This is a genomic window from Lactococcus sp. LG1267, from assembly GCF_017309545.1.
GTDB classification, from domain to species: Bacteria; Bacillota; Bacilli; order Lactobacillales; family Streptococcaceae; genus Lactococcus; species Lactococcus petauri.
In genome coordinates this window covers 230685-346027 of sequence record NZ_CP071295.1, presented here as the reverse complement: position 1 = coordinate 346027, position 115343 = coordinate 230685, and the positions used below count along the sequence as shown (strand labels likewise).

Here is a 115343-nt window from a genome sequence, read left to right as displayed (position 1 = left end):
GTAAAGATGAAGTACATCAAGAGAGAACGTACCCAATAAAGGAATATTTGACAAGACTTCAAAAATTTTCTAAAGTAGAAGTATATGCTGATTTTGAAGATGAAAAACCTGAAGAAGAAAGCTTACGTTGGTTCTTTGTATGCAAAAAATAATAGGAATTGTTGCTGAGTTCAACCCTTTTCACAATGGACATAAATATTTATTAGATCAGGCAGGCGATGGTATAAAAATCGTTGCCATGTCTGGTAATTTTATGCAAAGGGGTGAACCGGCTCTTTTTGATAAATGGACAAGAGCTGAAATGGCTCTAAAAAATGGTGCAGATATCGTGGTTGAGCTTCCTGTCATGGGAGCTGTCCAAGCTGCTGATTTTTTTGCACAGGCAGCAGTGGATATTCTTGATAAAATGGGGATTGGTGAACTTGTTTTTGGTTCGGAGTCTACCCTTGATTATCAAAAAATCGTGAATCTTTATGAAGAGAAGTCAACCGAAATGGAGAACTTCATTAAAGATTTACCTGATACATTGAGTTATCCCGAAAAAACTCAGATGATGTGGCAGAAATTCTCAGGCTTACATTTTGATGGAAATACACCCAACCATGTCCTGGCTCTTGCTTATGCCAAAGCCAGTGCGTGCAAAGATATAAGACTACAAGCCATTCAGCGTAGTAACGATTTTCATTCTCGTAGTTTATCTGGTGAAATTGCTTCAGCAACAGCTATTAGAGCAAATATCGACCAACAAGATATTTTGAATTTTGTGCCGGAAAATTTAAAACAACTCTATCAGCACCCCAGAGTTTCTTGGGATAATTATTTCACTTTGCTTAAGTATAAGATAATCTCCCATGATTTGAGCCTTATTTTTCAAATGAATACAGAGTTGGAAAGTCGGATAAAAACAGCCATTAAGCAAGTGAATACTGTCGATGAATTGATAGAGGCAGTGCATACAAAACGATATACTAGAGCACGTGTAAGACGGCTTTTGACCTATGTTTTATTGGATATTCCACGTGATTTTCAGTTGCCTCAAAACATTCATGTTTTAGGTTTTACAAAGCAAGGACAACAACATCTGGCTAAAGTGAAGGATAAGCTTGTGACTCGCATTGGAAAAGAATCATGGGACTTACTTACGCAAAAATCAGATGATATTTATCAATTAGGAAATCGTAATTTTAAAGAACAGAACCATGGGCGCAAACCATTGATTTTGTGATATAATATTTAAGAATAAATTGAAAATAGGAGGTGTCCCATGGGACGCAAATGGGCCAATATTGCCGCAAAAAAATCAGCTAAAGACGGAGCAACATCAAAAGTTTATGCAAAATTTGGTGTTGAAATATATGTAGCCGCAAAGCAAGGGGAGCCAGATCCAGAGTCAAATACAGCGCTCAAGTTTGTTATTGAACGTGCGAAACAAGCACAAGTTCCAAAGCATGTTATTGATAAAGCGATTGACAAAGCTAAAGGTGGAGCAGAAGAAGCTTTCGTTTCTGGACGATATGAAGGATTCGGACCGAATGGATCAATGATTATCTGTGAAACGTTAACTTCAAATGTAAACCGTACAATTTCTAATATCCGCACAATTTTCCATAAAAATGGTGGGAATATTGGTGCGGAAGGTTCTGTAGGCTACATGTTCGATAATACAGGTGTGATCGTCTTTGCTGGTGATGATGCTGACGAGATTTTTGAATATTTGATTGAACAAGAAATTGACGTCCGTGATGTTTCTGCGGAAGAAGGACAAATTATTGTTTATACAGAACCTACAGATTTACACAAAGCAATTGCTGCTCTCAAAGAAAAAGGTATTACTGAATTTACAACAACTGAACTTGAGATGATTGCACAGAGCGAAGTTGAACTTTCTGGTGAAGATTTAGAAACCTTCGAAGGTTTGGTAGATGCTTTAGAAGACGACGACGATGTTCAAAAAGTTTATCATAATGTAGATATGTAAATAAAAAAATGGCCAAGTGGCCATTTTTTATTTACATATCGGTGTTCTCATCTTAATTAACTGGAAATTACAAAAAAAATAAATGGCCGTAAAGCCCAGTAAATGGGGGATAAACCGAACAAAGGTAAAATTTTTTAAAAAAAGCACAGTTTATTCTTGACAGAACAAATTGAGTTTGATAGAATATAATAGTTGTCGCGAGAGAGCGTATCTCTTACGAGAGCGATAGACCTTTGAAAACTGAATAAAGTAGAATGACTATATGCGAGAAGTTAACTTCTTGTATACCAACTGTCAATTCAATAATGAAAGACAAAACAACAGCCAGTTCATTTGATGAACTAAATTTAAATGAGAGTTTGATCCTGGCTCAGGACGAACGCTGGCGGCGTGCCTAATACATGCAAGTCGAGCGATGATTAAAGATAGCTTGCTATTTTTATGAAGAGCGGCGAACGGGTGAGTAACGCGTGGGAAATCTGCCGAGTAGCGGGGGACAACGTTTGGAAACGAACGCTAATACCGCATAACAATGAGAATCGCATGATTCTTATTTGAAAGAAGCAATTGCTTCACTACTTGATGATCCCGCGTTGTATTAGCTAGTTGGTAGTGTAAAGGACTACCAAGGCGATGATACATAGCCGACCTGAGAGGGTGATCGGCCACACTGGGACTGAGACACGGCCCAGACTCCTACGGGAGGCAGCAGTAGGGAATCTTCGGCAATGGGGGCAACCCTGACCGAGCAACGCCGCGTGAGTGAAGAAGGTTTTCGGATCGTAAAACTCTGTTGTTAGAGAAGAACGTTAAGTAGAGTGGAAAATTACTTAAGTGACGGTATCTAACCAGAAAGGGACGGCTAACTACGTGCCAGCAGCCGCGGTAATACGTAGGTCCCAAGCGTTGTCCGGATTTATTGGGCGTAAAGCGAGCGCAGGTGGTTTCTTAAGTCTGATGTAAAAGGCAGTGGCTCAACCATTGTGTGCATTGGAAACTGGGAGACTTGAGTGCAGGAGAGGAGAGTGGAATTCCATGTGTAGCGGTGAAATGCGTAGATATATGGAGGAACACCGGAGGCGAAAGCGGCTCTCTGGCCTGTAACTGACACTGAGGCTCGAAAGCGTGGGGAGCAAACAGGATTAGATACCCTGGTAGTCCACGCCGTAAACGATGAGTGCTAGCTGTAGGGAGCTATAAGTTCTCTGTAGCGCAGCTAACGCATTAAGCACTCCGCCTGGGGAGTACGACCGCAAGGTTGAAACTCAAAGGAATTGACGGGGGCCCGCACAAGCGGTGGAGCATGTGGTTTAATTCGAAGCAACGCGAAGAACCTTACCAGGTCTTGACATACTCGTGCTATCCTTAGAGATAAGGAGTTCCTTCGGGACACGGGATACAGGTGGTGCATGGTTGTCGTCAGCTCGTGTCGTGAGATGTTGGGTTAAGTCCCGCAACGAGCGCAACCCTTATTACTAGTTGCCATCATTAAGTTGGGCACTCTAGTGAGACTGCCGGTGATAAACCGGAGGAAGGTGGGGATGACGTCAAATCATCATGCCCCTTATGACCTGGGCTACACACGTGCTACAATGGATGGTACAACGAGTCGCCAACCCGCGAGGGTGCGCTAATCTCTTAAAACCATTCTCAGTTCGGATTGCAGGCTGCAACTCGCCTGCATGAAGTCGGAATCGCTAGTAATCGCGGATCAGCACGCCGCGGTGAATACGTTCCCGGGCCTTGTACACACCGCCCGTCACACCACGGAAGTTGGGAGTACCCAAAGTAGGTTGCCTAACCGCAAGGAGGGCGCTTCCTAAGGTAAGACCGATGACTGGGGTGAAGTCGTAACAAGGTAGCCGTATCGGAAGGTGCGGCTGGATCACCTCCTTTCTAAGGAATATAAAAAAAGATGTTGTTCTACTTTATTCAGTTTTGAGGGGTCTATAAAGACCAAACAAGCAGTCTTTTGATGCAAGATAGAGAAGATTGCGTTGAGAGAAGGGGCCTTAGCTCAGCTGGGAGAGCGCCTGCTTTGCACGCAGGAGGTCAGCGGTTCGATCCCGCTAGGCTCCATAAGATACGAAAGTGTCTTGTCAACGAAGACGTTAAAATAGGAATTGATCATTGAAAACTAAATAACAATATCTTATAACGATAAATAAACCGAGAAATGGTAAAACATTTCTGTAAAGCTGCGAATTATTTTAAATAGTTCGAAAAAACTTATACTTGTTTTAATGGCAAAGTTAATAAGGGCGCACGGTGGATGCCTTGGCATTAAGAGCCGAAGAAGGACGTGACTAACGACGATATTCTAGGGGGAGCAGTAAGTACGCATTGATCCCTAGGTCTCCGAATGGGGAAACCCACTATGTTATGCATAGTATCCGTAAGTGAATACATAGCTTACGAGAAGGTAACGCAGAGAACTGAAACATCTAAGTACCTGCAGGAAGAGAAAGTAAAAACGATTTCCTAAGTAGCGGCGAGCGAACGGGAAACAGGCCAAACCAAGAAGCTTGCTTCTTGGGGTTGTAGGACTGCAACGTGGACTTAAAGTCTATAGAAGAATTACCTGGGAAGGTAAGCCAAAGAGAGTAATAGCCTCGTATTTTAAATAGACTTTATACCTAGCAGTATCCTGAGTAGGGCTGGACACGCGAAATCCAGTTTGAATCCGGGAGGACCATCTCCCAAGCCTAAATACTCCTTAATGACCGATAGTGAACCAGTACCGTGAGGGAAAGGTGAAAAGAACCCCGGGAGGGGAGTGAAATAGCACCTGAAACCGTGTGCCTACAAGAAGTTCGAGCCCGTCAATGGGTGAGAGCGTGCCTTTTGTAGAATGAACCGGCGAGTTACGTTATGATGCGAGGTTAAGCTGAAGAGGCGGAGCCGTAGCGAAAGCGAGTCTGAATAGGGCGCTTTAGTATCATGATGTAGACCCGAAACCTAGTGACCTATCCATGAGCAGGTTGAAGGTGCGGTAAGACGCACTGGAGGACCGAACCAGGACACGTTGAAAAGTGTTTGGATGACTTGTGGATAGCGGAGAAATTCCAAACGAACTGGGAGATAGCTGGTTCTCTCCGAAATAGCTTTAGGGCTAGCGTCGCAATTTAAGTGTATTGGAGGTAGAGCACTGTTTGGATGAGGGGCCCATCTCGGGTTACCAATTTCAGATAAACTCCGAATGCTAATACACATGTGCGGCAGTCAGACTGCGAGTGCTAAGATCCGTAGTCGAAAGGGAAACAGCCCAGACCACCAGCTAAGGTCCCAAAATATATGTTAAGTGGAAAAGGATGTGGGGTTGCACAGACAACTAGGATGTTAGCTCAGAAGCAGCTATCATTCAAAGAGTGCGTAATAGCTCACTAGTCGAGTGACCCTGCGCCGAAAATGTACCGGGGCTAAACATATTACCGAAGCTGTGGATTTAATATTAATTAAATGGTAGGAGAGCGTTGTAATCAGCGATGAAGGTATACCGTGAGGGGTGCTGGAGCGATTACAAGTGAGAATGCCGGTATGAGTAGCGCAAGATAAGTGAGAATCTTATCCACCGTAAGACTAAGGTTTCCAGGGGAAGGCTCGTCCGCCCTGGGTTAGTCGGGACCTAAGGCGAGGCCGAAAGGCGTAGTCGATGGACAACAGGTTGATATTCCTGTACTAGTATTGTTAGTGATGGAGGGACGCAGTAGGCTAAAGGGAGCCAGTTAATGGATTCTGGTCTAAGCAGTGAGGTGTGGAATGTGTCAAATGCATTTTCCTTTAACATTGAGCTGTGATGGGGAAGCAACTACGGTTGCGAAGCCCTTGATGTCACACTGCCAAGAAAATCTTCTAGCGTTTAATTCAATACTACCCGTACCGCAAACCGACACAGGTAGTCGAGGCGAGTAGCCTCAGGTGATCGAGAGAACTCTCGTTAAGGAACTCGGCAAAATGACCCCGTAACTTCGGGAGAAGGGGTGCTGTAGAAATACAGCCGCAGTGAAAAGATCCAAGCAACTGTTTATCAAAAACACAGCTCTCTGCTAAACCGCAAGGTGATGTATAGGGGGTGACGCCTGCCCGGTGCTGGAAGGTTAAGAGGAGGGGTTAGCTTAGGCGAAGCTCTGAATTGAAGCCCCAGTAAACGGCGGCCGTAACTATAACGGTCCTAAGGTAGCGAAATTCCTTGTCGGGTAAGTTCCGACCCGCACGAAAGGCGTAATGATTTGGATACTGTCTCAACGAGAGACTCGGTGAAATTTTAGTACCTGTGAAGATGCAGGTTACCCGCGACAGGACGGAAAGACCCCATGGAGCTTTACTGCAGATTGATATTGAGTACCTGTGAAGCATGTACAGGATAGGTAGGAGACTTTGACCTTGGGACGCTAGTTTCAAGTGAGTCGCTGTTGGGATACTACCCTTGCTTCATGGTTGCTCTAACCCACACGCATAATCGGCGTGGGAGACAGTGTCTGTCGGGCAGTTTGACTGGGGCGGTCGCCTCCTAAAGAGTAACGGAGGCGCCCAAAGGTTCCCTCAACATGGTTGGAAATCATGTGTAGAGTGTAAAGGTATAAGGGAGCTTGACTGCGAGAGCTACAACTCGAGCAGGTAGGAAACTAGGGCTTAGTGATCCGGTGGTACCGCATGGAAGGGCCATCGCTCAACGGATAAAAGCTACCCTGGGGATAACAGGCTTATCTCCCCCAAGAGTTCACATCGACGGGGAGGTTTGGCACCTCGATGTCGGCTCGTCGCATCCTGGGGCTGTAGTCGGTCCCAAGGGTTGGGCTGTTCGCCCATTAAAGCGGCACGCGAGCTGGGTTCAGAACGTCGTGAGACAGTTCGGTCCCTATCCGTCGCGGGCGTAGGAAATTTGAGAGGATCTGCCCTTAGTACGAGAGGACCGGGGTGGACTTACCGCTGGTGTACCAGTTGTTCCGCCAGGAGCACCGCTGGGTAGCTATGTAGGGAAGGGATAAGCGCTGAAAGCATCTAAGTGCGAAGCCCACCTCAAGATGAGATTTCCCATTCTTTATGAATTAAGAGCCCTGAGAGATGATCAGGTTGATAGGCTGGAAGTGGAAGTCCTGCGAGGGATGGAGCGGACCAGTACTAATAGCTCGAGGACTTTACCAAGTAATAGAACATATGAGTTCAGCTTTACTTATTTATCAAGAGATTGTTATTTAGTTTTGAGTGTTCAATACATTCAACTTTAGGCTTTTAGAGCCTGACCTTATGAAAATAGATAAGTTGAGAACCTGCGTGTGACGCAGAACCACAACTTCCTAATTTTCTACAGGTCAAAACGTCTCTAAAAGCACTAGACCATGATTTGGTATTCATTGCATAGGAGATACACCTGTTCCCATGTCGAACACAGAAGTTAAGTCCTATTACGCCGGAAGTAGTTGGGGGTTGCCCCCTGCGAGATAGGGTAAATGCCAAGTGAAGTAAAGAAGCTAAGGCTTCTTTTTTTTTATAAATTTAAGGTATAATAGGAGTTATGGAAAACAAGAAAAATAAATTACTGCTTATTGATGGTTCTTCATTAGCATTCAGGGCTTTTTTCGCCCTCTATAATCAAGTAGATCGTTTTGTGGCTCCGAGTGGCTTACATACCAATGCGATATATGGCTTTCATCTTATGCTTAATAATTTGGTCGAAAGATTAGAACCTAATCATGTTCTGATTGCATTTGATGCAGGAAAAACAACCTTTAGAACGGAAATGTTTTCTGCTTACAAAGATGGGCGAGCACGTACACCAGATGAATTCCGCGAACAATTGCCTTTTATTAAGGAGCTGATTGAAAAGTTAGGCTATAATCATTATGAGCTTAAAAACTATGAAGCAGATGACATTATTGGTACTTTAGATAAAATGGCTGAACTCCCTGAAGCTGGCGATTATGATGTTACAATCGTAACTGGGGATAAGGATTTGATTCAGTTAGTGGACTCAAATACGACAGTCGAAATTTCGAAAAAAGGTGTGGCTGAGTTTGAAAGCTTTACACCGGCTTATTTATTGGAAAAAACGGGCTTAACGCCACAACAGTTTATTGATCTTAAAGGTTTGATGGGTGATAGCTCGGATAATTATCCAGGTGTAACAAAAGTCGGCGAAAAGACGGCTATGAAGTTGCTTCAAGAGTGGGGATCTATTGATAATCTCTATGAGAATATTGATTCACTTAAGAAAAGTAAGATGAAGGAAAATCTTATTGCTGACCGTGAAATGGCCTTTTTATCTCGTACTCTTGCAACGATTGATACGAAATCTCCGATTGAAATTGATCTTGCTGATACTTTGATTAAGCCTGTGGATGCAGCAGAATTGATCAAGTTTTATGATGAGATGGGATTTGCGCAATTCAAAGCCAAACTTGAAACGGCAGAAGCAGATGAAGTTACGCTTAGTTTTGAAGTTGTGGAAGATGCAACAGATATTTTAGTGGACAAAGATGATTTCTTTTATATTGAAATTTTAAATGAGAATTACCACAAAGAAGATATCATTGGGTTTGCTTGGGGAAATGAAGAAAAAGTTTTTGTATCAAAGAATACAGAACTCCTAAAGAATTTCCCTTTTCCTGAAAATACATATGATTTTAAGAAAAATAAAGTTTTGCTTCATCGCTTAGGTATTGAACTACCGACAGCCAAGTACGACAGTATGTTAGCTAAATATCTTATTTCTACAACAGAAGATAATAAGGTTGAAACTATTGGTCGATTATTTGCTAACAAGTATATATCTACTGATGAAGAAGTTTACGGCAAAGGAGCAAAACGTCGTATTCCTGAAGATGAAATTCTTTTCAAACATTTGGCAGGTAAAATTCATGTCTTAGCTACAACGAAAGCGGTAATGATCCAAAATCTCGAGGAAAATGAACAATATCATCTTTTGACAGAAATGGAACTTCCCTTGGCCAACGTGTTAGCTAAAATGGAAATAGCAGGAATAGCTGCTGAAGTGAGCACCTTAGAAGAAATTGGTGCGGCAAATCAGAAGATGATTGCTGATTTAACTGAAAAAATTTATGAACTTGCAGGTGAAGAATTTAATATTAATTCGCCTAAGCAACTTGGAGTCATTCTTTTTGAAAAATTACAGTTGCCGCATGGGAAAAAAACAAAGACAGGCTATTCAACAGCAGCAGATATTTTAGAAAACTTGGCTCAAGACTATGAACTAGTAGCCAAAATACTCGAATATCGTCAAATATCAAAAATTCAATCCACTTACGTGCAAGGGTTGATTCCGCAAATAGCTGAAGATGGCCGTATCCATACACGATATGTTCAAGATTTAACGCAAACAGGTCGTCTCTCCTCGATTGATCCAAATCTGCAGAATATTCCAGTACGCCTAGAAGCTGGACGCTTGATTCGTAAAGCTTTTGTCGCAGCTGAAGATAATATTCTTTTGAGTTCCGACTATTCGCAAATTGAACTTCGGGTTTTGGCACATATGTCTAAAGATGAACATCTTATTGATGCTTTTAATCATGGTGCTGACATTCATAGCAGTACAGCAATGCGTGTTTTCAACATAGACAAGCCTGAAAATGTTACGCCTAACGATCGTCGCAATGCGAAAGCTGTCAATTTTGGTATCTCCTATGGAGAAACAGAATATGGACTCGCTAAACGCTTGAGTATTTCCAATAAGGAAGCAGCAGAGATGATCCAAGCTTACTTTGAGCGTTATCCTGGAGTTGCCAATTATATAGCGGAAACAAAACGTGAAGCCAAGGATAAAGGCTATGTAAGCACGATGTTTAATCGCCGGCGTAAACTGCCAGAAATCAATAATCGCAACTTTATGGTGCGACAAGGTGCAGAACGTCAAGCAATTAATGCCCCGATTCAAGGGTCAGCCGGAGATATCTTGAAAATTGCCATGATTAATCTTGATGCAGCATTGTCAGAAGGCAAGTTTAAAGCCAAATTATTGCTACAAGTTCACGATGAGATTATTCTTGAAGTACCTAAGGAAGAACTTACGGCGGTTCAAAACTTGGTGAAACAAACTATGGAATCTGCAGTAGAGTTAAATGTTCCCTTACTTGCAGATGAAAATACGGGCGACAGCTGGTATGAAGCAAAATAAATTTTTAAAAATAGAAAAAAACACTCTCTAACAATAGAGAGTGTTTTTTAGTAGTTTTGACTGCTTACCGTACGAATTAACCAGATGAAGAAGGCAATAATCGCTAGTGTGAAAAGGAAATGAGTATTGAAGAAGAGAAAGAGTCCGCCCAGAAAAAGTTTTGCAAGGAAGATAAAAAGAAGCAATGGCAAGATGAACTTAACAAAGCCCTTGAGAAATAGATAAGTGCATAGAATAAAGAATAATAAGAATAGCATAGTCGTTAACCCTCTCGATTTATTTATATCTTTATTATAACATTCTAAAATCTAGGGACAATCAGTCTTTCGAATGAATTTTAAAACTCTCCTTTGTTGTTCGTAAAACTTATGTAGACGAACAGGTGAGGCAAATGTGAAGCTTCAGGAAATTAAAATAGGCAGAAAAATGATATAATAATATGTAACTAAAATTAAGCTATAATCAAAAAATGCTAGGATAAGCTCTCGGAAACGGGAGTTTTCCTGCTTTTTATTTGATTGATAGCGGATACAAGTGAAGGAGAAAAATGAAAAAAGAAAAGTTATGGACGCCAAGTTTTATTATTAATATGCTACTCAATTTTATATATTATTTAGTATTTTATATTCCAACGATTGTTATTGGTACACATGCGATGGCAAAGTATAATGCTTCTGCGGGTACAGCCGGAATTTTGACAGGTCTTTTCATTGTAGGTAGCTTATTTGCACGTCTTTGGGCGGGGAACAACATTGCAAAATGGGGTGTTAAGAAAATGCTCTTTATGGGAACAAGCATTTATTTGCTCTTTGGTTTGGTATACTATCTTGTACCAAGTGTTGAGAGCTTGCTCGTTCTTCGTTTCCTACATGGTATTGGTTTTGGTATAGCAACAACAGCTTCAGGGACTTTAGCAGGAGCAACGGTTCCTTCTTCTCGGCGAGGGGAAGGTATCGGTTATTATGCTTTATCGGTAACGATGTCTTCAGCTATCGGTCCTTTCCTCTCCATGTTTCTTTATGGTAAATATGGTTTTACACTCTTAATTCATCTTTCAAATGTGCTCTTGCTACTTGCACTTATTGGTATCTTCTTTATTAAAGCGCCTCATACAACTGTAGCTAGTTCAGAAAGTATTAAGAAGAAATTCTCTTGGTCAAATTATTTTGAAAAGAAAGCTGTTTCTATTTCTGTAATAGGGATGCTGATAGGTATTGCTTATTCAAGTATTTTGGCATTTATGAATACTTATTCCTCAGAAATTGGGCTTGCAACAGCTGGATCCCTGTTCTTCCTTATTTATGCCTTAGCAATATTGGTTTCACGCCCTGTAACTGGTCGTATCTTTGATATCAAGGGTGATAATTATGTGATGTACCCTGTCTTTATCTTTTTTGCAATTGGCTTGGTACTGATCGGTTGGGCACAGTCTTCAATTATTCTACTGGTGGCAGCTATTTTTATTGGACTGGGTTATGGTTCATTTTCACCTTTTGGTCAAGCTATTGCAATACGTAGCTCAGGCGTTGATCGTTTAGGTGTAGCCACATCGACATTTTTTGGCTTTTTAGATATGGGTGTAGGTTTTGGTCCTTTCATCATGGGGCTTCTCGTTCCATTTTTAGGTTATCGTAATTTGTATTATGCATCAGCAATATTTATCGTTTTAATCATTGTTATCTATTATTTCACCCATGGGAAAAAAGTAAAAAAAGAAGCTCAGTAAGAGCTTCTTTTTAATATGCAGTTTGATTCATGTTTCTCTTCGTATCGATTAAGTTTTGATAATAAGCGATAGTAGACATTTCGATATATGGGGTTGTCCAGAATTTAGCAAGACCTAAAGTAATACCTGAGAGGATATACCATAAGATGAAGCTCAACAAGAAGAGGAAATAATCCCCACGTGAGCCACGCATTACTTGAGCAGAGGCATTGAGCACGCCCCAAATACCAGTATAAGTCCCAGATTCTAATTGGTCAAAAAGAATGTAATCTTTTTGTGACCAACCTAGGCCAAGATAGATAGCAAAAGGGATACCAATAATCGTCACTGTTAAAAGACCAATGAGGAGTGCAGTCACTAAGTGAAGAACAAATATTTTTGTCCAACTGCCGTCTTTAAAAGGAGTAAAGACATTTTTAAAGCGTGGATTTTCTCTTTCGCCACGGTATATTTTAATGTAGTTGAAACGCGCACCCACAGTGATAACATCTATAATGACCGAAATCATGAGGCCAATCAGCCCGCCGATAAGTATTCCTATGAGTATAGAAAGTAATAGTCCTGTTGTAATAGTATTGGCATCAAAATTATTGACTGTATCCATATTGGAATTATAATTTGATTGGTAAGTCATGTTTGTTGAGATAATTCCCCAGAAAATTGGAATTAAGAACAAACGTAATTTGGCACCAAAGTTTTCTCTCAGAGCATCCTTAGCTCTTTCTTTTAAATCTTTAAACTTCATAGTATCCTCCATTTCTTAGAATACCATAAAAGACGGGGCTTCACAACCAAAAACTTTTAGAGAAAGGAGGTTATAGACTGGCTGGGAAAAATCAAAGAAATTTGGTATACTTGTAGAAGTTTAAAGGAGTTTACATGACTGAACATGCAATAAGATACAGACTGATTAAAAAAGAAAAACATACAGGCGCGCGTCTCGGTGAAATTATAACGCCACATGGGACTTTTCCAACACCTATGTTCATGCCTGTAGGAACACAAGCCACGGTTAAGACACAATCCCCAGAAGAACTTAAAGAGATGGGTTCTGGGATTATTCTTGCCAACACCTATCATTTGTGGCTTCGACCAGGCGATGAGCTTGTTGCTCAAGCAGGCGGTTTGCACAAATTTATGAACTGGGATCAGCCTATTTTAACAGATAGTGGTGGCTTCCAAGTCTATTCTTTAGTACAAAACAAGAAAAATATCAGTGAAGAGGGTGTTAAGTTTAAAAGCCATCTCGACGGTCGCGAACTTTTCCTCAATCCAGAAAAAGCGATTTCTATCCAAAATAATTTAGGTTCTGATATCATGATGAGCTTTGATGAATGTCCACCTTTCTATCAACCTTATGATTACGTCAAAGCTTCTGTGGAACGTACATCCCGCTGGGCAGAGCGTGGCCTAAAAGCGCATCAACGCCCACATGATCAAGGACTTTTTGGTATCGTGCAAGGTGCTGGCTTTGAAGATTTACGCCGCCAATCTGCGCGTGATCTCGTCAGCATGGATTTCCCTGGTTATTCTATTGGCGGACTTGCTGTAGGTGAGTCTCACGCTGAGATGAATGCCGTACTTGACTTTACAACACCGCTTTTACCAGAAGATAAACCACGTTATTTGATGGGTGTTGGTGCACCTGATAGTTTGATTGACGGTGTCATTCGTGGTGTAGACATGTTTGACTGCGTGCTACCCACACGTATTGCTCGTAATGGTACCGCAATGACAAGTTTCGGCCGTGTGAATATTAAAAATGCCAAATATGAGCTTGACTTCACACCTCTTGATCCAGAATGTGATTGCTATTGCTGCTCAAACTACACCCGTGCTTACTTGCGTCATTTATTCAAGGCTGACGAAACTTTTGGTCTGCGCCTTTTAAGCTACCATAATTTACATTTCTTGATTAACTTGATGACAAATGTTCGTCAAGCTATCATGGATGATAATCTTCTAGAATTCAGAGAAGATTTTTGTGAAAAATACGGCTATAATAAGCCAAATGCTAAGAACTTTTAAAAATAAAAAACAGAGAAAATTTACGTTTTCTCTGTTTTTGTTTAAATCCCTCATAAAAATATAATCCAACATCTAAAAATGGTAAAATAAGGGAAAGATTGTCACCATGATTAAGAGGAGGTTTCTCAGAATGTTAAATATTTTGCAGTATGATCCATACCTAGAACCATATAAGGAGGACTTATCCTACCGCTTATTTGAATTTTCAAGAACGAAGAAGAGATTGCTAGGAATGGAGGGGAAACTTACAGATTTTGCCAATGGTCATAAATATTTTGGCTTTCAACAAGAAAAAGAGTATTGGACTTTCCGTGAATGGGCGCCTCATGCTGAAAAAGCTTTTTTAGTAGGGGACTTTAACGATTGGACAGACAAACATGAACTAAAGGCAGCTTATGGTGGTGTATGGGAAATAGCTGTACCAGGAGATTTACCACTTGGTTCCAAGGTAAAGGTTAAACTTGTTATCAACGGAGCTGAAGTTTATAGAGTGCCTTCTTATGCGCTCTATGCTGTTCAAAATGAACATTTCGAACTGGACGGTGTGATTGTTGCCCCACAATATCAATTTCAGCATTCTTCGCCTCTCTTAGAAGAGGAAGCACCACTTATTTATGAAGCTCATATTGGAATTTCTAGTGAAGAGCATAAAATAAATACTTATCAAGAGTTTACACGGGATGTTTTACCTCGTATTAAGGCAGCGGGCTATAATACGATTCAGCTTATGGCTATTATGGAGCATCCTTTATATGCAAGCTTTGGTTATCAAGTTTCTAACTTTTTTGCAATATCAAGCCGTTTCGGAAAACCTGAAGATTTGATGGCTTTGATTGATACAGCACATGGGATGGGACTTCGTGTTTTATTGGATGTGGTCCATTCACATGCTGTAAAAAATGTTGGAGACGGTCTGAATCTTTTTGATGGAAGTAGTGATCAGTACTTTCATCAAGGCGCGCGTGGCGAACATGCAGCTTGGAACACAAAGTTGTTTAACTATGGTAAAGATGAAGTTATTCACTTTCTTTTATCTAACCTCAAGTTTTGGTTAGAGACTTATCATTTTGATGGTTTCCGCTTTGATGGGGTCACGAGTATGTTGTATCATCATCATGGACTAGGGACAAGCTTTGATAGTTATAAGAAGTATTTTTCAACAGAGACAGACATTGAAGCAGTTGTTTATCTTATGCTGGCTACTGAACTTGTCCATCAAGTGAATCCACAGGCAACACTGATTGCAGAAGATATGTCAGCCATGCCAGGAATGGCACTTCCTATCTCTGAGGGAGGGATTGGTTTTGACTATCGCCTTTCGATGGGGGTGCCGGATTATTGGATTAAGCAATTTAAAGAAAAATCTGATGAGGACCTTGATTTAATGCAACTTTGGTGGGAATTAACCACACGACGTCCCGGAGAAAAGAACATTGGCTATGTGGAAAGTCATGATCAGGCTTTGGTTGGAGATAAGACGCTCATGATGTGGCTGGCCAATGAAGCAATCTATGATGCGATGGATATCCACAGTGAATCAATGGTGGTTGATCGCGCCGTTGCCTTGCATAAAATAGTACGCTTGATTACCTTTAGTTTAGCCGGAGAAGGCTACCTCAACTTTATGGGAAATGAATTTGGTCATCCAGAGTGGTTGGATTTTCCAAGAGAAGGCAATCATGATAGTTTTCAACATGCTCGTCGTCAATGGTCTCTCGCAGCAAAGGAGCATTTGCGTTACCAATACCTGCTCAAGTTCGATCATGACATGATTGCTTTAGAAAAAAACTATCACTTTTTGAAACAAAGTGATAGCTTGCAACAATACTGGATAAAAAATGAGAATAAGCTTTTAGCTTATCGTAAGGGAAATTTGCTGTTCGTTCTTAATTTCCATCCGACCATGGAACAACGACTCCAGCTCGATGTGCCTAATCCTCCGACATTTCTTCTCGATACAGATGATCGAAAATATGGAGGATTTGGTCCTCGATCAAGCTTTTCTTATCAAAAAGAAACGGGAAAACTTAAACTTTCATTAGCTGCACGCACAGCGATGGTCTTTCAATTGTAAAAGTTAGAGCGAGCATTGTCTCGCTTTTTTTGTCTACCTGCTTTTCATCAAGAATTTTAGAAATGAAAATTGTATAATAGAAGAATGACTAAAATCGAATTAAAAGCTGGTGAACGTATAGATCAAATCGCGGCATCGAATGTCCAGATTATTCAAAGTCGAGAGGTTTTTTCCTTTTCGATTGATGCTATTCTCCTTGCAAGATTTCCACGCCTTCCAAAAAAAGGGAAAATTGTGGATATGTGTGCGGGAAATGGAGCAGTGGGCCTTTTTGCCAGCTCAATGACTAATGCACATATTACAGAAATTGAATTGCAAGAACGTCTAGCAGAAATGGCACAGCGCTCCATTAAACTAAATGGCTTACAAGAACAAATGACTGTTATCAATGATAACTTGAACAAGTCTTTAGACTATATCAATACCTCAACAGTTGATTTAATTTTTTGTAACCCACCATATTTTAAGCTGGATGAAGCGAGCCATATTAATAATAATCACCATTACACACTTGCACGCCATGAGTTAGCGACAAATCTTGATGAAATTTTTGAAACCAGCAAGCGTCTTTTAAAAACAAATGGTCATTTGGCTCTGGTCCATCGTCCCGATCGTTTTTTTGAGATTATAGATAAAATGAGGGCTCATAATCTGATTCCCAAACGCATTCAGTTTGTTTACCCAAAAGCCAATCAAGCAGCAAATATACTACTGATTGATGCGATTAAAGATGGGAAAGCAGGGGGAGAAGTTTTTCTTCCACCTTTGATTGTACACGGAGAGGATGGCGCTTATACAGAAGAAATTCGCAAAATCTATTATGGTAAAGCATAAACGTTTTAAGATTGATTATGCCAGAGATTATCTGGTATTTTTTTTATAAGAAAAAATGTAAAATTTTACAAAAAGACGATTTTTACGAGAAAATATTTTCAAAAAATCTATTCTTATGTTATAGTAGGTATCTATTAAATTTTGGGAGAATTTTATTTAATGAATAAACGAATTTTAACACTTGGTGCACTTGCACTTGCCTCCGTAACTATTCTAGCTGGCTGTCGTGGACGTAATAGTGAATTAGCGGGTGCTGCAACAGACTTAAAGGTAGCACTTGTTCCAAGTACAGGTGGGGTAGATGACCGTTCATTTAATCAATCCGCTTGGGAAGGCCTACAAGAGTGGGGCAAGGAAAACGGTTTGTCACAATCAAAAGGTATTAACTACTTTAACGCAAGTGCTGTTTCTGAATATACAACCAACTTTAACTCTGCTGTTTCGGCAGGTTATGGTTTAGTATTCGGTGTTGGATTCGATCTCCAAGAAGCGACATCACAGGCAGCAAAAAATAATCCTGATACAAAATTTACAATTATTGATTCAGTGATAAAAGGTCAAGACAATGTTGCCTCAGCAACTTTCGCAGATCAAGAAGCAGCTTATCTTGCAGGTGTAGCTGCAGCAAAAACCACCAAAACAGATAAAGTCGGTTTTGTGGGCGGGATGCAATCGGATATTATCACTGCATTTGAAAAAGGTTTCACCGCTGGGGTAAAATCAATTAACCCTGATATAAAAATTGAAGTACAGTACGCGGGTACTTTTACTGATGCAGCCAAAGGAAAAACAATAGCTGCAGCAATGTATGGTTCAGGTAATGATGTTATTTATCAAGCAGCAGGTGGTTCTGGTGCCGGTGTCTTTTCTGAAGCTAAAGCTCTTAATGCTACAAAAAATGAAGCAGATAAAGTATGGGTTATTGGAGTAGACCAAGACCAAGAGTATCTTGGAAATTATAAATCTAAAGACGGAAAAGATTCGAACTTTGTCTTGGCTTCATCTGTTAAAGAAGTTGGTGTTGCTGTAAAAGATATTGCGAACAAAACCAAGGATAATAAATTTCCTGGTGGACAAGTTCTTAACTACAACCTAAAAAATGGAGGGGTTAGCCTTGCCAAAGACAACTTGTCAGATAAAACTTGGAAAGAAGTTGAAGTAGCAAAACAAAATATTATTGATGGTAAAGTTACAGTACCGGAAAAATAAAAAAAAACCATCAAAGATGGTTTTTTTGTTTAATAAATCATATCGTAAAGTTCAATCGCTACAAGGTCGATATCATCAAAGATAGCAACATCTTTTTGTTTTGGATATTTGATAGAAAAGGCAGTTTCTTCTGGCACGAAGCTTACAGTTGCAATAACTTCACCTTCGCGCTCAAAGTTGTAAGTTTCTTTTGGATCAGCCGTTTCAATCAAACGATTCAAACGATCCATGATTGCCATCAAATGTGATTTCATTATTTCCTCCAATGCTTATTTTAAGGGACCTTTTAATTGTCCCACAAGCCTTATTTCATATTTTCTTTATCTATTTTAACATAATTCTGTAGATTTTTAGCGAGTTTAGTTGCTTTTTTTGTTAAATATTGCGCCCTAATTTTTTCTCTACGAATAGAACGTTTCATTTTTCTTGACCATTTTTGAGTAACCACATCAAATTCTTCTAAAAAATGCTCAGAATTTTTACGTGCTTGATATTCAACAATGGTGTCTTGATAGAAGTTATAGACTTGTTGTGCGAAGTTTTCTGCAGAAATTTCGTACAATTTTTTAGCAAATTTTTCTTGATCAAGTGTTTGACTTTCTTGTACCGCTGCGACGACCGTATCAACGATTTCTTCATCAGAAGCAAAGAGTCGGCCAAACTCCTTATCATCAATAAGCTCTGTGAGATATGGGTTTACGGTTGCTAAAACACGTGTGCCGGCAGCTAGTGCTTCAAGATAAGTTAAACCTTGCGTTTCAGAAGTTGAAGCTGAAATGAAGAAGTCTGCGGCTTTATAGTAGTAAGCCGTTTTTGTATTTTCTACAGCCCCTGTAAAGACAACGTATTCTTCCATCCCTAGCTCAGCCACTTGATCTTGGAGATTCTTCATATATGGACCATCTCCGACAATGACCAATTTTACAGCAATTTGTTCAACCAACTGTGGCATGGCTGCCACAACTGCTTGAATGTTTTTCTCCGCCGCAATTCGTGAGAGGCTAAGAAGCATTGTTTCATCATCTTTAAGTCCTAAGCTATGACGTAGATCTTGAATCTCCTCGTGAGTAATTTCATCTCGTTTGAAACGAGACAAATCAATCCCTGTAGGAATAATTCGTTTAGGTAAGTCGATACCGTAGCCATTGACAGTATCTAAGACCATTTGGCTGGGGCAAATTATAGCCTCACTACCTCGAAGGAAGTTTTTGATGATATACTTCACCATACTAGGGCGTATCAAATGGCCCTTAGCAATATAATGGACGTAATCCTCATATTTTGTATGTAAAGTATGGATGACAGGAATTTGAAGCTGTTGTGCGACCATTTTTCCTAAGAGTCCCATACCAAACTCTGTTTGTGTGTGGATAATATCAAGCTGGTAAGTTTGTGCAATCTGATAAGCAGCAAAAACTCCCTTGATTACAATCTTACGTTCAGCAAGTGATACAAATGGCACACTTTGGAAACGTATGATATTTTCAGGTTCATGATCGACATCAGCGTGTGGATCTGTTGTAGTAAAGATAAAAACCTGATGTCCGAGTTTTTCTAACTCAATAGTTAAGCTTTGAATACTTGTAGCCACACCACTAATTTGTGGGAAGTAGCTGTCTGTAAAAATTCCGATTCTCATAGTCTTTCTCTTTTATAACTCCAAAGTTTGGCGATAAGCAGCAGCGAGTTCAGCGGCGACATGTTCAATGGCGCGTGTTTGTGCAACTTGATAGCCTTTTTCTGTTTTATCAATTGTGCCGTTCAGTACTTTTTCGAGCTCAGCTACAAAACCATCAACATCTGTTGCTAAACTAGCTGATGTGGTATCGAGCCATCCTTTATAAACTGGTATATCACGTACCACAACATCTTGATGACTGGCCAGTGCTTCTAAAACTACAATACCTTCGGTTTCCTCACGTGAAGGAAAGAAGAAGGCATCAGCAGCAGTCATTGCTCCTTCATAGATGTCTCCTTTGATATAGCCGGGGAAGCGTACATTATCAGGATGGTTCTTTTTAACGATTCGACGTACCCATCCAGGGATGGTCCAAAGGTTTTGATAGCCGAACCAGATGAACTGAACATTTGGCATTTTTTCGGCAACTTTAACGAAATCGTCAATGCCCTTCCGTTTAAAATAAAGTCCGGCACAAATGACCACTTTTTGTTCGTCTTTAATCGTAAAATATTGACGGAAAGCTTCCTCTTTCTCAGGTTTAGCTTGATATTTGTTCAAATCAATCCCATTGGAGATGGGCAAGATAGGACAAGTCAAGCCATACCCACGTAAAAGTCCAGCTGAATAGTCTGTAGGCGTAATCACCAAATCAGCTTTACGATAAAAACGCATCAAGTAGCGTTTAAACAGAGGTGCAATTAAGTTAGAACCGATAAATGAATCTCGGAAGTCTTCCTCTGTAGAGTGTCCGTGGAAGATAACTTTTTTTCCAGCTTTTTTGGCTTTTTTGAGCATCCGCCAACTTTGAGGTCCATAAGTATTGAGATGGAGAATATCATAGTCCTCATTGGGATTTTGCGTCCACTCTACTTGCATTAAATCTAATGCTCTTTGTTGATGTTTCATTGCACGACCAATTCCTGAGCGGCTCAAAATTTGTTCGGCTTCTAAATAAAGTAATATTTTCATGCTTATCACTATTTTACCATAATTCTATTAACAAAAAATAAATATTTATTATAATTCCTTATCAAAAAATCCCCTGTTTCAAGGGGATGTAATTTTTTAATTTTGTTTGTCAAAGTTGATATCACTACTTGTTTTATCCAATTTGATATTCGCAGTAGCCTGTTTTCCGTCACGATAATAAGTTACCTTAATCGTATCACCAATTGAAGACTTATAAAGTGTACTTTGAAGGTTCACGCTTGAAGTGATTTCGTCATCATTGATTTTGACAATAACGTCGCCTTGCTTGAGTCCAGCTTTGGCAGCAGGCATTCCTGATTGAACTTCAGCGATAGCAACACCGTTAGTCACGTTTTCAGGAAGGTTAAGTGAAGCTAACATATTTTGGGAAAGACTTGACAAGTTGACCATTTGTACACCGAGAGCAGGTCGAATAACTTTGCCATCTTTTTCCAACTTATTGATAATGTTAACGACATCATTGGCTGGAATCGCAAATCCCATGCCTTCTACAGAGACACCACTGCTGCTTGTTCCGCTTGGTGTTGAGGTAATTTTACTTGAGGTAATCCCGATGACTTGTCCTTGAATATTTATGAGTGCACCACCAGAGTTACCGGGGTTAATAGCTGCATCGGTTTGAATAGCGTTAACATTAATTGTTTGGCCTTGGCTGTTTTGCAGTGTAACATTGCGATTTAGACTTGAAACAATTCCTTCTGTTGCTGAGTTTGCATACTCACTTCCAAGGGGAGAACCCACCGCGATAGCGGGCTCACCAACAGTAAGTTTGTCAGAGTTGCCGAATGTTGCTGTTTCTTTGACATACTTAGCATCAATTTTGAGGACAGCTAAATCAGAATAAGCATCAGAACCAACAACTTCAGCAGTAACTTTTTGACCACCAGCCATGAGAACTTCTAGGGAAGAAGCACCTTCAATAACGTGATAGTTGGTGACGATATATGCTGTATTGCCATCCTTTTTGTAAATAACACCAGAACCCTCTCCAGCCAGCTGTGGCGTATTACTCTCATTGCTACTTGTATCGCCTCCGCCGAAAATCTTCTCAAAATCGTTGCTTGAGGACGATTTTTGGTAATTAAGAACGGAAACAACAGTGTTCGAAATTTTCTTGATTGCTTTTGTAGTATCTGTATTTACTTGGACGTTAACTGTGCTTACAGAATTGTCCGAAGTGTTGTTAGATGACGGCGTGTTGGTCATATTTTGGTAGATAGCACTACCTCCGAGAGCGATAGCACCTCCGGCTACGCCTGTAATAAGTAATGAGGCGATATTTTTTTTTGCCATAGTACAAGAATCTCCTTTTCCAGTAAGAAATATTTATACACAAGTATAATGTACATTCCTTAAATAATCTTTAATATAATACTTATAATTGCGGGATACTCACATTTATATAATACCTTAAAAGCCACTAAAATGGAAATAGAAAAAGAAGTTTTCCACACTTCTGTGTAAAACTCAATAATAATTGTGAACAAGTGAATAAAATTCACAGCTTTTCCACAAGAATGTGGATAAGTTGTGAAAAATGTTGATAAATCTAGCTTTCATTTTGCTTTCAACTGGGGAAAAAGATAAAATAGAAGAATGAAGATAAAATTAATTGTTGTAGGAAAGCTTAAAGAAAAGTATCTCAAGGATGGCATAGCCGAATACCAAAAGCGTATGCGCACGATGAATCCTGTGGAAATTATTGAGTTGCCGGATGAAAAAATTCCCGACAATGCTTCAGACAAGGAAAAAGAAGCAGTAAAAAATCGAGAAGGTGAAAAAATATTGGCTCGAATTGATGATGGGGATAAGTTGGCAGTTCTTGCCATTCAAGGCAAGCTAATGACCAGTGAGAATCTGGCCGAATTTGTGAAGAACTGTGAAATTTATGGTACGCGTCACTTAGTTTTAGTTATTGGAGGATCTCTGGGGCTATCTGATGCTGTTTATAAACGAAGTGATTTACAATTATCTTTTGGGCGTTTTACTTTACCCCATCAATTAATGCGGCTTGTGCTTATTGAGCAAATTTATCGCGCACAAATGATAAATAGAGGGAGTGCCTATCATAAATGAAAATCATAGAAGACTTTCAGGCCCATGCTGATACAGAAAAGTCAAAGAAGCAAGAAGCTTATTTGCGCAACCAGTTTAAATTTTTAGGGCTTTCAACACCGGTTCGTCGCGAGTTATCAAAAAGTTTCTTAAAGGAAAAAGCTGAAGAAAAGATAATCGATTGGCAACTTGTTGATCGTTTGTGGTCAGAAGAAGAAAGAGAATTTCAATATTTGGCATGTGACTATCTTCGAAAAATGAAGAAGTATCTAAAGACTACAGATTTACCCCAAATTTATCAGCTAGCAACGACAAAATCTTGGTGGGAAACAGTGGATAGTTTGGATGAGTTGGTGGGCACTCTCTTGCTTAGTGGAAAGATAAAATCACAAGATATTTTGAATTGGTCAATAGATGAAAATTTTTGGATTCGTCGTATCGCAATTGATTGTCAGCTTGGTTTTAAAGAAGCGACAGATACAGAACTCCTGTCCTCCGTAATTCGAAATAATCTGGGGTCAAAGGAATTTTTTATTAATAAGGCTATCGGGTGGGCTTTAAGAGATTATTCGAAGACGCATCCAAAATGGGTCGCCCACTTTCTTTCAGAAAATGAAGAAAAACTTGCAAATTTGTCTTTGCGTGAAGCGTCCAAGTATTTATAGACAGCCCTTACAAAATGTGCTATAATAGTCCTATTGTCTGTGGATAATCAATGTTTTAAAGGAGAATTTAATAAATGAATGTTATGTCTTTGATTTTTATGGTTGTTGTTGTAGGTGGGATGATGTTCTTCATGAACCGTAGCCAAAAGAAAGCTCAACAACAACGTCAAGAACAATTGAACTCAATGGTTATTGGCGCAGAAATCGTAACTATTGGTGGTTTACACGGTGTCTTGAGTGGTATGAATGAAGCTGATGCAACGATCGAATTAGATTGTGAAGGCGTTATTTTAACTTTTGATCGTGCAGCTGTTAAAACAGTAAAAAACAATACTGTTGCAGCACCAACAGTTTCTGAAACAACAGTTGTTGAAGAAACTAAAAAAGAAGATAACCCAATCGAAGAATAAGCAGTAAAAGATAAGTTTAAAAGCCTATCACTCGTGATAGGTTTTTTGTTTTTCGAAAACACCATGATTGTATTGTAAAAAACAGGTCTTTTTCTCTTTAGAGAGCCATTACTGCAGTGACTTCAGAGCAAAATGTATCGAATTTACCTGTGTTTTTATCCAAAATATGATAAAATGGGAGTACTAACTGTGAGGTGCTATGTTTAATAACTTAAAAAATAACTCGCAAGAGCAAATTCCAGTGCCACGGCATATTGGAATAATTATGGATGGAAATGGCCGTTGGGCTAAAAGTCAAGGGAAACCAAGAATTTTTGGTCATAAGGCCGGAATGGATGCCCTAAAGACGGCAGCTATCCACGGACAAAGACGTGGTGTAAAGGTAATGACTGTTTATGCTTTTTCGACAGAAAACTGGTCTCGTCCTATGGATGAGGTCAAGTTTATCATGAGTTTGCCCATTGATTTTTATAGTAAATATCTTCCAATTCTTAATGAAGAAAATATTCAAATTCGGATGATTGGCGAGCGTGAAGGTTTACCGAAAGCAACTTTAAATTCAATTGACCGTGCAGCTGCTGAAACAGCCAATAATACAGGAATGATTCTTAACTTTGCCATGAATTATGGCGGACGTCGGGATATCCTTTTGGCTGTTCAAGAGTTGGCAAAAAGTGGCAAAGATTTGGCGGAAATTACAGAAGAAGAACTTTCTGCTCATTTACAGACAGCAATTTTACCTGAAGATTTACGGGATCCTGATTTGATTGTCCGAACATCAGGGGAATTACGTTTGTCTAACTTTTTACCTTGGCAGGCTGCCTACAGTGAGCTTTATTTTACAGACGTAGCTTGGCCAGATTTTGATGAAGCAGCTTTAGATGCTGCTATTTTAGAGTTTCAAAAACGTGATCGCAGATATGGAGGAGTAAAATGATAAAGCGTATAATCACTGCTATTATCGGAGGAGCCGTTTTTATTGGCCTAATGTTGGCAGGCGGTGCCTATTTTCAAATTTTAATAGCATTGTTGGTTATTATAGCGATGAATGAACTGTTCAAGATGCACAAACTACAATTGATGTCTTTTGAAGGAATATTATCAACTATGGCGGCCTTATGCTTGGCTTTGCCGATTGGAAAATATTTCTTTGGCATGGATGTTGAAGGAAGTACTCTTCTCTTCATGCTTTGTTTATTTGGCATGTTGACCGCTATGGTTTTTTCCAAAGGTTCATATAGTTTCGAAGATATTGGCTTTCCTTTTCTCTCAGCCTTTTATGTAGGTATTGGCTTTCAAAGCTTACTCTTGGCACGTGAAAGTGGATTAGCTGTCGTCTTCTTGGCTTTATTTATTGTTTGGTCTACAGATATTGGGGCATACTTTGTCGGGAAATCAATTGGGAAACGAAAATTAATCCCCGATGTTTCACCAAATAAGACGGTAGAAGGTTCTATTGGAGGTATCTTATCTGCAGTAGTCGTTGCAATTTTGATGTTTATTTTTTATAAAAATGACTTGCCTCAAATCGGCTTCGTAAAACTTGTTCTCTTTACCATTGTCTTTTCTATCGTAGGACAAATTGGTGACTTGGTAGAGTCAAGCATCAAACGTCATTATGGGGTAAAAGATTCAGGGAAACTTTTACCGGGACATGGAGGCGTGCTTGATCGCTTTGATAATTTAATCTTTGTCTTCCCAATTATGCATTTATTAGGCTTGTTCTAAGCCTTGAGGTAAAATAATACGAAATAAAAATACTCTCACTTCACATTTTATTACGCTTTAGGTAAAATAGAGTGTTAAGGAGGGTTTTGTTTCAAAGAAAATAAGAAATAAATACACCTTTAAAGTTATTCGCTCACAAGCTGATGAAAAGCTAGAAGATTAAGGGAGGATCTTTATTGATTCAAACATTGGTAACATTTATCATTGTCTTTGGTATTATTGTTGTTGTACATGAGTATGGTCATCTGTTCTTTGCTAAGCGCGCGGGGATTTTAGTCCGCGAGTTTTCCATTGGAATGGGCCCCAAAATTTTTGCACATCAAGCCAAAGATGGTACGTTTTATAGCATTCGTATACTTCCTCTTGGAGGTTATGTCCGCATGGCGGGCTGGGGCGATGATACAACGGAAATAAAAAAAGGAACCCCGGCATCTTTGATGATTGTTGAAAATCAGGTGGTTAAAATTAATCTTTCTGAGCGGGTGACTTTGGAAAATAGTGTCCCCATGCTGGTCACTGAATACGATTTTGAAGAAGCACTTTTCATCGAAGGAGAAGTTTTTGGTGAAACAAAACGTTATTCAGTTGACCATGATGCAACAATTATCGAAGCGGATGGCACGGAACTTCGTATCGCTCCACGAGACGTACAATATCAAAGTGCCAGCGTTCTCGGCAAGATTTTAACAAATTTTGCTGGTCCTTTAAATAACTTTATTTTAGGGATTATAGCTTTTATTATCATCACTTTTATGCAAGGTGGTGTACCTTCTAATACAAATCAAATCGGACAAGTCCAATCTGGCACCCCTGCTTATTCGGCAGGTTTACAGTCAAAGGATAAAATCCAAGCAGTCAATGGTGAAAAAACCAATAACTGGGAAGAAGTTGTCCAAAGGATTGGTGCAAATGATGGCAGTGAAATCAAGCTGGATATCGAACGTGCAGGTGCGACGAAGACACTGGAGCTCAAGCCAGAAAAAATTGACGGAAGATACCGCATTGGTATCACTCAAACAATCAAAACTGGCTTTTTAGATAAGCTAACGGGTGGCTTTACTCAGGCTGCTAACGCAACAACGTTGATATTTAAAGCTTTAGGTAACCTCATTGCACAGCCAAGTCTTGATAAACTTGGTGGGCCCGTTGCCATTTATGATTTAAGTGGGCAAGCAGCCCGAGAAGGCCTATTATCTGTTATCGCTTTACTTGCCATGCTCTCAATTAATCTGGGAATCGTAAATTTAATCCCAATCCCCGTCCTTGACGGGGGGAAAATTGTCCTCAATATTGTTGAGGCCCTACGAGGCAAACCACTTTCACAAGAAAAAGAAGGAATTTTAACACTTGTTGGTCTTGTCTTTATGGTGGTCTTAATGATTGCTGTGACTTGGAATGATATCCTCCGAGCCTTTATTAGATAAGAAACGAAAAATTTAAGGAATAAAATATGAAACAATCAAAAATGCTTATACCAACGCTTCGCGAAATGCCAAGCGATGCACAAGTTATCTCACATGCTCTTTTAGTTCGCGCGGGATATGTCCGTCAAATCTCTGCAGGTATTTACGCTTACTTGCCATTGGCAAATCGTGTGCTTGAAAAACTTAAAACAATCATGCGCGAAGAATTTGAAGAAATCGGTGCGGTGGAACTCTTGGCTCCTGCACTTTTGACAGCAGATCTCTGGCGTGAATCAGGACGTTACGATACTTATGGGGAAGATCTCTACAAGTTGAAAAACCGCGATCATTCCGACTTTATCCTAGGTCCTACACATGAAGAAACAATGACGGCCCTGGTGCGTGATGAAGTTACTTCATATAAAAAACTTCCTTTAAACGTTTACCAAATCCAATCGAAATATCGTGATGAGAAACGTCCACGTTATGGGTTGCTCCGCGGTCGTGAATTCATCATGAAAGACGGTTATAGTTTCCATGCGGACTATGAAAGTCTTGATGAAACTTACAACGACTACAAGCGGGCTTATGAAAAAATCTTTAGTCGTGCAGGACTTGATTTCAAAGCAATTATTGGTGACGGTGGTGCAATGGGCGGTAAAGATAGCCAAGAGTTTATGGCTATCACAGCTGATCGCACGGATCTGGAAAAATGGTTGGTTCTTGGAAATTCTATTGAATCAATTGACGAAATTCCAAACACAGTCATTGAGCAAATCCAAGAAGAACTTGCCAAATGGCTTGTTGCAGGTGAAGACACAGTCGTTTATGCTGACGGTGGTGACTATTCTGCTAACTTGGAAATGGCAACAAACAAGTTTGAAAATATCGCTAGCTATACGGAAACTTTAGAGCTTGAAAAAGTTGCAACACCTGACGCGAAGACAATCGATGAAGTTGCTGCCTTTTTAGAAGCTGACGTTGCTGAAACGATTAAAACACTTGTTTTCCGTGCTGATGAAGAGTTAGTTGTAGTACTGATGCACGGTAATGATGAGTTGAATGAAGTCAAACTCCAAAACTACTTAGGTGCAAGTTCTGTCGAACCTGCCACAGAAGCAGATGTTGAAAACTTAGCTGGTGCTCACTTTGGTTCACTTGGTCCTATCGGTTTGAAAGACGTTAAGATTATTGCTGACCGTGAAGTTCAAGCGGTTAAGAATGCTATCATCGGAGCAAATGAAGATGGTTTCCACTATCGTAATGCTAATTTTGGTCGTGACTTTGAAGTAGACGAATTTGTTGATTTACGTACGGTTAACGAAGGCGAAATGTCTCCTGACGGACGTGGCACACTTAAGTTTGCGCGTGGTATTGAGATTGGACACATCTTTAAATTAGGCACACGCTACTCAGATTCAATGGGCGCCAACGTTCTTGACAAAAATGGTAAGGCAGTGCCGATCGTTATGGGTTGTTATGGTATCGGCGTGAGCCGTTTACTTTCAGCAATTCTTGAACAATTTGCCCGCATTTACGTAGAGAAAACACCACGTGAAGAGTACAAATTCAGCTGGTCAATCAACTTCCCTAAGGAACTTGCACCATTTGATATCCACTTGGTACCAGTCAATACAAAAGATGAAGAAGCAATGGCTGTAACAGCTGAACTAGAAACTGCCCTTCGTGGTAAAGGCTATCAAGTTCTTGTGGATGACCGCAATGAACGTGCAGGAGTTAAATTCGCAGACAGTGATTTGATTGGCTTACCTGTTCGTGTAACGATCGGTAAAAAAGCAAGTGAAGGTATCGTTGAAGTCAAAATTCGCGCAACAGGTGAAGTTGTTGAAATCAATAAAGAAGAACTTGTCAATACGATTGAGATTTTGACGAAATAAGATATCACAGATTAAGCCTCTAAAACTTATCTGGTAAGTTTTTAAAGTATAAATGAAAAGATTGAGATTGGAATTGTCTCAATCTTTTTTATATCTTTTCTTGAAAGGAAAAGATTATGTTACAATTTCTTTAAATAATTTAATAAAATATTAAGAGCAAAAATATATTTAGAGGAAGTTCCTCTTATTCTATTAAGAAATTAAGCAAAGATTATCATGGGAAAAAATAAAGTTAATACTGAAAGGCTTGCAAAGCGATGTAAAATACCTAAAATAATTCTGGCCTATATCTGGTATATTTGTACTAAAAAATGAATTTACTATTAGGTGTATTAAGTTGATGAAATTAAATAAAATAACAACTTTATGGCTTAATAGTAACGATCGGCTTTATTATTTTGCTGTTAATTATCCTTTATAAACTCTTTAAAAGAACTTATAATATCCCAAAGGTGAGGTGTAATATTATGAAATTATTTTTTTGGGGTTTAGCATTTATGCTAGGCACCAATTTTTTGAGGAGATTTGTGCAATGGGGGCTTGTGGCTTTCCTCGAATTTCCCCTCAATCTGACGACAGAATTATTAAGTCTAGCCATTTCAGGTCTTTTCTTATTAGCAGTTTTTATGCTTGGACCTCGGAAAATTGACATCCTAAAGTTAATTTTTTTATCATTTTTATTGCTCACCCATTTTTTCAGTCAGCTTTTCAATCACATGCTTGTGTCTGGTTTTGATTTTCCTGACACTCTAGCTATAGACTTGTTAAGTTTTGCTCTCCCCGCTCTTATCTTTGGAATACTTTTTGCTATCCTAGGGCGAAAGGCTGATGTTTTTAAGTGAAATTTACGTGTTTTTTCTAAAATTAAAAAGGCTGACATCACTTTCAGCCTTTTTAACTTCATAATAATTTCCGATAAAAAGCACAGATGTTGCTTTTTTGTTATAATGGAGGATACAGAAAAAATAGAGATATGCGGAGAAAAAATGGAAAATCTTTTTGAAAAACTGATGGATCAAATAAAAATGCCAAACCAAATTCGCGAATCGGCTCTTTTTTCCAGTGGAGAAATTGAAAATGTCGAAGTACATACGGAACGGAAGCTTTGGAAATTCCAATTAAAATTTGAGAAAATCTTGCCAGTTGAACAGTGGAAGGTTTTGTCTGGATTGATTGAGTCTGCTTTTTCAACTATCGCTGAGACGGAACTTTCGATAACAGTGGACCAACCTGAATTTGATGAGGCGATGCTTAACGATTATTATCAGCTTGCATTGACTTTACCAGACTTAGCAGATACAGCTTTTGCGAATATCTTTAAAAAATATCAGATAGAGCAACGAGGCGTTCAGATCAATCTTTTGGTCGAAGATAATCCTCAGTTGGATCATTTTGTAAAAAAAGACTTCCCTATCTTAGAAGAAAAGTTAAAGGATTTTGGCTTTGGAGCACTTACTATTCGCCCTGTTGTTGACGAAAAGTTAACCTTGGAAAAACGAGAAGCACATGAGCGTAAAGTGCATAACATGCTGGCTGCAGAGTCAGCCTCGCAACAGCAGATAAGTGAACTCAAAAAGCAACGCACAGATGAAGCTAGTGCCAAAACCGAAAAAGCTCCTGAAAAAATTGATACAGCCTTGTCAGAAGGAATTTCATTTGGACGTAAAATTAACGGCACAAGTCCCGTGACTTCGATGAGCTTTATCGCTGGCGAGGGAAGTGGCGTTGTTTTTGAAGGTTACGTCTTTGATGCGCATCATCGTGAGTTTGCCAGCAATGGTACAGGAAAAGTCAATCATGTTTTGGAGATGAAGATTGCGGATGAAACTTCCATCTTCCAAGTTGTTAAATGGGGGCGCAAAGACAATGAGATAGCTCAATTTGACGCGATTGTTGAGAAAGTCAAAGCGGCCAATACAAGTGAAGATGGTGCGATTCAATTTGATCAAGGCATTTGGCTGCGTGTGCGTGGAAATATTGCACATGATGTTTATAAAGACGATCTAGTCATGACCGCAAATGATGTCGTTGAGATTGCTAAAAAAGAAGATTGTAGTCGAGTCGCGGCACAAATTAGTGCTGTAAAATCAGATAAAATTCAGATAGGGCGTGAAATTAAGAATTCTGAGCCAATCACACCGATGCGTTCGGTCAGTGAATTTTCTACTCATGGCTCTTTGGTGTTTGAAGGTTATATCTTCAAGAGTGAGCTGCGCGAGATTAAATCACGCAAGACAGGAAATATTAGCCATCTGTTAGAGATTGAAATGACTGACTATACATCCAGCTTTTATATCTCAAAATGGGTTCGTGGAGATGAAGAAATTGCTGTGGCTAAGCAGCTTACAGGCATTTGGGCGCGGGTACGCGGCACAGTGCAGCATGATGACTATAAAAAAGATCTTGTTCTCCAGATGAGTGACTTACAAGAAATACCGACACAAAGAGTGCGGGAAGATACGGCGGCTGAAGGAGATAAACGTGTGGAATTCCATAGCCATACGAATATGTCAACCATGGATGCGATGCCTCCTGCAAGTAAGCTTGTTGCTCAAGCTGCGAAATTTGGTCATAAAGCAATTGCCATTACAGACCATGCGGGTCTTCAAGCTTATCCTGAAGCTCACCAAGCCGGTAAGAAACATGGTGTAAAGATTATCTATGGTGTAGAGGCAAATCTGGTAGAAGACAAGATTCCTATTGTATTTAATGAAGAAGATGTCAACATGTATGAGTCAACTTATGTTGTCTTTGACGTGGAAACGACAGGACTATCTGCTGTACATAATGACTTGATTCAAATTGCCGGAACGAAGATGCATAAGGGAAATCCTATCGGCGAGTTTGATGAGTTTATTAACCCGGGTTATGCCATTAGTGATTTTACAACAGAATTAACAGGTATTACACAGGATCATTTAAAAAATGCGAAGCCTCTATATGATGTTTTAAAAGCCTTTCAAGAATTTTGTCAAGGCAGTATCTTGGTAGCCCATAATGCTACTTTTGACGTAGGCTTTATGAATATGAATTATCAGCGAAATGGCTTACCTATCATTAAGCAACCTGTAGTGGATACTTTAGAATTCGCTCGTAATCTGTACCCAGAGATGAAGCGTTTTGGTTTGGGACAATTGACGAAAAAGTTTCAGATTGGTTTAGAGCATCACCACATGGCCAATTATGATGCGGAAGCGACGGGACGTTTATTGTTTGTCTTCCTTAATGAAGTTCGCGATCGTTTTGGCTGGACATCACTGCTTGACTTGAACGACAAACTCGTAGCGGAAGATTCTTATAAGAAAGTCCGTCCAAAACACGTTACACTTTATGCTCAAACACAAGCAGGTTTGAAGAATTTATTTAAACTTGTAAGTTATTCTAATGTTAAGTATCTTGCTGGTGTACCACGTATTCCGCGTTCCGTTTTGCAAGAACATAGAGAAGGCATCATTGTTGGCTCAGCCTGCAAATCAGGCGAAGTTTTCGATGCAATAACCAATAAAACCTTTGAAGAAGCTTTAGAAATTGCCAAGTTTTATGACTTTATTGAAGTTATGCCGCCAGCGCTGTATCAATCTCTTGTTGTCGGGGGTAATTTTAAGAGTGAGAAAGAGCTGCAACAAACGCTGAAAGACTTGATTAAGCTCGGCAAGAAGTTAGGCAAACCGGTCTTAGCTACTGGTGATGCTCATTACCTTAACCCAGAAGATGCGATAAATCGTGAGATTATTATACGTTCGCTGGGGCAAGGGGCAGAAATCAACTGGAATCAAGGAAGAGGGGAGCATGCAAAACCTCTACCTTTACCCGAAGCGCATTTCCGTACGACAGATGAAATGTTGGACGAATTTAGCTTCTTAGACGAAGCCACAGCGCGTGAAATTGTCATCACCAATACGCAAGAAATGGCAGAGCGGTTTGAAGAATTAACACCTGTAAGAGATGATCTTTATACACCGAAAATGACCTTTGAAGGTGGAGAAAGTTCTGAGGAGCGCATCACGCGTTTGACTTATGAGAAAGCGCACGAGTGGTATGGCAATCCTTTGCCAGATATTGTAGATGCGCGTTTGGAAAAAGAGTTACGTTCTATTATAGGGAATGGTTTCTCCGTGGTTTATATTATTTCGCAAGAACTTGTACGGCGTTCAAATGAACGTGGTTATATAGTAGGTTCTCGTGGATCAGTGGGTTCATCACTTGTAGCTACAATGATTGGTATTACCGAGGTTAATCCTCTTGCACCGCATTATCGCTGCCCGGAATGTCAATATTTTGAATGTTATGATGATGGGAGCTACGGCTCAGGTTATGATATGCCTGATAAAAAATGTCCAAAATGCGGACATAAGTTGGTAAAAGATGGTCATGATATTCCCTTTGAAACTTTCCTTGGTTTCAAAGGTGACAAAGTACCCGATATTGACTTGAACTTCTCGGGGGATGATCAGCCTTTGGCCCATTTGGATGTCCGTGATATTTTTGGAGAAGACTATGCTTTTCGTGCGGGAACAATTGGTACGGTAGCCGAAAAAACAGCCTTTGGTTTTGTCAAAGGTTATGAACGAGATTACAATCAGTTTTATAGCAATGCTGAAATTGATCGTTTAGCCATGACTTCAACAGGTGTTAAACGTACAACTGGACAACACCCGGGCGGGATTATCGTTATTCCAAACTATATGGATGTCTATGATTTTACACCTGTACAATATCCAGCTGATGATGTGCGTGCGGAATGGCAAACTACCCACTTTGATTTCCATGCGATTCATGATAACATCTTAAAACTTGATATTCTTGGACATGATGATCCGACGATGATTCGAAAACTCCAAAGTTTATCGGGGATTGTCCCACAAGATATTCCCATGGACGATGAGGAAGTAATGAAACTCTTTACAGGTACAGAATCGTTGGGAATTACGGAGGAACAACTAGGCGCAAAACTTGGTACGCTAGGTATTCCTGAGATGGGGACCTTCACTTCAATGAACATGATTGCTGAAGCTAAACCTAAAACTTTTGCAGATTTATTGCAAATTTCAGGACTTTCACATGGTACGGACGTATGGGCAGGTAATGCCCAAGAATTAATACGCTCAGGAATTGCTGACTTGTCCAGCGTTATCGGTTGTCGGGATGATATTATGGTTTACTTGATACATGCTGGTTTAGACGAATCCATGGCCTTTAATATTATGGAACGAGTGCGTAAAGGGATGTGGAGCAAGATTGGGGCAGAAGAAAGAGAAACCTATGTTAATGCGATGCGTGAGCATGGTGTCCCAGATTGGTATATTGAATCTTGTTCGAAAATCAAATATATGTTCCCGAAAGCCCATGCTGCTGCCTATATTATGATGGCTCTTCGTGTTGCTTATTTCAAGGTACATAAGCCAATTCTTTACTATTGTGCATGGTTTTCTATTCGTGCAACAACATTTGATGTTGCAACGATGGGAGCAGGTTTAGATGCAGTCAAGGCGAAGATGAAGGAGATTCGTGATAAAGGTTTCGATGCAACCAACACTGAGGTCTCTTTAATGACAACGCTTGAGCTTTGTAACGAAATGCTTGAACGCGGCTATAAATTTGGTAAAATTGACCTTTACCGCAGTGAAGCTACAGAATTTGTTATCGATGGCGATACATTGATTCCACCATTTATCACAATGGATAGCTTGGGCGAAAACGTTGCAAAACAACTTGTTGAAGCCCGTAAAGAAGGAGAGTTCTTGAGTATTATGGAACTTCGTAAACGAGGAGGCGTGTCACAAACAGTTGTTGACAATATGAAATCTATGGGAATCCTCCAAGGAATGCCAGAAGATAATCAATTAAGTCTCTTTGAAGACCTCTTTTAATAAAAAACAGGAAACCAGACACAATGGTGTCTGTTTTTTTATAGTCTTTAAACGTGACAACGGCGGGGTTTTCCGAACGAGTGTAAAAAAAAGGGAGAAAAAGCACAGTTTATTCTTGACAGAACAAATTGAGTTTGATAGAATATAATAGTTGTCGCGAGAGAGCGTATCTCTTACGAGAGCGATAGACCTTTGAAAACTGAATAAAGTAGAATGACTATATGCGAGAAGTTAACTTCTTGTATACCAACTGTCAATTCAATAATGAAAGACAAAACAACAGCCAGTTCATTTGATGAACTAAATTTAAATGAGAGTTTGATCCTGGCTCAGGACGAACGCTGGCGGCGTGCCTAATACATGCAAGTCGAGCGATGATTAAAGATAGCTTGCTATTTTTATGAAGAGCGGCGAACGGGTGAGTAACGCGTGGGAAATCTGCCGAGTAGCGGGGGACAACGTTTGGAAACGAACGCTAATACCGCATAACAATGAGAATCGCATGATTCTTATTTGAAAGAAGCAATTGCTTCACTACTTGATGATCCCGCGTTGTATTAGCTAGTTGGTAGTGTAAAGGACTACCAAGGCGATGATACATAGCCGACCTGAGAGGGTGATCGGCCACACTGGGACTGAGACACGGCCCAGACTCCTACGGGAGGCAGCAGTAGGGAATCTTCGGCAATGGGGGCAACCCTGACCGAGCAACGCCGCGTGAGTGAAGAAGGTTTTCGGATCGTAAAACTCTGTTGTTAGAGAAGAACGTTAAGTAGAGTGGAAAATTACTTAAGTGACGGTATCTAACCAGAAAGGGACGGCTAACTACGTGCCAGCAGCCGCGGTAATACGTAGGTCCCAAGCGTTGTCCGGATTTATTGGGCGTAAAGCGAGCGCAGGTGGTTTCTTAAGTCTGATGTAAAAGGCAGTGGCTCAACCATTGTGTGCATTGGAAACTGGGAGACTTGAGTGCAGGAGAGGAGAGTGGAATTCCATGTGTAGCGGTGAAATGCGTAGATATATGGAGGAACACCGGAGGCGAAAGCGGCTCTCTGGCCTGTAACTGACACTGAGGCTCGAAAGCGTGGGGAGCAAACAGGATTAGATACCCTGGTAGTCCACGCCGTAAACGATGAGTGCTAGCTGTAGGGAGCTATAAGTTCTCTGTAGCGCAGCTAACGCATTAAGCACTCCGCCTGGGGAGTACGACCGCAAGGTTGAAACTCAAAGGAATTGACGGGGGCCCGCACAAGCGGTGGAGCATGTGGTTTAATTCGAAGCAACGCGAAGAACCTTACCAGGTCTTGACATACTCGTGCTATCCTTAGAGATAAGGAGTTCCTTCGGGACACGGGATACAGGTGGTGCATGGTTGTCGTCAGCTCGTGTCGTGAGATGTTGGGTTAAGTCCCGCAACGAGCGCAACCCTTATTACTAGTTGCCATCATTAAGTTGGGCACTCTAGTGAGACTGCCGGTGATAAACCGGAGGAAGGTGGGGATGACGTCAAATCATCATGCCCCTTATGACCTGGGCTACACACGTGCTACAATGGATGGTACAACGAGTCGCCAACCCGCGAGGGTGCGCTAATCTCTTAAAACCATTCTCAGTTCGGATTGCAGGCTGCAACTCGCCTGCATGAAGTCGGAATCGCTAGTAATCGCGGATCAGCACGCCGCGGTGAATACGTTCCCGGGCCTTGTACACACCGCCCGTCACACCACGGAAGTTGGGAGTACCCAAAGTAGGTTGCCTAACCGCAAGGAGGGCGCTTCCTAAGGTAAGACCGATGACTGGGGTGAAGTCGTAACAAGGTAGCCGTATCGGAAGGTGCGGCTGGATCACCTCCTTTCTAAGGAATATAAAAAAAGATGTTGTTCTACTTTATTCAGTTTTGAGGGGTCTATAAAGACCAAACAAGCAGTCTTTTGATGCAAGATAGAGAAGATTGCGTTGAGAGAAGGGGCCTTAGCTCAGCTGGGAGAGCGCCTGCTTTGCACGCAGGAGGTCAGCGGTTCGATCCCGCTAGGCTCCATAAGATACGAAAGTGTCTTGTCAACGAAGACGTTAAAATAGGAATTGATCATTGAAAACTAAATAACAATATCTTATAACGATAAATAAACCGAGAAATGGTAAAACATTTCTGTAAAGCTGCGAATTATTTTAAATAGTTCGAAAAAACTTATACTTGTTTTAATGGCAAAGTTAATAAGGGCGCACGGTGGATGCCTTGGCATTAAGAGCCGAAGAAGGACGTGACTAACGACGATATTCTAGGGGGAGCAGTAAGTACGCATTGATCCCTAGGTCTCCGAATGGGGAAACCCACTATGTTATGCATAGTATCCGTAAGTGAATACATAGCTTACGAGAAGGTAACGCAGAGAACTGAAACATCTAAGTACCTGCAGGAAGAGAAAGTAAAAACGATTTCCTAAGTAGCGGCGAGCGAACGGGAAACAGGCCAAACCAAGAAGCTTGCTTCTTGGGGTTGTAGGACTGCAACGTGGACTTAAAGTCTATAGAAGAATTACCTGGGAAGGTAAGCCAAAGAGAGTAATAGCCTCGTATTTTAAATAGACTTTATACCTAGCAGTATCCTGAGTAGGGCTGGACACGCGAAATCCAGTTTGAATCCGGGAGGACCATCTCCCAAGCCTAAATACTCCTTAATGACCGATAGTGAACCAGTACCGTGAGGGAAAGGTGAAAAGAACCCCGGGAGGGGAGTGAAATAGCACCTGAAACCGTGTGCCTACAAGAAGTTCGAGCCCGTCAATGGGTGAGAGCGTGCCTTTTGTAGAATGAACCGGCGAGTTACGTTATGATGCGAGGTTAAGCTGAAGAGGCGGAGCCGTAGCGAAAGCGAGTCTGAATAGGGCGCTTTAGTATCATGATGTAGACCCGAAACCTAGTGACCTATCCATGAGCAGGTTGAAGGTGCGGTAAGACGCACTGGAGGACCGAACCAGGACACGTTGAAAAGTGTTTGGATGACTTGTGGATAGCGGAGAAATTCCAAACGAACTGGGAGATAGCTGGTTCTCTCCGAAATAGCTTTAGGGCTAGCGTCGCAATTTAAGTGTATTGGAGGTAGAGCACTGTTTGGATGAGGGGCCCATCTCGGGTTACCAATTTCAGATAAACTCCGAATGCTAATACACATGTGCGGCAGTCAGACTGCGAGTGCTAAGATCCGTAGTCGAAAGGGAAACAGCCCAGACCACCAGCTAAGGTCCCAAAATATATGTTAAGTGGAAAAGGATGTGGGGTTGCACAGACAACTAGGATGTTAGCTCAGAAGCAGCTATCATTCAAAGAGTGCGTAATAGCTCACTAGTCGAGTGACCCTGCGCCGAAAATGTACCGGGGCTAAACATATTACCGAAGCTGTGGATTTAATATTAATTAAATGGTAGGAGAGCGTTGTAATCAGCGATGAAGGTATACCGTGAGGGGTGCTGGAGCGATTACAAGTGAGAATGCCGGTATGAGTAGCGCAAGATAAGTGAGAATCTTATCCACCGTAAGACTAAGGTTTCCAGGGGAAGGCTCGTCCGCCCTGGGTTAGTCGGGACCTAAGGCGAGGCCGAAAGGCGTAGTCGATGGACAACAGGTTGATATTCCTGTACTAGTATTGTTAGTGATGGAGGGACGCAGTAGGCTAAAGGGAGCCAGTTAATGGATTCTGGTCTAAGCAGTGAGGTGTGGAATGTGTCAAATGCATTTTCCTTTAACATTGAGCTGTGATGGGGAAGCAACTACGGTTGCGAAGCCCTTGATGTCACACTGCCAAGAAAATCTTCTAGCGTTTAATTCAATACTACCCGTACCGCAAACCGACACAGGTAGTCGAGGCGAGTAGCCTCAGGTGATCGAGAGAACTCTCGTTAAGGAACTCGGCAAAATGACCCCGTAACTTCGGGAGAAGGGGTGCTGTAGAAATACAGCCGCAGTGAAAAGATCCAAGCAACTGTTTATCAAAAACACAGCTCTCTGCTAAACCGCAAGGTGATGTATAGGGGGTGACGCCTGCCCGGTGCTGGAAGGTTAAGAGGAGGGGTTAGCTTAGGCGAAGCTCTGAATTGAAGCCCCAGTAAACGGCGGCCGTAACTATAACGGTCCTAAGGTAGCGAAATTCCTTGTCGGGTAAGTTCCGACCCGCACGAAAGGCGTAATGATTTGGATACTGTCTCAACGAGAGACTCGGTGAAATTTTAGTACCTGTGAAGATGCAGGTTACCCGCGACAGGACGGAAAGACCCCATGGAGCTTTACTGCAGATTGATATTGAGTACCTGTGAAGCATGTACAGGATAGGTAGGAGACTTTGACCTTGGGACGCTAGTTTCAAGTGAGTCGCTGTTGGGATACTACCCTTGCTTCATGGTTGCTCTAACCCACACGCATAATCGGCGTGGGAGACAGTGTCTGTCGGGCAGTTTGACTGGGGCGGTCGCCTCCTAAAGAGTAACGGAGGCGCCCAAAGGTTCCCTCAACATGGTTGGAAATCATGTGTAGAGTGTAAAGGTATAAGGGAGCTTGACTGCGAGAGCTACAACTCGAGCAGGTAGGAAACTAGGGCTTAGTGATCCGGTGGTACCGCATGGAAGGGCCATCGCTCAACGGATAAAAGCTACCCTGGGGATAACAGGCTTATCTCCCCCAAGAGTTCACATCGACGGGGAGGTTTGGCACCTCGATGTCGGCTCGTCGCATCCTGGGGCTGTAGTCGGTCCCAAGGGTTGGGCTGTTCGCCCATTAAAGCGGCACGCGAGCTGGGTTCAGAACGTCGTGAGACAGTTCGGTCCCTATCCGTCGCGGGCGTAGGAAATTTGAGAGGATCTGCCCTTAGTACGAGAGGACCGGGGTGGACTTACCGCTGGTGTACCAGTTGTTCCGCCAGGAGCACCGCTGGGTAGCTATGTAGGGAAGGGATAAGCGCTGAAAGCATCTAAGTGCGAAGCCCACCTCAAGATGAGATTTCCCATTCTTTATGAATTAAGAGCCCTGAGAGATGATCAGGTTGATAGGCTGGAAGTGGAAGTCCTGCGAGGGATGGAGCGGACCAGTACTAATAGCTCGAGGACTTTACCAAGTAATAGAACATATGAGTTCAGCTTTACTTATTTATCAAGAGATTGTTATTTAGTTTTGAGTGTTCAATACATTCAACTTTAGGCTTTTAGAGCCTGACCTTATGAAAATAGATAAGTTGAGAACCTGCGTGTGACGCAGAACCACAACTTCCTAATTTTCTACAGGTCAAAACGTCTCTAAAAGCACTAGACCATGATTTGGTATTCATTGCATAGGAGATACACCTGTTCCCATGTCGAACACAGAAGTTAAGTCCTATTACGCCGGAAGTAGTTGGGGGTTGCCCCCTGCGAGATAGGGTAAATGCCAAGTGATTGGGAGTTTAGCTCAGCTGGGAGAGCATCTGCCTTACAAGCAGAGGGTCAGCGGTTCGATCCCGTTAACTCCCATAGGTTCCGTAGTGTAGCGGTTATCACGTCGCCCTGTCACGGCGAAGATCGCGGGTTCGATTCCCGTCGGAACCGTTTCAAGTAGATAGACTTGAAAGGTAATAAAAGAAATAGACTCGTTAGCTCAGTTGGTAGAGCATTTGACTTTTAATCAAAGGGTCGCTGGTTCGAGCCCAGCACGGGTCATACTTTAACAATAGGTTGAGGTATAAAGCGTAAAAGAACTTGTCAAGCGGATGTGGTGAAATTGGCAGACACGCTAGATTTAGGTTCTAGTGCTTTAGGGCGTGGGGGTTCAAGTCCCTTCATCCGCATTTCTTTTATAGCCGACTTAGCTCAGTTGGTAGAGCATCTGATTTGTAATCAGAGGGTCGCGTGTTCGAATCATGTAGTCGGCATTCCTTTAACTGTTGGACCTAGTGTAGTGCAGCTAGAGGTATTTAGAAAGTTTTTCTTTCTTTAAGCGTTGCGAACGTAGTTCAGGGGTAGAACACAACCTTGCCATGGTTGGGGTCGCGAGTTCGAATCTCGTCGTTCGCTTTGTTAGTTCTCCCTTAGTGGGGGATTTTCCATATTTTGCCGGGGTGGCGGAACTGGCAGACGCACAGGACTTAAAATCCTGCGAAGGGTAACCTTCGTACCGGTTCGAAACCGGTCCTCGGCATCAGTCAAACCAAGAGTTTTATGACTCTTGGTTTTTTTATATATTTTTTATTAATAACTAGGTTAGTGACCTAGTTATTATTTTATTGACAAATAAGTTTGTTTGTTAAATATCAGAGAATTGTTATTTATTACTCTAAGATGAAAAGATACGTGCTAATATTCTAGTTTTTTTGATAAAATGTCAATTTATATTTTGTAACTTAAAAAATGTCCATAATTTCGATTATGTTTTAGAAATTTAAAAAATAAAAATAATTTGATAATTGTATTTAATTGAAGCTATGGTATTCTACTATATAGGAGTAGGGCATATCACAAAAGGAAGGGGGAACATAATAAAATTACGATAAGTTGGAAGTTATTCTAGAGGGGAGAAAAAAATATAAGGATGGAGCATAATTTAGATATGGAGCAGCTGGAAGAAATATTTCATTCTGTCCAACATATTGTGTGGAAAAGCAGTCGTTTAATTCCGATAAATTTTTGGACGATTGATGACTATCAGCAGGAAGGGCGCTTGGTATTATATGACTTGCTTAGCGACGGTGTGACACAAAGGAATTTATTTTGCCATTTTAAGGTGCGCTATAAGCAGAGACTTATTGATATTAAAAGAAGGGAGCGGGCTTTTAAAAGGGGTTTTGATTGTGGGACTGGCTTAGACATATACGAATATTCGGATGCTTTAAAAGGTAAAGCGGCCAGTCCAGAACATACGCTGATTTCTGGAAGTTTACTTGAAGAAGTTTTTGAAAACTTAAGTTTACGTTACCGACGGCTCCTGAAAAGTTATCTCGCGGGCGATGAATTGCATCGTATGGAAAAGTATCGTTTGAAAGAAAAAATAACGAAAATATTGTATGATCAGCAGTGAGTTTATTGATAATGCTTGGAGAGAAAGTTTTGCCTAAATTGTGATATAATTACTTTATTACTAAATAAAAATTTATAGGAGATTTCCAGAAAATGGCAAAATTGACTGTTAAAGATGTAGATCTTAAAGGAAAAAAAGTTCTTATTCGTGTGGACTTCAATGTCCCACTTAAAGATGGTGTAATTACTAATGATAACCGTATTACTGCAGCTCTTCCAACAATTAAGTATGTACTTGAACAAGGCGGACGTGCAATTCTCTTCTCTCACCTTGGTCGTGTTAAAGAAGAAGCAGATAAAGCTGGTAAATCTCTTGCTCCAGTAGCAGCAGCTTTGGGCGAAAAATTGGGCAAAGAAGTGGTCTTCCCAGGAACTACACGTGGTGCTGAATTGGAAGCTGCTATTGCTGAATTAAAAGATGGCGATATCTTGCTTGTTGAAAACACTCGTTTTGAAGATGTTGATGGTAAAAAAGAATCTAAAAATGACCCTGAACTTGGTAAATACTGGGCTTCACTTGGAGACGGTATCTTCGTAAATGATGCATTTGGTACTGCTCACCGTGCGCACGCTTCAAACGTAGGTATTTCTGCTAACGTGGATAAAGCAGTAGCTGGTTTCTTGCTTGAAAACGAAATTGCTTACATCCAAGAAGCTGTTGAAAACCCAGTTCGCCCATTCGTAGCGATCCTTGGTGGTTCAAAAGTTTCAGATAAAATCGGTGTTATTGAAAACTTGCTTGGTAAAGCAGACAAAGTTATCATCGGTGGTGGTATGGCGTACACATTCTTCAAAGCACAAGGTATCGAAATCGGTGATTCTTTGGTTGAAGAAGACAAACTTGACTTGGCAAAAGAATTGCTTGAAAAAGCAGACGGTAAACTTATCTTGCCAGTAGACTCAAAAGAAGCAAATGCTTTTGCTGGTTACACTGAAGTGAAAGATACTGAAGGTGAAGCAGTCGATGCAGGTTTCCTTGGCCTTGATGCTGGTCCTAAATCAGTTGAACGTTTTGCTAAAGAGCTTGAAGGTGCTAAAACAGTTGTTTGGAACGGTCCTATGGGTGTCTTCGAAAACCCTGATTTCCAAGCAGGTACTATTGGTGTTATGGATGCTATCATTGCTCAACCAGGTGTAAAATCAATCATCGGTGGTGGTGACTCAGCAGCTGCAGCAATCAACCTTGGCCGTGCAGATAAATTCTCATGGATCTCTACAGGTGGTGGTGCTTCTATGGAACTTCTCGAAGGTAAAGTTCTTCCAGGACTTGATGCTCTTACAGAAAAATAATGCAATAAAAAACAGACCATGGTCTGTTTTTTTGATACAATAATACTATGAAGAAAATCACAGTAAAAAAGCAGGCTGCACTTAAGCTTCGTCGCGCTTTTCCCTTAATTGTTGCCGAAGATTTAAAGTCTACTCCACAGGAAGATGGGTTTATTGACTTTGTTGATGAAAAAGAAAACTTTTTAGGAAGAGGCTATTTATCGAAGCAAAATAAAGGCGCTGGTTGGCTTTTAAGTCAAATCCCAGAGGATATAAATCAGCGTTTCTATGAAAAGAAGTTTGAGGAAGCTAAGCGCGCACGTCTTTCTTTTTTCCAAGATGACCTAACAACAGCTTTCCGGATTTTTAATGGTGAAGGCGATGGCTTAGGCGGTATAACTGTTGATTATTATGCTGATTATGCTGTTTTTAGCTGGTACAATCCTTTTATTTATACGCAAAGTACAGACATTATAGCTGCCTTTCGCTCTGTTTATCCTGAAATCAAAGGAATTTATGAAAAAATTCGTTTTGATGGACTAAGTTTTGAAACGCGACATATAGGCGGAGAAATTGCCCCAGAACCATTGGCCGTTAAGGAAAATGGTGTGACCTATGCAACATATATGAATGAAGGGCTGATGACAGGGATTTTCTTAGATCAGAAAGAAGTGCGTGGTACTTTAGCAAATGGTTTAGTGGCCGGTAAGACTCTTCTTAATATGTTTAGTTATACAGGCGCTTTTTCGGTTGCAGCAGCGTTTGGAGGAGCAAGTCAGACAACCTCAGTAGATTTGGCCAAACGTTCTTTGGATAAAACGCGAGAACAATTTACAATGAATGGCATTGATTCAGAGAGTCAACGTATCTATGTTATGGATGTTTTTGGCTATTTTAATTATGCCAAGAAAAAAGAATTAAGTTATGATGTTGTAGTTTTAGATCCACCAAGCTTTGCTCGCAACAAGAAGAAAACTTTTTCGGTGGCAAAGAATTATGGGGAACTCGTTCAAGAATCAATCGATATTTTAAATAAAGAAGGACTTTTGATTGCGTCTACAAATGCTGCTAATGTTAGCCGTGAGAAATTCCGTACAATGGTAGAACAGGCTCTGAAAAATAAAAAAGTTAAATTTGATATTTTTCAGGAAGAGCACTTGCCTGCCGACTTCAAGGTGGCTTCTTCTTTCCCGGAAGGTGATTATTTGAAAGTCTTGTTTATTCAAATCAAAAAATAAGAAAAAACTGTTGGAAAGTTGCTCCAGCAGTTTTTTAATAAGCCATAAATTACTGAAATGTAAGAGAGGATGTACAATTCTCCTTTATAATAAAAAGGTATCAGTTTTTTTAAAAAAAGCCGTCTCAGTAAAAGTAGTTCTCTTGATTCTTAACTATCTTCATCTAGGCTGGTTTCTTCTAGAAAATCTGTTTCACAAATAAGGGAGAACAGAGTATGAAAAAAAATTTTTCTAGCTATGATTTAAAAATTATAGGTATAGTATTTATGGTTATCGACCATATTAACATTTATCTTGGAAGTTATTTGGGCTTACCTACCTGGATAGGCTTTTTAGGGAGATTTGTCGCACCTCTATTTGTCTTTATGATGGTCGAAGGCTTTCATTATACAAGAAGTCGAAAAAAATATTTTTTAAGGCTTCTAGGTGGTGGTCTACTAATGTATGCCATCAATATTAGCTTCAACTTGCTGACACGGAGCAGTTTTGAGGACCCATATGGGCAATTTGATATATTTTTACTTCTTGCAGGTCAAAATATTTTCATGACGCTGGCGCTCTTATTTGCTTTAATCTGGGCAATTGATATTATTCGTAAAAATCAAGGGACGAAGCTTAAGTGCTTTTCATATAGTTTAGTCATTATATTACTTTTGCCCCTTATCCTGTTGAGTGAGGGTGGCCCATATGAGCTTGTATTGGTCCTCATTTTCTATTTTTTCCGAAGAAGATGGGCAAAAATTTCAGCAGGGATTATTACTTTTAGTCTTCTTTTGCTTATATGGAGTTTGGTGGGCTATTTTACAGGCAGTGCAGCAGGTACGCTTTACCAGGTACTCAGTTTTTCAAATGAATTTATGATTATTACTGTTTTACCTTTCATTTATCTCTACAATGGTCAACGTGGCGGCAATGGCGCACAGTGGCAAAGAGATCTTTTCTATTATTTTTATCCCGCACATTTGCTTATTCTGTACATCTTACGTTATGCCTTGGTAGGTGTAGTATAACAAAAACACACGGTCATTCATTAACCGTGTGTTTTTATATTGGTAAAAAGCTATATAATAAAGCGAAGAAAACAAAACCAATGAGGCTCATAACCCATATTTTATTGTGTGATAAGAGGGCCACGTATTCACGTATGAGGGCTGTGGGTAAGAAATAAAGTGCTGTTGGTGCACCAACCCCTTCAGCCTTAAGATGCACTCTACGGGCATATAAACGTGCACGGAGTACATGATAATTATTGGTTGAAAAGATAATACTTGGCGCTGGGTGGCCACCCTCAAATCTTGTGAGCCAATCTTCTTCAATAAGCTGTTTTGAAAAAAGCATATTTTCATAAGTTGTAGTTGATTGATCTTCTAAAATAATCATATTTTCAGGAATATGCTGAGAGAGGAGGTATTTACGCATAGCATAAGCTTCAGAAACAGGCTCATCAGCACCTTGCCCACCACTCACAACAAATTTCGCATTCGGATTTTTGTAGAAATATTCAATCCCTTTGTCCAAACGGCTTTTTAGAAGCGGTGGAACGTCTTCACTAGAAATACCAGACCCAAGTACAATAATATAGTCAATATGCTTTTTAAGCGGCAGCATCTGGTACATCCAAGAATAAAAGAGGTAAGCAATAAAGATGAAGGACAGTATTAAATCAAGTAAGAGGATAAATAACAAAATTATATCCAGAAAGAGTGGTAGTTTGAACATACCCGTGATTAAAAAAAGAAAAATAGGAAAACTAATGATTAAGTTTAAGCCCATGGCAGCGGAGAGCTTTGCAGTTAAACTTTTTCCTTCTTTAGTACGCATCGTTTGTGAATTGAAAATGAGATAGATGCATACAGCTAAAAAGATGAGAGGGAGAAGTAAATAAAAAATTGCTAAAGCAAGCATTGAACCATGAGAGGAGGTTTTATCAAGGAAAACGAGTCCAAGAATTAAAAGGGTGAAAAATGAGAGAATCAACCCAGCAGCAAAAAGCAGCCCGCCCAAGATACTACGATCTTTAAATTTTATTAGCAAATAGCCTATCCCAGAAATAGCGAGAAAAAAGAGTAGATATAGCATAAAGTCCTCCAATAGATAAAATTAGTATACCATGTTCGCGCCTTGGTAAACCAGTATTTTGTATTACTCGCTGACGCTAAGGACTACTGTGAGAAACAAAAACTTAAAATTGCCTAAGAAAAGTCCATATGCTGGGAAGATGTTTTGAATTTACTAAGAAAAATATTACAATGGATATATGTTTGTTATTTTAGTTACCTAAAAGTAATGTTTATAACTGTTCAAACAGATCGTACAGAATGAAGGGACTTTTTCTTATGGAGGAAACGCTATATATCGTTGTAATGATTCCCGCATGGAATGAAGCGGGGAGTATAGGAGAAGCGGTAAGCAGTATTTATGAACAAACGAGATTACCTGATCGCATCTTTGTCGTACCCAATAACACAACGGATTTGACCTCTGTAGAAGCTATGGCCGCTGGGGCAGAAGTTTTGGTTATGCCAGGGAAAAATGAGAAGAAAAAAGCAGGTGCACTTAACTGGGCACTAGAAAAACTTTCTCCGACATTAGATGCTCAACGCTCTGCTGTTTTAGTTATGGATGCGGATACGATGATAGAGCCTGATTTCATCGAAAAAGCTGAGAAAAAAATGATAGAACAAGCGCGTGTGGGTGGGGTCAGTTCTATCTTTGTTGGACGTAATTCAACCAACTTACTTGGGATTTTACAACAAATGGAATTTGCTCGCTTTGCCCGCTTAGTTCACAAAAGAGCTGAAGTTTATGTTTTGTCAGGAACAGCTAGCTTGATTAGTTGGGATGTTCTCAAAGAAATTAAGGGAGCACGTTTAGAAGGTAAGCTATTACCAGAGGGGGAAAGCTACTATGATGTCGATAGCATGACAGAGGATAATGAGCTGACTTTAGCTATCCTCGTTTTAGGCTTTTCAGTACCTCATGTAGGTGTGAAGTCCATAACTGATGTTATGGAAGATTATAACTCGCTTTACCATCAGCGTAAACGCTGGTATATTGGTGCTTTACAAAATATTAAAGAATATGGCAGAAAAATGCCACCTTGGATGCGGATGATTTATTGGGTGCAACAAATCGGACTGTATATGGCGCTTGCTATCACTCCGATTGTTCTTTTTGCCTTTACGATTTATTTGATTCAGGTAGTGCTTAGTGAGGGAGCGGTTTTGGGATGGTCTAGAATAACTTCTATCGTACTTCTCATACTTTATCTCTTCGTTCAAGTGACTACCGTTTGGGATCAAGGCTGGAAATGTCGCCTTGTGGCACTCAGTTATTTCCCCGAAATTGTCTATGCCATCTTTCTTTTGATTTTCTATGCCGCGGCTCTATGGTCTTTCCTGACAGGTAAAGATATGAAATGGAAGCACACTTAAAAAAGAGGGTGTAAAACGACAGGCCACAGCTAATTTGTTACAAATTATCTAAATACTAACGCATAAACTAGTCATAGTTTAGCGTTTTTTAGTTATTTAGAGTAATGTGAAAGAAATATTTAAAATGATTTGCATATCTATTGTAATCTAAATTACTTTTATATATAATAAATTACACAAGTAAACATAAAACAAAAAAGTGAGGAAATAATATGCAAAACTTCTTGATTATCGTTTCTTATTTCATTAATATTGGTATCGTCTTCCATATTCTGAAATTTGTATCAGGCGTTGGTTTACATTTCCTCATTAATGATGAAAAAGGCACAAGAAAGCTCTACCTTACGCTTAGAGGTAAACCAGTGTTAGCATTGGTAGAATTGGCAGCAACGATTACAGAAAAACCTTCATATTAATTAGATTGCATTATCTTGGCAATACTCAGAGGTAATCAAATTTGAATGACAAAATTTAGGTGTATACAGCAATTGTTCAAGATTAAGAGGCTTCTTTTTTGAAGAAAAAATATGAAAATTTTTTTAATTTCTATTTTAAAACCACAACCTAATCAAGGTTGTGGTTTATTTTTGTATCTATATTTTTATCCATTGTCCACTGTAGCATGCTTAGCAATAAAAAAAGAAAAGCACCAGTCTTACAAGACTGGTGCTTAAATTCTTATATAGATGCGGAAGGCGGGACTTGAACCCGCACAGCCAAGATAGGCCACAGGATCCTTAATCCTGCGCGTCTGCCAATTCCGCCACTTCCGCGAATTGGTACTTTAATATAATACCATTTCACGAGAAAGAATGCAAGAATGAACTTAACTTTTAGATGTTTTTATAAAGTATGTTCAGTATTTCATATAAGAGGCCATTTCTGCGGCATGGGTACCTGCTACATGACCAGTCACAAAAGCACAAGTGATATTATAGCCTCCCGTATAACCGTTAATATCGAGCAATTCCCCAGTCATATAGAGACCGGCTGTTAATTTACTTTCCATTGTCTTTGGATTAATTTCTTTAAGCTGAACGCCTCCACCAGTGACAAAAGATTTTTCAATCGGAAAAGTTTTATCGATTTGGATTGGAAATGCTTTAAGGATATGAGAAAATTTCTCCAACTGTTTTTCGGTCAATTGCTTTGCAGGTATATCTGCGTCGATTTGAACTTTATCCAGTAAGAAAAGTAAATAGCGTTCCTGCGTGAGCGCTGCAAAAGCATTCTTAACAGCCTTGCCATTGTCTCGCGCAGTATTTTTCAAGTCGTTTAAGAGTTGTGCTACAGATATGTCAGGGAAGCTGTCCAGCTGGACAGTCACACTTTCTGCGCCTTTAGCTAGTTCTTGGTTGATAAAGCTAGAACAGCGAAGTGCTGCAGGGCCACTGAGACCAAAGTGCGTGAAGAGCATGTCCATTTGATGTTCAATGATGATTTTCCCTTTAGCATTAAGTACACTTAATCGGATATCTCGAAGAGAGATACCTTGTAAAGTTTTCTCACTAATAAATGTTTCAGAAGAAATTAATGGGGATTCTGTCGGATAAAGTGTTGTGATTGTATGACCAGCACTTCGTGTTAATTTATAACCGTCACCAGTGGAGCCTGTCGAGGGATAGGCGCGTCCGCCAGTAGATAAGACAACACAAGAGGCTGTGAAGCTATCTGTTTCTGTTTCAAGTCCTGTAATAGCACCATGTTCTATATTGAGTTCAGTTACAGCAGCGTTTGGAAAATAGTCCACATGAAGCTCCTCTATTTTACTGAAAAGGCCCTCAACAATTGTTCGAGATTTATCGGTTACAGGAAACATTCGACCATGGTCTTCCTCCTTGAGTGGAATACCATTTTTTTCAAAGAAGTCAATAATATCTAAGTTTGAAAATTGAGCAAAAGCACTGTGCAAGAAGCGGCCATTTCCAGGAACATGGGTGATAATTTCGTCCACAGAATGGCTGTTGGTAACGTTACATCGTCCGCCTCCCGTCATCAACAGTTTTTTTCCTACTTTTTTGTTCTTATCAATTAAAGCTGTATGTGCACCATTTTCTGCAGCAGCTATTGCTGCCATCATACCCGAAGGACCGGCTCCAACAACGATTACATCATATTTTTTCATAACTTCATTATAGCATAGTTTCAGGTGCTGATTTCTTGCGCTCGCTTATGAAATATATAAAAAGAACCCTTATGTAAGAGTTCTTAAGCTCAACCTTTAAATCAAACTGTGTTTCACTAAAAAGTCATGTGCCACGGCAGCGGGATCTTTTTGCTCAACATTGACGGCGTAATTCATATCAATCATTTCCTGATTGGTAATTTTTCCTGAAAGTCGGTTTAAAATTTGCTCCAATTGGGGGTATTTCTTAAGGAGATTTTTATTCATCAAAGGAGCTGCTTGATATGGAGGGAAAAGATTTTTATCATCATTCAGTACAGTGAGTTCATATTGTTTGATTTGACTGTCTGTGGAGTAGACTTGTGCCAAATCAATGTTATTACTGTTTAAAGCATTGTAGATCAGGCTTGTTTGCATTGTCTTCACATCAAAACTTAACCCATATAAACTTTGAATTCCGATATAGCCATCCTGACGGTGTGCAAATTCTAAGTCAAAGCCAGCTTTAACTGAAGGAAGCCCTTGGAGATCAGAAATATTTTTAAGGTGATGTTTCTGGGCGTAGCTATTTTTCACAGCTAAAGCATAAGTATCCTGAAATTCCATAGGTGTAAGATAGGCAAAGTTATCAAGTTTAGCAATACCTGTGCGTGCCTCTTCGTAAACTTTTTTGGGATCGGTGGAGGTTGTGTTTTTTTTCAAGAATGTCGTTAAGACTGTTCCAGAAAATTCAGGATAAATATCAATTTTATTGGATTTTAAAGCATTGTAAAGGAAAGTTGTATCTCCAAAGTTGGACTTGAGTGTGACTTCGATATCACTGTTCTTTTCAATGACTTCCTTGTACATATTTATCAAAAGTGTCGGCTCAGCTCCGAGCTTTCCAGCAATGGTAATCTGTGGATGAGTATTGGATTGAGGTTGATAATACGACCCTAGCAAGAGTAAAAGACCAGCAAAGAAACTAATCAGAATGGTCCGAATTTTTGCTTTTTCCAAGAAGCGGAGTAAGGTTGAGAAAATAACGGCTAATAAAGCAGAAGAAATCGCTCCAATCAGGATAAGGTTAACATCATTGGAGTTAATGCCCAAGAGGATGAAGTTTCCGAGTCCGCCTGCTCCAATAAGTGCAGCTAAAGTTGCTGTCCCAATAATCATGACAGCACTTGTACGAATACCAGCCATAATAAAGGGAAGAGCAAGTATCAGCTCAAACTTCATCAAGCGCTCTCGTCGGTTCATCCCAAAAGCAGTTGCTGCTTCAATTAAAGACTGATCAATTTGCTGAAGACCGGTATAGGTGTTTTGAATAATAGGAAAAAGAGCGTAGACAACTAATGCGACAATAGCTGGCAAAGAACCAATCCCAATAAAAGGAATCAATAATCCAAGTAAGGCCAAACTTGGAATCGTTTGGAAAATTCCGGTAAGTTGCAGTACGGGCTCAGCAATTTTGGGGTAACGTCTTAAAAGTAAAGCAAGGGGAAGAGCGATTAAAATAGCGATAAAAAGAGAAACCAAGGAAATTTGGATATGCTCTAGAAGAGCAAGCCAAAACTGGTGCTCTTGCTGTTGAAAGGTAGAAATCAAATTATTCATGAGCATCGTCCTCCAGACTATTTAAGATTTCCCCCAAAGGCGTTTCTTCCGAAAAATCATGAGTTGCAAGGACTTGTTCAAGATTTTTTAATTTATATTGAGACAAGTCTTGCTGATAATCAGTGAAGAAGTCCGCCACAAAAGTATTTGCTGGGGCATTTAAAATTTCTTGGGGACGTCCCACCTGTTGAAGTTCGCCGTCTTTGAGAATTGCGATACGGTCAGCCATCGCCATTCCTTCAGACATATCGTGGGTAACAAAAACCGTTGTGATTTTTAAGGTTTTCTGCAAATCTTTGACCAGTTCCTGTAGCTGTTTACGGGAGATAGGATCCAGAGCGGAGAAAGGTTCGTCCATTAAAATAATCTTTGGTTTACAGGCGATAGCACGCAAAATACCAATCCGTTGTGCTTCACCTCCAGAAAGTTCATGAGGGTATCGGTTAAGGTACTTTTCAGCATCTAGACCCACTAAAGGAAGGAGTTCGAGTACGCGCTCACGCGTTTCTCTTTTGCTCCAACCTTTCATTGTCGGGATGATACCAATATTTTCTAAAACGGTCATGTTAGGAAAGAGCGCAATTTGTTGAAGCACATATCCTATTTGAAGACGCAAGTCTCTTAAGTTAATTGTTTGAATATCTTGATCATCAATGAGGACCTGCCCTTCATTGGGTTCGATGAGCCGGTTAACCATCTTGAGTAATGTTGTTTTTCCGCCACCAGAAGAGCCTGCGAGAACAAAAAACTCGTGACTTTCAATGGATAAGTTGATATCTGAAAGTACGGCTTTGTCTCCGTATTTTTTAGTGACATTTTTAAATGTAATAGTCATAGTGTCATTTTAACATTTTATCTTTCAGTTCTTTCAGGAAATGGATTGCTATTTTTATGGATGGAAGGGTATAGAAAAAGCCCTCAAAGAGGACTTTTTATTTAAAGCCATTTTCTAAAGTTTCAATAACTGTCAAAATTTGCTCATCCGAAACGAGTTTTTCAGCTCCATTCACGAGTGACTCATAAGCTGCATCATAGACACGACCATAATCGCCTGAAACCGTAGGAATTGACTTTTCAATGCGATCGCCATTTTGATTGTAGTATGTCAATTGAGCAAAATCTTGCGGTGCATCGGCCCCAAAACCGTCACTTCCCGGGAAGATTCCCACCTTCAAATCATTTTCCTGTTGGTCAACGTTTTCTTTAATTAAAGTTCCTCTAGAACCATAAAGCACCCATTTGGGACGTTTGAGTGCAGCCAGTTCAGTGGCTTGAACTGTTGCTCGGAAATCGGTGTAAAGCAAGTTTACAGAGAAGTAATCATCTACAGCATTTGAATCGCGTGTTGAACGAATATCGTATTGTACATCTTTTGGCTGTCCAAAGAGTGAAACCATTTGGTCAACCATGTGTACACCATGGCCATACCAGGCGCCATCAAAGTTTTTACCAGCAGTTGCATCTGCTGGACGATAGTGATCCATAGTGACAGTAATGTCAAGCAAATCTCCTAGGTAACCCGTATCCAAAACTTTTTTGATTGTCAAAAAATCACTGTCAAAACGACGGTTTTGGAAAGGCATAAAGAAGAGCTTCTTTTCTTGAGCGATACCAACTAATTCTTCGGCTTGTTCTAACGTTTCTACTAACGGTTTGTCACAGATAACGTTTTTTCCACCCAGTAAAAGCTTTTTACTGGTTTCATAGTGTGCAGCACCTGGAGTGACGACAATGACTAAATCAATTGAATCATCTTGAATAATATCATTGATGTCTGTTGAAAAAATAGTTCCTTCAGCCTCAAGAATAGCTTGCTCAGGACGTTTGCCTAGGCTACGGTTGACAACGCGCGCAATGTTGAAGTGCTCACGGATTTTAACATAAGGAATATGATAGCGATTGGTGGACTTCCCAAAACCAACATAAGCAATGTTTAACTTTTTCATGCTTTCTTCTCTTTTTTCTTTTTCGCTTGGTGTTGTTTTTTTAATTCTTCGATTTTTGACAATTTATCTGTCTTTTTATTTGAATTTTTTTCGTGGAATTTTTGGACAGAGGCTTGCCCTTTATAATCTAATTGATACTTTCCCATGGTTCTCTTTCTCTCTATTTTACAAGGCGACGTTCGAAAGCATCCGAGGAGATACCTTCACTTAAAATTTTCTTCGCCCATTCTTTTGCTGAAAATAATGAGTGATCGCGATAATTTCCACATTCTTTTTCGGCAACCCCTGGGACATTATCCCAAGTGAAACTGTCTCCTGCGAGCTCTTCCAAAGATGAAGTGATCACTTTAGCAATCTCCTCAGCAGTTGGTTCGCCCCACATAATCATATGGAAGCCAGTACGACATCCAAAAGGAGAAAAGTCAATCATGCCATCAATACGGTCACGAATCAAACTTGCCATTGAGTGTTCGATAGTATGTAGCCCACTTGTCGGGATTTCACCGTGATTAGGTTGCACAAAACGGACATCAAAGTTGGTGATGATGTCACCTTTAGGACCAGTCTCTGTCCCAATTAGGCGCACGTAAGGTGCTAAAACTTTTGTGTGATCGAGCTGGAATGATTCTACTTCAGCCATATTTTCTACCTCCAGTATTCTTAGTATTCTTCTATTTTACCATTTTTTGAACCAAAATTTTTTTGTCTGACCTCGTAAAGTGATAGAATGAAGCTAGAAAGTAAAGAAAAGGAGAAATTATGTCACTTACAGAAACTTACACTCTCGCAAATGGTATGACAATTCCAAAAGTTGGTTTTGGAACATGGCAATCTAAAGATGGTGAAGAAGCATATCAAGCTGTAAAAACGGCCTTAGAAGTTGGCTACCGTCATATTGATACAGCAGCTGTCTATGGCAATGAAGAGTCAGTGGGACGCGCGATTAAAGACAGTGGAATTGCTCGTGAAGACTTGTTTATTACAACAAAGCTTTGGGCTGTTGGTACAACAGAAGATGCCCGAGCAGCACTAGATGAAAGCTTGGAAAAACTAGGTTTAGACTATGTGGACCTTTATCTTATTCACTGGCCAAATCCAAAAGCGTTTCGACCAAACTTTGCAGAGCGTAATGCTGCGGTTTGGAAAGCAATGGAAGAAGGCGTACGGAACAAAAAAGTTCGAGCTATCGGGGTGTCTAACTTCCATCCACGTCACTTAGAACCTTTATTGGAAGTTGCTGAAATTAAACCTGTTGTCAACCAAATTATGGTTAATCCTTCGGATCAGCAAGAAGAGGTTGTAGCTTTCAATAAAGCACACGATATTTTGACAGAAGCTTATAGCCCACTTGGTACAGGTAAAATCTTTGCGGTTACTGAATTGGCGGATATTGCAGATAAATATGGTAAAACAGTTGCCCAAGTCGTTTTACGTTGGAGTTTACACAAAGGTTATCTTCCTTTACCTAAGTCTGTGACGGCAAGCCGTATTAAAGAAAATGCGGATATTTTTGATTTTGATTTGACCGAAGAAGATATCGCCTTTATTGACAGCCTTCATGGGAAAGCAGGTCTGGCACGCAATCCAGACGAAGTGGACCACTAAAATAAATTTAAGGACATTCAAATTGTAAGATTTGAGTGTCTTTTTTTATAATTGACAGAATATAGACAGGAAGAATAATAAAACGTTAAAAAAGTGTTTTATTTCACAATAATAATTGCTAAATAAATATGAAAGTGCTATCATTTAATTGATAAAGAATTCACAAAGGAGAAACAAAATGAAAATTGGTGTAATTAAAGACCCAAAACAAGGTGAAGCGCGTGTAGGGATGACTCCAGAAAACGTAAAAATTCTCGTTGAAGCAGGTAATGAAGTACTTGTCGATAGTAATGCTGGTGCAGGTTGTGGTTTTACAAATGACCTTTATGAAGCGGCTGGAGGACAAATCGTTGATACAGAAACTGCTTGGGAAGCAGAGTTGATTGTTAAAGTCAAAGAACCAATGGAATCTGAATATAAATACTTCAAACCAGGCCAAATTATTTGGGGATTCTTACACTTGGCAGCCAATAAAGCTTGTGTGGAAAAAATGATGGAAGTCGGAGTAACAGCTATTTCCGGTGAAAATATCTCAATCAATGGTGTGCTTGAGTTGCTTAAACCAATGTCAGCTATTGCGGGACGTCGTGCAGTTAATATTGGGCAATATTATCTTGAAAAACAACATGAAGGGGAAGGAATTCTTCTTCCTGGTATTGAAGGTATCGAGGCTGGTACAGTTGTTATCTTCGGTGGTGGTAATGCTGCAGAAAATGCTGCCGATATGGCTGTTGCTTTGGGATGTAAGGTTATTATCATTGAACTTGGTGATGCGCGTATCGCCCAACTTAAAGAACGCTATGCAGGCAAAACAGTTGAAATCGTTAAATCAACAACTGAAGCATTGGAAAAAAATATTAAACTTGCAGATGTCTTTATCTCAACAATCTTAATCCCTGGCGCTAAACCACCAAAATTAGTCAAAGAATATATGGTTAAATCTATGAAACCAGGTTCTGTTATCGTGGACATCGCTATTGACCAAGGAGGAACTGTTGAAACAATCGATCATGCAACAAACCATGCGGATCCAGTCTTCATCAAACACGGCATAATTCATTACGCTGTGCCAAATATGCCAGGAGCAACACCTCGTACAGCGACAATTGCTTTGGCTCAGGGCAATATCTCTTTCCTTAAGGATATTTCAGTCAAAGGCTTAGATGAGGCGCTGAAATCAAAAGAACTCTTATCTGGTTTGAGTGTTTATAAAGGAAAAGTTGTTTCTAAAGCACTTGCTGATTCAATTGATGTCACTTATACGGAACTTTAAAAAGAAATCTAAGGAAAAAGAATTATGCCAAATTTAGCAAATCTGCCAATTACAATTAAAGATATTAAAAAAGCTCAAAACACTGTTAAACAATATGCACGTGAAACACCCTTGATTCAGTCAATGTTCTTGACTGCTAAAACAGGTGGCGAAGTTTACTTGAAACTTGAAAATATGCAATTAACAGGCTCATTCAAGTTCCGTGGCGCTTTCAATAAGATTGCTCAATTATCTCAAGAAGAGAAAGATCGTGGAGTGATTGCGTGTTCAGCAGGGAACCATGCTCAAGGTGTGGCTTTAACTTCCAAACTTCTCGGTATCAAGAGCATTATTGTTATGCCAAAAGGTGCACCTCAAGCTAAAGTTGATGCCACACGTGGCTATGGTGCAGAAGTAATGCTTGAAGGTGAACAGTTTGATGACTCAAAGGCCTTTTGTGAGGCTTACGCTAAGGAAAATAATATTACGTATATTCCTCCATATGATGATGCAGAAGTAATGGCTGGACAAGGAACAATCGGTCTAGAAATCTTAGATCATCTGTGGGATGTTGACACAGTATTGGTGCCAGTAGGCGGTGGTGGTTTGATTTCAGGTGTTGCGGTTGCCTTGAAATCTTTTAACCCTAATATCCAAGTTATTGGTGTGCAAGCTGAAAATTGCCATGGTATGACTGCATCTTTTAGAGAACGTAAGAAAGTGCACCATGATGAAGCACCAACGATTGCAGATGGCTGTCATGTGGCTTATCCAGGTGAATTGACTTTTGAAGTAGTCAATCAAATCGTTGATAATATGGTTCTTGTAACGGAAGCAGAAATCGAATTAGCCATTAAAGATTTGATTCAACGTACGAAAATTGTGGTGGAAGGTGCTGGCGCTCTTGCAACAGCAGCTATTCTTTCAGGTAAAGTTGATGATTATGTGAAAGGCAAAAAAGTTGTTTCTATCGTTTCAGGAGGGAATGTTGACTTGGCCCGTATTGAAGATGTTGTGGATCATTTTCTCATTGCCAATGACAATGATCAATAATTCTTAAAACAAAAGGACTTTGAATTTCAAAGTCTTTTTTTGTATAGTTCAGTCTTTTTTTAATCGTGAGATAATTTACTCTGATATCACGAAATTCACAAAGACATGTAATTTAAATTAAAATTTAATCAAAGTGCAAAAAATTCTTGCATGAGTAAAAAAAAAGTGTTAAACTTACTGTAAACGGTTACAAAGTGTGTAACTAAAAATTGAAAGAAGGTTATAGAATGACTTCAAAAGTTTTAACACAGTTCCTCGAAAATGGGCTTGGAGACCTTAAACAAAAGGGTTTGCTCAACACAATTGACGTTTTAGATAGCGCTAATGGTCCTGAGATTACAGTTGCGGGCAACAAGATGATTAACCTTGCTTCAAATAACTATTTGGGATTTGCGACACGTCCTGAATTAATTCAAGCAACAAAAGATGCAACAGATAAATATGGAGCTGGAGCTGGTGCAGTACGTACTATCAACGGCACTTTAGATATACACATTGAATTGGAAAAAACAATCGCTGAATTTAAAGGCACAGAAGCCGCGATTGCGTTTCAATCAGGTTTCAATTGTAATATGGGAGCGATTAGCGCCGTAATGAAAAAAGGTGATGCGATTCTTTCAGATGAACTAAATCATGCCTCAATTATTGACGGATGTCGTCTTTCAGGTGCTAAAATTATCCGTGTTAAGCATCAAGATATGGCTGACCTTGAAGCAAAAGCAAAAGAAGCGACTGAGTCTGGTGAATACAATAAAGTAATGTACATCACAGACGGTGTGTTCTCAATGGATGGGGACGTTGCTAAATTGCCAGAAATTGTTGAAATCGCTGAAAAATATGATTTGATTACTTATGTTGATGATGCGCATGGTTCTGGTGTTATGGGCGGCGGAGCCGGTACAGTAAAACATTTTGGCTTGCAAGATAAGATTGACTTCCAAATCGGTACTCTTTCAAAAGCGATTGGTGTAGTAGGCGGATATGTAGCGGGATCAAAACTTTTGGTTGATTGGCTTAAATCACAAGGACGTCCTTTCCTTTTCTCAACTTCATTGACACCGGGTGCAGCAGCAGCAGCAAAAGAAGCCTTTGTCTTAATGCATGATCATCCAGAATATGTTGAAACACTTTGGGACAACGCAAAATACTTCAAAGAAGAATTACAAAAAGCCGGCTTTGATACAGGTGTATCTGAAACACCAATCACACCAGTGATTCTTGGAGATGAAGCAAAAACACAAGAGTTTTCTAAGAAATTGATTGAAAATGGCGTCTATGTTAAACCTATCGTCTTCCCAACTGTACCGCTTGGAACAGGACGTGTACGTGCGATGCCTACAGCAGCGCATACGAAAGAAATGTTAGATGAAGCTGTTGCTGTTTTTGCCAAAGTAGGTAAAGAAATCGGCTTGATTTAATTTCTTGGGGCAATAAAAACTTTCTATTACAAGTAAGCATACAACAAATATATTGGAGAAAATATAATGAAAAAAGTACTCATCACAGGCGCACTCGGACAAATCGGATCAGAATTAACAGAACGTCTTCGGAAAGATCTTGGGGTTGATAATGTTATCGCAACAGATGTACGTGAAGTTGAAGGTAATCCAGTTGTGACTGACGGCCATTTTGAAATTTTGGACGTCATGGACCGTGACAAAATGATGGCAATTGCTAAAGATAATGGTGTGGATACAATTATCCACTTGGCTTCACTTCTTTCAGCTGTTGCAGAAGCAAAGCCACAATTTGCTTGGAATTTGAATATGGGTGGTTTGGTTAATGCCTTAGAAACAGCGCGTGAACTTAACCTCCAATACTTCTCACCATCATCTATTGCTGCCTTTGGACCAAGCACTCCAATGGACAACACACCTCAAGTAACTATTCAACGTCCGAATACAATGTACGGTGTGACTAAAGTTTCTATGGAATTGCTTTGTGATTACTACTACACTAAATTTGGTGTTGATACACGTGGTGTACGTTTCCCAGGTTTGATTTCTTATAAAACATTGCCTGGTGGAGGAACGACAGACTATGCTGTAGATATTTATTACGAGGCAATTAAAAATGGTCATTACTCAAGCTTTATCGCTGAAGGAACAAAGATGGATATGATGTACATGCCTGATGCTATCGATGCTATTGTTGACTTGATGAATGCCCCTGCAGACAAATTAGTAAACCGTAACGCTTTTAATATTACTGCGATGAGTTTTGAGCCTGAAGAAATTGCTGCGTCAATCAAAAAATTCATGCCAGACTTTACAATGGATTATGATGTAGATCCAGTCCGTCAAGGTATTGCAGACAGCTGGCCAAACTCTATAGATGCAACTTGTGCCAAAGAAGAATGGGGCTTCAATCCTAAATATGATTTAGATGCAATGACGAAAGAAATGCTTGAAAAACTTACAGAAAAATTAAAAGGCTAAAAACTAAGTTCATCCCATCACAAAATCTAAAATTATGTTAAAATAAGAGAGTAATCGGTTACAAGATTACTCTCTAATGCTGATGTTAGGAGTCAGCATTGTTATTATTAATCTTATCAAAAATTTATCTTTGAAAGAGGAGCTCTTATGGAACAAAAAAATGAAATGAAGCGAACGCTTGGTTTCTTCCCTGCCCTTACAACAGTAATGGGTACGGTTATTGGTGCAGGTGTATTCTTCAAGGCTGGACGAGTTGCGGAACTCACAGGCCAACCAGGATTGCACATATTGGTTTGGATACTTGGTGGTATCATTTCAATTTGTGGGGGATTAACTGCTGCAGAACTTGCTGCTGCTATCCCTGAAACAGGTGGGATGATTCGCTATATTCAACGTGGTTTTGGTAAACGTTGGTCATTTCTCTTAGGTTGGGCACAGTCTATTATCTATTTCCCTGCAAATATTGCAGCACTCTCTGTTGTATTTGGTACACAATTTTTAAATTTGTTTGGGATGAATGTGAGCGCAGCTAACACTGCAATAGTCGGTGTAATTGCAGCAATTACAGTTACCTTAATTAACTTCATTAGTTCTAAAGCTGCGGGAGGCCTTCAGTCCGTTACAACAGTGATTAAGTTAATTCCGATTGCCTTGATTGTTGTTGTTGGGTTACTTCGTCCTGGTGGTGTTGATTTCCAATTGCTTCCTATTACAGCAGGAGAAAACTTATCCTTGGCGTCTGCAATTGGTTCAGGTCTTTTAGCAACTATGTTTGCCTATGACGGTTGGATTTATGCTGGTAATATTGCCGGTGAAATGAAAAACCCTGCTAAACATTTGCCTCGTGCGATTATTCTTGGTATTGTTGCTATCATGTTTGTATATGTCTTTATCAATGCAGCTTATATTCGTACTTTAGGTATTCCAACCTTGATGGAAAATGATCCGAATCTCCCTGCTATTGTTGCCAATACAATTTTTGGTGGTATGGGAGGTAAACTTGTCACAATTGGTATCTTAATTTCTGTTTACGGTACAATTAATGGTTATTCAATGACAGGAATGCGTGCATCATACGCTTTGGCAACAGAGAAATCTTTCCCTTTCTGGAGAACGTTTAAAAAGCTTTCAGCGAGCGGCGTGCCCGTAAACTCAGGTATTCTGCAAGTTGCAATTGCAGCAATCATGTTAGTTGTAACAATGCTTTCAAGCGATGCTTTTGATTTCTTAACAAATATGTTGGTCTTTGTAATTTGGATTTTCTACACTATGGTTTTCATAACGGTCTTTATCTTACGTAAGCGCGAACCAGAATTAGTCCGTCCATATAAAGTACCACTTTATCCAGTTATTCCAATTATTGCAATCATTGGTGGTGTCTTCATCTTAGTCATGACCTTGATTAGTTCAGACTATATGAGTAACCAAGTTCCAGCCTTGGTTGGTGTTGTCTTTACCTTAATTGGTCTTCCTGTATACAACCATCTAGACAAGAAGTACCATCGTTAATATAGAAAAAAACTCCGAGTATGGAGTTTTTCTTTTGGAGCTGGAAGGAGAGCTTATTTTTTATCAGCATTTGCTTTTTAAAGTAAATTTGCTATAATTTGCTTATGAAAAAATTACTGGTATTGATTGACTTTCAAAATGATTTTATAGATGGTTCTTTGGGCACAAAAGAAGCGCAAGCCATTGTTCCAAAGGTTATCGAGAAGTTGGTGTCTTACGCTGAAAATGAACGACTTGCTACACAAGATACACACTTTGAAGATTACCTAACAACTCAAGAAGGACAAAACTTGCCAGTAATTCACTGTCAAAAAGGTACTAAGGGTTGGGAAATACGTAAGGAAGCACAAGTTGGCTTTCAACGTGTGTTCGAAAAAAATATTTTTGGTTCAGTAGAGCTTGCAGAATATATCCGCAATGAGAATGTGGAGCAAGTGGAACTCATTGGTATCTGTACAGATATATGTGTGGTTTCAAATGCTTTATTGATTAAGTCATTTGCTCCAGAAGTAAAAATTACTGTTGATGCCTCATGTTGTGCGGGTGTAACTCCAGAAAGTCATCGTGCAGCTTTAGAAACAATGAAATCTTGTCAAATTAATGTGATTAATGACTAAAAAAGAGCAAAAATAGCTCTTTTTTTATTTTGGGCCTCGACACTATATATAGTGTGCTTTCTTTTGTTTTCATAAAAAATGATACTAGATATAGTGGAAAAAGAAAAATTTATTTGATAGAATAGAAGCACAAGGAATTAAAAAATGGGGGAACGAAACAATGAAAATGGTTGAGGAAAGCACTGTTGTAACAGATCGAGAAATCAGTGTGATTAAGCGTGATGGTCGCTCCGTAAAGTTTGACAGCAGCAAAATTTTTGAGGCGTTGCAAAAAGCCGGGGACGAAATACTACCTCCGGCTTCAGAGGAGCGTATAGCAGAAATCTGCGATCGTGTAGTACACGAAATATTCACACGTTTTACGGATAATGTTAAGATTTATGAAATTCAAAGTATTGTGGAACATCTGTTGATGGAACTTGGTGAAACAAAGTGGGCGGAAGTTTACACAACTTATCGCACACAACGTGATCTTGAAAGAAGTAAGGCAACAGACATTAACTTTACCATCGAAAAATTGATCAACAAGGACCAAACGGTTGTCAATGAGAATGCCAACAAGGATAGCGATGTTTTCAATACACAGCGTGACTTAACTGCAGGTGCTGTTTCTAAAGCCATTGGTTTAAAGATGCTTCCTCCTCATGTAGCGAATGCCCACCAAAAAGGGGAAATTCATTATCATGACTTAGATTATTCTCCCTTCACAACGATGTCAAACTGTTGTTTGATTGACTTTAAAAATATGTTTGAAAATGGCTTTAAATTAGGGAATGCTCAAGTAGACTCACCTAAGTCCATTCAAACAGCAACTGCTCAAGCTTCACAAATTATTGCAAATGTAGCTAGCTCACAATACGGCGGCTGTTCATTTGACCGTGCTGATGAAATTTTAGCACCTTATGCAAAATTAAACTATGCGAAGCATTTAAAAGATGCGGAAGAGTGGATTGAGCAACCGGAAAAACGTGAAGCCTATGCTCAAGCAAAAACTAAAAAAGATATCTATGATGCGATGCAATCTTTGGAATATGAAATCAATACGCTTTTTACTTCAAATGGGCAAACGCCTTTTGTTACAGTTGGTTTTGGTTTAGGAGAAGACTGGTATGCACGTGAAATCCAAAAAGCTATCCTGAAAGTCCGTATCGGAGGTTTAGGAAAAGAGCATCGTACAGCTATTTTCCCTAAATTAATTTTCACCTTGAAGCGTGGTTTGAATCTTGAAGTCGGTACGCCAAACTATGATATTAAAAACTTGGCACTAGAGTGTGCCACAAAACGTATGTATCCAGATATCTTGTCTTATGACAAGATTGTCGAGTTAACAGGTTCATTTAAAGCAAGTATGGGATGCCGTAGCTTCCTTCATGGTTGGAAAGATGAAAAGGGCAATGAAGTAACTGCTGGCCGTAATAACCTCGGAGTAGTAACGGTAAACCTTCCACGTATTGCACTTGAAGCGGCAGGCGATAAAGAAAAGTTTTGGGAAATTTTTAATGAACGCATTGCCATTGCTAAGGATGCTTTGGTTTTCCGTGTTAATCGTACAAAAGAAGCCCAACCCAAAAATGCCCCTATACTCTTTATGAATGGGGCCTTGGGTCGCTTGAAAGCTGAAGATTCAGTCGATGAGCTTTATAAAAATGAACGTGCAACAGTTTCCCTTGGCTATATCGGCCTTTATGAAGTTGCAACAAGTTTCTATGGACCAACGTGGGAAAATAACAAGGAAGCAAAAGACTTTACTTTGGAAATCGTAAAACGTATGAACCAAGATTGTAAAGACTGGAGTAAAGAAACCGGTTATCATTTCTCTGTTTACTCTACACCAAGTGAAAGTCTGACAGACCGTTTCTGTCGTATGGATAAGGAGAAATTTGGTTCTGTTGCGGATATCACCGATAAAGATTACTATACGAACAGCTTCCATTATGATGTGCGTAAAAATCCAACTCCATTTGAAAAATTGGAATTTGAAAAAGATTATCCCGTTTATGCCAACGGAGGTTTTATCCACTATGCGGAATATCCAATGATTCAACAAAATCCTCGTGCACTTGAAGCCGTTTGGGACTTTGCTTATGATCGTATCGGCTATTTGGGAACAAATGCACCGATTGACCATTGTTATGAGTGTGGTTTCGAAGGAGACTTTACTGCGACTGAGCGTGGCTTTAAATGTCCCCAATGTGACAATGCTAACCCACAAACATGTGATGTGGTAAAACGAACATGTGGTTACCTAGGTAACCCTCAAGCTCGCCCTATGGTTCATGGTCGTCATAAAGAAATATCAGCGCGTGTCAAACATATGAATGGCTCTGTAGGTGTTCTTGAAGATGGCGAGAGCATTGACAGTGAAGCTGTAGATCATGCAAAGAGTAAGTTTGTAAAATAAAGTAAAAAGTGAATCTTAGGATTCATTTTTTTTATGAAAAGATAAAAAAGCAGGGACAAATTTTAAATTTTAGTGAAAATTCAAGAATAATATTGACAGTGTTTAAGTTTTATTTTATAATTTTAATGCAACCGCTTTTTTATATTTGTAAAAGGCGCGTAAAAAATTACTTTGTCTTGTCCGCAGAGTGATAAAAAATTTTAAGGAGTAATATGGACACTAAAAAAATTAGATGGTTTACCGTCGCATTTATCGCCTTCAACATGGTTTGGGGCATGGGAAATGTGGTCAATAACTTCGCCCAGCAAGGGATCACAGTTGTTACCTCATGGATTTTGATTTTGGCGCTTTACTTTGTACCTTATGCACTTATTGTTGGGCAGTTAGGCTCAACTTTTAAAGACAGTAAAGGAGGCGTAAGTTCGTGGGTTGAACAAACTTCAACAAAACGTCTTGCCTACTATGCAGCCTGGACATATTGGGTTGTGCATATCCCTTATCTGGCCCAAAAACCTCAAGCTATTTTGATTGCCTTTGGTTGGATTGGTCGTGGAGATGGACAGCTTGTAAGTTTGATGTCTGTTCCGATGGTTGCCATCATTTCATTGATTATTTTCCTTCTCTTCCTCTGGCTCGCAACAAAAGGTTTAAACACGCTTAAAGTTATTGGGGGACTTGCAGGAACAGCAATGTTTGTCATGAGCTTGCTCTTTATCGTGATGGCTGTCAGCGTTCCTTTTATTGCAAAAGACTTTGCAATCGCAACGCCAGATATGGGAAATATCAACACATATATCCCTAAATTCGACTTCAGTTACTTCACAACAATCTCTATGCTGGTCTTTGCGGTTGGTGGGGCAGAAAAAATTTCACCTTATGTCAACCAAATGAAGAGTCCTGCACGTGAGTTTCCAAAAGCAATGTTTATGCTTGCTGCAATGGTCGGTGTCTGTGCCGTTCTTGGCTCAGTTGCGATGGGTATGCTCTTTACAAGTGGTAACTTGCCTGATGACCTCATGGCCAATGGTGCCTATGCTGCCTTTCAAATGCTTGGCGAACACTATGGTATTGGCAATAGCCTGATGTATGTTTATGCCTTTACACAAGGTATCGGTCAAATTGCTGCGCTTGCCTTTTCAATAGATGCGCCATTGCGTATTTTGCTTGCGGATGCAGATCCACAATTTGTTCCAGCTTGGCTACGTAAAACGACTGCCAAAGGAACACTGATCAATGGTTTCGTATTGACAGGAATTTTGGTAAGTATCGTTATTTTGATGCCTTTGCTTGGAATAGGAAACATGAACGAATTGGTCAAATGGCTGACAAACTTAAACTCAGTGGTGATGCCAATGCGCTACATGTGGGTATTCTTCGCCTTTATCATGCTTAATCGTGCGATCAAACACTTTACTTCTGAATACAAATTTATCAAGCAAAAACGCTTGGCGATGTTTGCTGGTATCTGGTGTTTCTTGTTCACTTTAGTAGCATGTGTCCTTGGTATGGTACCAAAAGTTGATTTTGCTGCCGACCCTTCGGCTTGGTGGTTCCAATTGACTTCGAACATTTTGACCCCAGTTGTCTTAATTCTTTTAGGAATGCTCCTTCCATTTATTGCGCGTCGTGAGCAAAAAAAATCAAATGATTTAGTCTAAAAAGTAGTATAATAGAATGAGTAGTTTCGGAAGAAATTGCTCATTTTTTGATACGCTACTCTCATTGCCCCTAAAGGGTCTAATGAGGAACGTCAAGCTTTATCCGGCTTGTCTGCATGATATCCTCTTCATTGTGATTAAGAGGATGAATTGTGAAATTTTAGATAAAATAGAGATAGGAGTAATGGCAGATGAATAATCCAAAACCACAAGAGTGGCTTGCTGCGGATTTGGAACAGGGCTATGTTTCAGATTATAAGCCTTTCAATTTTGTTGATGGTGAAGGTGTACGTTGCTCGCTTTACTTATCCGGCTGTAAATTCCACTGCGAAGGATGCTATAATCAAGCAACTTGGAATTTCCGTTACGGTAGTCCATATACAAAAGAATTAGAAGAAAGAATCATGACTGACTTGAGCCAGTCTTATGTTCAGGGATTGACATTACTTGGTGGTGAGCCTTTCCTCAATACTGGCGTTGCTTTACCGCTTGTCAAACGTATACGCGCAGAACTTCCTGAAAAGGATATTTGGTCTTGGACGGGTTATACTTGGGAAGAGCTTCTACAAGAGGATGAAACCAAACTTGAGCTTTTGCGAAATATTGATATACTTGTTGACGGTCGCTTTAAACTCAGTAAGAAAAACTTATTGCTCCAATTTAGAGGCTCTTCAAATCAACGAATTATTGATGTGAAAAAGTCCCTCGCTGAGCATCGAGTAGTCATCTGGGAAAAACTCAATGACGGTAAAGCAGCTGTAGAACAAATTCATAAGGAAAAGCTAATATGAAAACTGTGTTAGTAATTTGTGAATCAGGCTATTGGCATGACTTACGTGCAGGACTAGCAGCTGTAGAAGTTGGCTTTCTCGGTTTTGACAAGAAAAAACCTAGGCGTTCCGAAATTGACCAATTAGTTGCGCAAGCTGACTTTGTGATGATTCGGAACCTCAATGTCGCTCATGCTTCAGTTCGATTTGCAAAAGAAGCAGCAAAAGCGAGTGATACACCTTTCTGGATAGGCAGTAATTTCGGTGTAGAAAAGATTATTGAAAAGCTTAAGCTTGCCTTTCCAGAAATAAAGTTGTCCGAAAAAACTATGAAGCCAAAAATGCCAAGAAAAAAAAGTCCGCAACAAAAGTTGGCTAATCCTTCTACGAACAATTCTGAAGAAAAGTACCAGCTACCCAAGAAAGCAAAAAATCTTGCCTTAAAATCGGCTCTGAAGGACTTTAAAGTTACTGAAGAGGAAGTTGATTTTGCAAAAATGTTTAAGCCCTGACATCAGGGCTTTTTTGCAAAAATGAGAGATAGCGAAAATGCAAGTCATTTGGTATAATTAGTTTTATGAATAAAATCCTCGAAGTAGAAAATCTAACTTTCAAATATGAAGAAGATCAAGAAGCGCCCACTTTAGATGGGGTATCTTTTGCTGTCCAAGCAGGAGAGTGGGTTTCTATCATTGGTCAAAATGGTTCAGGAAAGTCAACCACAGCTCGTGCTATTGACGGTTTACTTGAAAATGTATCTGGAAATATAAAAATTGACGGACAAATTTTAAGTTCAGAGAACGTTTGGGCACTTCGTCAAAAAATAGGAATGGTTTTCCAAAACCCTGACAATCAATTTGTTGGAGCAACTGTTGAGGACGACGTCGCATTTGGAATGGAAAATCAGGGTATTCCTCGTGAAGAGATGATTTTGCGTGTGGACCAGGCTTTAAAACAAGTCAATATGCTAGAGTTTAAAGGCAAGGAACCTGCACGATTATCTGGTGGACAAAAACAGCGTGTTGCTATTGCAGGGATTATCGCATTGCGTCCAGAAATTATTATTCTTGATGAGGCAACTTCCATGCTTGATCCGACAGGACGTGCTGAAATCATGCGCGTTATCCGTGAAATTAAGGCAGAATATAATCTTACAGTGCTCTCGATTACTCATGACCTTGATGAAGCTACCCTGTCTGATCGTGTATTGGTCATGCGTGCGGGTAAAATTATCAAATCCGCCAAGCCAGAGGAACTTTTTGGTTCTGGTGAGGATATGATTAATATTGGTTTAGATATGCCTTTCACATCGAACTTAGCCGAGGATTTACGAGCGGACTTTAACTTGCCAGAAAAATATTTAAATGAAGAAGAACTGGCAGAACTCTTAGCAGAAAGACTGAGAAAATGATTAAATTTGATAAGGTAAATTTCACTTACCAACCGAATACTCCCTTTGCGAGTCGAGCGCTCTTTGACATCAATTTAGAGGTGGCAGAAGGAAGTTATACTGCCCTTATTGGCCATACAGGTTCAGGGAAATCAACACTATTACAACATCTTAATGGCCTGTTGCAACCTACAGAAGGTAAGGTCAATATTGATGATATTGTCATTCAGGCCAGCAGTAAACAAAAAGAAATCAAGCCAGCACGTAAAAAGGTGGGGGTTGTTTTCCAGTTTCCAGAAAGTCAGCTTTTTGAAGAAACGGTTTTGAAAGATGTTGCTTTTGGTCCACAAAACTTTGGTGTTTCGCAAGAAGAGGCGCTTAAAATTGCGCGTGAAAAGCTCGAGCTTGTCGGTCTAGCAGAAAAAAACTTTGAAAAATCGCCTTTTGAATTATCAGGTGGACAAATGCGCCGTGTTGCCATTGCGGGAATTTTAGCAATGGAACCTAAAGTTTTAGTTCTTGATGAACCCACTGCTGGATTGGATCCCAAAGCCCGTATCGAGATGATGGAGCTCTTTAGTCACCTGCATCAAGAAGGACAGACAGTTGTTTTGGTCACACATAATATGGATGACGTGGCCGAATATGCAGACAAGGTATATCTCTTAGAAAAAGGACGTGTTATTTCATCAGGTAGTCCTCAAGACGTTTTTCAAAATGTTGAATTTTTGATGCAGCATGAGCTTGGTGTACCTAAAACAACAGAATTTGCTGTCAAGTTAGAGCAGCGAGGTGTGGTCTTTGACCGCTTGCCTATCAAACGTCAAGAGTTGATTCAAATGCTGAAGGAGGCGAAAAAGTAGAATGCAAAATATGCTTATGGGACGTTACATCCCTGGAAATTCGCTGATTCATCGTCTGGATCCTCGTAGCAAACTTTTAGTCATGTTTATTTTTGTTATCGTGATTTTCTTTGCACATGACTGGTTAGGCTATTTACTCTTAATTCTTTACACTTTTGCTGGTGTCCTTTTATCAGGAATTTCTATTTCTTATTTCCTTAAAGGTCTAAGACCGATGATTGGCTTGATTTTATTTACAGTTATTTTTCAGATGCTGTTTACACCTGGAGAACATATTATTTTTCAATTTTGGATATTGAAAATATCAACAGAGAGCTTAATTAACGCACTCTATATTTTCTTCCGCTTTGTGTTAATTATCTTTATGTCAACAGTACTCACATTGACCACGCCGCCGCTAACCTTGGCAGATGGTATTGAAACTGGTTTAGCACCTTTGAAGAAAATCAAGGTACCGGTACATGAATTAGGACTTATGCTTTCGATTTCACTTCGCTTTATTCCAACATTGATGGACGATACAACCATGATTATGAATGCCCAAAAGGCAAGAGGTATGGATTTTGGTGAAGGGAATCTCTTGCAAAAAGTCCGCTCGATTATCCCGATATTGATTCCGCTCTTTGTTTCGAGCTTCCGCCGTGCAGAAGATTTAGCAGTTGCCATGGAGTCACGAGGCTATCAAGGAGGCGATGGGCGCAGTAAATATCGTCAGCTCAAATGGTCGAAAAATGATTTTATTTTATTACTGAGTATTTTTATATTGGCTGCTCTCTTACTGTCATGGAATACCTTTAGTCGTTAATTCGCACAGCTACTTTTAGAATAAAAAAACTGAATAATTTCGGTTTTTTTTGTTTAATTATGAGTTTATTCTTGCATTCGCAAATTTGATTTGCTATAATAATCAAGTAGTTAAAAAACGCACCCGTGGCTCAACTGGATAGAGTACCTGACTACGAATCAGGCGGTTGCAGGTTCGAATCCTGCCGGGTGCATAATAATTAATTCGGGCTTGCCCGTTTTATTATTGTAAAAAATTTTCATACCTTCGGGAAGTAGCTCAGCTTGGTAGAGTACTTGGTTTGGGACCAAGGTGTCGCAGGTTCGAATCCTGTCTTCCCGATTACCGACTAACCCTAACTCATCTTTCGTAGATGAGTTTTTTTGTTGGAAATGAAAACTGAGCCTGTATTGCGGTTGATGTCATCGAGTTAAAGAATAGATTCCTTGGAGTCTATTTTTTTATTTTGCTTTGAAGTTAGCATTAATATTGTCACTCTAGTATCAGGACGTACTATATACGTTAAAGCAAATAGGAGATATCAAAGAAGCATTGCGATTCTAGAAGTAGCAGTTAAAAAGTTTTTTTGATTTTTTTGTTATATTTCATATTTTTTTACGGATAATAGTGTGCCATGAATAAAATTTATTGTGAATAGGAGGATGTGAAGTCAACATTGCAGAATAGATCAAAAAATAGTAGAAAACAGACCTTGAGAATAAAAGTACTAACTGAAATGAGGCTTTTTTGAAAAAAAGAATTTTAAAATTTAATCTTGCTATTCTTCTACTCAGCATTTTATTTGGAATGTTTATTTTTCAGGTAGAGCAATATTCAAGAGATAAAGTAACTGATTTTTTTAGATATACGGATAGTTATTCTCCTGTAAAAAAACCTAAAAAAATAACGAATAAAAAAGAGAATGACAGTGCGATTGATATTATAGAAAAAATTTCAAAACAGGAGGGATTATTTACACTCTATAAAGTTGTAGACCAAGGGTACTTTATCAAAGAAGGGATCAATTTTAAGTTTCTAGAAAAAGCAGAGATAACCTTGTATGCACCTCAGATGCATCAAAAAAGCGTGTACAGCCCTCCATTGAGTAAATCAGTCTTAACTATAGACGGTATAGATAATTTAAAAAATAAAAATGAATTTGAGTGGCAAGTTTTTATAAAAACAGAGGATAAAAACAAATATAAAGATACGGTAGAACAGATTAAAAATGCTTATAACAAAGCTTTTGATGAGAACTATACTTACAAAGATTTTGCAGATTTTGAAAAAAGTGAAAATTACGAATTATCATCGGGTAGGGACATTTACAATATTTCAAGCTATTTAAAGATTGGCATAGCCTTTTTTATAGTGATGTTAAGTTTTTGGATTTTTTCGGTTCATAAAAAAATTCATATTTTACGACAAAATGGCTATTCTATCGTAGCGAGTATAAATAACTTTATCGGCAAGGGGTATGCAACTTGTATTTTTGCATCCATTGCTTTACTTACCTATTTATTAGGACGTATTTCAAGCATCTATTGTGTCAATTTTATGATCAATATTGGCCTCCTCCTAGCCTTGAGTTATGTTTGGTTGATGCTGCTGGTTTATGTCGTGGAGAAGTTAGGTCGGAGAAAAAAAGAGAGTAAAAATAAAGGAGAAAAGTTATTTATCAACGTATTGCCAACAGCGATAAAACTTATTTTTCTGATGATGTTAGTCGCAACTCACCTAGATTTAGCAAGGATTATGTATCAAGCCTCCAATATCACCTTTAATAGTGAAGTGCCTAAAAAAATAAGTGAAGATAACTATCATGTTTTTTACCCCGTTGTTGTGGGAAAAAATCAACTTGAATTTACCTATGACAAGGATTCTAGAGCAGAAGAAGAGGAGGAAATTTATCGCTATTTAAACCAAAAGGGAAGCTTGCTGGTAAGTATACAACATTATAATACAAAAGAGAACGAAGTATTTGGGAGAGAGATACAACTCAACCCTAATTATTTAAAAAAATTCGAGATTTTAGATGAAAATAATCAGAGAGTCCTTATAGAAGAAAGTGAAGAAAAAAGGATATTACTCATTCCCGAAAGATTCAAGGGAAGTGATGACTTAAAGAAGATAGAAGAATACTATTTTAAAGACTTACTCCAATTTGAGGATAAATTAACGGAGATTATCTATATCAAAGATAAACAACCTGTCTACAGTTTTGTTCCCAATAAGCCATGGATTGATGACTATCCTATTTTAGATATTTTAACACTCAAAAACAGCGACAGTTGGGAAAGGAATATTTTTAGTGGTGCTATGTATCCGCCAATCAAAATAAAAACAGCTGGGAAGGCAAGTGAAAAGCTTAACGGGCTTTTAGAGAAAAACAAGTTAACAGATAATTTACCTTCTTTTGTCCCCTATGAAAAGTCAGAGATTACGCTAATAAAAAGCCTGTCTGGTTCGCTCAGCTCTTTATTAATCAGCTCCCTATTGACTGTATTTGTCTTTTCCATTGTTTGCTTACTCACCACTGCCTATTTTTTCCAGTATCATAATAAAAAATTTTATTTGCTAAGGCTAAACGGTTATTCCTTTTTTGAAACTTATGCATCCGTCTTTTTATTGCTGCTATTCGAACTAATGATGGGTTTAACTATAGCTGCATTCTTGTCTGAAATCAGCAAAGAATTTGTTATTAATATCTTTCTGGCCATGGTACTCAATGTCATTATAGTCAGTATGACTTTGTTTAGAGTTGAAAAAAGACAGTCTAATTAAATCTTTAAAGGGGAAAGTGATGAATAAAAACGAAATAGTCTCTCTATCTAATGTCCAAAAAAAAATACAGGATAAACCCATTTTTTCAATCAATGCGTTTACTGTAAATAAGGGTGATTTTGTTACCATCAAAGGTGTCAGTGGTTCTGGAAAGACGACGCTGTTAAACATACTAGGGATGAACGACACGGTAAGTTCAGGAGAATATTTATTTGAAGGTATTGAAGCGGCAGAGCTGAAAGGAAAAGAAAAACTAAAAATCAAGAGAAATAAAATATCATTTTTATTTCAAGATTTCGGTCTAGTTGAAGAAGAAACAATTAATTTTAATTTAGAAATAGGCTTAAAATATAGCAAATTAAGTAGGAAAGAGAAAGTAAAACAAAAAAAGGAGGCACTGAATGCGGTCAATTTAAATAAAAAACTATCCACAATGATTAGCAGTTTATCTGGAGGAGAAAAACAGCGCGTTGCACTCGCGCGAATTATTTTAAAGCCATCCATACTTATCTTAGCGGATGAACCGACAGGTTCTTTAGATTCGCTCAACAGAGATATCGTTACGGATATTTTATTTCAACAATCAATAGAGGGGAAAGCAGTAATCATTGTCACCCATGATGAGGAACTGGCAAAGAAAGGGAATAAAAGCATAGAACTTTAATTTTGCGCTACTCTTTTTTTAAATCAACCCTACACAAGATCATGAACAATCCTCGGCTTTAAAATTATCGGAGACACAGCGACATTGTATATAAAAAATTTTTGGAGGTAAATATGAAAAAAATGATATATTTAGCAACTTTAGTACTTTCTTTTGGACTGTTCGGCGGTTTCCTAGGTGGTTCAGTGGCTTTTGCGGACAAACAAGAGCCATATGGGGATATCACACACACATCAGATTCTGAGGGATATATCCATTTTGACCCTGAAGGTAATATTGTAGAAAGTAATTTAGGGTCTAACACCAATAAGAAAGCAAGACCAGCTATTAATCATGCTTCAGGGAGATGGGTATATTTTTCTGACCTTTATGATTGGGGAAGAATGAAAAGAGGACATTCTAACCATTACAGCTCTAGATATCAAAGACATGGTGCTAAAGCTAAAGTAGGTACGAGAAGTCAAGTAGCAAATGCTGGATTTAAACAATGGGCACTTGCAACTACTTATGGAAGATCTTCTGCTACATTTTCTTGTTGGTATAACCCAACAAACTGGTATTAATTTTTAAGGAGATTGTTCATGGTCTTCTGTAAGATTGGTTTGAAAAAATAGCAGTGGATAAAAAGATGTTGTCTTCGGACAGCCATTGAGTTGTGTTTGCTGAGAAGTTTTCGTAGCTGAGTTTTTTGTTCTTTAATTCATCTAAAGAATTACATTTGCTTAACAAGCTCCTAAAGTCCCGCAAATTGTTAGGTGTGTAGAAGTACTTGAAGTATAATAGTGCATAACACTAAAAAAATTAGTGAATATATTACTTAAGGAAGATATTATATGGAAAAAGACTTGAAAAATGATGTCGGTTTTTTCGGAGCCTTATCTATCGTTGTCGGAACGGTTATTGGAGCAGGAGTATTCTTCAAAATTGCTGCGATGGTTGCAGTAACTCAATCTGCTTCGCTAACTTTGCTTGCTTGGGCAGTGGGTGGTATTTTATCGATTTGCGCTGGACTCAGTGTTGCTGAACTTGCTGCTGCCATTCCGGAAACAGGTGGTGCTGTAAAATATTTAGAGCGCAGTTATGGAAAACTAGTGGGCTTTCTTTTTGGCTGGGTACAAGTATTAATTTATAATCCTGGAAATATGGCAGCCCTAGGAATAATCTTTGCCACACAAGTTCTGAACTTACTTGGCCTACCTCAAGGCTTATTATTACCTATCGCTATTGCCTCTATTTTAACTATCATGTCTATTAATCTACTGGGTTCACGTTTTACTTCACGTTTTCAGCAAGTGACTTCGATTTTAAAATTAATCCCAATCTTTTTAATTATTATTTTTGGTTTGACAACCAATTCGCAAGTGGATGTGCAGTTGTTTCCGCTTCAGGCGGGACAAAATATCGGATTCTTTGCCGGTCTTGGTGGCGCTTTGGTCGCGAGTTTGTTTGCCTTTGACGGCTGGATGAATGTAGGGAATATCGCCGGTGAGATGAAAAATCCGCAAAAACATTTGTCGAAAGTTATCACCATCGGTCTATTGGTTATTTCATTTATTTATATTGCCATTAGCTTAGGGTTTTTGAAAGTTCTGCCTCTGGATCAGATTGCAGGAAATGCAAATACAGCTTCAGATGCTGCACAAAAATTATTTGGTGTAAATGGTGGTAAGCTCGTAACGATTGGGATTTTAGTTTCTGTTTATGGCACGCTCAATGGCTACACAATGACAGCAATTCGTGTGCCTTATGCTCTAGCTTTAGAAAACTCACTTCCTTTCTCAAAACACTTGAGTAAACTCAATAAAAATGCCATTCCCTTTGTTTCAACGGCCTTGGTTGGGAGTTTAGTTTGCATCTTTATGGCAGCAGGTTCCTTTGATATCCTGACAAATCTGGTCATCTTTGTAATGTGGTTTTTCTCCTTCTTGTTAATTCTTGCAGTATTTATCCTCCGCAAAAAGGAGCCAAATTTGCACCGTCCATATAAGGTTGTACTTTACCCTGTCCTTCCTGTCATTGGAATGTTGGGTGCCTTGTTTATCATGTGGACGACTATTACACAGCAGCCCGTTCTTGCGATGATTGGGATTGCTATTACGCTTGCCGGTATTCCTGTGTTTTATTACCAGACGAAAATGAAGCGAAGCAGCGATAGTGTTGCAGCAGTTGTTAAAGTAAAATCTAAATAAGAAGAATACTGTAAATGATTCACTAGTCATGTTGACAGTTTTTAATAATTTTGCTAAAATAGTAAAGTTGAATATAGCAGTCAGCTAGAAAACTCGTCAACATTTCCCTTGTTACGAAGTAACCGAAGCTGTAAGGCGAAAGTGAAATGCACGAATTCGAGGCTGTCAATATTCTTCAAAAAAAATTTGAAGGAGACATTTACATGTCACGTTATACTGGTCCATCTTGGAAACAATCACGCCGTCTCGGCATCTCACTTACAGGTTCTGGTAAAGAACTTGCACGTCGTAACTACGTACCTGGTCAACACGGCCCTAACAACCGTTCAAAACTTTCTGAATACGGTTTGCAATTGGCTGAAAAACAAAAACTCCGTTTCACTTACGGTGTTTCTGAACGTCAATTCCGTAACTTGTTTGTAGCAGCTACACGTGTTAAAGAAGGAACTCTTGGTTTCAACTTCATGACTTTGCTTGAACAACGTTTGGATAACGTTGTATTCCGTCTTGGTCTTGCAACTACACGTCGTCAAGCACGTCAATTCGTAAACCACGGTCACATCCTCGTTGATGGTAAACGCGTTGATATCCCATCATACCGTGTAGCACCTGGTCAAGTGATTTCAGTTCGTGAAAAATCTATGAAAGTTCCTGCAATCCTTGAAGCTGTTGAAGCAACTAAAGGACGTCCAAACTTCGTATCATTCGATGCTGATAAACTTGAAGGTTCACTCGTTCGTCTTCCAGAGCGCGATGAAATCAATACAGAAATCAACGAAGCACTTATCGTCGAATTCTACAACAAAATGATGTAATCTCGTTTCACACGAGTTATAACTCTAAGTCAGATTGACTTAGAGTTTTTTGTTTTCAATAAAACTCTCAAAAATATTGAACTCAAAATAAAAAATCTGCTTAAATGCAGATTTTTTATCACCGAATTTCCATAATATCCTCAAGCCCCAACCGAAAGCTTGGTTGGCCAGTTTCCTCAGAAGTTCCAAAAGGGATGATGAGTTCTGGACGGTATTTTTTATCGACGTTGAGAATCTCATTGATTTTTTCTGTGCGTTTATAGCCAAGGACAACATTGGCTTTATAACCTTTATCATAGATACCATAGAGCAAGTTCATTGTGACAAGGCCAGTTGTCATAGACATATAGGTATTGAGATATTCAGCATCAAAACTATTGACATAAGCTTGATAGCGTTGAGTAAAGCGTTCAATGTCAAGGCTTGAAAGTTCTTCACTGCCACGCTCGCTAATAAGTTTAAGGCGATCAGCATATTGACTGTCCGCAAAAATCATGATCAAGCCACCTGCTGTTTCAATCTGCTCGTGATTTGAAGGATTGACTTCTTTTAAAAGTGCGGCTTTGGCTTCAGTTGAATCAATAACGACAAAGTGCCAACTTTGTATATTAATGCCTGAAGGGGCTAAACGAGCAGTTTTAATAATGTCTTTTATCTCTTCAAGAGGAACTTTCTTCCTATCAAACTTTTTGACGGCATGGCGTGTTTGGGCTAATTCTAAATATTCCATTTCTTCCACTTTCTAATTTTTTACTAGAGCTATTTTAGCAAATAAACATCGAAATCACATGAATTGAAAATGGTGATAATATGGTAAAATGGAAGAATGGAAAATACGCAAAAAATAGCTGAATTACTAAATATTAAAAGTTCACAAGTTCAAAAAGTACTTGAACTGACAGCAGAAGGTAACACAGTACCTTTTATTGCCCGTTATCGAAAAGAAGTTACGGGCAGCTTAGATGAAGTTGAAATCAAAAAAATTATTGACGAAAATGATAGCCTAACAAAACTTAAGGATCGAAAAACAGCAGTGCTGTCCAAGATTGAGGAGCAAGGCAAATTAACGGATGCGCTTAAGGCTCAAATAGCAGCGGCTGAGAAGCTGTCCGAAGTTGAAGACCTTTATCTTCCTTATAAAGAAAAACGCCGCACAAAAGCCACAGTGGCGAAAGAAAATGGTCTTTTCCCGCTTGCACAACTCATTGTTAAAAATACACCAAGTCTTGAAGCAGAAGCAGAGAAATATACGAATGAAACTTTCGCCACAGTAGCAAAAGCGCTTCAAGGTGCCATGGATATCCTGGCAGAGGCGATCTCTGAGGATGCTAAATTGCGGAGCTGGCTATTGAGCGAAGTGAAACAAAATAGCCTCTTAGAAAGTCGTCTGAAAGAGCAAAGCCTTGATGAGAAAAAAGTCTTCCAAATTTATTATGAATTTGCGGAGAAAGTATCTGAGCTTCCTAATCATCGTGTACTCGCTTTGAATCGTGGCGAAAAGATGGGCGTTCTTTCTGTGAAATTTGAACATAACGAAGATAAGATTTTACGCTTTTTTGAAAATCGTTTTGCTGCGCGAAACAACAAATATATGAGTTTAGCCATAAAAGAAGCAGTGAAGAAAAAGCTGCTTCCAGCGATGGAACGTGCAGTACGGGGTGAATTAACAGAAAAAGCTGAAGATGCAGCCATCGAAGTGTTTGGTGAAAATTTGAAAAATCTACTCTTGGTGGCACCGCTTAAAGGGCGAACAGTGATGGGTTTTGACCCCGCATATCGTACAGGAGCAAAGCTTGCCATTGTTGATGCAACAGGTAAACTTTTGACGACGACAGTTATCTATCCAGTAAAACCTGCTAATGCGAGTCAAATTGCCCAAGCGAAAAAGGATTTAGCAGCGCTTATTTCTAAATATAAGGTTGATATGATAGCTATTGGTAATGGAACAGCCAGTCGTGAATCCGAAGCATTTGTGGCCGAAGTCTTAAAAGAAAACAGCCTGTCTGATGTCTTTTATGTCATCGTGAGTGAATCTGGGGCTTCTGTTTACTCGGCATCAGAGTTGGCGCGTGAAGAGTTTCCGGACTTGACGGTAGAAAAACGTTCGGCTATTTCCATTGCAAGAAGGTTGCAAGATCCTTTGGCTGAGTTGGTGAAAATAGAACCGAAAGCTATTGGTGTAGGACAATATCAACATGATGTTGCAGAGAAGAAACTTACCGAAAACTTGGACTTTGTTGTTGAAACGGTCGTCAACCAAGTTGGTGTCAATGTAAATACAGCAAGTCCAGCGCTACTTTCACATGTTGCTGGTTTTAACAAAACCTTAGCCAACAATGTCGTGAAGTTTCGTGAGGAAAATGGAGCTCTCAAAAGCCGTGCGCAGTTGAAAAAAGTTCCACGTTTAGGGGCGAAAGCTTTTGAGCAGGCAGCAGGCTTCCTTCGTATTCCTGAAGCAAAGAATTTCCTTGATAACACTGGAGTCCATCCAGAGTCGTATCAAGTGGTCGAAAAATTACTTGAAACACTTGATATAGCAGACCTCGATGCGAATTCCGCAGCAATTTTGAAAAAAGTAAATATTTCCGAAATGTCAGAAAAACTTGGGGTTGGTCGCGAAACATTGACAGATATTATTGCTGATTTGACAAAGCCAGGACGTGATTTACGTGATAATTTTGATGCACCAATCTTACGCCAAGATGTTCTTTCCGCGAGCGATTTACGTGTGGGCCAAAAACTTGAAGGAGCAGTGCGTAACGTTGTCGATTTTGGTGCCTTTGTGGATATTGGTATTAAAAATGACGGATTGATTCATGTTTCTGACCTGAGCAAAAACTTTGTGAAAAATCCTCATGAAGTTGTTGCTGTCGGACAAATCGTAACCGTTTGGGTAAAATCAATTGACCAAGAGCGTGGTAAGATTAATTTAACTTTGGTTGAACCACGTGAACAATGAGGAATTAACGGACTATGTGCGCCATCTCTCTATAGAGAAATTTGCGCGCCCATTTCTGCATACTGCTCAGTGGAATAATAGGTTACGCAGTACGGGCGGTCGCTTTTTTCCTAAGGATATGCATTTGGATTTTAACCCTAAAATGGCAAATCGAGCAGAGTTTGATGGTATTATTCTCCATGAGCTGGTTCATTATCATCTCTATGACCAGCAACGAGGTTATAAGCATAAAGACAGGGAGTTCAAGGATTTACTTGCTCAAGTAGGAGGTTTACGTTATGCTCCATCAATAAGAGAGGCTAAACATACTTATGTGTGTCAAAGCTGTCAGCAGATTTATCAACGTCAACGTAAAATTGATATAAAAAAATATGCCTGTGGCAAATGCCGCGGCAAACTAAAAGAACAAGGATAACTTCTTGTTCTTTTTTCTTTGCTTTTTTTAGTGTTAATTTCGTTTTTTTCTCGTATTAGTTAGTGAAGGATTTATCACGATTTTTAAGGAGAAAGACGATTGAAAAGTAAAAAAAGATGATGATGTTTTTAGTCTTAAGTTTGCTACAAATACTTATTGCTGTGTTTATAGTTGTGAAAAGAGAGGATTTTATTTATCTATTACCCGCAAAAGAGCCACAAGTATTAAGAGATTTAGCCTATGACAAGGACAAACGCTTGGGCTACACCATTCACATCAAAGAAGAAGGAAAGTTGGTGCCCTATCTGGTGCTCACGAAAAATTACATTAATCAAGGCAATGTCTTGTTGCTTCGCAAATACCTGCTAGATCCGCCCATGTCTTTTCGAGATGGCTGGGAGGAAGCTTATTATGGCCACAGCATACCGGATGCCTTTATGCACAAGGACTTTATCAAGCGTTTGTCTAAAGATGTGCAGAAAAATATCCCCCTTACAGAGCTGGGGATAAAACCCTCGGCAAAAAATGCAGGAATGGGGCATATAGAAAAAATAAAGCGGAAACTTTTCTTGCTTTCGGACGTTGATGCTGGAGATGATAGAGGCAAGTATCGTATGGGGGATGACCGTAATTTACTTTATTTTAAGCGAAAAGGTAGAGTAAAAGAGGACAGGTTAGCTTATTCAGATGGGAATTCAACTCCTTACAGTTGGTGGCTCCGTACTGCTTTTGCGACGGATTCTGTAGTAGCTAGTGTAGTTAATTATAAAGGGAGGCTTGGAGGAAATGGTGTTGCTTACATCTCTTATGTCCGTCCAGCCTTCACACTGCCACCAGAAACAGAGGTGGAGGAAAAAGGGAACGACGAGCAGACAATATATGTGCTTAAGGCGGATAAATAAAGGAGTGAACCCAAATGACCAATAAAAAAATATTTCTGATTGTATTTTCTCTGTTCTTTAGTATCGCAGTAACAGCTCTTTTAGTAAATAGAGAAAAACTTGTGTATTTACTTCCTGCAAAAGAGCCACAAGTATTAAGAGATTTAGCCTATGACAAGGACAAGCGTTTAGGCTACACCGTTCACATCAAAGAAGATGGAAAGCTAGTACCTTATCTGGTTCTTGCGAAAAATTACATCGGACAAGGTAATGTTTTATTGCTTCGAAAGCATCTTGTAGATCCGCCCATGTCTTTTCGAGATGGCTGGGAGGAAGCTTATTACGGGCATAGCATACCAGATGCCTTTATGCACAAAGACTTTATCAAGCGTTTGTCTAAAGATGTCCAAGAAAATATTCCTTCTACAGAGCTGGGGATAAAACCCTCAGAAGAAAATGCAGGAAGGGGGCATATAGAAAAAATAAAGCGGCAACTTTTCTTACTTTCGGATATTGATGTAGGAAATTACAAGGGTAGAGTTCGTTTTGAAGATGACTGTAACTTACTGTATTTTAAGCGAAAAGGGGGTGTGAAAGAGGACAGATTAGCTTATTTAGCTGGGGCTTCTACTCCTAACAGCTGGTGGCTCCGTACGGCTTTTGCGACGGCCTCCACAGTAGTTAAAGGAGTTGATGACGAGGGAATGTTATCAGGCGGGGGTGTTGTCTACCCTGCCCATGTCCGCCCAGCCTTTACGCTTCCACCTGAAACAGAGGTAGAGGAAAAAGAGAATAACGGGCAGATGGTGTATGTGCTTAAGACGGATAAATAAAGGAGTGAATGATGTTAAAAAAATTATGTTTGTTGCTGTTTGTGCTGTGTCACCCCATATTTTTTGATACACGCATATCTGCTACAGAAGTGAAAGATTTGGATTTAAGTATCAGTTTGTCAGAAGCTCAAAGACAAAAGATAAGCTTTGAAGCTCCCGATGACAGTAAAAAAAAGCAGTACAGCATTTTTCTGATGGACAGCTCTAGAAGTATGGGGGGAAGAAGCGTTAAGCAGACTAAAGATATAGTTGGCAAGTTTGTAAAAGAGTCGGGTGCGTCCAAGCAGGCGCACCAGGTTGCGTTGGTGAGTTTTGGAGATGAGGCAACCGTGCTATAAGCTTTTACTCCCGATGAGAAACAGCTGCTGTCCGCTTTGGAAAAGATAGAAACACGAGGGAAGACCAACTTACACAGTGGTTTGAAGCAGGCAGAGCAGCTCTTGCAAGCAGTCAAGGATGAGGGGCAAAAAAATATCTTCATCATCAGTGACCGGACACCAACCACAGGTGAAAAATTAAATACAGGAAAGTATGGAAATAAAGATATATACAGTTATCAGTTTGCCAATGCGGCGGATAATCTGGCGCAAAAGATGAAAACGGAACAACAGGTAAGTTTTCGGACTTTCGTATTTATCGATAAGATTGCGGACTCGACCAAAGCATTTGCCCGGACCTTTTTCCAAAATATCCAAACAGATGGGGCCTTTGATTTTAGAGATGTACAAGATATGGATTTTGTTTTTAAAAGTAAGGAGGCAGGCAAGGAGTTTCAGTCAGGGACTTTTAATTATGGTTCCGCACCTGCAGGAAAAGAAGGTAGGGATTCTCAAGCAGTTTACCACTACAGTGACTCTTATTTTGAGCAGAGTGCTTATGCTTATCGCCAGGAGAAAAATCGCCCTTATGACCCACGGCTAGCGACCATGTCGCTCAACCTAGAATTGGCTGCTTGGTCCAGTATCCAAGAAAAAAACTATCTTTTAAAAATTAGAAACGCGAAGAACCTGCTGGAAGAAATCGGTTTTGAAAAATTCAAGGCCAACCAACATTTTCAAGAAAGACCCTCGACAGACTCGATCGGGGCGGTTATTGCCCAGAAAAAACTGACGGTCAAAGAAGAAGACTATACCTTGATAGCTCTAGCTATTCGTGGTGGCGGTTACGAAGCAGAGTGGGCCAGTAACTTGACTCTGGGACGGTCAGGCGAACATCAGGGTTTTAGAGAAGCCAGTGAAAAAGCGCTGACCTTCTTAGACCAATACCTGAAAGAACACAAGGTGACAGGCAAGGTAAAACTTTGGATTAACGGCTATAGCCGAGCTGCAGCAGTGACCAATCTGACCGCTGGTGCTTTAAATAAGGGACGTAAGCTAGCCAGTGGCGAACTCAAAGCAGAAGATATGTATGCTTTCTGCTTTGAAGCACCTGCGGGGACTTTGAAGGGAACAGGGAATAGAGAGGGACGGCATGACAATATTGTTAATGTTATTAATGTCAATGATGTGGTAACCAAAGTGGGACCGGAGGTCTATCCGTTTGAGTTTACGCGTTATGGGCAGGATTCGTCTTTGCCTGATAAAACTTTACTTCCCCAAGAGGTTTATGAAACTGCTAAAAGTCGAATGGAAGCGGAATTAAAAAAGCTAGACTCTAACTTAATCTATAAACTAGAAGAATTTCAAGCTAAAAAAATAAGTATACTGGATATTTTTAATGGGTTAATTGTGGATGACCCAAAGGGTAAGAGAATGAATGAATCTCTGGATGATATCATTAGATTTTTTGCAGTAGAAAGGATAAAGAACAGAAACAAATATGTAAATGCACATCAAGAAGACATACGAATACTAGCTGAACTCTATTTCACAACACGGGTTGAAGACAGGGAAAAACTTACAAAAAGTTTATTTAAAAATCTTGTCACCTCTATGATGTTAGGAAGTGATGCAACGAAGGTGAAAAAAATTGTTGTTGACTGGTTGAGAACCATGGGGTTGGTCAATCATTCAGAGGTACGAATTGAGTCTTTAGCAGAGACTTTTCGAGAGCTTGTGTTCAAATTTATGATTAAACACCCCAATCTCTCAGTGACCCTTGTATCAAACTTAGACCCAGTCGCCCAAGCGCATCATCCTGACCTTTGTCTCGCATGGTTGAGGGCGCAGGATGAAAATTATCAGAAGGAAAAGATTGAGACTCCTGAGCCAAGTAAAACCTCAAAACGCATCCTAATAGCAGGAGATGTAGACATCAAGGTAAAACGTGAAACAGGGGAGATGGAGGAGTATTCGACGGATGAAGTCATGGAGCTTTCCACTTCAGCAGCAGAAGACACGACAGTACTTGTCCAAGCCAGCGAGGCGACCAAGGTGGATTATACGGTACAGACCATTGATAATATGGACGGAAGCGTATTTCTGACCGAAGAGTTTGAAGATGTTGAACTAAATGCGGGAGAAAAAGTTGAGATAAACCTCTATAAAGAATCAGAAAATAAAGCTACTGAACTCATCAAGGAGGGAGAGCAGCTAAGCTCAGAAACGAGAGGTAAAGAAGAGTCATCAAAATATTATGCGACAAATGTTAGAGTGGAAAACGAAAACCTAGGCTTTGTTTTAGGAGGTGGAATGACTCGCTTTGCAAACTATTCGCCCTTATATTCTATTCCACGAGAAAATGCAGAGTTTGTAGGTTGGTACAAAGGAGATGAACTTCTATCTTCGGAAAATACTTATCAGCATCAAGTAAAAGCTGAGGAAGAACTTGTTGCGAAGTTCAGAGAGGTAAAGTCAGATGACCAGTAAAAAAAATTTTTTTCTTATTACTTCACTGTTCTTAAGTCTTGTCCTTTCAATTGCCCTTATAAAGAGAGAGGAACTCGTGTATTTACTTCCCGTAAAAGATCCACAAACTCTAAGAGATTTAGCTTATGACAAGGATAAACGCTTAGGATATACTGTTCACATCAAAGAAGATGGTAAGCTAGTGCCTTATCTGGTGCTCACGAAAAATTATATCGGTCAAGGTAATGTTTTGCTTTTAAGAAAACACCTCGTAGATCCACCCATGTCTTTTCGGGATAGTTGGGAGGAAGCCTATTATGGACATAGCATACCGGATGCCTTTATGCACAAGGACTTTATCAAGCGTTTTTCCAAAGGAGTGAAGGATCGGATCCCTCTCACAGAAATTGCGATTGAACCCTTAGAACCGACATCCTCAAAAAGATATTTGGAAAAAATAGAGCGGAAGCTTTTCTTGCTTTCGGATATTGATGTAGGAAATTTTAAGGACGGACTCCGTTTGGAAGGTGACTGTAACTTACTATATTTCAGACGAAAAGGAGGGATTAGAGAGGATAGACTTGCCTATTTAGAAGGAGACCATGTTAGCTATCCTTGGTGGTTGCGTACAGTTTTTGAAACTGCCTCTGCAGTGGTTAAAGTGATTGGTTATGAGGGGAGGTTTGGAGGAAATGGCGTAGTTTACCCTGCCTATGTCCGCCCAGCCTTTACACTTCCACCTGAAACAGAGGTGGAAGAGAAAGAAATCAATGGGCATAAGGAATATGTGCTTAAAATAGATAAGTAAAGAGGTTGGGGCAAAAATTAACATTGGACGCCTTTAGTTTAAAGTTTTAAAAATAAAATCGCTCACCAATGCATGTAAGAATATCGTGTTCCAATATCTTTTTTCTTGGCAAAAAAATTTGCATGTCGTAAGAAAAAAGCGTAAAATAGAAAAAATATATTTTTATGGGGGCTCTAATCTAATGCTTAATTCAGAAACCATTGCTTTAATGCCGAAAGTTGAACTTCATTGTCATCTTGATGGTTCACTCAGTTTGTCTTGTATTAAGCAGCTGGCTAATAACATAGGGTACGATTTAAATATGAGTGATGATGAAATACTGAATTGTGCACAAGCGCCAGAAACGACTCAAAGTCTTTTGGAATATCTGGAGCGTTTTGACTTCGTTCTTCCGTTACTACAAAGCTATACTAATCTTGAGCTGGCAGCTTATGATGTGGTTCGTCAAGCTGCTGAGGATAATGTCAAATATATTGAAATTCGCTTTGCACCTGGTCAGCATCTGGAAAAAAATCTAGAACTTGAAGAAGCTGTAGAAGCTGTTATTGCTGGTGTTTCTCGTGCTGAAGAAGACTTTGATATTGTCGCAAATGTTCTCCTCTGTGGTCTTCGTCAGGTGCCAATCGAGCGTTTGGAAAAGTTGGTTCCGCTTTTTGATGAAATTGATGATGAGCATTTGGTTGGCTTTGATATGGCAGGCGATGAAGTAAACTACCCTCAAGTAAAATTTAAAACCTTGCTGGATAAGGTGACGTGTCGTGGGGTACAAGTCACACTGCATGCAGGTGAGTGTCCAGGGTGCGAACAAAACATTATTGATTCTGTCGAGATGGGAGCAACACGTTTGGGACATGGCATCATGACGAAAGAGCTTCCAGACTATCAACATGTTTTGATAGAGTTGGGTATCGTTTTGGAAATGGCACCAACAAGTAATTTTCAAACAAAAGCTATCCACCATCTTGAAGAATATCCTTTTTTGGAATTGTATAAGAAAGGTCTTCATGTAACCATAAATACTGACAATCGCACAGTAAGTAATACCAACTTGCAAAAGGAATATGAGAAAATTGCAGAATGGTATGATTTTCAGGTGAATGATTTTGAAAAAATCAATCATTATGCTATTGATGGCGCCTTTATTAGTGAGGAAGAAAAAGAAGCTCTCCATCAGCGGTTTTCCATTGAGTATGCCCAAATAAAAAAACTGATTAACATCAGCTCTTTTTAATGAAGTAAAAGAATGAAAGTAAAGAAGAGAAGAAAGCCACCAAAAAACAAGCTTACTACATCTTGTCTTCTTTCGTTTTTCTGAAAGGCATGATAAAGCAAGAGTCCCATCAAACCACCGGAAGTATTTGTGATGATGTCGGTTATATCGGTGGCTCCGATGCCGAAAATATATTGAAGGATTTCGACAAAGAGACTGACAAGGAAAATTGTTCCCCATTTTCCAAGAAAGCTCCGTTCTGAAAAGCGACCCATAAAAAAACCAAAAGGAATAAAAATAAGGATATTAAAAAGGATTTCTAAACGTCCACCAGAAGCATCAAAAGGTGAAACATTTAAGCTACGTGAAGGGAACAAATGTGCTGTATTTATCGTATGTGTGATATCAAATTTAAAAAGAATCCCCCAAAATAGAAATAGAAGATAATAAGCAAAGATAATTTTGGAGAATTTATACATGAAAGTCCTCAGATATTCAAACGTTTTTTATCCTTAATTATAGTAAAATAACTGAAAATAAGCTTAATGCGCCTAGAACAGGAAATAAAAAACCACATCGAAAGATGTGGTTTTTGTATTATTTTTCGTCAGGTGTCATAATCATCGGAACGATAAGTGGACGACGTTCAGTTTGTTTATAGAGGAATGGAGCCAACGCTTCACGCATTGCCCGTGCCACAACAGCTTCATTAGCATTTTCGGTATTGAGCATGGCTTCACGGATAGCATTGAAAAGTACACGTTGACCATTACGGATCAAATCCCCAGACTCACGCATGTAAATAAAGCCGCGACTTAACATATCAGGACCTGCAAGCACTGTTTTATTTTTGAAATCCACAGTAGCAACAGCAAGAACAATACCATCTTCAGCAAGCTCATGACGATCATGAAGCACTGCATTACCGACATCACCAATACCTGAGCCATCAACATAAGTATCAGCAGCAGGGAAATGATCAGCATAACGTGCTGAATCAGCAGTTAAAGCCAGAACATCTCCATTTTCGAAAATGAAACAATTTTCTTTAGGAACACCAGTATCTTGAGCGAGCCCAGCATGAATTTTTAACATACGGTACTCACCATGGACAGGCATGAAGTATTTTGGTTTAATCAAACGGAGCATCAATTTCTGCTCCTGTTGTCCACCGTGACCAGAAGTGTGAATGTTATTCATCTTACCATAAACCACGGTTGCACCAGCTTCGGTGATTGTGTTAGCCAACTGGTTTACACCATGTGTGTTACCTGGTATCGCGTTAGATGAGAACACAACGGTGTCTCCCATTTGTAGTGTGATATGACGGTGCATACCATTAGCGATACGGCTTAGAGCAGCCATTGGTTCACCTTGAGAACCCGTACACATAATGAGTAGTTCGCTTGAATTGTATTGGTTCACCTCATTTGGTTCAATAAAAGTTCCTTTAGGGGCTTTAATATATCCAAGTTCAAGTCCGTTAACTATGGCTTTCTCCATAGAACGGCCAAAGACAACAATCTTGCGTCCGGTTTTCACAGCACCATCAACGGCTTGCTGTAAACGGAAGATGTTTGAAGCGAAAGAAGCGAAAATAATGCGTCCTTCAATGCGTTCGAAAATCTTCATGATATTTTGGCCAACAACTTTTTCAGAGTGAGAGAAGATTGGAATTTCGGCATTGGTTGAGTCAGAGAGAAGAAGCAAAACACCTTCTTCACCAAGAGCCGCCATACGATGTAAATCAGCGGGCTCACCAACAGGCGTAAAGTCAAACTTGAAGTCACCTGTGGCTACAACTTTACCTTGAGGTGTTTCCACAACAATACCCAAAGGTTCTGGAATGGAGTGAGTTGTACGGAAAAAGTTAACACTTAAGTTGTTAAATTTAATTTCGCTGTCCGCATGAATTTCAAAGAGTTTTGCATCACGCAAAAGCCCGTGTTCTTCCAATTTTCCACGAATTAAAGCAAGTGATAACGGACCTGCATAAATAGGGATATTCGCTTGCTTAAGCAAGAAGGGAATACCACCGATGTGATCCTCGTGTCCATGTGTAATGAAGAGCCCTTTGATACGGTCGATATTTTCGACAATATAACTATAATCTGGGATAACATAATCGACACCTAATAGGTCATCTTCTGGAAATTTTATACCGGCATCGATGATGATAATTTCATCTTGATATTCGACACCATATGTGTTTTTTCCGATTTCGCCCAGTCCGCCAATCGCGTAAACTGCGACTTCGTCGGAGTTAATTTTTAATGGTTTAATCATTGTTTTCTTTCTATACATATTTGTATGACAAAATCACTTTAGAGTGGTGACTTTTGTCCCTTTCTAAAGTGTTTTGCAGTAAATCTTTTGATGATGCAAGTTGCAAGCATCTTTTTTTAATTAAAAGCTTGTAATTTCAAGGCCACCGTTTTCTTTTTCATATTCAATGGCTTCGTCTGAAAGTGAATCGATGAATTCAACGTGATAGTCTGTGTTTGCAGCTAAAAGTTCGCGCGCTAAGATGACACCTTCACGTGTATCTGTAACATCAAGGTCAAGGTAGAGAACCTTAGTTGTTTCACGACGTGGTGAACGTGTTTTGTCTTCTTGGTAAAATGCTTTGAAAATCATATTATATTTGAGCGAATAAAAATTCGCTTTCCTTTCTTTTGTTTCCGAGTGTTTCAGTTTTACAGTTACTTTCATTTTAGCATAAAATGGAGATAATGAAAAGTAAAGGTTTATAGAGCCAAAGCATTTAGAACAAGAAGAGCTTTTTCAAAGAAGTAAAAGACAGACAAAAAGTTGAGTGAAAATAATAGTAATACTTTTGTCAGTGATAAAGAAAAATACAAAATAGGAAAGCGAAAAATTTCAAGAAATATAAAAAATGTTATAATAGATGCTATCGTATACTTCTAGATGTTTAAAAGAGCTACACACTTTGTTCTGACTTGCATATTCGATAGTGTGAAAAGTAATTACTGAGATGCAGATATTAGGGTATAATAAAATAAGAAGAATGGAGAATAGAATCTCGTGAAAATTTTAGCTTTTGACAGTTCAAGTAAGGCCTTGTCTGTGGCACTTGTCGATAATGATGTTTTGTTGGGAGAGATTACTCTAAATTTAAAGAAAAATCATAGCACTACTCTGATGACATCTGTTGACTTTTTGATGCACCAATCAGCAGTAGAAGCGAGTGAACTTGACCGCATTGTTGTAGCCCAAGGTCCAGGATCTTATACAGGATTGCGTTTAGCAGCGACTGTCGGAAAGACGCTTGCTTACAGTTTAAATAAGGACATCGTTGGTGTCTCAAGTCTTTTCGCTATTGCAAGAAGATTGAAAACGGACAGAGCCGTTGTTCCTGTGATGGATGCACGTCGTGGTAACGCTTATGCTGCGCTTTACCAAGAAGATAATGAAGTTGTCATAGGACAGCATTGTGTCTTTCGTGACTTCTTAGCAAACTTAGATAAGAATCTTCCGCTTGTATTTACAGGGGAAACAGAAAACTTTGTGGCTGACATTGAAGCTGCAGGGTTTACAAACTTTGAAATTATTGAAGACAGCTTAGACAAACTACCTTCAGCTTATCAAATCGCCCTATTTGGAAAAAAACTAAAACCTGTAGCGGTTCACGGCTTTGCTCCAAATTATTTGAAAAAAGTTGAAGCAGAAGAGAAATGGTTGGAGACACATGAAGAATCTGAAAACGCTACTGGCGAATATGTTCAAAGGATTTGAACCACGTCGTTATCTTAATATGGATGAGGTGGACTTAAAGTCAAATATTGACGGTGTAGATTATCGCTTGGCAGAGCGTAAAGATATTGTAGACATGCTTGCAATTGAGCGTGATGTTTATGATGGAGAAGTTCCGTGGACTTTTTCGCATTTTGAACACGAGATAGTTCAGGATGAGAATGCCTTCTTTGTTTCAGCAGTCGTTGACGATAATCTTATTGGTTTCATTGGGGTTCGCCTTACGGAACGGGGTAAAGTCGTGCATATCACAAATCTTGCGGTTGCTGTAGCCTATCAAGGTAAGGGTGTTGGGAGTAATCTCGTCAACCAAATGATTCGTCTAATGACACTTCTTGGTAAGCAGCAGATGACGCTTGAAGTGCGGCGTGACAATACAAAAGCTCAAGGTCTTTACCGTCGCTTAGGTTTTTCAACAGGGAAGCTGATTTCTCACTATTATGAGGACGGCGGTGATGCTGTGTGGATGTCAAGACAGTTGAGAGCTGAACATGAAAATTGAACGTTTTGATTCTGCAAAGTTTGATACGCAGGACATAGCCTGTAAGCTAAAAGAAATTTTAGAACTTTGCTATGGAGAATCACCTTGGTCTGAATCCTATCTCCTTAGCAACCTGAAAAGGGATATCTATTTTCTAGCTGAAGTAGACGATGAGCTTGTTGGTTTTTTAGCAATTCAAGTGATCATGGAAGAGATGGAAATTACCAACCTTGCAGTGAAGCCAGAATTTCAAAGTAACAAAATAGCCAGCACGTTGATGGATCAAGTTGCTGATTTTGCTGGTACCCTGTTTTTAGAAGTACGGGAATCTAATAAACCAGCGCAAAATCTCTATAAAAAATATAATTTCGAGGCCTTCTATACTCGGAAAAACTACTATTCGCACCCGACAGAAGATGCGATTCTAATGAGGAAGATACAATAAAATGAATGACAAATATATATTAGCTTTCGAAACCTCTTGTGATGAGACATCTGTCGCTGTTTTGAAAAATGGCACAGAACTTCTCTCTAATGTTATTGCAAGTCAGGTGAATAGCCATAAACGTTTTGGTGGAGTAGTCCCTGAGGTGGCTAGCCGGCATCACGTGGAACAAATTACCGCCTGTATTGATGAGGCCTTAGAGCAAGCTGGTATTACTGCAAAAGAACTCTCAGCTGTAGCTGTGACAGAAGGTCCAGGGCTTGTTGGGGCTTTACTTGTGGGTATTATGGCAGCGAAAACCTTTGCCTGGGCCAACAAGCTTCCATTAATTCCTGTCAATCACATGGCTGGTCATCTTATGGCTGCAGCTTTAGTAGATACTATTGAATACCCAGCCATGGCTCTTTTAGTCAGTGGTGGGCATACGGAGTTGGTTTATGTGGAATCTGAGGGAAACTATAAAAAAATTGGTGAAACACGAGATGATGCAGCAGGGGAAGCCTATGATAAAGTCGGCCGTGTCATGGGGCTAACTTATCCTTCAGGGAAGGAGATTGATGAGTTGGCACATAAAGGAGAAGATACTTATGCTTTTCCACGTGCAATGATGACTGCAGCAGATGGTTTGGAAATGTCTTTTAGTGGTCTGAAATCGGCATTTATCAATCTTGTTCATAATGCAAAACAGCAAGGACAAGATTTAGTGGCTACAGACTTAGAAAATTTAGCTGCCAGTTTTCAAGCAGCGGTGGTTGATGTCTTAATTGCTAAAACCAAACGTGCCCTTGAACAATACCCAGCTAAAACCTTAATCGTTGGTGGAGGAGTATCCGCTAATCAAGGTTTACGTGAGCGGCTTGCCACCGATATGAAGGATATTAAAGTCATATTGCCTCCCCTTCGCCTCTGTGGTGATAATGCTGGAATGATAGCAGCAGCAGCAACTATAGAGATGGAAAGGGAAAACTTTACTGATTTATCACTTAATGCGCGCCCGAGCCTTGTTTTTGGTGATATTTGAAGCAAAAAAACTCAGAGTATTTCTGAGCTTTTTTTATTTTTTAATGACCGGTAACCAAATCTCACCGTAATAACTGCCATCAGGTCGCTCTTGACGATAAGCAAGATGTGGACCACCAAGATAGGTATAGTCCATAACTTTGGGGAGGATTTTTCGAAAAGCTTGATGTGACAAATGTTCAAAAATTTTTCCCTTAGCTGCTGTATCAGAAATTACAATATAGTTACTTTCAGGAAATTTGAGTAAACGACAGTCATCCTTCAGCTCTTTGCGACTCTCCACTGCAAAATAATTCCAAGGTTTTCCGAGGTAATCCGTATGGACAGACCACTCCCGCTCATTTTTAGCTCTTTTCTTGAGCTTTGCTAAGCGGCCATCATTTTGCAAACTCAACTCAAATATTTCTCTTTCGAGGGCCAAAGAGCGGTAGTCTTGCAGCGCGGCTTGAATGGGAAAACCATAAGCCGCTAAGATGAACGGGTTTTTATGCTCTAGAGTATAATCAATCATAGTCGCTCCTTAGTTAACAACGGTTAGTTCATGGATTGAACGTCCTTGGTCATCAAACATTTCCAACCAGCTGTTTGTTCCTGCAAAGTAGAGAAAATGGCCGATTTCATTGACGGAACGCAGAATGATGTCTTCAGTAGTGGTCCAAGTTTCAGGATCGAATTTTTCTTGATTTTCTTCCCTAAGGTTTAACGTAAATTTTGCAGTGAAGCCAAGGGTACCATCGGCCCTTTTAGGAGCTGCCTCATTAGGTAGCATTTTTGCACCTGCAAGCAGCCTCATTTCGGTAGATTTTTGCCAGATAACTGTGCCGGATGTTCCTTCATGTTTAATATGAAATGGAATATCTGAGATAGCCTTTTTCCAGCGGTGTTGCGCTTTAGCTGAAAAAGCTTTATTCTTTGCGAGTTTAAAACCGAACGCTTCAAGGCTAGGCAAAAATTCATCAGCAGCTTTACTACAGATGGTGTAGACATTTGAGGGGAGTTTAATCCTTTCAGAAAAGACGGCTAACTTCATAGAAGCTTCTTGAGCTTTGTCGAGGAGAAAAGCTTCAAGATAGGCAGTGTCTATTTCATATGCCTTAGGATCAAGGACAATAACTTTATCAAATTCCAACTTAGGGATTATTTTTTTATCGGCAGCAATCATAATAATCTGGCTTTTTTTCGTTAGGAAAAATATTTCACCTTTTTTGAGGGCAAAACGACTATTATTACTATCAAAGATACGGATCGTGGCACCAGAGGAAAGTTCAAGAAGGAGTTTTCCCTTCTCATCAATCGTTACTGAAAACTTTGTTTTTTTCATAACTTTATTTTAACAGAAAAGTCTATTTTTTCATCTTTTTTTGAATACCCTTTATCTAATTAAAGGGTTTCTACTTATCTAATAAACTTTTTTCCTATAAATGAAAAATAGACCATTTAATAATTTACGTAAGCACCTTTAAAAATTAAATGTGGGAAAGCAAAGCTTTTCTCGAAATTTTCTAAACAATTTGCTATAATTAAGTAAACTAACGAAAAAGGAAGCGAACAACATTATGGCAGTAAAACGTTTAATTGAAACATTTGTACCAGAAAATTATAAAATTTTCCTTGATATTGACCGCAAATCAAAGACCTTCAAAGGTCAGGTGGCAATCAAAGGTGAAGCTAAAGCTGAAACTATTTATTTCCACCAAAAAGATTTGAATATTACTAAAGTTTCTGCTTTTAGTGTTGAAGCAGACTTTACTGTGGATAATGCCAACGAAGAACTTACAGTTAAAGTGGGCCAAAAAGGTCAAGTGACTGTTTCCTTTGAATATGAAGGTAAAATCACAGATAACATGATGGGCATTTATCCTTCATATTACGAAGTAAACGGTGAGAAGAAAATGCTTATCGGTACGCAATTTGAATCACATTTTGCTCGTCAAGCTTTCCCATCAATTGATGAACCAGAAGCTAAGGCTACTTTTGACCTATCGGTTAAATTTGATGAAGAACCAGGTGATATTATTATTTCCAATATGCCAGAACTTCTCAATATTGAAGGAATTCACGTATTTGAACGTACAGTTCGTATGAGTTCTTATCTTCTTGCTTTTGTCTTTGGGGATATGCAGTATAAAAAAGGACGTACAAAATCTGGTGTTGAAGTAGGAACTTTCTCAACGAAAGCACATTCTGAAGATGTTTTAGATTTTCCTTTGGATATTGCGATTCGTTCAATTGAATTTTACGAGGACTACTATAAAACCCCTTACCCATTGCCACACAGCTGGCATGTTGCACTGCCTGACTTCTCAGCAGGTGCTATGGAAAACTGGGGTTGTATCACTTACCGTGAAGTCTGCATGCTGGTTGACCCAGAAAATGCAACAGTTGCCAGCAAACAATATGTAGCAACAGTCATTGCGCATGAGTTAGCCCACCAATGGTTTGGTGATTTGGTAACAATGCGTTGGTGGGATGATTTGTGGCTCAATGAATCATTTGCCAACAACATGGAATACGTGGCAATTGATGCTATTGAACCTGATTGGAAAGTTTGGGAAAGCTTCTCTGTTAAGGAAGCCAGCCTTGCTTTAGATCGTGATGCTACAGATGGTGTTCAATCTGTTCATGTGGATGTGAATCATCCTGACGAAATTGGTACACTCTTTGATGCTGCTATTGTCTATGCTAAAGGTTCACGCTTGATGGTCATGCTCCGTAAATGGTTGGGGGATGAGGACTTTTCTGCAGGACTTCGCAAATACTTTGAAACGCACCAATATGGCAATACCGTAGGTGATGATCTTTGGGATGCACTCTCAAGTACATCAGGTAAAAATGTGGGCGAATTTATGCATTCATGGGTAAACCAACCTGGTTATCCTGTCTTGACTGCGGAAGTTGTTGATGACACACTTATTTTAAGCCAACAACAATTCTTCATTGGTAAAGGGGAAGACAAAGGGCGCTTGTGGCAAATTCCATTGAACACAAACTGGAAAGGCTTGCCAGATACGTTGACTACGGAAAAAGTTGAAATTCCGGGCTATGCAGCACTTAAGGCTGAAAATGAAGGCCAACCGCTCTTCTTCAACGAAGCACACGCAGCACATTATATTATTGATTATAAAGGTCAGCTTTTAGATAACCTTTTAGCCGATCTTGAGAAACTGGAAGATATTACGAAATTCCAAATTCTTCAAGACCGTAAGTATCTTGCTAAAGGTGAGGTTATCAGCTACGCTGATGTTGTGAATATCTTACCAGCCTTTGCCAATGAAGAAAGTTATATCGTCAACCAAGCGCTTAACCAAATCTTTAGTGAGCTAGATATCTTTATTGATGATGAGTCAGCTACAGAAAAATCTTACAAATCACTTGTGGGTAAAGTTTTTGCTAAAAACTATGCACGTTTGGGATGGGAGAAAAAAGCTGGTGAATCAGCTGGAGACGAAACTTTACGTGGGACAGTACTCTCACGGACTCTCTACTCTGAAAACCCTGAAGCAGTAGAAAAAGCGAGTGAGATTTACGCAGCGCATAAAGACAATGTAGCAACTATTCCTGCGGATATTCGACCAATTGTCTTGAATAACGAAATTAAAACAAGTAATTCTGCGGAACTTGTAGCTTCTTATATGGATACGTATGTGAAAACAAGTCTCCAAGAACTAAAACGTGAATTAGCTGCAGCTGTAGCCAATGTCCGTGATGAAGCAGCAATTAAAGGACTCTTGGAAGATTTCAAAAATGCGGATATCGTTAAACCTCAAGATATTGCATTCTCTTGGTTCTACCTCTTAGCGAAAGACTTCGCTCAAGATGCTGCATGGACTTGGGAGCAAGAAAACTGGGATTGGATTGCCGAAAAACTTGGCGGAGATATGAGCTATGATAAGTTTGTCATCTATCCAGGTAATGTCTTTAAGACAGCCGAAAAGTTTGAAGAATATAAAGCTTTCTTTGAACCAAAATTGAGTAACCCAGGACTTAAACGTTCAATCGAGATGGCGATTAAACAAATTGATGCACGTGTATCATTGATTAATAATCAAAAGAGTGCAGTCGAAGCTGCCATCGTAGATGTAGAAAAAGAATTGTAAAAAAGACTTCTTAGAAATCAGAAAGAGCTGAATTCTAAGAGGTTTTTTCTGTGTAGCAAACTTCTGTAAACATCTAAAACCCAATGTAAAAGAAAAGCCTTGAAATTGAGAATTATCTGAACAAGGTATGTGGTAAACTATAAAAGTAAAAAAATTAACAGAGTAGGGCCGATGCGTTAAGTGCTGTGAAATGGGATGTCGTTCACAGACGAAACTTGAATTTTTCAAGTGCGGTAGAGGCTTGCATCCGCTGATTCTCATATAATCAGTTACTCACCAGATCCTTGGGAGGTACTATATGAAAAGATTTACTGTGAAGCTGTCACTCATACAGCTTGTTTTTTTGGCGATTTTGCTGGCATTGTCCATCATTTTACGTTCTTTCACTTTTGGGAGCAGTTTTTGGAAGTTATCGCCAGGATTTATTGCTGATGGTTTGATTGGCTTCTTTGTTGGCCCTTTATGGGCAGGTTTAGCTTTAGGGCTGGGTGATATATTTGGCGTTTTGTTCCGAGGAAGTATTTCCTCGCCAGGTATGACTATAACAGCAGCTCTAGTCGGATTTATCTATGGTTGGGCTTTTTATAACAAGAAGTTCAGTCTAACACGAGGTAAAGATTGGCTCTACATTTTAGCTGTTGTAAGTGTAACAATGGTTCTCCAAACCGTGTTACTTAATACTTTTTGGCTTTCGCTCATGTATCAGACACCTTTTAAGGTTTTATTAGCTACGCGACTTCCTTTGCTTGTACAGATTCCTATAAGAACGGTTATTTTCATGTTGGTATTTGATAATATTCAACGTTTACCGCAGATTATGAGGCGTCTAAAAACATAAAAGAAAACCGTCATTTTTGACGGTTTTTTGTTTTGAAAATTGTCAGAGCAACGATTAACAGGATAACTCCCATGCAGGCAGGAGCCGAAGAGCCGAAGAGAACATAAAGTTGTCCCCCAATAATAGGACCTAAAATACGCGTTAGTGCTTGTAAAGCTTGGCTACTCCCTTGAATCTGTCCTTGTTGGTGTTCAGTGACTGATTTAGAGAGAGTTCCATTGAATGGTGGGGCAAAAATCGAATCACCAAAACCGTAGATAAAAATACCAATTACAAAATAGAAAGGGTGCAGGGTAAAGGCAGAAACAGCCATAAAAATATAGCCAAAGAGTTCCGCAACTATCGCACATTTAATGATGGATTGCTCCGTCAATTTTTTTAATAGAAAAGGCATAATGAGCGCCTGGCTAAAAATATCTTGAAGTCCCATAATAGAAAATAGAAGACCGATTTGTACGGGTTGCCAAGAGAAGTTATCTAAAGAAAACTGAGCAACAATAGCTTGTAATGCACCATTTGGAAGCCACAACAACAGTGCAGCTAGAAATAAACGGTTCAGTTGTTTTATCTCAAATAAGTTTTTGAGAGGTGCAAAGGGATAAAGCTGATGTGGATCTAGCTTAACAAGTCTTTCTTTTGGTGAAAGACTTTCAGGCATAAAGAAAAGGCCGTAGAGGAGATTGAATAAGCTGAGAACAGCAGCAAAATAAAAGGGAACGCGGTTACCATAATGAGCTAACAGTCCTCCAAAAGTTGGACCTAACAATGTTCCGACTCCAACAAGGGCAGAAATCCATCCGAAGATTTTAGTGCGGGAAGCAGCTGGCGTAATATCGGAAAAGTAGGCAAATAAAGTGGCAATATTTCCTCCGGAAATACCATCGATGATACGGCCAAGGAAAAAGAGCCATAGAGCTCCAGCCATGGCAAAGATGAGATAACCCAAGGCAGAGCCAAGTAAGCAGAAAAGTAAAATCGGTTTACGGCCATAGCGATCACTCAATGTTCCTAGAGCTGGTGCTGCAAGAAAAGTGCATAAGGCATAGATAGAGGTCAAGAAGCTGATGACTAAGGGTTGATTTTGTGATGAGGTATAGGGCTCCAGTAAAAAAGGAACCACAGGATTGATAATGGTAAAGCCAAGGCCTGTAAGAAAAACGGAAAATAAGCCAAAACTCAATGCGTGTTTATTTAGTGTATGCATATAACTCCTTATTAATGTTTCCTTGGAAACTATAAAAGTATAACTTATTATTGTTTCTTTGTCAACAAAAACTAAATTAAGAAAAACAACCCCATTCTATATGGAGTTGTTACGGAGTTCTTTATCAAGGTGTTGATTGTAAAGTTGAGTAAACTCTAGTATCGTTTCTAATTTTTCAGAACTGAAGGAATCAAAGACTGCTTGATCATTGAGTAGAAAAGCTTTGTGAAGATCTTCGTGCTGCTGATTTATTTTTCTTCCTTTTGAAGTCAGTTTAAAATAAATCTCTTTGTTGTTGTTGGGATTTCTAAATGTTATAATGTCTTGCTTTTGGAGGAGTTTTTTTGTTGCTTTACTAATTGCTCCTCGAGTGACATATAGTTCTTCTGACAACCGTGTGACATTTGGGTTATTAAGCTTGGCAATGAACTCAATGCAGGCGATTTCCAAAAAAGAATAACCTTTGAATTTTTCGACCATTTGAGGTTTTCGAAGTTGATCCATTTTATTAAAGAGATCTGTAAGGCTCAGCATAATTTCTTCTTGTTGTTTCATACTAGCTTTCTCCTGTCACTTGGCGATAAATGCAACGCCAATATTCATTTCTGCGCCAGATACTTGATACAGTGTAGCTTTTTTGATTGTCCAAGTAATGATAGGTAAGGATAAATGTCTTTTTGCTGACTTGCTCTGCTTGGTAATTTTTGATGGCTAAATCTTCTGTTTCAACAGCACTTGCCATATATTCTTCCTGTTGAATAATTTTACCCTTTGTCGTAATAGCTTGAAATTGAGGCGCTAAAAGTTGATCAAGATGTTTACCGTTGAGAAGGGCCTCTTCTTTGGGCAAAAGCTCTAATGCACGTGAAGCAAAGTGTTCTTCTTCAGGTAACGCAGCGGGTTCGACATGGACATCAACATCATAAACATCAAAACCAGCCATGAGCATGCGTTCTATTTTTTCGGTAGCGGCATGACTTTCATAGACAGAAAGATCGCGGGACATCTCAACGACAACATCCAGAAAGATATTACTGCCGTAGGTACGACCCCGAATCATCTTTACAGACTTGACTTTGTTTACGAGCTCAATCGCTTCTTTATAATCTGCTAAAAGATTGTCATCAAAACCATCGGAAAGTGAAAAAACACTATCACGGAAAATATCATAAGCCGTTTTCAGGATGAAACCGCAGATAACAAGAGCCATAATACGGTCAAGCCATATCCAATGCAAGGCTGCTGCCACAATGGCGACAGTTGTACCCAAGGATGTTAGTGCATCACTAAGGTTATCTTTACTGGAAGCTTCAAGTGCTTTCGATTGAGTTTTTTTCGCTAAACGGCTAGAGTAGAGGTAAACGCCAATCATCACAAAGGCAGAAAATAAAGCCACTGCTGCACCAACGGGGTTGATTTCAGTGGAACTTCCTTCTATAAAACCAACGATTGTTTGGCGCAAAACTTCAAAGCCAATGAAGAACATGATGAAACTAGAAATCAGACTAGCAATTGATTCAACCTTCCAGTGCCCATACGTATGGTCGTTATCAGAAGGGATACGCGCAATACGTAAACCAATCACGATAGCAATATTTCCTAAAATATCGGTGACGTTATTAAAACCATTTGCTAGAAGGGAGGCTGAATTGGTGATTTGAGCTACACCAAGTTGTAAAAGAGACAGAAATATATAAGCCGCTATACTGACCCACACGCCTCGTTCGGCGAGTTTAAGGTTATGAGAGCGTGATATTTTGCTATTATTCATAAGCTTAATTATAACAAAAAAGCAGAGGAGCTGCTTTTAAAGGACGAAATAATGTCCCATAAGGTCGCATTTCGGCTTTGAACGTGGAAGCTTTTGAGCTTAATTTCTATTATAAATAAGTTGTCGCAAATGATTGACACTCTTATTAAAAAACGGTAAAATTAAATTGTTAGTTTATTTTTGTTATAAACTAAAGAAAAGACTAATAGTGTTAGTTATTAGCATTGCAAAATAGATGCTTAAATGTTATATTTTTTCAGCTAACGTATTTATTCTTGTTATTTTTGACAAGAAAATGAAAGGAAACTTTTTTATTTATGGTAATGAAAGCCATCGGCAAGTACAAATTGCTTGTCTTCGCTGCCCTTGCTACCATGCTTCTTCAAGTTGGCGCTGCTCTTTGGCAGCCCCAATATATGAAGAACATTTTGAGTGTTATGGCAGAATCTATTTCGATATCGGACAAGGTCGATAAAATTAATCATTATGGGGTATATCTTCTACTTATAGCCGCTGTGGGATTAATTGGTTCTATCCTTAATACAGTAACTGCTGCAAAGATTGCTCAGTCTGTATCGGCGGATATCCGTGAAGAAACCTTCCGAAAAATCCAAACTTTTTCTTATGAAAATATTGAGAAGTTTAATGCAGGTAATCTGGTTGTTCGGATGACTAACGATATCAACCAAGTGCAAACACTTCTAATGATGACTTTCCAAGTCTTGATTCGAGTACCGTTACTCTTTATTGGTGCTTTTATCTTATCTATTATCACGATGCCAGAACTTTGGTGGATTATTATTGTGATGGTTGTTCTTATTGTGTTAGTGACGATGTTATCCATGAAATCTATGGGTCCTCACTTTATGGTTTTCCAAAAATTGATGGACCGTATCAATGGAATTGCCAAAGAAAACCTACGTGGTGCTCGTGTCGTTAAATCATTTGTTCAAGAAAAAGATCAAATCCAAAAATTTGATGCCACATCTGATGAGTTATTGGGTCATAATATGGCTGTAGGTTATACTTTTGCTGCGATGATTCCCGCATTTACAATCATTTCACAATTGGCTGTTTTTGGCGCAATTTTACTGGTTTCTACTTATGTAACACGTGATTTGAATACCGCCGCTAATACGCTTGGTGGGATTATGTCCTTTATCCAATACATGATGCAAATCATGATGGCGATTATCATGGGCGGTATGATGTCAATGTTTGCCTCTCGTGGTTTTGTTTCTATTGGACGTATTAACGAAATTTTAAAAACTGAACCTGCGATGGTGTTTGAAGATGTTGCGGACGAAGAACTTAACGGTTCTGTTAAGTTTGATCATGTCTCTTTTGCTTATCCTAACGATGAACATCCAACCTTACAAGACATCAGCTTTGAAATTCAACCTGGACAAATGGTTGGGATTGTCGGAGCAACGGGTTCTGGTAAGTCAACCCTGGCTCAATTGATTCCGCGTCTTTTTGACCCAACTGAAGGTACAGTAAGTGTAGGTGGAAAAGATTTACGCCATGTTTCTAAAGCTACTCTGAAAAACACAATTTCAATTGTCTTACAAAAAGCAATTCTTTTCTCTGGGACAATTTCTGGCAACCTGAAACAAGGGAAAGCAGATGCGACCTTGGAGCAAATGAGCCGTGCAGCCAGCATCGCGCAGGCAGCAGAGTTTATTGAAAAACTGCCCGATCATTATGAATCACAGGTTGAAGAACGTGGGAATAACTTCTCAGGCGGACAAAAGCAACGTATGTCGATCACGCGTGGTATTATCAAAGATCCTAAAGTCCTTATCTTAGATGACTCAACATCAGCGCTTGATGCCAAGTCAGAAAAACTGGTACAAGAAGCTTTGAGCAATGACTTAAAAGATACGACAACAATTATTATCGCTCAAAAGATTTCATCTGTCGTTCATGCGGACAATATTCTGGTCCTTGATGAAGGTAAACTTGTGGCGCAAGGCACACACGCAGAGCTCGTTGAGAATTCTGCAGTTTACCGTGAAATCTATGATACACAGAAAGCAAAGGAGGACTAAATTTTCAATGTTCTTCAATATATTAATGAAAAACAAGAAAATGAAAAAAGATTATGAATGATACATCTCGTGCATTGAAGTTCTTCTATCTCTACTTCAAAAAATATAAATTACAATTCCTCGTGATTGCGATATTTATCATTGCGGCTACTTATCTGCAAGTTAAAGCGCCCGTACTTCTCGGGGATTCTATCACACATCTTTCGACTTACGTTGGTGATTATTTTAGTCATCAACACGCTGATGAAGCGATGAAAGGTTTACAACAAATAGCGGCAGGAGCAAACCAAGCTCAGGACGCCTTGCAGCAGATTGCTGCGCAAATGGGGAAAGCTACTGGACAAGTGGTTGATTGGCATAGTCTGACATCTGCTAATGTACCAACTGCGGTAACTTCTAACCTTCCTTCAGGAACAACAATTGATAGTCTTCAAGCTATGGCTAAGATTCCGACAGATTGGCACCAGCTTACAGATGCCAATGTTCCAGAAGCTATCCGTGCTAATCTTAATGGTCAGTCAATTTCTGACTTGATGAAGGTAGCTACATCACATGCACCAAGCAAGGCTGACTTTATGCGTTCAATGTGGATGCTACTTGCTTTTTACGTGATGACAGGTATTGCGCAACTTATCTATAGCTTGCTCTTTACACGTATCGTTGCACACTCAACAAACCGTATGCGTAAAGGTCTCTTTGGTAAGTTGGAACGCCTAACAATTTCGTATTTTGACCGTCATGCGGATGGAGATATTCTCGCCCGCTTTACCTCAGACTTGGATAATATTCAAAACACATTGAACCAAGCAGCAGTGAACGTTACCACTAACTTTGCCCTGTTCATCGGGATTTTGTATATGATTTTCGACCAAAATGTCAAGATGGCATTAGTGACAATTTCTACAACTCCTGTGGCCGTTCTCTGCGCTGTGATTATCATTATTCAAGCTAAGAAATACACGGATAGACAACAAAAAGAAGTCGGCGAACTTAATGCTTATATGGATGAAAAAATCTCTGGGCAAAAAGCGATTATCGTTGAAGGACTTCAAGCAGATGCAATCGAAGGTTTTGAAGTACGTAATGATAAAGTACGTAAAACAACCTTCGCAGCTCAAGCTTGGTCAGGTATGATTTTCCCATTGATGAATGGCTTCTCCCTCTTGACTTTGGCTTTGGTTATTTTTGCAGGTGCTAATATCCTCCTTAATGATGCTTCATTATCAACTGCTGCAGCCTTTGGTTTGCTTGCTACATTTATCCAATATGCGCAACAATATTACAACCCAATCATGCAGGTTTCTTCATCTTTCGGTCAATTGCAACTTGCGGTAACTGGTGCAACACGTCTGAATGTGATGTTTGATGAAAAAGAAGAAGTACGTCCTGAAAATGGTAAAACTTTTGAAGGTATTTCTGAAGGTGTACACATTGAAGATATTGACTTTAGTTATCTTCCTGGCAAGCCGGTCCTCAAAGATGTCAACATTAATGTAAACAAAGGCCAAATGGTTGCCTTGGTTGGTCCAACAGGATCAGGTAAAACAACTGTTATGAACCTCATGAATCGTTTCTATGATGTGGACAAAGGGGGAATAAAGTTTGACGGTACCGATATTCGTGAATTTGACTTAGATTCATTACGTTCAAAAGTTGGGATCGTCTTGCAAGAATCTGTCCTTTTTTCTGGAACCATTGCGGACAATATCAAGTTTGGTAAAAAAGATGCGACTATGGATGAAGTTATCACAGTAGCCAAGACGACACATATCCACGAATTCATTGAGAGCTTACCAGATGGCTATGAAACGCTTGTGGATGACGACGATAATATTTTCTCTGTAGGTCAAAAACAACAAATTTCGATTGCCCGTACTATCTTGACTAACCCTGATTTGCTTATTCTTGACGAAGCAACATCAAACGTTGATACGGTGACAGAAGAACAAATTCAAATGGCTATGGAAGCAGCAATTGCTGGTCGTACTTCATTTGTTATTGCCCACCGTTTGAAAACAATACTTAATGCAGATAAAATTGTTGTTCTTAAGGACGGTGAAGTTATTGAAGAAGGAAACCACAATGAGCTTGTAAATCTTGGTGGCTTCTACTCTGAGCTTTATCACAACCAATTTGTCTTTGAATAAAATTAAGAAGTATCTTAATATAAAAAACGCTCGTGCTTTAACGAGCGTTTTTTTTAATGTGGTCAAGATTTCCTAAAATAAGGGAAAGTGCTGATCATACTGAATCAGGATATTTGCTCGAAAATAGCGATAATATCGACAGGACCAATACCAGCAGGAATAATTAGCTGCTCTTTGCTTAAGGGAGCATCCTCTACTTGCCAGCCGACAAAGTGATAGTGAGGTAATTTGACTTTGGCTGGTGAGATGTAGCCTTGTTCAATGCTTCGCATACCTTCAGGATGGTCCCACTCCAGTGGTTCATTCCAAATTGTTTTAGCGCTGTAGCGTACAGGATATTTGATTGGTGTCCATTGTGCATGAAAGTCATAGATTTGCCCAATAGGCTCGAAGTGATGTTTTTCTTGAGGTTTCCAGAGGAAGCTGGGATTATAGACTCTGGTGCGATGAATAACTGAAGTTGGTCCAGCATACAGTTGGGCTTGTTCCTGAGATTGGGGGTGAGCAAGTACATTGTGACGGTTACGGACTTTAGCCCATCCTTCAAAGGTATAGCCGGGGAGCTTTAAGGTTTTGTTCTTGAGAGAATAGCTTTGACTTTTAGGAAGGAGTTCCGAGCTCATGCCAATCCATTTCCCTTCAGCACTTATTATTTTATTATAAGCTTGATAATCTGCTTCATTAAGAGAAGGCACTGGACTTATTTGAGCACGTTCCAAATGGTTGAGCATGTCATTATTAATATTGAAAAAATAATTTGCTTTAAAAAAGGTTGCTTTCTTTTTGTTTGGGATGAAAGAAGTTTTGAGTGAAAAATTCATCATTTATCCCTTTCTTTATTTTTTGTGTCTAATGTTATATTATCATTTTTTTCTAATGTTAAATAATAATATACAATGAGATTTTAGACAGATAAATGAATACATTTCATAGATGAAGATCTGCGAAGAAAAAAGGATGCTTTTCATCTATTCAAAAGACGGGAAAAATGGTAGAATAGAGGGTACATGTATTTCATGTCTCAAATAAAACAATAAGTGATAGAGTAATAAATTTATGAAAAAAATAGTAATCAATGGTGGTAAAAGTATCTCAGGGAAGGTAACGATTTCTGGAGCTAAGAATAGTGTAGTTGCCCTTATTCCGGCAACGATTTTAGCTAACGATATTGTTACACTTGAAGGCGTTCCCGATATTTCAGATGTTGCAAGTTTGGTTGATATCATGGAAATCATGGGCGCAAAAATTCAACGTGATACTGATGCGGGTATTTTGACGATTGATACACGTGACGTTGTTTCAAAGCCATTGCCCTATGGTAAGATAAACTCTTTGCGTGCATCGTATTATTTCAATGGAGCACTTCTTGGTCGTTTTGGGAAGTCAACGGTTGGTTTACCCGGGGGCTGTGATTTAGGTCCACGTCCTATGGATCTTCATGTTAAAGCTTTTGAAGCTTTAGGAGCAGAGTTATCTTACCTTGAAGATGCCATGCACCTTGAAGCTAAAGAAGAAAAATTACATGGCACAACCATCTATATGGATATGGTTTCTGTAGGTGCAACAATTAATACAATGCTTGCAGCGAGTACAGCAGAAGGTGTAACCATTATTGAAAATGCAGCACGTGAACCAGAAATTATTGATGTGGCTACACTCTTGAATAACATGGGCGCAAAGGTACGTGGGGCTGGCACAGATGTGATTCGTATTACAGGAAAATCAGAAATGCACGGTGCACGTCATACGGTCATTCCTGACCGTATTGAAGCAGGAACTTATCTTGCTTTGGCTGCAGCTATGGGAGACGGTGTCATCGTTGACAATGTTATCTACGAACACTTAGAATCTTTTATTGCTAAACTTGAAGAAATGGGTGTACGCATGACCATTCGTGAGGACTCTATCGAGGTTCATCGCTCAGAAAACTTAAAAGCTATCAATATTAAGACAGTACCTTACCCTGGTTTTGCGACTGATTTACAACAACCAATCACACCGTTATTACTGAAAGCACAAGGCCGTGGTTGGATTAAGGATACGATTTATGAAAAACGTGTCAATCATGTGCCAGAAATGGCACGTATGGGTGCTACAATCTCAACTGTAGATGATCATATTATTTATGAAGCACCTAATAAGCTTCAAGGTGCTCATGTTCGTGCTACCGACTTGCGTGCAGGAGCAAGTTTAGTTTTGGCTGGTATTATCGCCGAAGGTACAACAACGATTGAAAATATTGAATTTATTCTTCGAGGTTACGATAGTATCATAGAAAAAATGACGGCTTTAGGTGTTGATATTCAACTTATTGAAGATTAATTGGGAAAAGTTAACACTTTTTACGTATCATTAATATAGGAGGTGTATATGGCTGATTTAAAATTTGAAATTGAGGAGCATCTTATTACTCTATCTGAAAATGCTAAAGGCTGGACAAAAGAGCTTAACCGCGTGTCATGGAATGGCATGGAAGCTAAGTATGATTTGCGCCAGTGGTCGCCCGACCATGAAAAGATGGGCAAGGGAATTACGCTGACAGATGAAGAATTTGCTGTTCTTTTGAAAGAACTCGGAAACAAATAAAAAAACCAGTTTTTCTGGTTTTTTTTATGAATCATATATAAAAAGAAAAACCATTAGTATGGTTCTTTTATCAATGCATGTAAATCATGACAATCATAGCGATGTAAAGAGCAAAAGTAATCACAAAAGTAATGCGCCAAAAAAGCTTAAAGAAACGTTTATATTTGAAGTCTTTAAAATAGAACAAATCCAATAGCAACAAGACGAGAGCTAAGAAGGAAAGAATCAAAAAGTAGTAAGGCAAAATATTGATAGCAGTAAATTGCTCTGAAAAAAGTTGGAGTCCAAAAATTAAAAAGAGGACAAAAATATCAGGAATGCGAAGTTTTCGATTAGTCAAGTGGCGAATACGTAAAAATTTAAAAGCGAAAACCAATACGATCCAGCTGAGAAGCGGATATAAAGTGGCAATAATCTTAGGTAACATAGCTTAATTTTAGCGGTTTTGGGTACTTTTGTAAAGTGTTATTTGTCGGAACAATAAATCGAGATGTAAAAATAAAAAGAAAAGCCATAGTTAAGCTTTCCTTTTTATTTAAATTTCACGAATTTCAGCAAATTCAGCTTGTACAAAAGTTGCGAGTTCTTTTGGATTGAGGCGTATAGAACGGCCGACTTCACCGGCAGAAACAATGATTTTATCTGCATCCAGTGCGATGGTATCGATATAGATAGGGAACCTTTTGGTTTGCCAGATACCGACAGGATTATTAGCACCATGGATGTATCCAGTGGTTTTTTGCAAATCTTTTTGAGGAATCATGTGGACCTTCTTATTTCCAGAGACCTTTGCTAATTTCTTTTCAGAAAGATGCTCTGTCAGAGGAAGAATCCCTACGATTGGACCTGTTTTATCTCCTATAAGTGCGAGCGTTTTATAAATGTCACGACGTTGGATGTCTTCAGGCATGAGCTCTGCTTCTAAAGCATTGAGAGCAAGCCCTTCATGATTGACTTGACCTTTGTCCAGAATTTGTTCAACTAATGTTTTTTTCAGTTTCTTTTTCTTGCTCATGCGTTCATTATATCACTTTTTCGCTTGAAAAATCTGAGGTGCACTCTTGGAGAGCAGAACAAGGACTAGAGAAGCAAGAGCCGCAGTCGCAATTCCACTTATTCCATTTACAACAAATGAATAGGGAATAGCTCCCCAGCCTTTCCAAGCATATTGTCCCCAAAAGATAACACCAGCGACAAAGTGCCAAAAATATTTGATAAGAACGCCGAGAAAAGCTACAGCAAAGATTGTACGTGTTTGGCTAGAGTCCTTTTTGCGCAAAACACCAGCTAAACCAAGAGAAATCGGTGCAACAATATATTCAAGCAAGGCCTGTACTGGAGTCAAGATAGTAGCTTGACCTAATACAATCAGAAGTAGGCCAAATACTAGCCCGCCTGTCATGCCCCAAAAGACGCCGCGGCGCAAGGCTAAGACCAGTAAGGGAATAACTGCCAGCTCAAGATAAAAAACCTGAGCATAGTTTATCGAGATGAAACTCAAGACAAGAGCTAATGCGGCAGCAATAGCTGTTTCGGTAAGTTCTAAAACTTTAGAATTAGACATAAAAAATCTCCTTTTGTTGGCACAAAGGAGGGTTAGAGAGAATTGAAGACAGCAGTCCCCTATACAAACACATTCCTACGCTGGTACTAACCAGATCAGGTCAAATGGTGTTTCTCAGCTCTTGGTTTCCCTTAGAGCACCCATTGTGCAAATTTTTAATTTTACAATCTTAATATACCATAAGATGTTTACTTTAGCAAAAATGTCATACTTATTCCCAGAAAATTCCAAGCCATATGAATGACCATATTGAGGTAAAAATTTCGGTATTTAAAATAGAATGTGGTTAACACCAGACTCATTGAGCCATAAACAAGCCAACTGTAAAGATCTGTTGGACTGTGCATACCTGCAAAAAGCAGAGCTGCTGTCACGAAGGCTAAAAATTTATTTTTTGTGAAGAGAACTTCGAAAGGGCCAACACGGTAAGTGAGTTCCTCAAAGAAACCGGCAAAAATCGTTTGGACAGCAAAGATGCCTAAAGGAATAACCTGGGCGAGACTATTCAATGCCTCTTGATTTTCTGTACTTGCTTGTAAACCAAGCGCCTGTGCTAAAATGTTGACACAGAGTGAAACTAAGAAAAGCGCACCAAATCCGAGGGCAATTTTGCCCAAGGGAAATTCTTTGATAGCAATCGGTGGAATAATATTACGGCGGCGAGCAAGAAAGTAAGATAAGCCAAGAGCAATAAAGAAAATCACAAAAAAGATCACTTGGTCAAGAGAAGAAAAAGCTCTTCCAGAATGCAATTGGCTCATGAGTGACGTAGCAAAACTTGGCAATAAAGAAAGTACAAAGAAAGCAAGCCAGATTGATTTTTTATAAGTAAAAATTAAACTAATTAGATAAAGAAGGAGGCTGAGTCCTAACCATTGCCCCCAACCAGCCCGTAAAGAAAAAGGAAGGGCAAAGAGAAGAGCAGGAAGAATTGTCCAGGTCCAAGGTTTTTTAATAAGGTCTCGAAATTTAATCATAAAACAATTCTAACATATAATCATTGATAATTTGTATAAGTTTTAATAAAATATAAGAAGATAAATGGAGAATCAGAATGAAAGAATTCATAAATAATTTAGAAGTTTGCTTACCAGGCTACCGTGTACTCAATCGCGAAGAAAATTTAAATTTTTATCGTGATGTGCTTGGCATGAAAGTCTTGCACGAAGAAAATGCAGAAGTTTTTTTATCTGGTTATGAAGCAAAGCAACCAAGGTTAATCTTAGAGGAATCACCAGGTGTAGTTCCAGTTCAAGGTGTGAAAAAACATGGACGTACAGTCATCCAAGCTGATGAGGATGAAATCGAACAGCTTTTAGCGCGCAATCTGGACCAAGTCACACATCTTTATCAGGTAAAAGACAGTTGGGCTTTTGAAGCTGTTTCTCCAGAAAGTGATGTTTTTCTGATGGTATCTGTAAATGATTGGTCAGACTTAACGGAAGTTGCTAAATCTGAAGTTGACTTTGATGAGGGAGAATTTACAGGATTATCCGATTTCGCTATTAAAGAAGTGCAAATTAATATTGCTGAAAAGTCTATTATTTCAGAGTATGAAAAAATTCTTGGTGTAAAAGCGCAAGGGAATCTTTTAGATCTTGCTGGCTTGCATCTGGTCTTTTGTCAAAATGATGGACCTGACTTGACAGCTAATATGGATGAAAAGCTTGACCTGATGCTTTTACGTTTTCAAGTGTCGCCATCTTTTGATTTGGCTCAGTTTGCAGATGATTTACCTGATGAAAAATTGTATCTGGATAAAAAAGCAAAGACATTGGCTATTGACATCCCACACCACATGGAACTTTGGTTTACAAAACAAGGCCTATGAAAAATGAAGAAGAATTTTTAGCGACAATTGATGACTATGTGGCAGAAGAAATTTTCCCAGGCTGCCAGATTGCTATTGTAGAAGGAACAAAGGTTCAAGAGTTTGTTCGAGGCAATCAAGCAATACTTCCACAAGTCGAACCATTGGTTGCAGGGAAAAAATGGGATTTAGCTTCCGTTTCAAAAGTTGTAGGTACAGGAACAGTAGTCATTAACCTCGTTTTATCAGGAAAGTTAAGTCTGGATGCTCCGTTTACGGATTATTATCCTGATTTTCATGATGAGAGCATCACTTTGAGACAGCTTCTTACTCATACAACAGGTATCAATCCGTTTATTGAAAACCGTGATAAGTTAGATTTTAAAGGTTTAAAAGAGGCGATTGACCATATCGAGGTAACGGAAGACAAAAGTTGTCACTACACAGATATTAACTTTATTTTGTTGGGCTTTATGCTTGAAAAGCTTTATGGGAAATCTTTAGACGTAGTTTTTAAAGCAGAGGTTTTTGAAAAATGGGACATGTCTGCCACATCTTTTGGTCCTGTTACCAATGCTGTACCTACAAGTCTAGATACGAGAGTGGGAACAGTTCATGATCCAAAAGCAAAAGTGTTAGGGAAACATTGTGGATCAGCAGGGCTTTTTGCACCGATGAATGATTTGGTGAAATTTGTTCAAGGTTATTTTTCAGACACAAAATATTTGGCCCTACAGAAAAATTTTGCAGCGGGTCAACGTCCAAGAAGTTTAGCTTGGGACTTCATACATGACCAATGGTTACTGCACACAGGTTACACAGGAACTTTCATCCTGATGAACCTGGAAGCAAAAAAAGCGGTGATTTTCTTATCCAATCGTGTGCATCTGAAAGATGAGCGGGCACAATGGATTGCAGATCGCGATGTATTGATTGAAACACTCATAAAAAATTTAAGCTGACAGTCCTGTCAGCTTTTTTTACTACCACATAAAAAAACATTTTCCTTTTTAAAAGGAAAATGTTTAATATTTCTTAACTGATATTGTCTACAGGATCGTTCTTTTTCCGATAACTGATCAATATAATAAAGTAAAGTAGTGCGGTAAAGAGGGTTACTCCAACAGGATTAGTAGTAAGGATACCAAAGAAAATCAATAACAAAGCAATAAGAGCAATAAGACTCATACTCATAGTACCTAGAGCTTTGGTCTTACGCGCTAATAAGAAGCCTACAAGACTAATTAAGAACCAAACTAAAAGGACAGTGTAAGATAAAGAACCAGCGAGATAGTTGAATAAGCTGTCTCCTAAGAAGTAAGAAAGAACAACACCAATATACAATGTCCCAGAGCAGAAGAGCACAGCTCTTTGAGGAACCTTGCTTTTATTTAAAGTAGCAATTTTTTGCGAAAATTTCCCTTTATGATTTTTTAAGCGGAAGAATAAAATTCTTGAAGAGGCATAAATGCCAGAGTTGATTGAAGAAAAGAGCGCCAGAATAATAATGGAATTAATGATGTCTGCAGCAAATGGAATATGCATTTTGTTAAAGACCATGACAAACGGGCTCATTGTTGATGTTGCCAAGTCGTTCCAGTTGTAGATAAGGAGCAAGAGGAACATTGGGACGATATAAAAAGAAATGATACGTCCAATAACGCCTCGGATAGCGCGCGGGATAGCAGTTTTAGGATCTTCTGTCTCACTAACAGTAATGGCAATGAGTTCAGAACCACCGTAGGAATAGATAACAATCAATAAAGAATTGATAACGCCTTTAAGTCCGTGTGGCGCAAAGCCACCATATTTTGTCATCCCTGAAAATGCAGATATCAAGTTGGTATTAAAAATGTTTTGTGCAACTAAAATGACACCAAAAATAATAAGAAGAATGATAACGCTGATTTTGATAAAAGCAAGCCAGTATTCCGTTTCGGCAAAGAATGTTACTGACAGTAGGTTAATAAGTGACGTTAGGATAGCGATGAGTAAGACAAAAGCCCATGAAGGGATATTAGGAAACCAAAGCTGTATAAAGCTAGCAGCAGCGACAGCTTCGGCAATAATATTAATCATCCAAAGTGACCAATACACCCAGTCGGTAAAGTCGGCCGCATGGTTACCCAGATAAGGTTGAACCAAACCTGAAAGGCCATGTGGTTCATCCGAGCTGAGAACTAATTTTTCTAAGCTCTTCATCACAAAGAATAAAACCACGCCTCCGATAAAGTAAGAAAGAAGGACAGCAGGACCAGCAGATTCTATAGCGGAAGCGCTCCCTTTAAAGAGTCCAGCCCCAATTGCTCCACCTAGAGCAATCATAGTGATATGGCGTGTTGCCATTCTCTTTTGTAAATTTTGATTATTTTCCAATTATAAATTCCTCTCGTTATAAAAATAAATATTTTTAATTTAAAATTCTAAGTCAAATTAAGTCTCCTCTCATTTTATTGTCACGTTTGAGTAGCAATAATCGTTAAAAATAAATTAAAAAAAGATGCCCAAAGGGACATCTCTTTGCCCCTTTTTGACCAACGCCAAAGAGGACTCACACCTTTACTTTCCAGTACTTAGTGTGAGCCCATAATCAACAACAAAACTGTGTGATAAGCGTTAATCATTTTTTGAGCCTCTTTATTTTAATAGTGTAAAGTATAATACAAATAATACAAAAATTCAAATTTTTGCATAAATTAAAAAATTAAAAGTGGACTTAAAAAATTTTTATGTCAAAAGGTTTTTACATTGACTTACACTGAAGGAACTAAGTCTTAGAAAAAATTTTTATTGAAGACGGACATACGTTTTTTATTAGGGCATTCGTGAAAAAATTAGCCAAATATGGTATAATGTATGCACATTTTAAAGGGATTTAGAAGAAAAAATAGACGGAGAGTTGGTGCAAAAAGGCATCAAAAATAGGATAAAGATAAAATGAGCAGAATGATGCCAGCACGTGTACGCAGTGAAGGAATAGCCCTGTATAGTCAGGGGCTTTTAATTGATCCGTCAATAGAAGATTTTAAACTTTCTGCAGAGGTTGCAGGAGAACAAGTAATTTACGATATGGATGGAGCGCAGGACTATTGTTCTTGTGCTGATTTTCAGCGTAATCATCGCTATTGTAAGCACATTGCTGCAGTAGAAGAATACCTCAAGAATGAAAATAAAGAAATCGAAGACGATAAAAAAAATATAGAAAAGATTGAGCTAGTGGCAAATGATGAATTGGCTGCCAACGCTGCCTTTTTAGATGCCTTGAATGGGGAAACACAAGTTAATTTCGGAGCAGAGCAATTTTCGATTGAAGTACATGTTGAAGATAATTCACAACTCTATGATGTTTTTTCTATGGATTACTTCATGTATTTTGACTTACGCTTATATAGCGAACGTTTAGGTAGGGCTTATGTGATTAAGGATATTCCATATTTTTTGAGAACATTGCAAAACTTTGGACAATATTCGCTTGGTGCTCTTCACTATGTTGATCTCTTTTTTGATAATTTCGATGAAGCCAGTCAAGACTTTTTGAATTTCTTGCTTAAAATACATGGCAAACTTGATGCCCAAATGGCCAATCAACTATATATTAAAAATGGACGTTACCTCAACTTCCCTTATCTTTTTATTGAAGAGGCAATGGATTTGGCTTCTAACTTGTCACGTTTTAGCTTGAGATTATCAGGTGCATTGGTTAACTATTTCACCTTCGTTACTCTTGACGAAGATTCAGAAATTTTTAAATTTAGTGTGACAAGCCAAAGAGACTTTATTGAGCTAAAAATCGAAGATAATGCTTTCAGTTCCTTTTACAGTGGTTCGCTTTTATATTATAATCATGTTTTTTATAAGGTTGACCATGAACAAAAACGGTTGTTACAGCTGGTTCAAAAAGAACTTGAGGGTGCAAAACATAATCAATTTTCATATATGGATAAGGACAAAGTAGCGCAAGCACTGCAACAACTTTCTAGTTTAGGTCAAATCTCAGCTCCTGAAAATTTTGTTATTCGCCCCTTTACACCGATTTTTAACTTTGCTAATCCTGATGGACAAAATATAGAACTTTCGGTTCAATTTGATTATGGAAATTTTAAAGTGGAACACTTCCATGAATTAGAAACACTCGAGTTTTCAAGAGACTTACGCCTAGAAAATAAGATATTTACGCTCATGGCTCGTTTTGGTTTCACACGTTCTTTTACAAGTTCTGTTACGCTTTCGGCACAATTTGCAGAAACTTTCTTTATTAAAATTTTGCCCCAATTCCAGAAATTAGGTCAAGTAAAACTGTCTCCTGGACTAATGGATATGAAAGTCGATGAAGTGCCGGAAATCATGATTGATCGTCGAGGAGGCTTGTTGGATATCGCCTTTGAAATGCCAAGCATCGGCGAAAATGAATTTGCAAATGTTATTGCACAACTGCAAAATAATGCGGAATATTATGTCAGTGAAAACGGAAAATTATTTATCTTTGACCAGAAGTTCAGTGAGTTGAAATCGGCTTTACGAGAACTGGATGATAATTTTACTATTAGTGGAACGAGCTTAGAAGTCAATGTGACACGTAGCTTCCAAGTTTCTAAAATATTTGAAAATATTTCAAGTAGCAATTTTTCGAATGAATTTAAAGCCTTCTATGAACACTTAACGCACCCAGAAACCTTCCCTTACGAAAAACCTGAGCATGTCAAAGCAGAACTGCGAAGTTACCAGGAAACAGGAGTTCGTTGGATGTCTATGTTAACGCACTATCACTTAGGAGGTGTGTTGGCAGACGACATGGGGCTGGGTAAAACAGTACAAGCAATCACCTATTTACTATCAAATCTAAAAGAAGATGAAACAGCCTTAGTCACTGCTCCTGCCAGCCTTATTTACAACTGGGCCAGTGAGTTTGAGCAATTTACGGACACGGTAGATTATGTGGTTGTTGATGGGATGAAGGCCGATCGTGATGCTTTGATTCACGGGAAACATCAAGTTTATATTACAAGTTACGGAAGTTTCCTTAAGGATTTCGATGATTATCAAGACAAGAAGCTTAACTATCTTCTCTTGGATGAAGCACAAGCTGTGAAAAACTACAGCAGTAAAACAAATAGAGCACTTAGTCAACTGAATGTTGAGCATACTTTTGCTTTATCAGGAACGCCGTTGGAAAATCGCTTAGAAGAAATTTGGGCTATTTTCCAAGTGGTAATGCCTGGCTTTTTACCAAAACGGGAAACATTTAATAAGATGTCGCCAGAAGTTATTGCCCGTATTATCCATCCATTTATTATGCGTCGTAAAAAAGAAGAAGTTCTGACAGAGTTGCCTGATAAGATGGAAATGACCTTACGCAATAACATGGTTGAAGAGCAAAAGCTCTTATACTTAGCACAATTGGAATTGATGCAACAATCTGTCCGTCAAATGGACAGTGCGAGTCTTAAGAAATCACGTATTGAAATTTTGGCAGGAATCACACGACTCCGTCAAATATGTAATACACCGGCACTTTTCATGGACAATTATGAAGGTGGTTCTGGGAA

The 115343-nt window shown here is 39.3% G+C and carries 90 protein-coding genes, 12 tRNA genes, 6 rRNA genes, 2 pseudogenes and 2 riboswitches (2 of these 112 cut by a window edge); of the genes and pseudogenes, 82 read left to right on the top strand and 28 right to left on the bottom strand.

Features of this window, described 5'->3' with window-relative positions; translation table 11 throughout:
* The 9 genes from J0J33_RS01715 to J0J33_RS01675 all read left to right on the top strand — a co-directional run.
* Positions 1-152, top strand: partial view of a class I SAM-dependent methyltransferase gene (locus tag J0J33_RS01715; RefSeq protein ID WP_019291521.1) — the 3' end only. It extends 580 nt beyond the left edge of the window; 152 of the gene's 732 nt are visible here — the last part of the coding sequence; its start codon lies beyond the left edge, outside the window; its stop codon occupies positions 150-152.
* A complete protein-coding gene (locus tag J0J33_RS01710; RefSeq protein WP_173817239.1) occupies positions 140-1225 on the top strand; it encodes a nucleotidyltransferase in 1086 nt (361 codons plus the stop codon). Before J0J33_RS01715 ends, J0J33_RS01710 begins: the two co-directional genes overlap by 13 nt.
* Positions 1226-1264: 39 nt before the next feature.
* A complete protein-coding gene (locus J0J33_RS01705; protein ID WP_017369493.1) occupies positions 1265-1978 on the top strand; it encodes a YebC/PmpR family DNA-binding transcriptional regulator in 714 nt (237 codons plus the stop codon).
* Between the two features lie 347 nt (positions 1979-2325).
* Positions 2326-3874, top strand: a 16S ribosomal RNA gene (locus J0J33_RS01700).
* A 110-nt stretch (positions 3875-3984) separates the two neighbouring features.
* A tRNA-Ala gene (locus J0J33_RS01695) sits at positions 3985-4057 on the top strand.
* A gap of 166 nt (positions 4058-4223) precedes the next feature.
* A 23S ribosomal RNA gene (locus tag J0J33_RS01690) occupies positions 4224-7123 on the top strand.
* A 198-nt stretch (positions 7124-7321) separates the two neighbouring features.
* Positions 7322-7437, top strand: a 5S ribosomal RNA gene (gene rrf, locus J0J33_RS01685).
* The 16S, 23S and 5S rRNA genes sit together here with 1 tRNA gene alongside, the layout of an rRNA operon.
* Before the next feature lie 56 nt (positions 7438-7493).
* Positions 7494-10109, top strand: coding sequence for a DNA polymerase I (gene polA, locus J0J33_RS01680; protein ID WP_019335280.1), 2616 nt, complete (start codon positions 7494-7496; stop codon positions 10107-10109).
* 547 nt (positions 10110-10656) lie between these two features.
* On the top strand, positions 10657-11835 hold the full coding sequence (locus J0J33_RS01675; RefSeq protein ID WP_019291575.1) for an MFS transporter: 1179 nt from the start codon (positions 10657-10659) through the stop codon (positions 11833-11835).
* A gap of 10 nt (positions 11836-11845) precedes the next feature.
* Here J0J33_RS01675 and J0J33_RS01670 read toward each other — a convergent pair whose 3' ends face one another.
* The gene (locus J0J33_RS01670; protein WP_019292988.1) at positions 11846-12580 is read right to left on the bottom strand and encodes a DUF975 family protein; all 735 of its coding nucleotides are present in this window, start codon (positions 12578-12580) and stop codon (positions 11846-11848) included.
* Between the two features lie 134 nt (positions 12581-12714).
* Here J0J33_RS01670 and tgt point away from each other — a divergent pair, with 134 nt between their 5' ends.
* The 4 genes from tgt to J0J33_RS01650 all read left to right on the top strand — a co-directional run bounded on the left by tgt (position 12715) and on the right by J0J33_RS01650 (position 17980).
* Positions 12715-13863: a tRNA guanosine(34) transglycosylase Tgt gene (gene tgt, locus J0J33_RS01665; protein ID WP_173817269.1), complete on the top strand. Its 1149-nt coding sequence runs from the start codon at positions 12715-12717 to the stop codon at positions 13861-13863.
* Positions 13864-13969: 106 nt separating this feature from the next.
* On the top strand, positions 13970-15937 hold the full coding sequence (locus tag J0J33_RS01660) for an alpha-amylase family glycosyl hydrolase (protein WP_019292987.1): 1968 nt from the start codon (positions 13970-13972) through the stop codon (positions 15935-15937).
* Between the two features lie 84 nt (positions 15938-16021).
* Positions 16022-16771: a tRNA1(Val) (adenine(37)-N6)-methyltransferase gene (locus J0J33_RS01655; RefSeq protein ID WP_019291572.1), complete on the top strand. Its 750-nt coding sequence runs from the start codon at positions 16022-16024 to the stop codon at positions 16769-16771.
* Between the two features lie 159 nt (positions 16772-16930).
* Positions 16931-17980: a BMP family protein gene (locus tag J0J33_RS01650; protein WP_173817270.1), complete on the top strand. Its 1050-nt coding sequence runs from the start codon at positions 16931-16933 to the stop codon at positions 17978-17980.
* 29 nt (positions 17981-18009) lie between these two features.
* Here J0J33_RS01650 and J0J33_RS01645 read toward each other — a convergent pair whose 3' ends face one another.
* The 4 genes from J0J33_RS01645 to J0J33_RS01630 all read right to left on the bottom strand — a co-directional run bounded on the left by J0J33_RS01645 (position 18010) and on the right by J0J33_RS01630 (position 21944).
* Entirely contained in the window at positions 18010-18234 is a 225-nt protein-coding gene (locus tag J0J33_RS01645; protein WP_003133519.1) for a DUF1797 family protein, read from the bottom strand.
* A gap of 50 nt (positions 18235-18284) precedes the next feature.
* Positions 18285-19619, bottom strand: coding sequence for a glycosyltransferase family 4 protein (locus J0J33_RS01640; protein ID WP_173817271.1), 1335 nt, complete (start codon positions 19617-19619; stop codon positions 18285-18287).
* A gap of 12 nt (positions 19620-19631) precedes the next feature.
* Positions 19632-20630 carry a glycosyltransferase family 4 protein gene (locus J0J33_RS01635; protein ID WP_019292984.1) on the bottom strand — a complete coding sequence of 333 codons (999 nt, stop codon included), beginning with the start codon at positions 20628-20630 and terminating at the stop codon, positions 19632-19634.
* 96 nt (positions 20631-20726) lie between these two features.
* Positions 20727-21944 carry a S1C family serine protease gene (locus J0J33_RS01630; RefSeq protein ID WP_019291567.1) on the bottom strand — a complete coding sequence of 406 codons (1218 nt, stop codon included), beginning with the start codon at positions 21942-21944 and terminating at the stop codon, positions 20727-20729.
* A gap of 303 nt (positions 21945-22247) precedes the next feature.
* Between J0J33_RS01630 and rlmH the strand changes: the two genes are divergently transcribed.
* From rlmH to J0J33_RS01510, 25 genes and pseudogenes are all read left to right on the top strand, one after another.
* Positions 22248-22727 carry a 23S rRNA (pseudouridine(1915)-N(3))-methyltransferase RlmH gene (rlmH, locus tag J0J33_RS01625; RefSeq protein ID WP_019291566.1) on the top strand — a complete coding sequence of 160 codons (480 nt, stop codon included), beginning with the start codon at positions 22248-22250 and terminating at the stop codon, positions 22725-22727.
* Positions 22724-23371: a DNA alkylation repair protein gene (locus tag J0J33_RS01620; protein ID WP_173817272.1), complete on the top strand. Its 648-nt coding sequence runs from the start codon at positions 22724-22726 to the stop codon at positions 23369-23371. Before rlmH ends, J0J33_RS01620 begins: the two co-directional genes overlap by 4 nt.
* Before the next feature lie 74 nt (positions 23372-23445).
* Positions 23446-23781: a preprotein translocase subunit YajC gene (yajC, locus tag J0J33_RS01615; RefSeq protein WP_019292982.1), complete on the top strand. Its 336-nt coding sequence runs from the start codon at positions 23446-23448 to the stop codon at positions 23779-23781.
* A 199-nt stretch (positions 23782-23980) separates the two neighbouring features.
* A complete protein-coding gene (locus J0J33_RS01610; RefSeq protein ID WP_019292981.1) occupies positions 23981-24718 on the top strand; it encodes an isoprenyl transferase in 738 nt (245 codons plus the stop codon).
* Entirely contained in the window at positions 24715-25509 is a 795-nt protein-coding gene (locus J0J33_RS01605) for a phosphatidate cytidylyltransferase (protein ID WP_019291563.1), read from the top strand. The genes J0J33_RS01610 and J0J33_RS01605 overlap by 4 nt, the downstream gene beginning before the upstream one ends.
* Before the next feature lie 176 nt (positions 25510-25685).
* Positions 25686-26933, top strand: coding sequence for an RIP metalloprotease RseP (gene rseP, locus J0J33_RS01600; protein WP_086583290.1), 1248 nt, complete (start codon positions 25686-25688; stop codon positions 26931-26933).
* A gap of 26 nt (positions 26934-26959) precedes the next feature.
* Positions 26960-28810, top strand: coding sequence for a proline--tRNA ligase (locus J0J33_RS01595; RefSeq protein WP_017369962.1), 1851 nt, complete (start codon positions 26960-26962; stop codon positions 28808-28810).
* Between the two features lie 467 nt (positions 28811-29277).
* The gene (locus J0J33_RS01590; RefSeq protein WP_019291560.1) at positions 29278-29652 is read left to right on the top strand and encodes a hypothetical protein; all 375 of its coding nucleotides are present in this window, start codon (positions 29278-29280) and stop codon (positions 29650-29652) included.
* Positions 29653-29757: 105 nt separating this feature from the next.
* A pseudogene (locus tag J0J33_RS10920) lies at positions 29758-30354 on the top strand (PolC-type DNA polymerase III N-terminal domain-containing protein); the annotation flags it as partial.
* Between the two features lie 552 nt (positions 30355-30906).
* A pseudogene (locus tag J0J33_RS01585) lies at positions 30907-34680 on the top strand (PolC-type DNA polymerase III); the annotation flags it as partial.
* 306 nt (positions 34681-34986) lie between these two features.
* Positions 34987-36535, top strand: a 16S ribosomal RNA gene (locus J0J33_RS01580).
* A gap of 110 nt (positions 36536-36645) precedes the next feature.
* Positions 36646-36718, top strand: a tRNA-Ala gene (locus J0J33_RS01575).
* Between the two features lie 166 nt (positions 36719-36884).
* Positions 36885-39784 (top strand): 23S ribosomal RNA (locus J0J33_RS01570).
* Positions 39785-39982: 198 nt separating this feature from the next.
* Positions 39983-40098, top strand: a 5S ribosomal RNA gene (gene rrf / locus J0J33_RS01565).
* Positions 40099-40102: 4 nt separating this feature from the next.
* Positions 40103-40175 (top strand) — tRNA-Val (locus J0J33_RS01560).
* A gap of 2 nt (positions 40176-40177) precedes the next feature.
* Positions 40178-40250, top strand: a tRNA-Asp gene (locus J0J33_RS01555).
* A gap of 38 nt (positions 40251-40288) precedes the next feature.
* Positions 40289-40361 (top strand) — tRNA-Lys (locus tag J0J33_RS01550).
* A gap of 46 nt (positions 40362-40407) precedes the next feature.
* Positions 40408-40489, top strand: a tRNA-Leu gene (locus tag J0J33_RS01545).
* 11 nt (positions 40490-40500) lie between these two features.
* A tRNA-Thr gene (locus tag J0J33_RS01540) sits at positions 40501-40573 on the top strand.
* Positions 40574-40643: 70 nt separating this feature from the next.
* Positions 40644-40715: transfer RNA gene (locus J0J33_RS01535), tRNA-Gly, on the top strand.
* Positions 40716-40753: 38 nt separating this feature from the next.
* Positions 40754-40839: transfer RNA gene (locus J0J33_RS01530), tRNA-Leu, on the top strand.
* 390 nt (positions 40840-41229) lie between these two features.
* Complete coding sequence (locus J0J33_RS01525; protein WP_029343540.1) at positions 41230-41715, top strand: hypothetical protein; 486 nt, start codon at positions 41230-41232, stop codon at positions 41713-41715.
* A gap of 92 nt (positions 41716-41807) precedes the next feature.
* A complete protein-coding gene (pgk, locus tag J0J33_RS01520; RefSeq protein WP_014025460.1) occupies positions 41808-43004 on the top strand; it encodes a phosphoglycerate kinase in 1197 nt (398 codons plus the stop codon).
* A gap of 47 nt (positions 43005-43051) precedes the next feature.
* On the top strand, positions 43052-44221 hold the full coding sequence (locus J0J33_RS01515) for a class I SAM-dependent rRNA methyltransferase (RefSeq protein WP_019292966.1): 1170 nt from the start codon (positions 43052-43054) through the stop codon (positions 44219-44221).
* A 215-nt stretch (positions 44222-44436) separates the two neighbouring features.
* Complete coding sequence (locus tag J0J33_RS01510) at positions 44437-45231, top strand: TraX family protein (RefSeq protein WP_173817261.1); 795 nt, start codon at positions 44437-44439, stop codon at positions 45229-45231.
* Between the two features lie 34 nt (positions 45232-45265).
* Here J0J33_RS01510 and J0J33_RS01505 read toward each other — a convergent pair whose 3' ends face one another.
* The gene (locus J0J33_RS01505; RefSeq protein ID WP_173817262.1) at positions 45266-46300 is read right to left on the bottom strand and encodes a YdcF family protein; all 1035 of its coding nucleotides are present in this window, start codon (positions 46298-46300) and stop codon (positions 45266-45268) included.
* Positions 46301-46539: 239 nt separating this feature from the next.
* On the opposite strand from J0J33_RS01505, the gene J0J33_RS01500 reads away from it, so the two are divergent.
* Positions 46540-47655 carry a glycosyltransferase gene (locus J0J33_RS01500; protein ID WP_173817263.1) on the top strand — a complete coding sequence of 372 codons (1116 nt, stop codon included), beginning with the start codon at positions 46540-46542 and terminating at the stop codon, positions 47653-47655.
* 212 nt (positions 47656-47867) lie between these two features.
* Positions 47868-48071, top strand: a complete 204-nt coding sequence (locus tag J0J33_RS01495) for a hypothetical protein (RefSeq protein WP_019291506.1) — start codon at positions 47868-47870, stop codon at positions 48069-48071.
* A 271-nt stretch (positions 48072-48342) separates the two neighbouring features.
* On the opposite strand, the gene J0J33_RS01490 is transcribed toward J0J33_RS01495, so the two are convergent.
* From J0J33_RS01490 to J0J33_RS01460, 7 genes are all read right to left on the bottom strand, one after another.
* Positions 48343-48428, bottom strand: a tRNA-Leu gene (locus tag J0J33_RS01490).
* Positions 48429-48511: 83 nt separating this feature from the next.
* Complete coding sequence (locus J0J33_RS01485; protein WP_019291507.1) at positions 48512-49780, bottom strand: NAD(P)/FAD-dependent oxidoreductase; 1269 nt, start codon at positions 49778-49780, stop codon at positions 48512-48514.
* A gap of 96 nt (positions 49781-49876) precedes the next feature.
* Positions 49877-51379: an ABC transporter permease/substrate-binding protein gene (locus J0J33_RS01480; RefSeq protein WP_165720182.1), complete on the bottom strand. Its 1503-nt coding sequence runs from the start codon at positions 51377-51379 to the stop codon at positions 49877-49879.
* Entirely contained in the window at positions 51372-52214 is an 843-nt protein-coding gene (locus J0J33_RS01475) for an ABC transporter ATP-binding protein (protein WP_019292970.1), read from the bottom strand. The genes J0J33_RS01480 and J0J33_RS01475 overlap by 8 nt, the downstream gene beginning before the upstream one ends.
* A gap of 97 nt (positions 52215-52311) precedes the next feature.
* Entirely contained in the window at positions 52312-53325 is a 1014-nt protein-coding gene (locus tag J0J33_RS01470; protein WP_040087054.1) for a Gfo/Idh/MocA family oxidoreductase, read from the bottom strand.
* The gene (locus tag J0J33_RS01465) at positions 53322-53471 is read right to left on the bottom strand and encodes a hypothetical protein (RefSeq protein WP_014025452.1); all 150 of its coding nucleotides are present in this window, start codon (positions 53469-53471) and stop codon (positions 53322-53324) included. The genes J0J33_RS01470 and J0J33_RS01465 overlap by 4 nt, the downstream gene beginning before the upstream one ends.
* A 14-nt stretch (positions 53472-53485) precedes the next feature.
* Complete coding sequence (locus J0J33_RS01460; protein WP_003133193.1) at positions 53486-53965, bottom strand: S-ribosylhomocysteine lyase; 480 nt, start codon at positions 53963-53965, stop codon at positions 53486-53488.
* Positions 53966-54084: 119 nt separating this feature from the next.
* On the opposite strand from J0J33_RS01460, the gene J0J33_RS01455 reads away from it, so the two are divergent.
* The 21 genes from J0J33_RS01455 (at position 54085) to rpsD (ending at position 76117) form a co-directional block, all read left to right on the top strand.
* Positions 54085-54930, top strand: coding sequence for an aldo/keto reductase (locus J0J33_RS01455; protein ID WP_165720181.1), 846 nt, complete (start codon positions 54085-54087; stop codon positions 54928-54930).
* Between the two features lie 178 nt (positions 54931-55108).
* Entirely contained in the window at positions 55109-56203 is a 1095-nt protein-coding gene (locus tag J0J33_RS01450; RefSeq protein WP_019292975.1) for an alanine dehydrogenase, read from the top strand.
* Positions 56204-56227: 24 nt separating this feature from the next.
* Entirely contained in the window at positions 56228-57235 is a 1008-nt protein-coding gene (gene tdcB / locus J0J33_RS01445) for a bifunctional threonine ammonia-lyase/L-serine ammonia-lyase TdcB (RefSeq protein WP_003133199.1), read from the top strand.
* Between the two features lie 227 nt (positions 57236-57462).
* A complete protein-coding gene (locus J0J33_RS01440) occupies positions 57463-58653 on the top strand; it encodes a glycine C-acetyltransferase (protein ID WP_014025448.1) in 1191 nt (396 codons plus the stop codon).
* Positions 58654-58719: 66 nt separating this feature from the next.
* Positions 58720-59673, top strand: a complete 954-nt coding sequence (locus J0J33_RS01435; protein WP_019291514.1) for an L-threonine 3-dehydrogenase — start codon at positions 58720-58722, stop codon at positions 59671-59673.
* A 147-nt stretch (positions 59674-59820) separates the two neighbouring features.
* Entirely contained in the window at positions 59821-61182 is a 1362-nt protein-coding gene (locus tag J0J33_RS01430) for an APC family permease (protein WP_019291515.1), read from the top strand.
* A gap of 104 nt (positions 61183-61286) precedes the next feature.
* Entirely contained in the window at positions 61287-61799 is a 513-nt protein-coding gene (locus tag J0J33_RS01425; RefSeq protein ID WP_206888096.1) for a cysteine hydrolase family protein, read from the top strand.
* A gap of 160 nt (positions 61800-61959) precedes the next feature.
* Positions 61960-64200 (top strand): anaerobic ribonucleoside-triphosphate reductase, encoded by a 2241-nt coding sequence (nrdD, locus tag J0J33_RS01420; RefSeq protein ID WP_117517038.1) that lies wholly within the window; start codon positions 61960-61962, stop codon positions 64198-64200.
* A 212-nt stretch (positions 64201-64412) separates the two neighbouring features.
* Positions 64413-65858: an APC family permease gene (locus tag J0J33_RS01415; protein ID WP_019293665.1), complete on the top strand. Its 1446-nt coding sequence runs from the start codon at positions 64413-64415 to the stop codon at positions 65856-65858.
* A 191-nt stretch (positions 65859-66049) separates the two neighbouring features.
* Positions 66050-66649 carry an anaerobic ribonucleoside-triphosphate reductase activating protein gene (gene nrdG / locus J0J33_RS01410; protein ID WP_019293663.1) on the top strand — a complete coding sequence of 200 codons (600 nt, stop codon included), beginning with the start codon at positions 66050-66052 and terminating at the stop codon, positions 66647-66649.
* Positions 66646-67140, top strand: coding sequence for a DUF2325 domain-containing protein (locus tag J0J33_RS01405; RefSeq protein WP_165720179.1), 495 nt, complete (start codon positions 66646-66648; stop codon positions 67138-67140). Before nrdG ends, J0J33_RS01405 begins: the two co-directional genes overlap by 4 nt.
* A gap of 65 nt (positions 67141-67205) precedes the next feature.
* Positions 67206-68039 carry an energy-coupling factor ABC transporter ATP-binding protein gene (locus J0J33_RS01400; protein ID WP_019292584.1) on the top strand — a complete coding sequence of 278 codons (834 nt, stop codon included), beginning with the start codon at positions 67206-67208 and terminating at the stop codon, positions 68037-68039.
* The gene (locus tag J0J33_RS01395) at positions 68036-68881 is read left to right on the top strand and encodes an energy-coupling factor ABC transporter ATP-binding protein (protein WP_019292583.1); all 846 of its coding nucleotides are present in this window, start codon (positions 68036-68038) and stop codon (positions 68879-68881) included. Before J0J33_RS01400 ends, J0J33_RS01395 begins: the two co-directional genes overlap by 4 nt.
* A 1-nt stretch (position 68882) precedes the next feature.
* The gene (locus J0J33_RS01390; RefSeq protein WP_019292582.1) at positions 68883-69686 is read left to right on the top strand and encodes an energy-coupling factor transporter transmembrane protein EcfT; all 804 of its coding nucleotides are present in this window, start codon (positions 68883-68885) and stop codon (positions 69684-69686) included.
* 119 nt (positions 69687-69805) lie between these two features.
* Positions 69806-69879, top strand: a tRNA-Arg gene (locus tag J0J33_RS01385).
* 54 nt (positions 69880-69933) lie between these two features.
* A tRNA-Pro gene (locus tag J0J33_RS01380) sits at positions 69934-70007 on the top strand.
* A gap of 405 nt (positions 70008-70412) precedes the next feature.
* Positions 70413-72449: a DUF1430 domain-containing protein gene (locus J0J33_RS01375; protein WP_206888090.1), complete on the top strand. Its 2037-nt coding sequence runs from the start codon at positions 70413-70415 to the stop codon at positions 72447-72449.
* A gap of 19 nt (positions 72450-72468) precedes the next feature.
* Positions 72469-73113, top strand: coding sequence for an ATP-binding cassette domain-containing protein (locus tag J0J33_RS01370; RefSeq protein WP_206888088.1), 645 nt, complete (start codon positions 72469-72471; stop codon positions 73111-73113).
* A gap of 113 nt (positions 73114-73226) precedes the next feature.
* Entirely contained in the window at positions 73227-73676 is a 450-nt protein-coding gene (locus J0J33_RS01365) for a hypothetical protein (RefSeq protein ID WP_019293660.1), read from the top strand.
* 270 nt (positions 73677-73946) lie between these two features.
* A complete protein-coding gene (locus J0J33_RS01360; RefSeq protein ID WP_206921752.1) occupies positions 73947-75302 on the top strand; it encodes an APC family permease in 1356 nt (451 codons plus the stop codon).
* Positions 75303-75505: 203 nt separating this feature from the next.
* Complete coding sequence (gene rpsD / locus J0J33_RS01355) at positions 75506-76117, top strand: 30S ribosomal protein S4 (protein WP_003133217.1); 612 nt, start codon at positions 75506-75508, stop codon at positions 76115-76117.
* Positions 76118-76235: 118 nt separating this feature from the next.
* Here the strand turns inward: rpsD and J0J33_RS01350 are convergent, their stop codons facing one another.
* The gene (locus tag J0J33_RS01350) at positions 76236-76847 is read right to left on the bottom strand and encodes a nitroreductase family protein (protein WP_206888082.1); all 612 of its coding nucleotides are present in this window, start codon (positions 76845-76847) and stop codon (positions 76236-76238) included.
* A 96-nt stretch (positions 76848-76943) separates the two neighbouring features.
* On the opposite strand from J0J33_RS01350, the gene J0J33_RS01345 reads away from it, so the two are divergent.
* The 8 genes from J0J33_RS01345 (at position 76944) to add (ending at position 86030) form a co-directional block, all read left to right on the top strand.
* Entirely contained in the window at positions 76944-79076 is a 2133-nt protein-coding gene (locus J0J33_RS01345) for a Tex family protein (protein ID WP_206888080.1), read from the top strand.
* The gene (locus J0J33_RS01340; RefSeq protein ID WP_061414266.1) at positions 79057-79491 is read left to right on the top strand and encodes a SprT family protein; all 435 of its coding nucleotides are present in this window, start codon (positions 79057-79059) and stop codon (positions 79489-79491) included. Before J0J33_RS01345 ends, J0J33_RS01340 begins: the two co-directional genes overlap by 20 nt.
* Positions 79492-79607: 116 nt before the next feature.
* A complete protein-coding gene (locus J0J33_RS01335) occupies positions 79608-80393 on the top strand; it encodes a DUF6273 domain-containing protein (protein WP_206888077.1) in 786 nt (261 codons plus the stop codon).
* Between the two features lie 14 nt (positions 80394-80407).
* Positions 80408-81205, top strand: coding sequence for a DUF6273 domain-containing protein (locus J0J33_RS01330; RefSeq protein WP_206888074.1), 798 nt, complete (start codon positions 80408-80410; stop codon positions 81203-81205).
* 11 nt (positions 81206-81216) lie between these two features.
* Positions 81217-81543 carry a VWA domain-containing protein gene (locus J0J33_RS10730; protein WP_240265592.1) on the top strand — a complete coding sequence of 109 codons (327 nt, stop codon included), beginning with the start codon at positions 81217-81219 and terminating at the stop codon, positions 81541-81543.
* Between the two features lie 36 nt (positions 81544-81579).
* Positions 81580-84012, top strand: coding sequence for a VWA domain-containing protein (locus J0J33_RS01325; RefSeq protein WP_240265591.1), 2433 nt, complete (start codon positions 81580-81582; stop codon positions 84010-84012).
* Positions 84002-84799, top strand: coding sequence for a DUF6273 domain-containing protein (locus J0J33_RS01320; RefSeq protein ID WP_206888069.1), 798 nt, complete (start codon positions 84002-84004; stop codon positions 84797-84799). Before J0J33_RS01325 ends, J0J33_RS01320 begins: the two co-directional genes overlap by 11 nt.
* A 181-nt stretch (positions 84800-84980) precedes the next feature.
* On the top strand, positions 84981-86030 hold the full coding sequence (gene add, locus J0J33_RS01315; RefSeq protein ID WP_206888067.1) for an adenosine deaminase: 1050 nt from the start codon (positions 84981-84983) through the stop codon (positions 86028-86030).
* Here the strand turns inward: add and J0J33_RS01310 are convergent.
* The 3 genes from J0J33_RS01310 to J0J33_RS01300 form a co-directional block, all read right to left on the bottom strand.
* Positions 86027-86488, bottom strand: a complete 462-nt coding sequence (locus J0J33_RS01310; RefSeq protein ID WP_019293650.1) for a VanZ family protein — start codon at positions 86486-86488, stop codon at positions 86027-86029. The two genes, add and J0J33_RS01310, sit on opposite strands and share 4 nt — an antisense overlap.
* 118 nt (positions 86489-86606) lie before the next feature.
* Positions 86607-88295, bottom strand: coding sequence for a ribonuclease J1 (gene rnjA, locus J0J33_RS01305; protein ID WP_019291807.1), 1689 nt, complete (start codon positions 88293-88295; stop codon positions 86607-86609).
* A gap of 120 nt (positions 88296-88415) precedes the next feature.
* Positions 88416-88646 carry a DNA-directed RNA polymerase subunit epsilon gene (locus tag J0J33_RS01300; RefSeq protein WP_206888064.1) on the bottom strand — a complete coding sequence of 77 codons (231 nt, stop codon included), beginning with the start codon at positions 88644-88646 and terminating at the stop codon, positions 88416-88418.
* Positions 88647-89054: 408 nt separating this feature from the next.
* Between J0J33_RS01300 and tsaB the strand changes: the two genes are divergently transcribed.
* The 4 genes from tsaB to tsaD are packed head-to-tail and all read left to right on the top strand — an operon-like array spanning position 89055 to position 91730.
* Positions 89055-89765, top strand: a complete 711-nt coding sequence (tsaB, locus tag J0J33_RS01295) for a tRNA (adenosine(37)-N6)-threonylcarbamoyltransferase complex dimerization subunit type 1 TsaB (RefSeq protein WP_206888060.1) — start codon at positions 89055-89057, stop codon at positions 89763-89765.
* Positions 89749-90285: a ribosomal protein S18-alanine N-acetyltransferase gene (gene rimI, locus J0J33_RS01290; RefSeq protein WP_019291805.1), complete on the top strand. Its 537-nt coding sequence runs from the start codon at positions 89749-89751 to the stop codon at positions 90283-90285. The genes tsaB and rimI (J0J33_RS01290) overlap by 17 nt, the downstream gene beginning before the upstream one ends.
* Entirely contained in the window at positions 90275-90709 is a 435-nt protein-coding gene (gene rimI, locus J0J33_RS01285) for a ribosomal protein S18-alanine N-acetyltransferase (protein WP_019291804.1), read from the top strand. The genes rimI (J0J33_RS01290) and rimI (J0J33_RS01285) overlap by 11 nt, the downstream gene beginning before the upstream one ends.
* 1 nt (position 90710) lies before the next feature.
* Complete coding sequence (gene tsaD / locus J0J33_RS01280) at positions 90711-91730, top strand: tRNA (adenosine(37)-N6)-threonylcarbamoyltransferase complex transferase subunit TsaD (protein ID WP_019291803.1); 1020 nt, start codon at positions 90711-90713, stop codon at positions 91728-91730.
* Between the two features lie 33 nt (positions 91731-91763).
* Here the strand turns inward: tsaD and J0J33_RS01275 are convergent, their stop codons facing one another.
* Positions 91764-92240, bottom strand: a complete 477-nt coding sequence (locus J0J33_RS01275; protein WP_019291802.1) for an effector binding domain-containing protein — start codon at positions 92238-92240, stop codon at positions 91764-91766.
* Positions 92241-92249: 9 nt separating this feature from the next.
* Complete coding sequence (locus J0J33_RS01270) at positions 92250-93050, bottom strand: hypothetical protein (protein ID WP_206921751.1); 801 nt, start codon at positions 93048-93050, stop codon at positions 92250-92252.
* 235 nt (positions 93051-93285) lie between these two features.
* Between J0J33_RS01270 and J0J33_RS01265 the strand changes: the two genes are divergently transcribed.
* A complete protein-coding gene (locus J0J33_RS01265; protein WP_019291800.1) occupies positions 93286-95826 on the top strand; it encodes a M1 family metallopeptidase in 2541 nt (846 codons plus the stop codon).
* A gap of 156 nt (positions 95827-95982) precedes the next feature.
* Positions 95983-96081, top strand: a riboswitch (THF riboswitch).
* Between the two features lie 43 nt (positions 96082-96124).
* A complete protein-coding gene (locus J0J33_RS01260) occupies positions 96125-96664 on the top strand; it encodes a folate family ECF transporter S component (RefSeq protein WP_019293643.1) in 540 nt (179 codons plus the stop codon).
* 10 nt (positions 96665-96674) lie between these two features.
* Here J0J33_RS01260 and J0J33_RS01255 read toward each other — a convergent pair whose 3' ends face one another.
* From J0J33_RS01255 to J0J33_RS01245, 3 genes are all read right to left on the bottom strand, one after another.
* Positions 96675-97868, bottom strand: coding sequence for an MFS transporter (locus J0J33_RS01255; protein WP_206921750.1), 1194 nt, complete (start codon positions 97866-97868; stop codon positions 96675-96677).
* 96 nt (positions 97869-97964) lie between these two features.
* A complete protein-coding gene (locus J0J33_RS01250; RefSeq protein ID WP_019292263.1) occupies positions 97965-98423 on the bottom strand; it encodes a MarR family transcriptional regulator in 459 nt (152 codons plus the stop codon).
* A 1-nt stretch (position 98424) separates the two neighbouring features.
* Positions 98425-99639: a cation diffusion facilitator family transporter gene (locus J0J33_RS01245; protein WP_206888054.1), complete on the bottom strand. Its 1215-nt coding sequence runs from the start codon at positions 99637-99639 to the stop codon at positions 98425-98427.
* Positions 99640-99956: 317 nt separating this feature from the next.
* Here J0J33_RS01245 and J0J33_RS01240 point away from each other — a divergent pair, with 317 nt between their 5' ends.
* The gene (locus J0J33_RS01240; protein ID WP_206888051.1) at positions 99957-101690 is read left to right on the top strand and encodes an ABC transporter ATP-binding protein; all 1734 of its coding nucleotides are present in this window, start codon (positions 99957-99959) and stop codon (positions 101688-101690) included.
* A 53-nt stretch (positions 101691-101743) separates the two neighbouring features.
* Complete coding sequence (locus tag J0J33_RS01235) at positions 101744-103837, top strand: ABC transporter ATP-binding protein (RefSeq protein ID WP_206921749.1); 2094 nt, start codon at positions 101744-101746, stop codon at positions 103835-103837.
* 104 nt (positions 103838-103941) lie between these two features.
* On the opposite strand, the gene J0J33_RS01230 is transcribed toward J0J33_RS01235, so the two are convergent.
* Positions 103942-104661 carry a hypothetical protein gene (locus tag J0J33_RS01230; protein WP_019292259.1) on the bottom strand — a complete coding sequence of 240 codons (720 nt, stop codon included), beginning with the start codon at positions 104659-104661 and terminating at the stop codon, positions 103942-103944.
* Between the two features lie 232 nt (positions 104662-104893).
* On the opposite strand from J0J33_RS01230, the gene J0J33_RS01225 reads away from it, so the two are divergent.
* Together J0J33_RS01225 and J0J33_RS01220 are read left to right on the top strand one after the other, a co-directional pair.
* The gene (locus tag J0J33_RS01225; RefSeq protein ID WP_019292258.1) at positions 104894-106159 is read left to right on the top strand and encodes a UDP-N-acetylglucosamine 1-carboxyvinyltransferase; all 1266 of its coding nucleotides are present in this window, start codon (positions 104894-104896) and stop codon (positions 106157-106159) included.
* A gap of 48 nt (positions 106160-106207) precedes the next feature.
* On the top strand, positions 106208-106423 hold the full coding sequence (locus J0J33_RS01220) for a YdbC family protein (protein ID WP_003133281.1): 216 nt from the start codon (positions 106208-106210) through the stop codon (positions 106421-106423).
* Positions 106424-106493: 70 nt separating this feature from the next.
* Here J0J33_RS01220 and J0J33_RS01215 read toward each other — a convergent pair whose 3' ends face one another.
* The 4 genes from J0J33_RS01215 to J0J33_RS01200 all read right to left on the bottom strand — a co-directional run bounded on the left by J0J33_RS01215 (position 106494) and on the right by J0J33_RS01200 (position 108964).
* The gene (locus J0J33_RS01215) at positions 106494-106850 is read right to left on the bottom strand and encodes a DUF3397 domain-containing protein (protein WP_019292257.1); all 357 of its coding nucleotides are present in this window, start codon (positions 106848-106850) and stop codon (positions 106494-106496) included.
* 108 nt (positions 106851-106958) lie between these two features.
* Positions 106959-107438 carry an aminoacyl-tRNA deacylase gene (locus J0J33_RS01210; RefSeq protein ID WP_019292256.1) on the bottom strand — a complete coding sequence of 160 codons (480 nt, stop codon included), beginning with the start codon at positions 107436-107438 and terminating at the stop codon, positions 106959-106961.
* Positions 107439-107450: 12 nt separating this feature from the next.
* Positions 107451-107987 (bottom strand): energy-coupled thiamine transporter ThiT, encoded by a 537-nt coding sequence (gene thiT, locus J0J33_RS01205; RefSeq protein WP_019293638.1) that lies wholly within the window; start codon positions 107985-107987, stop codon positions 107451-107453.
* Between the two features lie 55 nt (positions 107988-108042).
* Positions 108043-108141, bottom strand: a riboswitch (TPP riboswitch).
* A 34-nt stretch (positions 108142-108175) separates the two neighbouring features.
* Positions 108176-108964 (bottom strand): CPBP family intramembrane glutamic endopeptidase, encoded by a 789-nt coding sequence (locus tag J0J33_RS01200; protein ID WP_206888045.1) that lies wholly within the window; start codon positions 108962-108964, stop codon positions 108176-108178.
* A gap of 77 nt (positions 108965-109041) precedes the next feature.
* On the opposite strand from J0J33_RS01200, the gene J0J33_RS01195 reads away from it, so the two are divergent.
* The gene (locus tag J0J33_RS01195) at positions 109042-109818 is read left to right on the top strand and encodes a CppA C-terminal domain-containing protein (protein ID WP_086583016.1); all 777 of its coding nucleotides are present in this window, start codon (positions 109042-109044) and stop codon (positions 109816-109818) included.
* A complete protein-coding gene (locus J0J33_RS01190) occupies positions 109815-110759 on the top strand; it encodes a serine hydrolase domain-containing protein (protein ID WP_206888042.1) in 945 nt (314 codons plus the stop codon). Before J0J33_RS01195 ends, J0J33_RS01190 begins: the two co-directional genes overlap by 4 nt.
* Positions 110760-110832: 73 nt before the next feature.
* On the opposite strand, the gene J0J33_RS01185 is transcribed toward J0J33_RS01190, so the two are convergent.
* Positions 110833-112173 carry an amino acid permease gene (locus tag J0J33_RS01185; protein ID WP_206921748.1) on the bottom strand — a complete coding sequence of 447 codons (1341 nt, stop codon included), beginning with the start codon at positions 112171-112173 and terminating at the stop codon, positions 110833-110835.
* A gap of 561 nt (positions 112174-112734) precedes the next feature.
* On the opposite strand from J0J33_RS01185, the gene J0J33_RS01180 reads away from it, so the two are divergent.
* Positions 112735-115343: the 5' portion of a DEAD/DEAH box helicase gene (locus tag J0J33_RS01180; RefSeq protein WP_019292250.1), read on the top strand. Its footprint extends 502 nt past the window's final position; the window shows 2609 of its 3111 coding nt (coding positions 1-2609); its start codon is at positions 112735-112737; its stop codon lies beyond the right edge, outside the window.

What these genes read in the sequence shown, in the direction of transcription:
- J0J33_RS01630 (WP_019291567.1), bottom strand. Translation starts at nt 21,944, where the DNA reads ATGGCAAAAAAAAATATCGCCTCATTACTTATTACAGGCGTAGCCGGA.
- rpsD (WP_003133217.1), top strand. Translation starts at nt 75,506, where the DNA reads ATGTCACGTTATACTGGTCCATCTTGGAAACAATCACGCCGTCTCGGC.
- J0J33_RS01365 (WP_019293660.1), top strand. Translation starts at nt 73,227, where the DNA reads ATGAAAAAAATGATATATTTAGCAACTTTAGTACTTTCTTTTGGACTG.
- J0J33_RS01395 (WP_019292583.1), top strand. Translation starts at nt 68,036, where the DNA reads ATGATTAAATTTGATAAGGTAAATTTCACTTACCAACCGAATACTCCC.
- J0J33_RS01310 (WP_019293650.1), bottom strand. Translation starts at nt 86,488, where the DNA reads ATGTATAAATTCTCCAAAATTATCTTTGCTTATTATCTTCTATTTCTA.
- tsaD (WP_019291803.1), top strand. Translation starts at nt 90,711, where the DNA reads ATGAATGACAAATATATATTAGCTTTCGAAACCTCTTGTGATGAGACA.
- J0J33_RS01240 (WP_206888051.1), top strand. Translation starts at nt 99,957, where the DNA reads ATGGTAATGAAAGCCATCGGCAAGTACAAATTGCTTGTCTTCGCTGCC.
- J0J33_RS01270 (WP_206921751.1), bottom strand. Translation starts at nt 93,050, where the DNA reads ATGAAAAAAACAAAGTTTTCAGTAACGATTGATGAGAAGGGAAAACTC.
- J0J33_RS01230 (WP_019292259.1), bottom strand. Translation starts at nt 104,661, where the DNA reads ATGATGAATTTTTCACTCAAAACTTCTTTCATCCCAAACAAAAAGAAA.
- J0J33_RS01215 (WP_019292257.1), bottom strand. Translation starts at nt 106,850, where the DNA reads ATGTTACCTAAGATTATTGCCACTTTATATCCGCTTCTCAGCTGGATC.
- rimI (WP_019291805.1), top strand. Translation starts at nt 89,749, where the DNA reads ATGTTCAAAGGATTTGAACCACGTCGTTATCTTAATATGGATGAGGTG.
- J0J33_RS01710 (WP_173817239.1), top strand. Translation starts at nt 140, where the DNA reads ATGCAAAAAATAATAGGAATTGTTGCTGAGTTCAACCCTTTTCACAAT.
- polA (WP_019335280.1), top strand. Translation starts at nt 7,494, where the DNA reads ATGGAAAACAAGAAAAATAAATTACTGCTTATTGATGGTTCTTCATTA.
- J0J33_RS01255 (WP_206921750.1), bottom strand. Translation starts at nt 97,868, where the DNA reads ATGCATACACTAAATAAACACGCATTGAGTTTTGGCTTATTTTCCGTT.
- J0J33_RS01275 (WP_019291802.1), bottom strand. Translation starts at nt 92,240, where the DNA reads ATGATTGATTATACTCTAGAGCATAAAAACCCGTTCATCTTAGCGGCT.
- rlmH (WP_019291566.1), top strand. Translation starts at nt 22,248, where the DNA reads ATGAAGATAAAATTAATTGTTGTAGGAAAGCTTAAAGAAAAGTATCTC.
- J0J33_RS01620 (WP_173817272.1), top strand. Translation starts at nt 22,724, where the DNA reads ATGAAAATCATAGAAGACTTTCAGGCCCATGCTGATACAGAAAAGTCA.
- J0J33_RS01220 (WP_003133281.1), top strand. Translation starts at nt 106,208, where the DNA reads ATGGCTGATTTAAAATTTGAAATTGAGGAGCATCTTATTACTCTATCT.
- J0J33_RS01475 (WP_019292970.1), bottom strand. Translation starts at nt 52,214, where the DNA reads ATGACTATTACATTTAAAAATGTCACTAAAAAATACGGAGACAAAGCC.
- J0J33_RS01430 (WP_019291515.1), top strand. Translation starts at nt 59,821, where the DNA reads ATGGAACAAAAAAATGAAATGAAGCGAACGCTTGGTTTCTTCCCTGCC.
- J0J33_RS01510 (WP_173817261.1), top strand. Translation starts at nt 44,437, where the DNA reads ATGAAAAAAAATTTTTCTAGCTATGATTTAAAAATTATAGGTATAGTA.
- J0J33_RS01670 (WP_019292988.1), bottom strand. Translation starts at nt 12,580, where the DNA reads ATGAAGTTTAAAGATTTAAAAGAAAGAGCTAAGGATGCTCTGAGAGAA.
- J0J33_RS01330 (WP_206888074.1), top strand. Translation starts at nt 80,408, where the DNA reads ATGACCAATAAAAAAATATTTCTGATTGTATTTTCTCTGTTCTTTAGT.
- J0J33_RS01470 (WP_040087054.1), bottom strand. Translation starts at nt 53,325, where the DNA reads ATGAAAAAGTTAAACATTGCTTATGTTGGTTTTGGGAAGTCCACCAAT.
- J0J33_RS01450 (WP_019292975.1), top strand. Translation starts at nt 55,109, where the DNA reads ATGAAAATTGGTGTAATTAAAGACCCAAAACAAGGTGAAGCGCGTGTA.
- J0J33_RS01495 (WP_019291506.1), top strand. Translation starts at nt 47,868, where the DNA reads ATGCAAAACTTCTTGATTATCGTTTCTTATTTCATTAATATTGGTATC.
- J0J33_RS01405 (WP_165720179.1), top strand. Translation starts at nt 66,646, where the DNA reads ATGAAAACTGTGTTAGTAATTTGTGAATCAGGCTATTGGCATGACTTA.
- J0J33_RS01595 (WP_017369962.1), top strand. Translation starts at nt 26,960, where the DNA reads ATGAAACAATCAAAAATGCTTATACCAACGCTTCGCGAAATGCCAAGC.
- J0J33_RS01525 (WP_029343540.1), top strand. Translation starts at nt 41,230, where the DNA reads ATGGAGCATAATTTAGATATGGAGCAGCTGGAAGAAATATTTCATTCT.
- J0J33_RS01590 (WP_019291560.1), top strand. Translation starts at nt 29,278, where the DNA reads ATGAAATTATTTTTTTGGGGTTTAGCATTTATGCTAGGCACCAATTTT.
- J0J33_RS01640 (WP_173817271.1), bottom strand. Translation starts at nt 19,619, where the DNA reads ATGAGAATCGGAATTTTTACAGACAGCTACTTCCCACAAATTAGTGGT.
- J0J33_RS01465 (WP_014025452.1), bottom strand. Translation starts at nt 53,471, where the DNA reads ATGGGAAAGTATCAATTAGATTATAAAGGGCAAGCCTCTGTCCAAAAA.
- J0J33_RS01335 (WP_206888077.1), top strand. Translation starts at nt 79,608, where the DNA reads ATGATGATGTTTTTAGTCTTAAGTTTGCTACAAATACTTATTGCTGTG.
- J0J33_RS01505 (WP_173817262.1), bottom strand. Translation starts at nt 46,300, where the DNA reads ATGCTATATCTACTCTTTTTTCTCGCTATTTCTGGGATAGGCTATTTG.
- J0J33_RS01645 (WP_003133519.1), bottom strand. Translation starts at nt 18,234, where the DNA reads ATGAAATCACATTTGATGGCAATCATGGATCGTTTGAATCGTTTGATT.
- J0J33_RS01260 (WP_019293643.1), top strand. Translation starts at nt 96,125, where the DNA reads ATGAAAAGATTTACTGTGAAGCTGTCACTCATACAGCTTGTTTTTTTG.
- J0J33_RS01370 (WP_206888088.1), top strand. Translation starts at nt 72,469, where the DNA reads ATGAATAAAAACGAAATAGTCTCTCTATCTAATGTCCAAAAAAAAATA.
- add (WP_206888067.1), top strand. Translation starts at nt 84,981, where the DNA reads ATGCTTAATTCAGAAACCATTGCTTTAATGCCGAAAGTTGAACTTCAT.
- J0J33_RS01190 (WP_206888042.1), top strand. Translation starts at nt 109,815, where the DNA reads ATGAAAAATGAAGAAGAATTTTTAGCGACAATTGATGACTATGTGGCA.
- J0J33_RS01655 (WP_019291572.1), top strand. Translation starts at nt 16,022, where the DNA reads ATGACTAAAATCGAATTAAAAGCTGGTGAACGTATAGATCAAATCGCG.
- J0J33_RS01650 (WP_173817270.1), top strand. Translation starts at nt 16,931, where the DNA reads ATGAATAAACGAATTTTAACACTTGGTGCACTTGCACTTGCCTCCGTA.
- rimI (WP_019291804.1), top strand. Translation starts at nt 90,275, where the DNA reads ATGAAAATTGAACGTTTTGATTCTGCAAAGTTTGATACGCAGGACATA.
- J0J33_RS01360 (WP_206921752.1), top strand. Translation starts at nt 73,947, where the DNA reads ATGGAAAAAGACTTGAAAAATGATGTCGGTTTTTTCGGAGCCTTATCT.
- J0J33_RS01455 (WP_165720181.1), top strand. Translation starts at nt 54,085, where the DNA reads ATGTCACTTACAGAAACTTACACTCTCGCAAATGGTATGACAATTCCA.
- J0J33_RS01515 (WP_019292966.1), top strand. Translation starts at nt 43,052, where the DNA reads ATGAAGAAAATCACAGTAAAAAAGCAGGCTGCACTTAAGCTTCGTCGC.
- J0J33_RS01480 (WP_165720182.1), bottom strand. Translation starts at nt 51,379, where the DNA reads ATGAATAATTTGATTTCTACCTTTCAACAGCAAGAGCACCAGTTTTGG.
- J0J33_RS01435 (WP_019291514.1), top strand. Translation starts at nt 58,720, where the DNA reads ATGAAAAAAGTACTCATCACAGGCGCACTCGGACAAATCGGATCAGAA.
- J0J33_RS01200 (WP_206888045.1), bottom strand. Translation starts at nt 108,964, where the DNA reads ATGATTAAATTTCGAGACCTTATTAAAAAACCTTGGACCTGGACAATT.
- thiT (WP_019293638.1), bottom strand. Translation starts at nt 107,987, where the DNA reads ATGTCTAATTCTAAAGTTTTAGAACTTACCGAAACAGCTATTGCTGCC.
- J0J33_RS01390 (WP_019292582.1), top strand. Translation starts at nt 68,883, where the DNA reads ATGCAAAATATGCTTATGGGACGTTACATCCCTGGAAATTCGCTGATT.
- J0J33_RS01400 (WP_019292584.1), top strand. Translation starts at nt 67,206, where the DNA reads ATGAATAAAATCCTCGAAGTAGAAAATCTAACTTTCAAATATGAAGAA.
- J0J33_RS01350 (WP_206888082.1), bottom strand. Translation starts at nt 76,847, where the DNA reads ATGGAATATTTAGAATTAGCCCAAACACGCCATGCCGTCAAAAAGTTT.
- tdcB (WP_003133199.1), top strand. Translation starts at nt 56,228, where the DNA reads ATGCCAAATTTAGCAAATCTGCCAATTACAATTAAAGATATTAAAAAA.
- J0J33_RS01610 (WP_019292981.1), top strand. Translation starts at nt 23,981, where the DNA reads ATGTTTAATAACTTAAAAAATAACTCGCAAGAGCAAATTCCAGTGCCA.
- rnjA (WP_019291807.1), bottom strand. Translation starts at nt 88,295, where the DNA reads ATGATTAAACCATTAAAAATTAACTCCGACGAAGTCGCAGTTTACGCG.
- J0J33_RS01415 (WP_019293665.1), top strand. Translation starts at nt 64,413, where the DNA reads ATGGACACTAAAAAAATTAGATGGTTTACCGTCGCATTTATCGCCTTC.
- nrdG (WP_019293663.1), top strand. Translation starts at nt 66,050, where the DNA reads ATGAATAATCCAAAACCACAAGAGTGGCTTGCTGCGGATTTGGAACAG.
- J0J33_RS01225 (WP_019292258.1), top strand. Translation starts at nt 104,894, where the DNA reads ATGAAAAAAATAGTAATCAATGGTGGTAAAAGTATCTCAGGGAAGGTA.
- J0J33_RS01320 (WP_206888069.1), top strand. Translation starts at nt 84,002, where the DNA reads ATGACCAGTAAAAAAAATTTTTTTCTTATTACTTCACTGTTCTTAAGT.
- J0J33_RS01440 (WP_014025448.1), top strand. Translation starts at nt 57,463, where the DNA reads ATGACTTCAAAAGTTTTAACACAGTTCCTCGAAAATGGGCTTGGAGAC.
- J0J33_RS01635 (WP_019292984.1), bottom strand. Translation starts at nt 20,630, where the DNA reads ATGAAAATATTACTTTATTTAGAAGCCGAACAAATTTTGAGCCGCTCA.
- J0J33_RS01210 (WP_019292256.1), bottom strand. Translation starts at nt 107,438, where the DNA reads ATGAGCAAGAAAAAGAAACTGAAAAAAACATTAGTTGAACAAATTCTG.
- J0J33_RS01605 (WP_019291563.1), top strand. Translation starts at nt 24,715, where the DNA reads ATGATAAAGCGTATAATCACTGCTATTATCGGAGGAGCCGTTTTTATT.
- pgk (WP_014025460.1), top strand. Translation starts at nt 41,808, where the DNA reads ATGGCAAAATTGACTGTTAAAGATGTAGATCTTAAAGGAAAAAAAGTT.
- J0J33_RS01245 (WP_206888054.1), bottom strand. Translation starts at nt 99,639, where the DNA reads ATGAATAATAGCAAAATATCACGCTCTCATAACCTTAAACTCGCCGAA.
- J0J33_RS01235 (WP_206921749.1), top strand. Translation starts at nt 101,744, where the DNA reads ATGAATGATACATCTCGTGCATTGAAGTTCTTCTATCTCTACTTCAAA.
- J0J33_RS01675 (WP_019291575.1), top strand. Translation starts at nt 10,657, where the DNA reads ATGAAAAAAGAAAAGTTATGGACGCCAAGTTTTATTATTAATATGCTA.
- J0J33_RS01460 (WP_003133193.1), bottom strand. Translation starts at nt 53,965, where the DNA reads ATGGCTGAAGTAGAATCATTCCAGCTCGATCACACAAAAGTTTTAGCA.
- J0J33_RS10730 (WP_240265592.1), top strand. Translation starts at nt 81,217, where the DNA reads ATGTTAAAAAAATTATGTTTGTTGCTGTTTGTGCTGTGTCACCCCATA.
- J0J33_RS01500 (WP_173817263.1), top strand. Translation starts at nt 46,540, where the DNA reads ATGAAGGGACTTTTTCTTATGGAGGAAACGCTATATATCGTTGTAATG.
- J0J33_RS01705 (WP_017369493.1), top strand. Translation starts at nt 1,265, where the DNA reads ATGGGACGCAAATGGGCCAATATTGCCGCAAAAAAATCAGCTAAAGAC.
- J0J33_RS01660 (WP_019292987.1), top strand. Translation starts at nt 13,970, where the DNA reads ATGATTAAGAGGAGGTTTCTCAGAATGTTAAATATTTTGCAGTATGAT.
- J0J33_RS01485 (WP_019291507.1), bottom strand. Translation starts at nt 49,780, where the DNA reads ATGAAAAAATATGATGTAATCGTTGTTGGAGCCGGTCCTTCGGGTATG.
- J0J33_RS01250 (WP_019292263.1), bottom strand. Translation starts at nt 98,423, where the DNA reads ATGAAACAACAAGAAGAAATTATGCTGAGCCTTACAGATCTCTTTAAT.
- nrdD (WP_117517038.1), top strand. Translation starts at nt 61,960, where the DNA reads ATGAAAATGGTTGAGGAAAGCACTGTTGTAACAGATCGAGAAATCAGT.
- J0J33_RS01265 (WP_019291800.1), top strand. Translation starts at nt 93,286, where the DNA reads ATGGCAGTAAAACGTTTAATTGAAACATTTGTACCAGAAAATTATAAA.
- J0J33_RS01425 (WP_206888096.1), top strand. Translation starts at nt 61,287, where the DNA reads ATGAAAAAATTACTGGTATTGATTGACTTTCAAAATGATTTTATAGAT.
- yajC (WP_019292982.1), top strand. Translation starts at nt 23,446, where the DNA reads ATGAATGTTATGTCTTTGATTTTTATGGTTGTTGTTGTAGGTGGGATG.
- tgt (WP_173817269.1), top strand. Translation starts at nt 12,715, where the DNA reads ATGACTGAACATGCAATAAGATACAGACTGATTAAAAAAGAAAAACAT.
- J0J33_RS01345 (WP_206888080.1), top strand. Translation starts at nt 76,944, where the DNA reads ATGGAAAATACGCAAAAAATAGCTGAATTACTAAATATTAAAAGTTCA.
- J0J33_RS01300 (WP_206888064.1), bottom strand. Translation starts at nt 88,646, where the DNA reads ATGATTTTCAAAGCATTTTACCAAGAAGACAAAACACGTTCACCACGT.
- J0J33_RS01195 (WP_086583016.1), top strand. Translation starts at nt 109,042, where the DNA reads ATGAAAGAATTCATAAATAATTTAGAAGTTTGCTTACCAGGCTACCGT.